The organism is Mycobacterium syngnathidarum (assembly GCF_001942625.1).
Taxonomy (GTDB): domain Bacteria; phylum Actinomycetota; class Actinomycetes; order Mycobacteriales; family Mycobacteriaceae; genus Mycobacterium; species Mycobacterium syngnathidarum.
In genome coordinates, this window is sequence record NZ_MLCL01000093.1 from 1 (window position 1) to 113,602 (window position 113,602).

The 113,602-nt window shown below is 67.0% G+C and carries 111 protein-coding genes and 1 pseudogene (1 of these 112 cut by a window edge); 56 read left to right on the forward strand and 56 right to left on the reverse strand.

Annotated features, from left to right (window positions below; genetic code table 11):
* Positions 1-153 precede the first annotated feature (153 nt).
* Positions 154-633 carry a ribonuclease E activity regulator RraA gene (rraA, locus tag BKG60_RS29690; protein ID WP_070185087.1) on the forward strand — a complete coding sequence of 160 codons (480 nt, stop codon included), beginning with the start codon at positions 154-156 and terminating at the stop codon, positions 631-633.
* Positions 634-643: 10 nt separating this feature from the next.
* Here rraA and BKG60_RS29695 read toward each other — a convergent pair whose 3' ends face one another.
* Positions 644-2,113 carry a flavin-containing monooxygenase gene (locus BKG60_RS29695; RefSeq protein WP_070185088.1) on the reverse strand — a complete coding sequence of 490 codons (1,470 nt, stop codon included), beginning with the start codon at positions 2,111-2,113 and terminating at the stop codon, positions 644-646.
* Positions 2,114-2,191: 78 nt separating this feature from the next.
* On the opposite strand from BKG60_RS29695, the gene BKG60_RS29700 reads away from it, so the two are divergent.
* Entirely contained in the window at positions 2,192-2,833 is a 642-nt protein-coding gene (locus tag BKG60_RS29700; RefSeq protein ID WP_070185109.1) for a TetR/AcrR family transcriptional regulator, read from the forward strand.
* Between the two features lie 24 nt (positions 2,834-2,857).
* Positions 2,858-4,063, forward strand: a complete 1,206-nt coding sequence (gene dinB / locus BKG60_RS29705; RefSeq protein WP_075910372.1) for a DNA polymerase IV — start codon at positions 2,858-2,860, stop codon at positions 4,061-4,063.
* Here the strand turns inward: dinB and BKG60_RS29710 are convergent.
* Positions 4,060-4,491, reverse strand: coding sequence for a hypothetical protein (locus BKG60_RS29710; protein WP_070947244.1), 432 nt, complete (start codon positions 4,489-4,491; stop codon positions 4,060-4,062). The genes dinB and BKG60_RS29710 overlap by 4 nt on opposite strands.
* Positions 4,492-4,567: 76 nt before the next feature.
* Between BKG60_RS29710 and BKG60_RS29715 the strand changes: the two genes are divergently transcribed.
* Complete coding sequence (locus tag BKG60_RS29715; RefSeq protein ID WP_070185091.1) at positions 4,568-4,858, forward strand: YiaA/YiaB family inner membrane protein; 291 nt, start codon at positions 4,568-4,570, stop codon at positions 4,856-4,858.
* Here BKG60_RS29715 and BKG60_RS29720 read toward each other — a convergent pair.
* The 3 genes from BKG60_RS29720 to BKG60_RS29730 all read right to left on the reverse strand — a co-directional run bounded on the left by BKG60_RS29720 (position 4,847) and on the right by BKG60_RS29730 (position 7,885).
* A complete protein-coding gene (locus BKG60_RS29720; RefSeq protein WP_075910373.1) occupies positions 4,847-5,854 on the reverse strand; it encodes a PHP domain-containing protein in 1,008 nt (335 codons plus the stop codon). The genes BKG60_RS29715 and BKG60_RS29720 overlap by 12 nt on opposite strands.
* 6 nt (positions 5,855-5,860) lie before the next feature.
* Positions 5,861-7,207 (reverse strand): NAD-dependent succinate-semialdehyde dehydrogenase, encoded by a 1,347-nt coding sequence (locus BKG60_RS29725; protein WP_075910374.1) that lies wholly within the window; start codon positions 7,205-7,207, stop codon positions 5,861-5,863.
* Positions 7,208-7,315: 108 nt separating this feature from the next.
* A complete protein-coding gene (locus tag BKG60_RS29730; protein WP_075910375.1) occupies positions 7,316-7,885 on the reverse strand; it encodes a TIGR03086 family metal-binding protein in 570 nt (189 codons plus the stop codon).
* Between the two features lie 61 nt (positions 7,886-7,946).
* On the opposite strand from BKG60_RS29730, the gene BKG60_RS29735 reads away from it, so the two are divergent.
* Complete coding sequence (locus tag BKG60_RS29735) at positions 7,947-8,798, forward strand: LLM class F420-dependent oxidoreductase (protein WP_075910376.1); 852 nt, start codon at positions 7,947-7,949, stop codon at positions 8,796-8,798.
* A 516-nt stretch (positions 8,799-9,314) separates the two neighbouring features.
* On the opposite strand, the gene BKG60_RS29740 is transcribed toward BKG60_RS29735, so the two are convergent.
* The 3 genes from BKG60_RS29740 to BKG60_RS29750 form a co-directional block, all read right to left on the reverse strand.
* Positions 9,315-10,781 (reverse strand): glutamate synthase subunit beta, encoded by a 1,467-nt coding sequence (locus BKG60_RS29740; protein ID WP_070185096.1) that lies wholly within the window; start codon positions 10,779-10,781, stop codon positions 9,315-9,317.
* Positions 10,774-15,363, reverse strand: a complete 4,590-nt coding sequence (gene gltB / locus BKG60_RS29745) for a glutamate synthase large subunit (RefSeq protein WP_075910488.1) — start codon at positions 15,361-15,363, stop codon at positions 10,774-10,776. Before gltB ends, BKG60_RS29740 begins: the two co-directional genes overlap by 8 nt.
* A 394-nt stretch (positions 15,364-15,757) precedes the next feature.
* Positions 15,758-17,815, reverse strand: coding sequence for a heavy metal translocating P-type ATPase (locus tag BKG60_RS29750; protein ID WP_075910377.1), 2,058 nt, complete (start codon positions 17,813-17,815; stop codon positions 15,758-15,760).
* 62 nt (positions 17,816-17,877) lie between these two features.
* Here BKG60_RS29750 and BKG60_RS29755 point away from each other — a divergent pair, with 62 nt between their 5' ends.
* The 3 genes from BKG60_RS29755 to aqpZ all read left to right on the forward strand — a co-directional run bounded on the left by BKG60_RS29755 (position 17,878) and on the right by aqpZ (position 20,961).
* A complete protein-coding gene (locus tag BKG60_RS29755; RefSeq protein ID WP_070945857.1) occupies positions 17,878-18,678 on the forward strand; it encodes a PaaI family thioesterase in 801 nt (266 codons plus the stop codon).
* Positions 18,679-18,710: 32 nt separating this feature from the next.
* Positions 18,711-20,084 (forward strand): chloride channel protein, encoded by a 1,374-nt coding sequence (locus BKG60_RS29760; protein ID WP_075910378.1) that lies wholly within the window; start codon positions 18,711-18,713, stop codon positions 20,082-20,084.
* A gap of 103 nt (positions 20,085-20,187) precedes the next feature.
* A complete protein-coding gene (gene aqpZ / locus BKG60_RS29765; protein WP_075910379.1) occupies positions 20,188-20,961 on the forward strand; it encodes an aquaporin Z in 774 nt (257 codons plus the stop codon).
* A 1-nt stretch (position 20,962) separates the two neighbouring features.
* Here the strand turns inward: aqpZ and BKG60_RS29770 are convergent, their stop codons facing one another.
* The 4 genes from BKG60_RS29770 to BKG60_RS29785 form a co-directional block, all read right to left on the reverse strand.
* Positions 20,963-21,787 carry an MBL fold metallo-hydrolase gene (locus tag BKG60_RS29770; RefSeq protein WP_239252686.1) on the reverse strand — a complete coding sequence of 275 codons (825 nt, stop codon included), beginning with the start codon at positions 21,785-21,787 and terminating at the stop codon, positions 20,963-20,965.
* 49 nt (positions 21,788-21,836) lie between these two features.
* Positions 21,837-22,388: a Dps family protein gene (locus tag BKG60_RS29775; protein WP_070185102.1), complete on the reverse strand. Its 552-nt coding sequence runs from the start codon at positions 22,386-22,388 to the stop codon at positions 21,837-21,839.
* 70 nt (positions 22,389-22,458) lie between these two features.
* Complete coding sequence (locus BKG60_RS29780; protein ID WP_075910380.1) at positions 22,459-23,358, reverse strand: DNA-3-methyladenine glycosylase family protein; 900 nt, start codon at positions 23,356-23,358, stop codon at positions 22,459-22,461.
* 9 nt (positions 23,359-23,367) lie between these two features.
* Positions 23,368-23,727, reverse strand: coding sequence for a DUF427 domain-containing protein (locus BKG60_RS29785; protein ID WP_075910490.1), 360 nt, complete (start codon positions 23,725-23,727; stop codon positions 23,368-23,370).
* Positions 23,728-23,820: 93 nt separating this feature from the next.
* On the opposite strand from BKG60_RS29785, the gene BKG60_RS29790 reads away from it, so the two are divergent.
* On the forward strand, positions 23,821-24,276 hold the full coding sequence (locus BKG60_RS29790) for an SRPBCC family protein (protein ID WP_075910381.1): 456 nt from the start codon (positions 23,821-23,823) through the stop codon (positions 24,274-24,276).
* A gap of 18 nt (positions 24,277-24,294) precedes the next feature.
* On the opposite strand, the gene BKG60_RS29795 is transcribed toward BKG60_RS29790, so the two are convergent.
* Together BKG60_RS29795 and BKG60_RS29800 are read right to left on the reverse strand one after the other, a co-directional pair.
* The gene (locus tag BKG60_RS29795; protein ID WP_075910382.1) at positions 24,295-25,839 is read right to left on the reverse strand and encodes an HNH endonuclease signature motif containing protein; all 1,545 of its coding nucleotides are present in this window, start codon (positions 25,837-25,839) and stop codon (positions 24,295-24,297) included.
* A gap of 55 nt (positions 25,840-25,894) precedes the next feature.
* Positions 25,895-27,268 (reverse strand): NAD(P)/FAD-dependent oxidoreductase, encoded by a 1,374-nt coding sequence (locus tag BKG60_RS29800; RefSeq protein WP_075910383.1) that lies wholly within the window; start codon positions 27,266-27,268, stop codon positions 25,895-25,897.
* 164 nt (positions 27,269-27,432) lie between these two features.
* Here BKG60_RS29800 and BKG60_RS29805 point away from each other — a divergent pair, with 164 nt between their 5' ends.
* Entirely contained in the window at positions 27,433-27,651 is a 219-nt protein-coding gene (locus tag BKG60_RS29805) for a hypothetical protein (protein ID WP_075910384.1), read from the forward strand.
* Positions 27,652-27,716: 65 nt separating this feature from the next.
* Here BKG60_RS29805 and BKG60_RS29810 read toward each other — a convergent pair whose 3' ends face one another.
* The 4 genes from BKG60_RS29810 to BKG60_RS29825 form a co-directional block, all read right to left on the reverse strand.
* A complete protein-coding gene (locus BKG60_RS29810) occupies positions 27,717-28,535 on the reverse strand; it encodes a class I SAM-dependent methyltransferase (RefSeq protein ID WP_075910385.1) in 819 nt (272 codons plus the stop codon).
* Between the two features lie 62 nt (positions 28,536-28,597).
* Entirely contained in the window at positions 28,598-29,614 is a 1,017-nt protein-coding gene (locus BKG60_RS29815) for an NAD-dependent epimerase/dehydratase family protein (protein WP_070186636.1), read from the reverse strand.
* A complete protein-coding gene (locus BKG60_RS29820) occupies positions 29,611-30,117 on the reverse strand; it encodes a nuclear transport factor 2-like protein (protein ID WP_070186635.1) in 507 nt (168 codons plus the stop codon). Before BKG60_RS29820 ends, BKG60_RS29815 begins: the two co-directional genes overlap by 4 nt.
* A 42-nt stretch (positions 30,118-30,159) precedes the next feature.
* Positions 30,160-30,564: a hypothetical protein gene (locus tag BKG60_RS29825; RefSeq protein ID WP_070186634.1), complete on the reverse strand. Its 405-nt coding sequence runs from the start codon at positions 30,562-30,564 to the stop codon at positions 30,160-30,162.
* A gap of 58 nt (positions 30,565-30,622) precedes the next feature.
* Between BKG60_RS29825 and msrA the strand changes: the two genes are divergently transcribed.
* Complete coding sequence (gene msrA, locus BKG60_RS29830) at positions 30,623-31,147, forward strand: peptide-methionine (S)-S-oxide reductase MsrA (protein WP_070186633.1); 525 nt, start codon at positions 30,623-30,625, stop codon at positions 31,145-31,147.
* A 4-nt stretch (positions 31,148-31,151) separates the two neighbouring features.
* Here msrA and BKG60_RS29835 read toward each other — a convergent pair whose 3' ends face one another.
* Positions 31,152-32,501 carry a cytochrome P450 gene (locus tag BKG60_RS29835; protein WP_070186632.1) on the reverse strand — a complete coding sequence of 450 codons (1,350 nt, stop codon included), beginning with the start codon at positions 32,499-32,501 and terminating at the stop codon, positions 31,152-31,154.
* A 93-nt stretch (positions 32,502-32,594) separates the two neighbouring features.
* Here BKG60_RS29835 and BKG60_RS29840 point away from each other — a divergent pair, with 93 nt between their 5' ends.
* Positions 32,595-33,179, forward strand: a complete 585-nt coding sequence (locus BKG60_RS29840; RefSeq protein ID WP_070186631.1) for a TetR/AcrR family transcriptional regulator — start codon at positions 32,595-32,597, stop codon at positions 33,177-33,179.
* Here the strand turns inward: BKG60_RS29840 and BKG60_RS29845 are convergent.
* Positions 33,156-33,725, reverse strand: a complete 570-nt coding sequence (locus tag BKG60_RS29845; RefSeq protein ID WP_070186630.1) for a TetR/AcrR family transcriptional regulator — start codon at positions 33,723-33,725, stop codon at positions 33,156-33,158. The genes BKG60_RS29840 and BKG60_RS29845 overlap by 24 nt on opposite strands.
* Before the next feature lie 54 nt (positions 33,726-33,779).
* Between BKG60_RS29845 and BKG60_RS29850 the strand changes: the two genes are divergently transcribed.
* The gene (locus tag BKG60_RS29850; protein WP_075910386.1) at positions 33,780-34,451 is read left to right on the forward strand and encodes a class I SAM-dependent methyltransferase; all 672 of its coding nucleotides are present in this window, start codon (positions 33,780-33,782) and stop codon (positions 34,449-34,451) included.
* On the opposite strand, the gene BKG60_RS29855 is transcribed toward BKG60_RS29850, so the two are convergent.
* The 5 genes from BKG60_RS29855 to BKG60_RS29875 all read right to left on the reverse strand — a co-directional run bounded on the left by BKG60_RS29855 (position 34,448) and on the right by BKG60_RS29875 (position 38,621).
* Positions 34,448-35,527 carry an MMP endo-(1,4)-3-O-methyl-alpha-D-mannosidase gene (locus BKG60_RS29855; RefSeq protein WP_165617809.1) on the reverse strand — a complete coding sequence of 360 codons (1,080 nt, stop codon included), beginning with the start codon at positions 35,525-35,527 and terminating at the stop codon, positions 34,448-34,450. The genes BKG60_RS29850 and BKG60_RS29855 overlap by 4 nt on opposite strands.
* A gap of 9 nt (positions 35,528-35,536) precedes the next feature.
* Positions 35,537-36,259 (reverse strand): class I SAM-dependent methyltransferase, encoded by a 723-nt coding sequence (locus tag BKG60_RS29860; RefSeq protein WP_070186628.1) that lies wholly within the window; start codon positions 36,257-36,259, stop codon positions 35,537-35,539.
* A complete protein-coding gene (locus tag BKG60_RS29865; RefSeq protein WP_075910387.1) occupies positions 36,253-37,497 on the reverse strand; it encodes an MMP alpha-(1->4)-mannosyltransferase in 1,245 nt (414 codons plus the stop codon). The genes BKG60_RS29860 and BKG60_RS29865 overlap by 7 nt, the downstream gene beginning before the upstream one ends.
* A 130-nt stretch (positions 37,498-37,627) precedes the next feature.
* Positions 37,628-38,083: a PPOX class F420-dependent oxidoreductase gene (locus BKG60_RS29870; protein ID WP_075910388.1), complete on the reverse strand. Its 456-nt coding sequence runs from the start codon at positions 38,081-38,083 to the stop codon at positions 37,628-37,630.
* Complete coding sequence (locus tag BKG60_RS29875) at positions 38,058-38,621, reverse strand: hypothetical protein (RefSeq protein ID WP_075910389.1); 564 nt, start codon at positions 38,619-38,621, stop codon at positions 38,058-38,060. Before BKG60_RS29875 ends, BKG60_RS29870 begins: the two co-directional genes overlap by 26 nt.
* 77 nt (positions 38,622-38,698) lie before the next feature.
* Between BKG60_RS29875 and BKG60_RS29880 the strand changes: the two genes are divergently transcribed.
* From BKG60_RS29880 to BKG60_RS29910, 7 genes are all read left to right on the forward strand, one after another.
* A complete protein-coding gene (locus tag BKG60_RS29880; protein ID WP_070186645.1) occupies positions 38,699-38,989 on the forward strand; it encodes a hypothetical protein in 291 nt (96 codons plus the stop codon).
* A 36-nt stretch (positions 38,990-39,025) separates the two neighbouring features.
* Positions 39,026-39,820, forward strand: a complete 795-nt coding sequence (locus tag BKG60_RS29885; RefSeq protein WP_075910390.1) for a DUF427 domain-containing protein — start codon at positions 39,026-39,028, stop codon at positions 39,818-39,820.
* 85 nt (positions 39,821-39,905) lie between these two features.
* Positions 39,906-41,735 (forward strand): hypothetical protein, encoded by a 1,830-nt coding sequence (locus BKG60_RS29890; RefSeq protein WP_075910491.1) that lies wholly within the window; start codon positions 39,906-39,908, stop codon positions 41,733-41,735.
* Positions 41,732-41,938, forward strand: a complete 207-nt coding sequence (locus BKG60_RS29895) for a hypothetical protein (RefSeq protein WP_075910391.1) — start codon at positions 41,732-41,734, stop codon at positions 41,936-41,938. Before BKG60_RS29890 ends, BKG60_RS29895 begins: the two co-directional genes overlap by 4 nt.
* Positions 41,935-42,375: a hypothetical protein gene (locus tag BKG60_RS29900; RefSeq protein ID WP_075910392.1), complete on the forward strand. Its 441-nt coding sequence runs from the start codon at positions 41,935-41,937 to the stop codon at positions 42,373-42,375. Before BKG60_RS29895 ends, BKG60_RS29900 begins: the two co-directional genes overlap by 4 nt.
* Positions 42,372-43,658, forward strand: coding sequence for a hypothetical protein (locus BKG60_RS29905; RefSeq protein WP_075910393.1), 1,287 nt, complete (start codon positions 42,372-42,374; stop codon positions 43,656-43,658). Before BKG60_RS29900 ends, BKG60_RS29905 begins: the two co-directional genes overlap by 4 nt.
* 10 nt (positions 43,659-43,668) lie before the next feature.
* On the forward strand, positions 43,669-44,238 hold the full coding sequence (locus BKG60_RS29910) for an isochorismatase family protein (RefSeq protein ID WP_278247944.1): 570 nt from the start codon (positions 43,669-43,671) through the stop codon (positions 44,236-44,238).
* Here BKG60_RS29910 and BKG60_RS29915 read toward each other — a convergent pair.
* Positions 44,231-45,046: an enoyl-CoA hydratase/isomerase family protein gene (locus tag BKG60_RS29915; RefSeq protein WP_075910394.1), complete on the reverse strand. Its 816-nt coding sequence runs from the start codon at positions 45,044-45,046 to the stop codon at positions 44,231-44,233. The genes BKG60_RS29910 and BKG60_RS29915 overlap by 8 nt on opposite strands.
* Before the next feature lie 70 nt (positions 45,047-45,116).
* On the opposite strand from BKG60_RS29915, the gene glgX reads away from it, so the two are divergent.
* The 3 genes from glgX (at position 45,117) to BKG60_RS29930 (ending at position 49,859) form a co-directional block, all read left to right on the forward strand.
* Entirely contained in the window at positions 45,117-47,234 is a 2,118-nt protein-coding gene (gene glgX, locus BKG60_RS29920; RefSeq protein WP_075910493.1) for a glycogen debranching protein GlgX, read from the forward strand.
* Between the two features lie 358 nt (positions 47,235-47,592).
* Positions 47,593-48,750, forward strand: coding sequence for an acyl-CoA dehydrogenase family protein (locus BKG60_RS29925; RefSeq protein ID WP_070945834.1), 1,158 nt, complete (start codon positions 47,593-47,595; stop codon positions 48,748-48,750).
* An 8-nt stretch (positions 48,751-48,758) separates the two neighbouring features.
* Complete coding sequence (locus BKG60_RS29930) at positions 48,759-49,859, forward strand: acyl-CoA dehydrogenase family protein (protein WP_070186618.1); 1,101 nt, start codon at positions 48,759-48,761, stop codon at positions 49,857-49,859.
* On the opposite strand, the gene BKG60_RS29935 is transcribed toward BKG60_RS29930, so the two are convergent.
* The 3 genes from BKG60_RS29935 to treS are packed head-to-tail and all read right to left on the reverse strand — an operon-like array spanning position 49,809 to position 54,386.
* Entirely contained in the window at positions 49,809-51,293 is a 1,485-nt protein-coding gene (locus tag BKG60_RS29935) for an MFS transporter (protein WP_070186617.1), read from the reverse strand. The two genes, BKG60_RS29930 and BKG60_RS29935, sit on opposite strands and share 51 nt — an antisense overlap.
* A 13-nt stretch (positions 51,294-51,306) precedes the next feature.
* The gene (locus BKG60_RS29940; protein WP_075910395.1) at positions 51,307-52,629 is read right to left on the reverse strand and encodes a maltokinase N-terminal cap-like domain-containing protein; all 1,323 of its coding nucleotides are present in this window, start codon (positions 52,627-52,629) and stop codon (positions 51,307-51,309) included.
* Complete coding sequence (gene treS / locus BKG60_RS29945; protein ID WP_070945831.1) at positions 52,626-54,386, reverse strand: maltose alpha-D-glucosyltransferase; 1,761 nt, start codon at positions 54,384-54,386, stop codon at positions 52,626-52,628. The genes BKG60_RS29940 and treS overlap by 4 nt, the downstream gene beginning before the upstream one ends.
* A 296-nt stretch (positions 54,387-54,682) precedes the next feature.
* On the opposite strand from treS, the gene BKG60_RS29950 reads away from it, so the two are divergent.
* Genes BKG60_RS29950 through BKG60_RS29960 form a run of 3 tightly spaced genes read left to right on the forward strand, consistent with a single transcriptional unit; the run spans position 54,683 to position 56,506 of the window.
* The gene (locus BKG60_RS29950) at positions 54,683-55,072 is read left to right on the forward strand and encodes a hypothetical protein (protein WP_070186641.1); all 390 of its coding nucleotides are present in this window, start codon (positions 54,683-54,685) and stop codon (positions 55,070-55,072) included.
* A 32-nt stretch (positions 55,073-55,104) separates the two neighbouring features.
* Positions 55,105-55,902, forward strand: a complete 798-nt coding sequence (locus BKG60_RS29955) for a HugZ family pyridoxamine 5'-phosphate oxidase (RefSeq protein ID WP_070186614.1) — start codon at positions 55,105-55,107, stop codon at positions 55,900-55,902.
* A 34-nt stretch (positions 55,903-55,936) separates the two neighbouring features.
* A complete protein-coding gene (locus BKG60_RS29960; protein WP_003885421.1) occupies positions 55,937-56,506 on the forward strand; it encodes an orotate phosphoribosyltransferase in 570 nt (189 codons plus the stop codon).
* Here BKG60_RS29960 and BKG60_RS29965 read toward each other — a convergent pair whose 3' ends face one another.
* The 4 genes from BKG60_RS29965 to BKG60_RS29980 are packed head-to-tail and all read right to left on the reverse strand — an operon-like array spanning position 56,507 to position 60,313.
* Positions 56,507-57,547 carry an ABC transporter ATP-binding protein gene (locus BKG60_RS29965; protein WP_070186613.1) on the reverse strand — a complete coding sequence of 347 codons (1,041 nt, stop codon included), beginning with the start codon at positions 57,545-57,547 and terminating at the stop codon, positions 56,507-56,509. It lies immediately after the preceding gene.
* Positions 57,544-58,317, reverse strand: coding sequence for an ABC transporter permease (locus BKG60_RS29970; protein ID WP_070186612.1), 774 nt, complete (start codon positions 58,315-58,317; stop codon positions 57,544-57,546). Before BKG60_RS29970 ends, BKG60_RS29965 begins: the two co-directional genes overlap by 4 nt.
* Positions 58,314-59,168, reverse strand: coding sequence for an ABC transporter permease (locus tag BKG60_RS29975; RefSeq protein ID WP_070186611.1), 855 nt, complete (start codon positions 59,166-59,168; stop codon positions 58,314-58,316). The genes BKG60_RS29970 and BKG60_RS29975 overlap by 4 nt, the downstream gene beginning before the upstream one ends.
* Positions 59,169-59,176: 8 nt before the next feature.
* Positions 59,177-60,313 carry an ABC transporter substrate-binding protein gene (locus BKG60_RS29980; RefSeq protein ID WP_070186610.1) on the reverse strand — a complete coding sequence of 379 codons (1,137 nt, stop codon included), beginning with the start codon at positions 60,311-60,313 and terminating at the stop codon, positions 59,177-59,179.
* A gap of 117 nt (positions 60,314-60,430) precedes the next feature.
* Here BKG60_RS29980 and BKG60_RS29985 point away from each other — a divergent pair, with 117 nt between their 5' ends.
* Positions 60,431-60,859: a TIGR03668 family PPOX class F420-dependent oxidoreductase gene (locus tag BKG60_RS29985; RefSeq protein ID WP_070186609.1), complete on the forward strand. Its 429-nt coding sequence runs from the start codon at positions 60,431-60,433 to the stop codon at positions 60,857-60,859.
* A 132-nt stretch (positions 60,860-60,991) separates the two neighbouring features.
* A complete protein-coding gene (locus BKG60_RS29990) occupies positions 60,992-63,154 on the forward strand; it encodes an elongation factor G-like protein EF-G2 (protein ID WP_070186608.1) in 2,163 nt (720 codons plus the stop codon).
* On the opposite strand, the gene BKG60_RS29995 is transcribed toward BKG60_RS29990, so the two are convergent.
* The gene (locus tag BKG60_RS29995) at positions 63,151-63,711 is read right to left on the reverse strand and encodes a carboxymuconolactone decarboxylase family protein (RefSeq protein ID WP_070186607.1); all 561 of its coding nucleotides are present in this window, start codon (positions 63,709-63,711) and stop codon (positions 63,151-63,153) included. The two genes, BKG60_RS29990 and BKG60_RS29995, sit on opposite strands and share 4 nt — an antisense overlap.
* Positions 63,712-63,798: 87 nt before the next feature.
* Here BKG60_RS29995 and BKG60_RS30000 point away from each other — a divergent pair, with 87 nt between their 5' ends.
* From BKG60_RS30000 to BKG60_RS30010, 3 genes are all read left to right on the forward strand, one after another.
* Positions 63,799-64,344, forward strand: coding sequence for a TetR/AcrR family transcriptional regulator (locus tag BKG60_RS30000; RefSeq protein ID WP_070186606.1), 546 nt, complete (start codon positions 63,799-63,801; stop codon positions 64,342-64,344).
* A 43-nt stretch (positions 64,345-64,387) separates the two neighbouring features.
* Positions 64,388-65,104: an SDR family NAD(P)-dependent oxidoreductase gene (locus BKG60_RS30005; protein ID WP_070186605.1), complete on the forward strand. Its 717-nt coding sequence runs from the start codon at positions 64,388-64,390 to the stop codon at positions 65,102-65,104.
* Between the two features lie 243 nt (positions 65,105-65,347).
* Positions 65,348-66,499, forward strand: coding sequence for an MCE family protein (locus BKG60_RS30010; protein ID WP_083650391.1), 1,152 nt, complete (start codon positions 65,348-65,350; stop codon positions 66,497-66,499).
* Here the strand turns inward: BKG60_RS30010 and BKG60_RS30015 are convergent.
* From BKG60_RS30015 to BKG60_RS30025, 3 genes are all read right to left on the reverse strand, one after another.
* Positions 66,489-67,388 carry a DMT family transporter gene (locus BKG60_RS30015; protein WP_070186604.1) on the reverse strand — a complete coding sequence of 300 codons (900 nt, stop codon included), beginning with the start codon at positions 67,386-67,388 and terminating at the stop codon, positions 66,489-66,491. The two genes, BKG60_RS30010 and BKG60_RS30015, sit on opposite strands and share 11 nt — an antisense overlap.
* Positions 67,389-67,490: 102 nt before the next feature.
* Complete coding sequence (locus tag BKG60_RS30020; protein ID WP_070945821.1) at positions 67,491-67,778, reverse strand: hypothetical protein; 288 nt, start codon at positions 67,776-67,778, stop codon at positions 67,491-67,493.
* Positions 67,779-67,910: 132 nt separating this feature from the next.
* Positions 67,911-68,603, reverse strand: a complete 693-nt coding sequence (locus BKG60_RS30025; RefSeq protein WP_075910396.1) for a histidine phosphatase family protein — start codon at positions 68,601-68,603, stop codon at positions 67,911-67,913.
* A 29-nt stretch (positions 68,604-68,632) separates the two neighbouring features.
* Between BKG60_RS30025 and BKG60_RS30030 the strand changes: the two genes are divergently transcribed.
* Positions 68,633-69,292 carry an O-methyltransferase gene (locus BKG60_RS30030; RefSeq protein ID WP_070945819.1) on the forward strand — a complete coding sequence of 220 codons (660 nt, stop codon included), beginning with the start codon at positions 68,633-68,635 and terminating at the stop codon, positions 69,290-69,292.
* An 18-nt stretch (positions 69,293-69,310) separates the two neighbouring features.
* On the opposite strand, the gene BKG60_RS30035 is transcribed toward BKG60_RS30030, so the two are convergent.
* Complete coding sequence (locus BKG60_RS30035; RefSeq protein ID WP_070945869.1) at positions 69,311-71,320, reverse strand: transposase; 2,010 nt, start codon at positions 71,318-71,320, stop codon at positions 69,311-69,313.
* 291 nt (positions 71,321-71,611) lie between these two features.
* On the opposite strand from BKG60_RS30035, the pseudogene BKG60_RS30040 reads away from it, so the two are divergent.
* Positions 71,612-72,076, forward strand: a pseudogene (locus tag BKG60_RS30040) (DUF2127 domain-containing protein); the annotation flags it as partial.
* Here the strand turns inward: BKG60_RS30040 and BKG60_RS30045 are convergent.
* Entirely contained in the window at positions 72,009-72,851 is an 843-nt protein-coding gene (locus BKG60_RS30045; protein ID WP_200806092.1) for an AraC family transcriptional regulator, read from the reverse strand. The pseudogene BKG60_RS30040 and the gene BKG60_RS30045 sit on opposite strands and share 68 nt — an antisense overlap.
* 25 nt (positions 72,852-72,876) lie before the next feature.
* Here BKG60_RS30045 and BKG60_RS30050 point away from each other — a divergent pair, with 25 nt between their 5' ends.
* Positions 72,877-74,139 (forward strand): amidohydrolase family protein, encoded by a 1,263-nt coding sequence (locus BKG60_RS30050; RefSeq protein WP_070185722.1) that lies wholly within the window; start codon positions 72,877-72,879, stop codon positions 74,137-74,139.
* 13 nt (positions 74,140-74,152) lie between these two features.
* Here the strand turns inward: BKG60_RS30050 and BKG60_RS30055 are convergent, their stop codons facing one another.
* The gene (locus BKG60_RS30055) at positions 74,153-74,575 is read right to left on the reverse strand and encodes an immunity 49 family protein (protein WP_131823404.1); all 423 of its coding nucleotides are present in this window, start codon (positions 74,573-74,575) and stop codon (positions 74,153-74,155) included.
* A 530-nt stretch (positions 74,576-75,105) separates the two neighbouring features.
* Between BKG60_RS30055 and BKG60_RS30065 the strand changes: the two genes are divergently transcribed.
* From BKG60_RS30065 to BKG60_RS30075, 3 genes are all read left to right on the forward strand, one after another.
* Entirely contained in the window at positions 75,106-75,621 is a 516-nt protein-coding gene (locus BKG60_RS30065; RefSeq protein WP_070185757.1) for a WXG100 family type VII secretion target, read from the forward strand.
* Positions 75,618-76,781 (forward strand): WXG100 family type VII secretion target, encoded by a 1,164-nt coding sequence (locus tag BKG60_RS32215; protein ID WP_120765080.1) that lies wholly within the window; start codon positions 75,618-75,620, stop codon positions 76,779-76,781. The genes BKG60_RS30065 and BKG60_RS32215 overlap by 4 nt, the downstream gene beginning before the upstream one ends.
* A gap of 76 nt (positions 76,782-76,857) precedes the next feature.
* The gene (locus BKG60_RS30075) at positions 76,858-77,865 is read left to right on the forward strand and encodes a hypothetical protein (protein WP_083339333.1); all 1,008 of its coding nucleotides are present in this window, start codon (positions 76,858-76,860) and stop codon (positions 77,863-77,865) included.
* Between the two features lie 2 nt (positions 77,866-77,867).
* Here the strand turns inward: BKG60_RS30075 and BKG60_RS30080 are convergent, their stop codons facing one another.
* From BKG60_RS30080 to BKG60_RS30095, 4 genes are all read right to left on the reverse strand, one after another.
* Entirely contained in the window at positions 77,868-78,359 is a 492-nt protein-coding gene (locus BKG60_RS30080; protein ID WP_070945816.1) for a hypothetical protein, read from the reverse strand.
* Between the two features lie 139 nt (positions 78,360-78,498).
* A complete protein-coding gene (locus BKG60_RS30085; RefSeq protein ID WP_070185726.1) occupies positions 78,499-80,235 on the reverse strand; it encodes an ABC transporter ATP-binding protein in 1,737 nt (578 codons plus the stop codon).
* On the reverse strand, positions 80,232-82,832 hold the full coding sequence (locus BKG60_RS30090; RefSeq protein ID WP_070185727.1) for an ABC transporter ATP-binding protein/permease: 2,601 nt from the start codon (positions 82,830-82,832) through the stop codon (positions 80,232-80,234). The genes BKG60_RS30085 and BKG60_RS30090 overlap by 4 nt, the downstream gene beginning before the upstream one ends.
* Positions 82,832-83,545 carry a TetR family transcriptional regulator gene (locus tag BKG60_RS30095; RefSeq protein WP_075910495.1) on the reverse strand — a complete coding sequence of 238 codons (714 nt, stop codon included), beginning with the start codon at positions 83,543-83,545 and terminating at the stop codon, positions 82,832-82,834. Before BKG60_RS30095 ends, BKG60_RS30090 begins: the two co-directional genes overlap by 1 nt.
* A gap of 102 nt (positions 83,546-83,647) precedes the next feature.
* On the opposite strand from BKG60_RS30095, the gene BKG60_RS30100 reads away from it, so the two are divergent.
* A complete protein-coding gene (locus tag BKG60_RS30100; RefSeq protein ID WP_075910398.1) occupies positions 83,648-84,277 on the forward strand; it encodes a TetR/AcrR family transcriptional regulator in 630 nt (209 codons plus the stop codon).
* The gene (locus BKG60_RS30105) at positions 84,261-84,929 is read left to right on the forward strand and encodes an enoyl-CoA hydratase-related protein (RefSeq protein ID WP_075910399.1); all 669 of its coding nucleotides are present in this window, start codon (positions 84,261-84,263) and stop codon (positions 84,927-84,929) included. Before BKG60_RS30100 ends, BKG60_RS30105 begins: the two co-directional genes overlap by 17 nt.
* Here the strand turns inward: BKG60_RS30105 and BKG60_RS30110 are convergent, their stop codons facing one another.
* Both BKG60_RS30110 and BKG60_RS30115 read right to left on the reverse strand, forming a co-directional pair.
* Positions 84,930-85,832, reverse strand: coding sequence for an SDR family NAD(P)-dependent oxidoreductase (locus BKG60_RS30110; protein ID WP_075910400.1), 903 nt, complete (start codon positions 85,830-85,832; stop codon positions 84,930-84,932).
* The gene (locus BKG60_RS30115) at positions 85,829-86,479 is read right to left on the reverse strand and encodes a TetR/AcrR family transcriptional regulator (RefSeq protein ID WP_120765081.1); all 651 of its coding nucleotides are present in this window, start codon (positions 86,477-86,479) and stop codon (positions 85,829-85,831) included. The genes BKG60_RS30110 and BKG60_RS30115 overlap by 4 nt, the downstream gene beginning before the upstream one ends.
* 105 nt (positions 86,480-86,584) lie before the next feature.
* Here BKG60_RS30115 and BKG60_RS30120 point away from each other — a divergent pair, with 105 nt between their 5' ends.
* Genes BKG60_RS30120 through mhpA form a run of 3 tightly spaced genes read left to right on the forward strand, consistent with a single transcriptional unit; the run spans position 86,585 to position 90,107 of the window.
* Entirely contained in the window at positions 86,585-87,661 is a 1,077-nt protein-coding gene (locus tag BKG60_RS30120) for a VOC family protein (protein WP_120765089.1), read from the forward strand.
* The gene (locus BKG60_RS30125; protein WP_075910403.1) at positions 87,658-88,596 is read left to right on the forward strand and encodes a fumarylacetoacetate hydrolase family protein; all 939 of its coding nucleotides are present in this window, start codon (positions 87,658-87,660) and stop codon (positions 88,594-88,596) included. Before BKG60_RS30120 ends, BKG60_RS30125 begins: the two co-directional genes overlap by 4 nt.
* Complete coding sequence (gene mhpA / locus BKG60_RS30130; protein ID WP_075910404.1) at positions 88,593-90,107, forward strand: bifunctional 3-(3-hydroxy-phenyl)propionate/3-hydroxycinnamic acid hydroxylase MhpA; 1,515 nt, start codon at positions 88,593-88,595, stop codon at positions 90,105-90,107. The genes BKG60_RS30125 and mhpA overlap by 4 nt, the downstream gene beginning before the upstream one ends.
* On the opposite strand, the gene BKG60_RS30135 is transcribed toward mhpA, so the two are convergent.
* From BKG60_RS30135 to BKG60_RS30155, 5 genes are read right to left on the reverse strand one after another with little or no spacing between them, the layout of a single operon-like run.
* Complete coding sequence (locus BKG60_RS30135; protein WP_075910405.1) at positions 90,058-90,336, reverse strand: hypothetical protein; 279 nt, start codon at positions 90,334-90,336, stop codon at positions 90,058-90,060. The two genes, mhpA and BKG60_RS30135, sit on opposite strands and share 50 nt — an antisense overlap.
* A 44-nt stretch (positions 90,337-90,380) precedes the next feature.
* Positions 90,381-90,803: a Zn-ribbon domain-containing OB-fold protein gene (locus tag BKG60_RS30140; RefSeq protein WP_070185736.1), complete on the reverse strand. Its 423-nt coding sequence runs from the start codon at positions 90,801-90,803 to the stop codon at positions 90,381-90,383.
* Positions 90,804-90,807: 4 nt separating this feature from the next.
* Positions 90,808-92,028 (reverse strand): thiolase family protein, encoded by a 1,221-nt coding sequence (locus BKG60_RS30145; RefSeq protein ID WP_075910406.1) that lies wholly within the window; start codon positions 92,026-92,028, stop codon positions 90,808-90,810.
* A 9-nt stretch (positions 92,029-92,037) separates the two neighbouring features.
* The gene (locus BKG60_RS30150) at positions 92,038-94,269 is read right to left on the reverse strand and encodes an acyl-CoA dehydrogenase family protein (RefSeq protein ID WP_075910407.1); all 2,232 of its coding nucleotides are present in this window, start codon (positions 94,267-94,269) and stop codon (positions 92,038-92,040) included.
* On the reverse strand, positions 94,266-95,273 hold the full coding sequence (locus tag BKG60_RS30155) for an NAD-dependent epimerase/dehydratase family protein (RefSeq protein ID WP_075910408.1): 1,008 nt from the start codon (positions 95,271-95,273) through the stop codon (positions 94,266-94,268). Before BKG60_RS30155 ends, BKG60_RS30150 begins: the two co-directional genes overlap by 4 nt.
* A gap of 112 nt (positions 95,274-95,385) precedes the next feature.
* Here BKG60_RS30155 and BKG60_RS30160 point away from each other — a divergent pair, with 112 nt between their 5' ends.
* Positions 95,386-95,979 carry a TetR/AcrR family transcriptional regulator gene (locus BKG60_RS30160; protein ID WP_075910409.1) on the forward strand — a complete coding sequence of 198 codons (594 nt, stop codon included), beginning with the start codon at positions 95,386-95,388 and terminating at the stop codon, positions 95,977-95,979.
* Between the two features lie 12 nt (positions 95,980-95,991).
* Here the strand turns inward: BKG60_RS30160 and BKG60_RS30165 are convergent, their stop codons facing one another.
* From BKG60_RS30165 to BKG60_RS30175, 3 genes are all read right to left on the reverse strand, one after another.
* Positions 95,992-96,660, reverse strand: a complete 669-nt coding sequence (locus BKG60_RS30165; protein WP_070185740.1) for a GNAT family N-acetyltransferase — start codon at positions 96,658-96,660, stop codon at positions 95,992-95,994.
* A gap of 70 nt (positions 96,661-96,730) precedes the next feature.
* Positions 96,731-98,137 (reverse strand): PepSY-associated TM helix domain-containing protein, encoded by a 1,407-nt coding sequence (locus tag BKG60_RS30170; protein WP_075910410.1) that lies wholly within the window; start codon positions 98,135-98,137, stop codon positions 96,731-96,733.
* Positions 98,138-98,236: 99 nt separating this feature from the next.
* Complete coding sequence (locus tag BKG60_RS30175; RefSeq protein ID WP_070185742.1) at positions 98,237-98,776, reverse strand: hypothetical protein; 540 nt, start codon at positions 98,774-98,776, stop codon at positions 98,237-98,239.
* 34 nt (positions 98,777-98,810) lie between these two features.
* On the opposite strand from BKG60_RS30175, the gene BKG60_RS30180 reads away from it, so the two are divergent.
* The 8 genes from BKG60_RS30180 to BKG60_RS30215 all read left to right on the forward strand — a co-directional run bounded on the left by BKG60_RS30180 (position 98,811) and on the right by BKG60_RS30215 (position 104,975).
* The gene (locus tag BKG60_RS30180; RefSeq protein WP_075910496.1) at positions 98,811-99,464 is read left to right on the forward strand and encodes a class I SAM-dependent methyltransferase; all 654 of its coding nucleotides are present in this window, start codon (positions 98,811-98,813) and stop codon (positions 99,462-99,464) included.
* Between the two features lie 32 nt (positions 99,465-99,496).
* On the forward strand, positions 99,497-99,850 hold the full coding sequence (locus BKG60_RS30185) for an ArsR/SmtB family transcription factor (RefSeq protein WP_070185743.1): 354 nt from the start codon (positions 99,497-99,499) through the stop codon (positions 99,848-99,850).
* A complete protein-coding gene (locus BKG60_RS30190) occupies positions 99,847-100,482 on the forward strand; it encodes an SRPBCC family protein (RefSeq protein ID WP_070185744.1) in 636 nt (211 codons plus the stop codon). Before BKG60_RS30185 ends, BKG60_RS30190 begins: the two co-directional genes overlap by 4 nt.
* A 25-nt stretch (positions 100,483-100,507) precedes the next feature.
* Complete coding sequence (locus tag BKG60_RS30195; protein ID WP_070185745.1) at positions 100,508-100,993, forward strand: peroxynitrite isomerase; 486 nt, start codon at positions 100,508-100,510, stop codon at positions 100,991-100,993.
* A complete protein-coding gene (lipE, locus tag BKG60_RS30200; RefSeq protein ID WP_075910411.1) occupies positions 100,990-102,225 on the forward strand; it encodes a lipase LipE in 1,236 nt (411 codons plus the stop codon). The genes BKG60_RS30195 and lipE overlap by 4 nt, the downstream gene beginning before the upstream one ends.
* Before the next feature lie 11 nt (positions 102,226-102,236).
* On the forward strand, positions 102,237-103,784 hold the full coding sequence (locus tag BKG60_RS30205) for an acyl-CoA carboxylase subunit beta (RefSeq protein ID WP_075910412.1): 1,548 nt from the start codon (positions 102,237-102,239) through the stop codon (positions 103,782-103,784).
* 55 nt (positions 103,785-103,839) lie between these two features.
* Positions 103,840-104,304 carry a DUF4383 domain-containing protein gene (locus BKG60_RS30210; RefSeq protein WP_075910413.1) on the forward strand — a complete coding sequence of 155 codons (465 nt, stop codon included), beginning with the start codon at positions 103,840-103,842 and terminating at the stop codon, positions 104,302-104,304.
* 272 nt (positions 104,305-104,576) lie between these two features.
* Positions 104,577-104,975: a heme-binding protein gene (locus BKG60_RS30215; protein ID WP_075910497.1), complete on the forward strand. Its 399-nt coding sequence runs from the start codon at positions 104,577-104,579 to the stop codon at positions 104,973-104,975.
* Positions 104,976-105,002: 27 nt separating this feature from the next.
* Here the strand turns inward: BKG60_RS30215 and BKG60_RS30220 are convergent, their stop codons facing one another.
* Complete coding sequence (locus BKG60_RS30220) at positions 105,003-105,767, reverse strand: SDR family oxidoreductase (protein ID WP_075910414.1); 765 nt, start codon at positions 105,765-105,767, stop codon at positions 105,003-105,005.
* A 79-nt stretch (positions 105,768-105,846) separates the two neighbouring features.
* Here BKG60_RS30220 and BKG60_RS30225 point away from each other — a divergent pair, with 79 nt between their 5' ends.
* The 3 genes from BKG60_RS30225 (at position 105,847) to BKG60_RS30235 (ending at position 110,228) form a co-directional block, all read left to right on the forward strand.
* Positions 105,847-106,761 (forward strand): LysR substrate-binding domain-containing protein, encoded by a 915-nt coding sequence (locus BKG60_RS30225; protein WP_075910415.1) that lies wholly within the window; start codon positions 105,847-105,849, stop codon positions 106,759-106,761.
* Between the two features lie 83 nt (positions 106,762-106,844).
* On the forward strand, positions 106,845-108,803 hold the full coding sequence (locus tag BKG60_RS30230) for a CocE/NonD family hydrolase (RefSeq protein WP_083650381.1): 1,959 nt from the start codon (positions 106,845-106,847) through the stop codon (positions 108,801-108,803).
* Between the two features lie 150 nt (positions 108,804-108,953).
* The gene (locus tag BKG60_RS30235; protein WP_423226861.1) at positions 108,954-110,228 is read left to right on the forward strand and encodes an alpha/beta hydrolase-fold protein; all 1,275 of its coding nucleotides are present in this window, start codon (positions 108,954-108,956) and stop codon (positions 110,226-110,228) included.
* Positions 110,229-110,245: 17 nt separating this feature from the next.
* Here the strand turns inward: BKG60_RS30235 and BKG60_RS30240 are convergent, their stop codons facing one another.
* On the reverse strand, positions 110,246-111,382 hold the full coding sequence (locus BKG60_RS30240; RefSeq protein ID WP_075910416.1) for an FAD-dependent oxidoreductase: 1,137 nt from the start codon (positions 111,380-111,382) through the stop codon (positions 110,246-110,248).
* 59 nt (positions 111,383-111,441) lie between these two features.
* Here BKG60_RS30240 and BKG60_RS30245 point away from each other — a divergent pair, with 59 nt between their 5' ends.
* Together BKG60_RS30245 and BKG60_RS30250 are read left to right on the forward strand one after the other, a co-directional pair.
* Entirely contained in the window at positions 111,442-112,644 is a 1,203-nt protein-coding gene (locus BKG60_RS30245) for an acyl-CoA dehydrogenase family protein (protein WP_070945789.1), read from the forward strand.
* Positions 112,637-113,602, forward strand: partial view of an acyl-CoA dehydrogenase family protein gene (locus BKG60_RS30250; RefSeq protein WP_239253153.1) — the 5' portion only. It continues 201 nt past the right edge of the window; only the first 966 of its 1,167 coding nucleotides appear in the window; the start codon lies at positions 112,637-112,639; its stop codon lies beyond the right edge, outside the window. Before BKG60_RS30245 ends, BKG60_RS30250 begins: the two co-directional genes overlap by 8 nt.

Here is a 113,602-nt window from a genome sequence, read left to right on the forward strand (position 1 = left end):
GTCAAAAGAGCCATCTCCAAGCACCGCGCCAAAGGTGCCATCGACCGCACCAACCACACCACCGCCATCACCATCGAAATCCTCGACGGTTGACAACCGACCGACACCCCTAACTGCGCGGCATTGCCGCTAGCGGGCTGCGATAATCGCCGGGTGAGTATCGAACCCCGCGCCACCGCTGACCTGGTCGACGAGATCTACCCCGACGTCCGTAGCTGCGATCTGCAGTTGCAGAACTACGGCGGCAAGGCCATGTTCGCCGGGCCGATCACCACGGTGCGATGCTTCCAGGACAACGCGCTGCTCAAATCCATCCTGTCCACGCCCGGCAACGGCGGCGTGCTGGTGGTCGACGGCAACGGCTCGCTGCACACCGCGCTGGTGGGCGACATCATCGCCGGCCTGGCGGCCGACAACGGCTGGTCCGGGGTGATCGTGCACGGCGCGGTGCGCGATGCGGCCGCGTTGCGCACCATCGACGTCGGGATCAAGGCGCTGGGTACCAACCCGCGCAAGGGCACCAAGACCGGCGAGGGCGAGCGCGACGTCGAGGTCAGCTTCGGCGGGGTGACGTTCGTGCCGGGCGAGATCGCCTATGCCGACGAGGACGGCATCGTGGTCGTCGCGCCCTAGCGCGAACGGGTTAAACCGTCACTGCGGCACGGTGTTTGGTGAACATCAAGGCCTCTTCGTCGACCTTGCCGTAGCGGATCGTGCGCATGTCGAAGAAGTAGTTCTGCTTGAGCTTCCACGGCGCCTCCGAACCCGACTTGGGCAGGCTGTCCATGGCCCGCCGGAAGTACCCGGGGGTGAAGTCCATGAACGGCAGCTCGTCGACGGCGTCACCGGGGTGCTGCGCTTCGACGCGGTCGAACCCGTTGGCATCCATGTAGTTCAGCAGGCGGCAGATGAACTCGGAGACCAGGTCGGCCTTGAGAGTCCAGGACGCGTTGGTGTAACCGAAGGTGATGGCCATGTTCGGCACACCCGAAAGCATCAGGCCCTTGTAGGTCATGCACTTGGTCAGGTCGATCGGCTCACCGTTGCGGTTGGCGGTCGCCCCGCCGAACAACTGCATGTTCAGCCCTGTCGCGGTGACGATGATGTCGGCCTGCAGTTCCTCACCGGAGGTCAGCTTGATGCCGGTTTCCGTGAAGGTCTCGATGGTGTCGGTGACCACGCCGGCCTTGCCCGAGCGGATGGCCTTGAACAGATCGCCGTTGGGCGCCAGGCAGACTCGCTCGTCCCACGGGTTGTAACGCGGGCTGAAGTGCTTGTCGTAGTCGAAGCCCTCGGGCAGCCGGCGTTCGGCCATCCGGCGCAGCACCTTCTTGAACACCGCGGGGAAATTGCGGGCAACCTGGTACTGGCCGGTGCTGTAGCCGATCTGCTTCCACCGGTTGACGAAGTGCGCCAGGTTCTTCGGCAGGTACTTGTTGGTCCGCAGCGCGACCGGGTCTTCCAGCGGCAGCGAGCCGATGTAGGTGGGCGAGCGCTGCAGCATCGTGACGTGGCCGACGCCGCCGTTGACCAGTGACGGGATCAGTGTCACAGCGGTGGCACCGGACCCGATCACGACCACGTTCTTGCCGGCGTAGTCGAGATCTTCGGGCCAGTGCTGCGGATGGATGATCTGGCCCTTGAAGTCCTCGGCCCCCGGAAACTCGGGCGAGTAGCCCTCGTCGTAGTTGTAGTAGCCGCTGCACACCGACAGGAACGACGCGGTGATCTGCTTGGCTTCGCCGTCGTGCTCGACGTTCACGGTCCAGCGGTTGTCGGCGTCCGACCAGTCCACCGACAGGACACGGTGGCCGGTGCGGATGTGGTTGCGGATGCCGTACTCATCGGCGGCTTCGTTGATGTAGTTCCAGATCGACTGGCCGTCGGCGATGGATTTTGCGGACTCCCACGGCTTGAACCGGAACCCGAGGGTGAACATGTCCGAGTCGGAGCGGATGCCCGGGTACTTGAACAGGTCCCAGGTGCCGCCGATGTTCTCCCGGCGTTCCAGGATTACGTAGCTCTTGGTGGGGCAACGGTCCTGCAGGTGCCAGGCCGTGCTGATGCCGGAGATGCCGGCGCCGACGATCACAACATCGAAGTGTTCGTTCATGGGACCGACGGTATCAACAGGGTGTTGAACCGGTCAACACCCTGTTGATAAATTCAACGCGGTGTTAGGGTGCTGGGTGTGACCAGCTCCAGCACGACGCGCGCGCCGCGCGGTCGCCGGGCCGCCCGTCCCTCGGGCGACGACCGCGAAGCGGCGATTCTCGCGACCGCCAGGCAGCTGCTGGAAACCAAGAAGTTCGCCGACATATCGGTCGATGACCTGGCCAAAGGCGCCGGCATCTCGCGCCCGACGTTCTACTTCTACTTCCCGTCCAAGGAAGCGGTCCTGCTGTCACTGATCGATCCACTGATCAAGCGGGCCGACACCGGCTTCGACAGCGCGCTGGAGGACATGCCGTCCGACCCCAAGCGGGCGATCCGGCACGGAATCGAGATCTTCTTCAGCTCGTTCGCCTCACATCCGGCCACCGCACGCGCCGGCACCGAGGCGCTCAACAGCAGTCCGGAATTCCGCGCGTTCTGGCTGGGGCTCATGCAGAAATGGATCGCCCTGACTGCCTCGCTGATCACCGCCGAACGCCAGCGGGGCGCCGCCCCGGAGACCATCCCCGCCATGGACCTCGCGACTTCGCTCAACCTGATGAACGAGCGGACGATGATGGCGGCATTGAGCACTGAACAGCCCGCGGTCGCCTACGACAACGTGGTGGACACCCTCGCCCACATCTGGCTGACCAGCATCTACGGCGAGGGCTTCTAGCTCGTCCACCCACTATGCGAACATATGTTCGTGTCCGACAGTGCGGCCATCCTGCACGCTGACCTCGATTCGTTCTACGCATCGGTCGAGCAGCGCGACGATCCCGCCCTGCGCGGGCGCCCGGTGATCGTGGGCGGCGGGGTGGTGCTGGCGGCCAGTTATGAGGCCAAGGCATTCGGGGTGCGTACGGCGATGGGCGGGGGCCAGGCACGGGCGTTGTGCCCGCAGGCCGTGGTGGTGCCGCCGCGCATGTCGGCCTATACCGAAGCCAGCCGGCACGTGTTCGAGGTCTTCCACGACACGACGCCGGTGGTGGAGCCGCTGTCAGTGGATGAGGCGTTTCTCGACGTGTCCGGCCTGGGCCGGGTATCCGGCACCCCGGTAGAGATCGCCCGCCGGCTGCGCGAGCAGGTCAGCGAGCAGGTGGGGTTGCCCATCACCGTCGGGATCGCCCGCACCAAGTTCTTGGCCAAGGTGGCCAGCCAGGTCGCCAAGCCGGACGGCCTGCTGCTGGTCCCGCCCGACCGCGAGTTGGCGTTCCTGCACCCGCTGCCGGTGCGCCGGCTGTGGGGTGTCGGCGCGAAAACCGCCGAGAAGCTCCATGCGCACGGTATCGAGACGGTCGCCGATGTCGCCGAGCTGCCCGAGTCGGCCCTGCGCCCCATGGTCGGTGGCGCGATGGCGCGACAGCTGTATGCGTTGTCGCGCAACATCGATCGACGCCGGGTGACGACGGGCGTCCGACGCAGCTCCGTCGGGGCCCAACGCGCCCTGGGACGACGCGGCAACACCATGTCGGCCGCGGAGGTGGACGTCGTGGTGGTCAACCTCATCGACCGCATCACCCGACGGATGCGTGGGGCCGGACGTACCGGGCGCACTGTCGTATTGCGTTTGCGTTTCGATGACTTCGGCCGGGCCACCCGGTCGCACACCCTGCCTCGGGCCACTGCCTCCACCGACGCGATCCTGGCCGCAGCCCGCGCACTGGTGACGGCGGCCGCACCCGTCATCGCCGAGCGCGGGTTGACGCTGATCGGGTTCGCCGTGTCCAACATCGACCACCAGGGCAGCCAGCAGTTGGAACTGCCGTTTGATTCGGAGCCAGATCCGGTGGCCATCGACGGCGCCATCGACGAGGTGCGTCAGCGGTTCGGCAATGCGATGTTGACCCGTGGCGTGCTGGTCAGGCGCGATCCGGGCCTGGAGATGCCCACGCTGCCGTACTAAAAGAACTGCGCGGCAACGAATCCCGCGAGCAGCACGGCGAAGCCGCCGATCTCGCCGACGATGAGCGCGATCATCCCGGCGTGCAGCGCGGGCGTGGGCTTTTCGAATTGGTTGGTGGTGTCCCGTTTGGCACCGTGCTCGATATAGGCGCCGATCGCGACGACGAAGAACAGCACGAGCACCATCGCCGCGGTGAGGTTCACCCAGGTGGGCCAGGCGCTGAGTTCGACGAACACCGCAACCAGCAGCGTCGCGAACGAGTACAGCAGCGCGGCCCGGTGGGCGATGTCGACGTACGGGTGGGCCAGGTGGTTCTCGCTGGTGGCCATCTGCCGGTATTTCCACACCCCGAGCACCAACGCCAGCAGGAAGATCAGGCCGGCGGCCAGCAGGGTGATGACGGTGTCGATGCCGAGATCCGCATGCATCGGCTGAGCTTAGACCGCAGAGTTTTGAGTAGTCTCACGCATCCGGCGATTCGAGTGCTGCGTCAGGCTTCAGGACATGAGCACATTCAACGACACCTCCAGAGTCACCGCCGCATTCTCCCTGCAGGCCGCCATCGCTTTCGGCGCAAGCTTTCTCGGCCTGCTCGGCGGGGTCCTGTTCCTGCCGCTGGACCTGTGGCAGCGATTGTTCCTGGCGATGACCGTCCTGTTTCTCGTGACGAGCTCGTTCACGCTGGCCAAGGTGATCCGCGACCAGCAGGAGGCCACCACCATTCGGGTGCGGCTCGACGAGGCGAGGATGGAAAAGCTGATCGCCGAACACAATCCGTTCACGTCAGCCGCGTGAGGTCCAGTCCAGAAGTTGTCCGGCGGGCCAGGTGTTGACGATCCGGTCGATCGGCACCTCGGCGTCCAGGGCCCGCTGGGCTCCGTAGCCGAGGAAATCCAACTGGCCCGGTGCGTGGGCGTCGGTGTCGATGCTGAACAGGCAGCCGATGTCCAGCGCGAGGTTCAGCAAGCGGGTGGGTGGGTCACGGCGCTCGGGCCGGGAGTTGATCTCGACGGCGGTGCCGTGATCACGGCAGGCGGTGAAGACCTTGTCCGCATCGAATTTCGACTCGGGACGCATGCCACGCCCACCGGTGACCAGGCGTCCGGTGCAGTGCCCGAGTACGTCGGTGTGCGGGTTCGAAACGGCTTTGATCATCCGCCGCGTCATGGACGCCGAGTCCATGGCGAGTTTCGAGTGCACGCTGGCCACCACCACATCGAGGCGCTCCAGCAGTTCGGGTTCCTGATCCAGGGACCCGTCTTCGAGGATGTCGACTTCGATCCCGGTGAGGATGCGCATGGGTGCCACGAGTTCGCGGATTTCGTCGATGACATCGAGCTGCTCGCGCAATCGTTCGGGGGACAGCCCGTTGGCCACCCGCAGGCGCGGCGAGTGGTCGGTCAGCGCACAGTACTCGTGACCCAGGTCGCGCGCGGCCAGCATCATCTCCTCGATCGGGGCGGATCCGTCTGACCAGTTCGAGTGCACGTGCAGGTCACCGCGCAACGCCGCGCGCACGTCACCGCCACCGAGATCCTCAGCTGCCGAACGCAATTCCACGAGGGTGTCGGGTTCCCGCCCGGCCCATGCCTGGGCGATCACCTTCGCGGTCTTGGGCCCCACCCCCGGCAACGACTGCCAGCTGTTCGACGCACCCAGCCGTTCCCGCTGGGCATCGGTCAATGCCTCGACGACGTCGGCGGCATTGCGATAGGCCATCACCCGTCGCGGGTCTTCCCGCGCGCGGTCCTTGTAGTAGGCGATCTGCCGCAGCGCCGTCACCGGGTCCATGGCCGGTCAGCTCACGGTGCGGATGAGCTTCTTGTTCACGAACTCATCCATGCCGAACTTGCCCAGCTCGCGGCCGAAACCGGACCGCTTGACCCCGCCGAACGGCAGTTCGGCGCCCTCGGCGCCGACCGCGTTGACGAACACCATGCCCGCATCGATGCGGTCGGCCACCCGCGCGGCCTGATCGGCATCGGTGGTGAAGACGTAGGAGCCCAACCCGAACGGGGTGTCATTGGCGATTTCGACGGCCTCGTCCTCGGAACCGGCCTTGTACACCACGGCCACCGGGCCGAACAGCTCCTGCCGGTAGGCATCGTTGTCCTCGGTGACGCCGGTCAACACCGCCGGCGGGTAGAAGGTGCCGCGCCGCTCCCCCGCCGAGGTCAGTTTCGCCCCCTGGTCGACAGCGGCCTTGACCTGCCGCTCCAGCCGCTCGGCAGCCAATTCCGAAGACAGCGGGGCGATTCCGTCGGCGGCGGCCAGCAGCTTCTCGGTGAACTTGGTCAGGAAGTCGTCGTAGAGGTTCTCGGCGACGATGAAGCGCTTGGCGGCGTTGCAGGCCTGGCCGGTGTTCTCCATCCGTCCCTCGACCGCGGCCTCCACGGTCGCGTCGAGATCATCGGTGGACAGCACGATGAACGGATCGGAGCCGCCGAGTTCCAGCACGCACTTCTTGAGGTTGCGGCCGGCGATCTCGGCCACCGCGGCACCCGCCCGCTCGGAACCGGTCAGCGACACCGCGGCCACTCGGGGGTCGGCGATGATCTCGGCGACCTGGTCGTTGGTGGCACGGATGTCGACGTAGGCACCCTGCGGGAGCCCGGCCTCGAGGAAGATCAGCTGCAGCAGTTCGGCGGATTCGGGGCATTGCGGGGCGTGCTTGAGCAGAATTGTGTTGCCTACGATCAGGTTTGGTCCGGCGAATCGGGCGACCTGGTAGTAGGGGTAGTTCCACGGCATGATGCCGAGCAGCACCCCGACGGGGCCCCGCTTGACCACTGCGGTGCCCTCGCCGTCGAGCAGGGTGATCTCCTCGTCGGCAAGAAACTTCTCGGCGTTGTCCGCGTAGTACTGGTAGATGGCGGCGCTGAAGTCGACCTCACCCAGGGCCTGATCGCGCGGCTTGCCCATCTCCCGGACGATCACGTCGGCGAGCTGTTCGCGGCGCTGCTCGTGCAGGGCGGCGACCTTACCGATCAGCGCGGCCCGCTCGGCCACCGTGGTGGTACGCGCCCAGCTGCGCCCAGTCTTGGCCGCAGCCTCGATCGCGGCCTGGATCTCGGCGTCGGTCGAGGTCGGGTAGGTGGCGACCACCTCGGCGGTCGCCGGATCGGTGACTGCGTACTCGCTCATGTTCACTCCCAGATGGTCTTATCGCTGGATTTCGCACATTTCCTTGCCTGAGACTACCGATTGCAGCGATCAAATGGCACCGAAGATGCGGAATCAGCACGCCCTAGCTCAGCAGGGGCGGGGCCGGCGACCGCTGAGCGCCAACGCGCGTTCCAACCGGGAGGCGTCATCCGGCGCCGGCACCGCGGGACCGAACAGCCCCTCGGCCGGCCCTTCGGCGGCGACCGCAGCTACGTGGGCAAGTACGGCTTGCACGTCGTCGCCGTCGACGTCGTAGGGCTGACCCGTGGCGTGCGCGAGGTCCCAGCCATGAATCACCACCTCGGTCAGCGCGATCAAGCCGGCCGCCTCTCCCGGCAGGTCGAAACCAGCAACCCGAGTCATCCCGTCCCACGCCTCGGGCACCCGCCAAGCCTCGGCGAGGTGGGCAAGCTCGTCGGGGTATCGGCTCCGCCAGTCGTCGTCGAGCAGATAGGCACCGTCATCGGGGACTGTATCGGTCAGCGCGCCGAGCTCCTTGCGGGCCGCCGCGGCGAATGCCGGTGCCAGCCCGCCGATGTGCGCCACCAATTCGGCGACCGACAACTTCTCGCACGGGGTGCGACTGCCGAGGTCCTCATCCCGGACGCCTTCCAGCAGTTTCGCAGTGCGCTCACAAGCTTTCGTCAAATCCACCATGAGAGAGACGACCTGTCGCAGTGCAGGAATTAATCGGCTTACGTGGCTAGTTTGGACTGTTGTGCGATTCGCTTTCAAGACTTCCCCGCAGAACACGACCTGGGCCGACATGCTTGCCATTTGGAAAGCTGCCGACAAAATCGACGTCTTCGAATCCGGCTGGACGTTCGACCACTTCTACCCGATCTTTTCCGACTCGACCGGTCCCTGTCTCGAAGGCTGGACGACACTGACCGCGCTGGCGCAGGCCACTGAGCGGTTGCGCGTCGGCGTGCTCGTCACCGGTATCCATTACCGCCATCCCGCCGTGCTGGCGAACATGGCGTCCGCGCTCGACATCGTCTCCAACGGTCGTCTGGAACTGGGCATCGGCGCCGGCTGGAACGAAGAGGAGTCCGGCGCGTACAGCATCGAACTGGGTTCGATCAAGGAGCGCTTCGACCGGTTCGAAGAGGCCTGCCAGGTCCTGAAGGGACTGCTGACGCAGGAGACGACGACATTCGACGGCAAGTTCTACCAGCTCAAGGACGCCCGCAACGAGCCCAAGGGACCGCAGCAGCCGCATCCGCCGTTCTGCATCGGCGGCAGCGGCGAGAAGCGGACCCTGCGGATCACCGCGCAGTACGCCGACCACTGGAACTTCGTCGGCGGGCCGCCCGAGGAGTTCGCCCGCAAGCGTGACGTGCTGGCCGCACATTGCGCCGACATCGGCCGCGACGCCAAAGAGATCACGCTGTCAGCGCATGTGCGACTCGGCCCGGACCACGATGTCGCGAAGGTGGTCGACGAGGCCGCCGCGCTCGGAGCCGAGGGGCTGGATCTGGCGATCATCTACCTGCCGCCGCCCTATGACACGGCAGTGCTGGAGCCGTTGGCCGAGGCGATCAGGGATTCTGGTCAGCTGAGCAGCTGACACATATAGCTACGCCCTCGGATCGGCGCTATCGCGCCGGTTCGAGGGCGTTGTGCACGGTGCCGGATACTCGTCAAACTCCGAAGCGAAGTAGCTCGTCTGCCGTGACCAGTCGTTCGTTCTTCGCCGGAAACTCACGGCTCTTCATCGGATGACGGAACAATGACCAGGCAATACGACCCATCCGTGACCGACTTATCGGGCTGATGTACACGGTGATCACTCCTGCGAATATCTGGTTGCTGTACCCGTAGTTCCACGTTACCGCAGCACTCTCACCACGTCATTAGATACCCGATACCTGGCAAACAGTGCGTGCCACGCCGAAAAACCTTCCCGTGTTTCTGATGGGACTGATGTGACGAATGTGGCGAAAAAATGGGGCCCGCGAGAGATCTACATCACCTTTTGGGCGCACTAGCGGCTGTGATGCAGCACACAACAGTTAATTAAGGGATCTCTCAAGTTCAGCCCAACACCATGGAAGGACTGCAGCGTTCAGGCCGATTCACCAAATCAGCGCTGCGGCGCTGCGGTCGGCTTGATCACTGCCGGCAGTGCTGTATTGCCCATCAGGTAGCGGTCCACACCCGCGGCGGCGGCCCGGCCCTCGGCGATGGCCCACACGATCAGCGACTGTCCACGACCCATGTCACCGGCGACGAACACGCCGGGCACGGTGGTCTGGAAGTTGTTGTCGCGGGAGACGTTTCCGCGGTCGGTCAGTTCGACACCGAGCTTGTTGAGCAGGCCTTCCTTCTCCGGCCCGACGAATCCCATGGCGAGCAGCACCAGGTCGGCCTTGAGCTCGAAGTCGGTCCCTTCGACCTTTTCGAACTTGCCGGCGTTCATCTTGACCTCGTGTGCGCGCAGGCCGGTCACATGACCGTTCTCGCCGGTGAACTGCTCGGTGTTGACCGAGAACACTCGTTCTCCGCCCTCTTCGTGGGCCGAGGACACGCGGAACATCAGCGGGTAGGTCGGCCACGGGGTCGAGTCGGCGCGGGTCTCGGGCGGGCGCGGCATGATCTCGAACTGGTGGATGCTGGCCGCGCCCTGACGGTGCGAGGTGCCCAGGCAGTCCGCGCCGGTGTCGCCACCGCCGATGATGATGACGTGCTTGTCCTTGGCGGTGATCGGCGGCTGACCGTCGGGGCCCAACACATCGTCGCCGAGCTGGACGCGGTTGGCCCAGGGCAGGAATTCCATGGCCTGGTGGATGCCGTCGAGCTCGCGGCCCGGGATCGGCAGATCGCGCCATGCGGTGGCACCGCCGGCCAGCACGACAGCGTCGTAGTTCAGCCGCAGCTGGGCCACGGTGATGTCGACGCCGACGTTGACGCCGGGACGGAACTGCGTGCCCTCGGCCGCCATCTGCTCCAGGCGTCGGTCGATGTGGCGCTTTTCCATCTTGAACTCGGGGATGCCGTAGCGCAGCAGGCCGCCGATGCGGTCGGCGCGCTCGAACACCGTGACGGTGTGGCCGGCCCGGGTGAGCTGCTGTGCGGCGGCCAGTCCGGCCGGTCCGGACCCGACGACGGCTACCTTCTTGCCGGTCTGCACGTCGGGCATCTTCGGTACAACCCAGCCCTCGTCGAAGGCGTTGTCGATGATCTCGACCTCGACCTGCTTGATGGTCACCGGATCCTGGTTGATGCCCAGGACGCACGAGGCCTCGCACGGGGCAGGGCACAGCCTTCCGGTGAACTCCGGGAAGTTGTTGGTGGCGTGCAGCCGCTCGATCGCGTCGCGCCACCGGTCCCGGTACACCAGGTCGTTCCACTCGGGGATCAGGTTCCCCAGCGGGCAACCGTTGTGGCAGAACGGGATACCGCAGTCCATGCATCGCGACGCCTGGTCCTGCAGTTTGTCGTGGGAGAAGTCCTCGTAGACCTCTTTCCAGTCCTTGAGGCGCAGCGGAACCGGCCTGCGGACGGGGAGTTCCTTGGAGGTGTGCTTGAGGAAACCGCGAGGATCAGCCATTTGCGGCCGCCATGATCGCCTCGTCCACGTTCTCGCCGGCGCGTTCGGCCTCGGCGATCGCGGCCAGCACGCGCTTGTAGTCGCGCGGCATGACCTTCACAAAGTGCTTCAACTCGTTATCCCAATCAGATAGGACCCGTTGCCCCACAGCCGAATCGGTCGCATCGACGTGGGCGGCAATGAAGCCGCGCAGCCATTCGATGTCGGAAGCCTCCAGCGCTTCCAGCTCCACCATCTCGGTGTTCAGGTTCTCGCCCAGCACGCCGGCCGGGTCGTAGACGTAGGCGACACCACCGGACATGCCCGCCGCGAAGTTGCGGCCGGTAGGTCCGAGGATGACGACCTTGCCGCCAGTCATGTATTCACAGCCGTGGTCGCCAACACCTTCGACGACCGCGTGGGCGCCGGAGTTACGGACCGCGAACCGCTCGCCGACCTGGCCGCGCAGGAACGCCTCGCCGCTGGTGGCGCCGAACAGCGCCACGTTGCCGGCAATGATGTTGTCCTCGGCGGCGAAGTCGGCCGGGGCTTCGTCTGCCGGGCGGACGACGATCCGGCCACCCGACAGACCCTTGCCGACGTAGTCGTTGGCGTCGCCGTAGACCCGCAGCGTGATGCCCTTGGGCACGAACGCGCCGAAGCTGTTACCGGCGGATCCGTCGAAGGTGATGTCGATGGTTCCATCCGGAAGTCCCTGTCCGCCATAGGCCTTGGTGACCTCGTGGCCGAGCATGGTGCCTACCGTGCGGTTGACGTTGGTGATCTTCGCGGCGAATCGCACCGGGGTGCCCTTGTCCAGGGCGTCGCGGCTCTGGGTGATCAGCTGCTGATCGAGCGCCTTGTCCAGGCCGTGGTCCTGACGCGAGCTGCAGTACAGGTCCTGGTTCATGAACGCCGACTCGGGCTCGTAGAGCACCGGCGTCAGGTCCAGCTTGTGGGCCTTCCAGTGCTCGGCGGCCTGGGTGGTGTCCAGCGCGCCGACCTGGCCGACCATCTCGTTGACGGTCCGGAAGCCCAACTGCGCCATGAGTTCCCGGACTTCTTCGGCGATGAACATGAAGAAGTTCTCGACGAACTCGGGTTTGCCGTTGAACCGCTCACGCAGCACCGGGTTCTGGGTGGCCACACCCACCGGGCAGGTGTCGAGGTGGCAGACGCGCATCATGATGCAGCCCGAGACCACCAGCGGCGCAGTGGCGAAGCCGAATTCCTCGGCACCCAGCAGCGCGGCGATCACAACGTCGCGACCGGTCTTGAGCTGACCGTCGACCTGGACGACGATGCGGTCCCGCAGGCCGTTGAGCAGCAGGGTCTGCTGCGTCTCGGCCAGGCCCAGCTCCCACGGGGCACCGGCGTGCTTCATCGAGGTGAGCGGGGTGGCGCCGGTACCGCCGTCGTGGCCGGAGATCAGCACCACGTCGGCGTGAGCCTTGGAGACACCAGCGGCAACGGTCCCAACGCCGTTCTCGGACACCAGCTTCACGTGCACACGAGCACCGGGGTTGGCGTTCTTCAGGTCGTGGATCAGCTGCGCCAGATCCTCGATCGAGTAGATGTCGTGGTGCGGCGGCGGCGAGATCAGGCCGACACCCGGGGTCGAGTGCCGCACCTCGGCCACCCACGGGTACACCTTGTGTCCCGGAAGCTGGCCACCCTCACCAGGCTTGGCGCCCTGGGCCATCTTGATCTGGATGTCGGAGCAGTTGGTCAGGTAGTGGCTGGTCACGCCGAACCGGCCGGACGCCACCTGCTTGATGGCGCTGCGGCGCCAGTCGCCGTTCTCGTCGGGGTCGAACCGGTTGACGCTTTCGCCGCCCTCGCCCGAGTTCGACCGGCCGCCGAGGCGGTTCATCGCGATGGCCAGTGTCTCGTGTGCCTCGGCAGAGATCGAGCCGTAGCTCATGGCACCGGTGGAGAACCGCTTGACGATCTCGGAAGCGGGCTCTACCTCGTCGATGGGAATCGACTGCCGCCCACTGATTTCGGAGTCCTTGAACTTGAGCAGGCCGCGCAGCGAGGCCATCCGCTCGCTCTGGTCGTCGACCAGCGCGGTGTACTCCTTGAAGATCGAGTACTGCCCGGTGCGGGTGGAGTGCTGGAGCTTGAACACCGTGTCGGGGTTGAACAGGTGGTATTCGCCTTCGCGGCGCCACTGGTATTCGCCACCGACCTCGAGCTCGCGGTGGGCGCGCTCGTCGGGGCGGTCCAGGTAGGCCAGCGCGTGGCGGGCTGCGACATCGGCGGCGATGTCGTCGAGCTCGATGCCACCCACCGGGCAGCTCAGCCCGGTGAAGTACTGGTCGAGCACCTCCTGGGAGACGCCGATGGCCTGGAAGAGCTGGGCACCGGTGTAGGAGGCCAGGGTGGAGATGCCCATCTTGGACATCACCTTGAGCACGCCCTTGCCGGCGGCCTTGACGTAGTTGGCCTTCGCCTGATCGCTGGTGATCCCGGAGATGACGCCCCGGTCGACCATGTCCTCGATCGACTCGAAGGCCATGTACGGGTTGATCGCGGCGGCACCGAAGCCGCACAGCGTCGCCATGTGGTGCACCTCGCGGGCGTCACCGGCCTCGACCACCAGGCCGACCTTGGTGCGGGTGCGCTCGCGGACGAGGTGGTGATGCACGGCCGCCACGGACAGCAGCGACGGGATCGGCGCCATGGTCTCGTTGGACTCGCGGTCGGACAGCACGATGATGCGGGCGCCCTCGCGGATGGCCTCCGACACCTTGGCGCGGACGTTGTCCAGCGCTTCCTTGAGTCCCTGACCGCCCCGGTTGACGGGGTAGAGGCAGCGGATCACCGCGGCGCGCATACCGTGCTTGCGGCCCCGGACCTCGTGGTCGGGGTCGACGCAGATCAGCTTGGACAGGTCGGCGTTGCGCAGGATCGGCTGCGGCAGCACGATCTGGCGGCAGGATTCCGGTCCCGGGTTGAGCAGGTCGCCTTCGGGCCCGATCACGCCCTGCAGGCTGGTGACCACCTCTTCGCGGATGGCATCCAGCGGCGGGTTGGTGACCTGGGCGAACAGCTGCTGGAAGTAGTCGAACAGCATCCGTGGCCGCGCCGAGAGGATGGCCACCGGAGTATCGGTACCCATCGAGCCGAGGGCCTCGGCTCCGGTGCGCGCCATCGGCGCCACCAGCAGGTTGAGCTCCTCGTAGGTGTAGCCGAAGGTCTGCTGGCGCAGCACAACGCGGTGGTGCGGCATCCGGACGTAGTCTCCCGGCGGCAACTCGTCGAGCGGGAACAGGCCCGTCTCGACCCATTCCTGGTAGGGCTGCTCGGCGGCCAGCTGGGCTTTGATCTCCTCGTCGGAGACGATGCGGCCCTGAGCGGTGTCCACCAGGAACATCCGGCCGGGCTGCAGGCGCATCTTCTTGACGACGGTGGACGGGTCGAGCGGCAGCACACCGGCCTCGGAGGCCATGACCACCAGACCGTCTTCGGTCACCCAGATGCGGGAGGGACGCAGGCCGTTGCGGTCCAGCACGGCGCCGATCACGGTGCCATCGGTGAAGCAGACCGATGCGGGGCCGTCCCAGGGCTCCATCAGCGAGTCGTGGAATTCGTAGAAGGCGCGGCGCGCCGGGTCCATCGTCTCGTGGCGTTCCCACGCCTCGGGGATCATCATCAGCACGGCGTGCGGCAGGCTGCGGCCGCCGAGGTGCAGCAGCTCGAGCACCTCGTCGAAACGCGCGGTGTCCGAGGCGCCGGGGGTACAGACCGGGACGATCTTGTCGAGTCCGTCGGTGCCGAACACCTCGGTACGGATCAGCGCCTCACGGGCCCGCATCCAGTTCTCGTTGCCGGTGACGGTGTTGATCTCGCCGTTGTGGGCGATGCGCCGGAACGGGTGGGCCAGCGGCCAGGACGGGAAGGTGTTGGTGGAGAAGCGGGAGTGCACGATGCCCAGGGCACTGGTCATCCGCTCGTCCTGCAGGTCGAGGTAGAACGCCTTGAGCTGCGGGGTGGTCAGCATGCCCTTGTAGACGAAGGTCTGACCGGACAGGCTGGGGAAGTACACCGTCTCGCGGCCAGGGCCGTCCTGGCCCGGGCCCTTGGTGCCCAGTTCGTGTTCGGCCCGCTTGCGCACGACGTAGGCCTTGCGCTCGAGGTCCATGCCGGAGGCGCCGGCGATGAACAGCTGCCGGAAGCTGGGCATGGCGTCACGTGCGAGGGCGCCCAGGGAGGAGTCGTCGGTGGGCACCTCGCGCCAGCCCAGCACCTGCAGGCCCTCGGCCTCGACGATCTTCTCGACGGCTTCGGCCGCGACTGCGGCGTCGCGCGACGACTGCGGCAGGAATGCCATTCCCGTGGCGTAGCTACCGGGTTCCGGAAGCTGGAAGTCGACCACCTCGCGCAGGAACGAGTCCGGAACCTGCAGCAGAATGCCGGCGCCGTCGCCGGTGTTCGGCTCGGCACCCTGGGCACCACGGTGCTCGAGGTTCACCAGTGCCGTGATGGCCTTGTCCACGATGTCTCGGCTGCGGCGACCGTGAATATCTGCCACCATTGCCACACCGCACGCATCATGTTCGTATGCGGGGTTGTACAGCCCGACCTTGCTGGGCGCCATTCCCACCTTGCCCTTCAACACGCTTCTAAGAAGAAGCCGGCTTGGCGTGGGCGCCTCCGTGCAGCACTGGACGACGGCTATGTCCCACACGCCATAAGTGGAGAAAACGATAAGGCAACTACCGTGGCCGATGCCAACTTAGCTAAGCCTAACGATACTTCGATGTCGACGTTCTCCCCCGCGCGCAGCTACTCGGACGGACTATCGAATTACGCTGCAGCCCTTGCCATTTCCCACATTCCCAGTTGCGGGATCGACAACCCTCATCTGGGCCGATCATCACCTCCGTCAGTCAATTTGTTTGCTGAGTGAAGATAAATATGCAGCTGCAGTGCCATTATCCCGCAAGATGTCATTTGCGGTAAAGCTTAGTCAGATTCTTAGAATTGCATGATCAACGCCCCGAGGCGCGCACGACGCTGCGTACACCGGCCTCCGGCCGTAGGTCGAGCCGACGTAGCGACTGCGCATTGAGTGCCACGACAACCGTCGACGCTGACATCAATATCGCCCCGACCGACATCGGCATTACAAACCCCAGCGGAGCAGCCACTCCAGCCGCCAGCGGGACCGAGATCAGGTTGTAACCCGCTGCCCACCAAAGGTTCTGCTTCATCTTGCGGTAGGACTGCCGGGACAGCTCGATCACCGAGAGCACCGACCGGGGATCGGAGCTGGCGAGGATGACGCCCGCCGAGGCGATGGCGACATCGGTACCCGCTCCGATGGCGATGCCGACGTCGGCGGCGGCCAGTGCCGGCGCATCGTTGACGCCGTCGCCCACCATTGCCACGGTCAGGCCCTCGTGTTGCAACTCGGCGACCTTCGCGGCTTTGTCTTCAGGCCGCACGCCGGCGAAAACACGGTCGATGCCCAGCTCAGCGGCCACAGCGGAGGCCACCGGGGCAGCGTCGCCAGTGATCATCACCACTTCGACGCCCCGAGCGTGCAGTGCGTCGACGGCCTGGCGAGATTCCGGCCGGATTTCGTCGGCCAGCGCCAGCGCGCCGGCCACTTCCCCGTCCACCAGCACGTGCAGCACGGTGGCGCCGTCCCAAACCGCGACATCGGGTAGGGCCGTGCGCCCGGCCTGATCGAGCAGGGCCGGCCCACCGACCTGCACCCGCTGCCCACCGACCTGGGCGCTCACCCCTACCGCGGGTGAGGAGCTGAAGTCACTGGCCGCCGGGATGTCGACGCCGCGGCGCTGTGCTGCCGCGACGATGGCACGGGCCAGGGGATGTTCGGAATCCGCCTCCGCGGCGGCGGCCAGCGCCAGCAGGTCGTTTTCGGCGCGGTCGGTGGCCATCACCGCGGTCACGGCCGGCTCGCCTTTGGTCAAGGTGCCGGTCTTGTCGAACAGCACCGCGCCGACCGTGCGCATGGTTTCCAGTGCCAGGCGGTCCTTGACCAGCACTCCACCCCTGGCGGCGCGCTCGGTCGCGATGGAAACGACCAGCGGGATGGCGAGGCCGAGGGCATGCGGGCAGGCGATGACCAGCACGGTGATGGTGCGGACCACGGCCTGGTCAGGTTCACCCAGCAACGTCCACGCCAGGGCCGTGAGCACCGCTGAGCCCAGCGCGAACCAGAACAGCCAGCCTGCCGCGCGGTCGGCCAGGCGTTGCGCTCGCGACGAGGAGTTCATCGCTTCGCCGACCAGGCGTTGGATGCCGGCCAATGCGGTGTCGTCGCCCACGGCGGTCACCCGGATCCGCAATCCGGAGTCGGTGGCGACGGTGCCTGCGACGACGTCGTCGTCCACGCTTCGGCGGACAGTGCGCGATTCTCCGGTGACCATCGACTCGTCCATGTCGGCCGCGCCGTCGACGATGCGGCCGTCGACGGGCACGCTGCCTCCAGGGCGAACGATCACCAGGTCACCGACCCGCAGGTCCGACGGGGTCACCGTGACCACCCGCTCGGCGGGGCCGTCCCCCTCGACGCGTTCGGCCTCGTCTGGCAGCAGCGCTGCCAGCGAGTCCAGCGCCGAGGTGGTCTGGGCCAGTGACCGCATCTCGATCCAGTGGCCCAGCAGCATGATCACGATCAACAGCGCCAGCTCCCACCAGAAGTCCAGTTGGTGGTGCAGCATGCCCAGGCTCGCGCCCCACGACGCGAGGAACGCGACGGTGATCGCCAATCCGATCAACAGCATCATTCCCGGTGCGCGCGAACGTATCTCACTGACTGCCCCGGTGAGGAACGGGCGACCGCCCCACAGATACATCACGGTGCCGAGGATGGGTGAGATCCACCGCGCGCCAGGGAAGTCCGGAAGGTCGTAGCCCAGGAGCGTCGCGAACATCGGCGAGAGCGCGACCGTCGGCACGGCCAACGCCGCCATGACCCAGAACAGCCTGCGGAACTGCGCTACGTGGTCACCATGCCCGGCATGCCCCGAGTGACCGGTGTGTTCGTGCTCATGCATCGCGTGTTCGGTCGTGGTCATATCGCCACTGTATACCCCTAGGGGGTATATAGCCACCGCGATGGGCGTAACTCTTGTCGGCGATGCACTATCCGCTGAATACCCCGCTGGGCCGCATGGCAGTCCAAACCCTCGAGGAGGGCCCGGACCGCTGCGTGGCCTCCATACCGGTCAGCGGTCTACTCAATCCGCTGACTCACCTGCCGACCCTCGCCCCGCTGGCGATGTTGGTCGATCACGTGGGCGGCCTGGCCAATCACTACCGCCGCGATGACGACGAGTGGACGGTGTCCAGCGAGCTGGCCATCGAGCTGATCCCGCACGCCTTGGAGGTCGTCCTGGCAGCGCCGGAGGTGCCGGTGGTGGCGACCGCCAGGCCGTTCGGGCCCAAGGGCACCGGTTCATTGAGCCTGTCCGAGCTGACGCATGGCGCTCACCTGATCGGGACGGCGACGGTGCGGTCGTTTCACATCAACGTCCCAGGCCACGTCGTCGCATGGCCTTCCGACGCGGAAGAGGGGACGCCTCCCGCCACGCTCGAAGAACGGATGTCGGTCGGGGTCGCCGAGACCGGCGGTCAGGCGGCGGTGCTGCGGCAGTTGCCGGATCCCGTTGTCAACAACAGCATCGGCATCGTGCACGGCGGAGTGTCCGCCGCGGCGCTCGAGCTCGTGGGATCCGCCGCGCTGGGCGACGGAGCGGGCGGCCCGTGGCATACCGCCTCGCTGCGGGTCAACTATCTGCGTCAGTTCCGCGGCGGTGACGAATCCCGTTATGAGGCACGGGCATTGCGTATCGGACGAAGCTCCGGAGTAGCCGACGCGCAAGCTGTCGGCGACGACGGCCAGGCCGCCCTGGTGGCCCGGCTGACCGCATACCGCTGAGCCGGACCCGGCCACGCAGTAGCATCCGCTGCATGCCCGAGACAGCGCGCTCGCTGAGCCGCTTCCTCCGGCGCTCGGGATATCTGCGAAAATGGCTGGTCCTCGGCGTTTCCATTGGGGTCATCGCCGGCCTCGGAGCCGTGGTGTTCTACCTGGCCCTGGACTACACGGGTCGCTTCCTGCTGGGCTACCTCGGCGGCTACGACATTCCCAAACCGGTCGGCGACGGCGACGACGACGGCTCGCCCGGATTCGACCGGCCCTGGGCCATCCCGCTGATCACCTGCGGCGGAGCCCTCGTATCGGCCTGGCTGGTGGCCAGATTCGCTCCCGAGGCCGAGGGGCACGGCACCGACAACGCCATCGAAGCCGTCCACACCGATCCGCGGTCCATTCGGGCCCGGGCGATCTGGGTGAAGACCGTGGCCAGCGCGTTGACCATCGGCTCAGGTGGCTCCGGCGGTCGCGAGGGCCCAGCCGCGCAGATCTCCGCAGGCTTCGGTTCGTTACTCACGCGAAGATTGGACCTGCCCGACGACGACGGCCGACTGGCGGTATCGCTGGGTATCGGCTCGGGCATCGGTGCGATATTCGGCGCCCCCCTGGGAGGTGCGGTGCTCGCGGCATCCATCGTCTACCGCGAGGATTTCGACTACCGGGCGCTGGTTCCCGGCTTCATCACCTCGGCGACGGCCTATGCCGTGCTCGGATCGATCCTGGGCTTCGATCCGCTGTTCGGCACGCTGACCGACGGCTACCGCTTCGACCACCCGCTGGACCTCGGCTGGTTCGTGGTGCTGGGCATCGTCGCCGCGATGTTCGGGTGGCTGTACGCCCGAATCTTCTATGGCACGGTCGCACTCACCGCGAAACTTCCCGGCGGCAAGGTCGTCAAGCCCGCGGTCGGTGGACTGGCCGTCGGCGTGCTGGCGCTGGCCGTCCCCCAGGTGTTGGCCAGCGGATACGGCTGGGCCGAGAAGGCCGCGGCCACAGACACTTTGATGGCGATCCCGCTGTGGATCGTGCTGCTCATGCCGCTGGCGAAGATCGTGGCGACCTCGCTCTCGATCGGGACCGGCGGCTCGGGCGGCATCTTCGGACCTGGTGTGGTGATCGGCGCGTTCGTCGGCGCCGCCGTCTGGCGGCTCGGTGAAATAACCGGAGCCCCAGGTTTACCCGCATCGCCGGCCGTCTTCGTGGTGGTCGGAATGATGGCCTGTTTCGGGAGCGTCGCCCATGCGCCACTTGCGGTGACGATCATGGTGGCCGAGATGACCGATTCCTTCGCGGTCATCCCCGGTGCGATGGTGGCCGTCGGCATCGCCTATATGTTGATCGCGCGGACCGACGTCTCCATCTACCGCGCTCAGCGCAGGTATCGCACCAATTTCGGCCCCGCTGCGTAAATTTCGATCCGCCAACGGTTCGGCAACATCGATATCGCCATCGGCTGATGGCATGTGACGCTCCCGTCAGATCACGTCCGACATCAGCACGGAGGAGTTCACCATGACCACACCGGCAATGACGCACAGGTTGGCGGCCGAATTCATCGGGACGTTCTGGCTGGTCCTGGGCGGTTGCGGTAGCGCGGTGTTCGCCGCGAAGGTCCTCTCCGACGGCTTCTCCGTCGGGATCGGCTTCCTCGGCGTGGCTCTCGCCTTCGGCCTGACCGTGCTGACCGGCGTATACGCGTTCGGCACCATCTCGGGCGGACACTTCAATCCAGCGGTCACACTGGGTGCTGCACTGGCCCGCCGTGTCGAATGGGCAGCCGTTGTGCCGTACTGGATCTCTCAGGTCATCGGCGGTCTGGTGGCCGGCGTGGTGATCTACGTGATCGCCAGCGGCAAGGACGGTTGGTCCGCCACCGGGAACATGGCCGCCAACGGCTACGGCGAGCACTCCCCCGGCGGGTATTCCCTGATGGCGGTGCTTCTCGCCGAGGTGATCCTCACCGCGGTGTTCCTGCTGGTCATCCTGGGCTCGACCGATGACCGCGCGCCCAAGGGCTTCGCCGGTCTGTCGATCGGCCTCACGCTGACGTTGATCCACCTGGTCTCGATCCCGATCTCGAACACCTCGGTCAACCCGGCACGTTCGACGGCGGTGGCGTTCTTCAACGGCAACGGAGCCCCCGCGCAGCTCTGGGCCTTCTGGATCGCCCCGCTGGTCGGCGCGGCCATCGCCGGGCTGGCGTACTCATTTTTGTTCGGTGTCGCCGAGGAGCTGGCCGACCGCCCGGTACGCGAGGACGCATTGGACCGAGAGGACGACCGGTAGCTCAGGTCAAGTCGTCGAATTCTCCACTGACCCAACGAATATGGGTCTCAGCCGACCGGTGCACCACATCCTTGGCGGCGATGTCGATCTCATCCCCGCCAAGGGTGTAGAGCCGGTCGTAGTCGAACTCGTCGAGCCGGTCCACGATCCGCCGCACCACTGCGGCCGAGAGTGGGATGTGCTTGGGAAAATTGCGCTGGAATGACACCCAGTTCCGCGCCAGCCCGCCGGAGATGGTGTCCCCGACCAGCAGTGCGCCGTCGGCAGTCAGCGCCACCGAGCTTCCCCGCATGTGCCCGCCGACATGGATCAGCCGCAACCCCGGCAGCGGTTCGGATTGCTCGTCCCACAGCTGGATCACCGGATCCCGGTCCGGGAGCCATTCCGCGTCGAGCGAGTTCACGTATACCGGAACGCCCCCGAACGCCTTGCTCCAACTGAGCTGCGCACCGAACATGTGGGGATGGCTCGCGGCGACGGCGTCGACCCCGCCTAGGCCGTGCACCAGCCCGATTATCTCGTCGTCCAGGTAACTCGGCGAATCCCACAGGAGGTTTCCGTGCGCGGTCTGTACCAGGAAAGACCTGTGCCCGATGGCGAACTTAGGTGCTCTGCGCAGGCTGTGCACCCCGCGGCCGTGGTCGACGTGCTCGGTGTGGTGCGGTTGGACCCCCAATTGCTCCAGCGTGGTCCAGGTGCCGTGCGGCGGTAGGTCGCCGCGTTCCTCGATCGACACAACCTCCGACGTCAGTACGCAACTGCCCGTCGGCTCGGTTGGCGAATCCGGGTGTTCCACACCGCAACCGGTGCATATCCAGGTAGGCATCACCCCAGGCTGGCACCTCAACAATGGTTGAGGTCAACCACGGCGAGCGCTACGCGCTCTTGCGCCGGGCCTTGCCTGCCGCGCCACGTTCGGTGGGCGCTCCTTCGTGCGCCAACTGTCCCCCGGCGCTTTCCAGGTGTGCCCGCACGAACCACTGGAACTTCTCGAGTTCGGCAGCATGGTCGATGAGGACGTCCTGCGACACCAGGTCGAGCTTCTCCAGCTTGTCGATCGCCTTGCGGGTGTCCTCGATGACCCCGGTGTAGACGAGGTCCAGCGCTGCGAGGTGGGCCTGCACATTGTCGCGGCCGACGGAGTAGTCGTCCCACGTGCGGTCGGCCAGGATGGCACCAGGGGTACCCTTCGGCGACTTGCCAAGTGCAGCAATCCGTTCCGCGACCTCATCGGCGTAGGAACGCACCAGCGCGACCTGCGGATCGATCATCTCGTGTACTCCGATGAAGTTCGGTCCGACGACGTTCCAGTGGATGTGCTTGAGCGTCAGATGCAAGTCGTTGTACGTGCTGAGCTGCTTCTGCAACAGCGCGGCCACGTCGCTGCCCTGCTTGTCGGTGAGGCCGGGAATGGTGAACGCGGTCATAGCGGTTCCTTCCTGTTCACGTTCGGTCGCCTCCCGGGTACCCGACAACCGTGCCGGGCAATCACCACGGCTACAACGTGCGCAGGTTCGGAATGGCCTGACGTGCGCCGAAGCGCGGATTGTGGGCCAGCCCACTGGCTTCCAGCAGCCGCACAGCCCGTTGGCGGTGCGGGCGCAGCGGTTCGAGCAGTTCCACCATGGCCGCGTCATCGATCGGATGGCCGAGCATGGTCCGGCCCACCATCGTCGCCAGGTGATAGTCGCCCACCGACAGAGCGTCGGCGTCTCCGAAGGCGCGTTGCACGGTTTCGGCCGCTGTCCATTCACCGACCCCGGGTAGTGACCGCAATCCCGTCACGGCCCGTTCAGCTGTCAGCCGCTCCAGGGCCTCGGCGCGCTGCGCGCACCCGACGATCGTGCGGGCGCGGCCCGGGTCCACGTTCGCCCGGTGGAATTCCCACGACGGGATCCGCCGCCATACCACCGCCGTGGGCGGGACGCGCATCCCGGCCGGCGCCGGTCCCGGAGCCGGCGCGCCATACTTGGTCACCAGTCGACGCCAGGCCCGCCACGCATCCATTCCCGAGACGCGCTGTTCGATGATCGCCGGTACCAGGGCCTCCAACACCCGGCCGCTGCGCCCGAGCCGCAGATGCGGCACCCTTCGGCGCGCCTCGGCGATCGTCGGTTCAACCGGCTCGAACCCGCGGGCGTCGTCCTCGGCGCCCATCAGCGCCGCGAACCCGTCCAGGAACTCGGCGCTACCGGGCCCCCATGCTTCGCAGTCCACGGTGTCGGGCGCCGATTTGGTGATCCGTGCGGTCACCGGACCGGACTTCATGCCACTTGTTCGCCAGCTCGCGCCGTCGGCACCGACCTGGTTGGTGGGGTCGAAGCCGCCGCGCCGCCACGGGGCCAACGTCAGGCCCGGGCTGGCCGGGCCCTCGAATACGACGCTGGTTGAGGGCACGGCACCAGATTAGGCCAGGACGATGTCCGCCTTGTCCGGGTAGAACGCCAGGTGACCGGCGATTTCGGCGACCGCCGGATACGGGGCCTCATAGGTCCAGACTGCGTCGGTGACCCCGCCGACGTGGTAGTAGTTCGCCTCACTCTTGTACGGACAGTACGTGGTGGTGGCGCTGCGGCTGAGCGTCTCGAACACCACATCGGTGCGCGGAATGTATTGCACCGCCGGATAGGTCGACTCCTGCAGGGTCAGGGCGGCATCGGTCTGCGCGATGATCGCGCCGCCGACCGTGACGGTAACCCGGCGGCCGGTGGGCCTGATGGTGATGGGGTGGGCTGCGCTGGGCTGCAGCACCTGGCGCTCTGTCATACGGATCACAACGTTGCAGACACCGCCGAGGATTCCCGGGCATCTGCCCACGATGGGCATGACGTTCGACAGCGCGGGACTACGATCAGCCGCATGACCGCGCCCGTGAAAGCCACCGTGTCCATCGCCGCCGACCCCGCAGCGGTGTACGCGCTGATCACCGACCTGCCCACACTGGCCTCGCTGGCCGAGGAGGCCCATGCCATGGAGTGGCAGAAGGGCAACTCCGCCACTCCCGGTTCGGTTTTCAAGGGGCACAACCGCAGTGGCTCCAAGGCCTGGAGCACCGTCTGCACAATTACCGATGCCGAGCCGGGCAAGACCTTCGCCTTCGACGTGAAGTCATTGGTTTTCCCCGTCGCGCACTGGCGCTACGACATCGTGGCTTCCGACGGCGGCTGCACGGTGACGGAGTCCACCTGGGATCGCCGTGCGGGCTGGTTCAAGAAGGTCGCGGGCCTGGCCACCGGGGTCTCCGACCGTGACGGCGCCAACGCCGAGCACATTCAGCTCACCCTGCAGCGGTTGAAGGAACGCGCCGAAGGCTGATTGGCCCCACACCCGGGGTCAGAAGGGTGGTGGTGGTCCGTACTCTTCGGCGAGCCAGGCTTGGTAGTCGTGTTCGGTTTGGAGGTCGTTGTTGAGTTCGGCGCGTAGCCGGCGTTCTTCGGCGATGCGGTCGCGTTGGTCTTGTTCGCGGGTTTGATACCTCTTGGGCATCTTGGCCCCGCGCCCCGGAGTCTCGGCCGGCGGTGCGGGCAGGTCCAGGTTCCCGGTGGGTTGGGCCAGGGTGGGGAACATCGCGGCGCCGTGGGGTTCGGTGAGGTAGGTGTGCCCGGTCGGTGAGGTGAAAACGACTGTGCCATCGGGGTATTGACGGTCCGTCCAGCCCTTGACGAAAGTTTTGACCAGGTGATGGGCCCGGCAGTACAGCTTGGTGTTGGACGGATGCGTCGGCCCGGTCGGCCAGGGCGCGGTGTGGTCGATGTCGCAGCGTTCGGCGGGGGCGTCGCAGCCGGGGAACCGGCAGGTCAGATCCCGCCAGCGGATGAACTCCGACAGTGCCGCCGAGGGGCGATACCCTGGCTCACCCACACCGGCGGGATCCTCGGCCACCGCACGCTCGGCGGATTCGGCCGCCTCGCCGGAGCCTACTGCCTCAGGTGACTCAGTGGGGGCAGCCGGCTCCGTTGCTCCACCCGTCTCGCCGGGCTCGGCTGGCACCGGCAAGGGTACGGGTTTGATCTTGGCCGTAGCCGCCACCTTGCGCACGCTCTCGGCGGGCACGATGCCGTACCCGGGCAGATACCCCGGATCATTCGAAGTCCCGTCCACCGTGGATTGGTTGGCCAGCACGTGCACCACCGCCGCATCCGCAGCGGCCCGGTTCTGAGCCGCCGCGCAATCCTGGCGCCCGCACCGGCACAGCAGTTGGGCTTCCAGCCGGGCCAACGGGCCGATCGCATCGGCACGGCGCTGCTCATGGGTGCGCGGATCGTGCTCACAGACCGTGTCCGCCAGCGCATCGAGGCGCTGATTGAACGCGACACCGTCGCCGGCATCGACATTGGCCCAGATCGTGGCGTTGCCCAAGCTGCCGGGCTCGACCTGCACGAACCGCTCCTCGGTCAGATCCGGCGGGACCCGCACCCCATTCGGATCGAGTTTGGCGACCCATTGATCGATCCGGTCCCGCAACTGTCGTTCGGAGAACCGCATCCAGCGGTGCGCGCGGGCGGCCAGTTCGGCATCCAAGGATTCCCACACCGCCGGGTCGGTGGTGGCGGTGCGGGTGATCAGCATCCGCACCACCCGATAGTCGATATCCCCGACCGCGAACCGCGCCGCCACCTGAGGCAGTTTGTCCCGCAACACCCGGGCATGATGAATCTGGGTGCCGGCCCGACCGCGGCTGATCCGCATCGCCGCCGAAATCTCGGCCCCCACCGCTTCAAACGGATCGGTGGTCCAGAAAATCGACTCGGCCAACTCCTGTTCGCGTAGCGTGTCCAATTCCCCGATCGCGGCCAACCGGGCCGCGATCGCCACCGACTCCGCCCGCGCCGCAGCACTGACCGCATCGATCAGGTCGGCAGCGGAACGTTCGAACATATGTGCGATTATGCCACCACTGACCGACAAGTTGGCCGCACTCCCCTGACCAGAGCTAATGCGGCTTGCGAGTGATGACGTCGGCGACCCGCGCGATCGGCGAGGTCAGCGACCGTCCGCCGGCCTCGTGTCGGTCGGCGAGCTTGTAGGCGACATAGAGTCCACGCACGCCGAGCCACCGCAGCGGCTCGGGTTCCCAATTGCGCGATCGATGCCCGACCCACGGCAGCTCTGTGATGGAGGTGTCGCGACGCAAGACCAGGTCCGCCAAGGTCCGGCCGGCCAGATTGGTGGCGGTGACTCCGTGGCCGACATAGCCGCCGGCCCAGCCCAGTCCACTGGCCCGGTCCAGCCCGACACTCGCCTGCCAGTCCCGGGGCACGGCCAGCACCCCGCACCACCCATGGGCGATCGGCACCTCGCACACCTGCGGCAGGATCGAATGCAGCACGTCGGTGAGCAACCGGATGGTGCGGGCCGGTACCTGCCCGTCCACGTCGGTGCGGGAGGCGAAGCGGTAGGGGACGCTGCGCCCGCCGATGGCGATGCGATCGTCGACCGTGCGCTGCGCGTAGAAGAATCCGTGCGCACTGTCTCCCACGGTTTCGCAGCCCTGCCAACCGATTTCGTCCCACAACGCCGCCGGGATCGGGTCGGTGGCGATCATCGAGCTGTTCATCGGCAGCCAGGTACGGCGCAGACCTGGCAGCGCCGGGGTGAAGCCCTCCGTGGCGCGCAGGATGATCGGCGCCCGCACCGTGCCCAGGGCAGTGACGGCGCGGCCCGGCGCGATCTCGGTGACCGGCGTGTTCTCGTAGATCGTGACGCCGCGGCGTTCGACGGCTTCGGCCAACCCGCGGGCCAGCCGGGCCGGCTGGATCCGGGCGCAGTGCGGGGTGTGGTAGGCCGACACCACACCGTCAAAGCGAATATGTTCGGCGGCTTGCTCTTTCGTCAGTTCCGCAACGTCATTGCCCCAGGCGCGCTCCTCGGCGATCGCGTCGGCGAGGCGGGCCGCTTGGGCAGCGTTGCGGGCGATCTCCAAGGTTCCGCCCTTGACCGCCCCGGCGTCGATTCCCTCTCGACGGGCTACTTCGATCACGTCGTCGACGGCCTCGTTGAGTGCCTGCTGCCAGGCGAGCACCCGTTCACGTCCGTGCTGCCGTGCCATCCGGTGCCGATCACCCGGTGCCAGGCCCGACAGCCAGCCGCCGTTGCGACCTGACGCCCCGAAGCCCGCGAACCGGGCCTCCAGCACCGTGATCCGCAGCGACGGGTCGGCCTGCGCGAGGTAGTAGGCGGTCCACAACCCGGTATATCCGGCGCCGACGATGCACACGTCCGCATCCCGATCGTCGGGCAGGGGCGGTCGAGGCGTGGGCAGCTGGTCGAACCAGTGGGAAACCTGACCGTTCACCGTGTTGGGCACCGCTGGATTGTGCCAGGACTTCTCGGACGTCGGGCGGAATGTGAAGGCGCGTACATCCTTCTTTCTGCCAGGAGTCGATCAATTACTGCCAACGGAAATTGGCTGGCTGACCTCGCGGTTTACACAGGCATAACCGACATGGACGAGACAGGAAGAAGCAGAAAATGAAGAAGTTCGGATTCGCCGTCATAGCCGCCAGCGGACTGGGCGCAGCCGTCCTGGGCCTGGCCGCACCAGCCCTGGCCGCTGAGCCCGCTCCCGTCGCAGCTCCCAATGCCGTCACCATCTCCGCTGGTGTGGACCACTTGGATTGGCTGGACCAGATCCACCCCAAGCCGATGGTCCCGAAGGTGGACAACACCGTGCGCCACAGCGGCCGCTGATATCGACAGGCAAAGCGGGGCAGTCCGGAACGGACTGTCCCGCTTTACTGTTGGTGGGCATCAGCTCAGAACGCGTAGCGGTGATATTGCGCCATGTACCGCAGCACCGGTACCGGTTTCATGATGGCCAGCATCAACCGGTAGCGCCAGGCCAGTGTGGCGAACACCGGGTCGTCGAATGGCGACATCCGAGACAACAGCCGGGTACCCGGCACCGCGCGCAGGATGTCCTCGGGTTTGTCGATGGCCCAATGCAGTTTGGCCCCGGATCGGCGAACCACCGTGTTGATCCACTGCGATCTGATACCGAGGGTGTTGAACGCGTCGAATTGCAGTTCGCCGGAAGGAAATCCGTCGACGATGCGACGCAGCAACGCCACCCCGTCGTGTTCGGTGAGATACATCGTCAGCCCCTCACCGATCATCAGGGTCGGACGCTCGGCGGGAATGTCGCGCAGCCAGGCCGGGTCGGTCACCGAGGCGGCGATCACGTGATAGTGCTCCGCGGACGGGTAGAGCTGCTCGCGCAAATGTGCGACGTCGGGGTAGTCGATGTCGTACCACTCGACTCCGGGGCCGGGCTCCAGTCGGAAGAACCGCCCGTCCAGTCCGCACCCCAGATGCAGCACCACAGCCTCGGGATGCACGGCCAGGAACTGGCGGGTCCAGTGGTCGAAGTGCGCGCTGCGGGTGGTCACCGCCGGTGACTTCGCCTCGGTGATCGAGGTGCGGCTCCAGTCGTAGTCGATGCGGTCGGCGATTTCCTTGGCCAGCTTGTCACCGAGGATCGGGTGGGGCAGCCCGGCGTCGAGCGCCTTGGCATAGAACGTGGCCAGCATGGTCTGCGGCGCCCCGGAGAGGTCGACTTTCAGCTTGTCGGTCATATCGCCAGGTTAGGCCGCAATACGCTTGGCGCCCAGTGGCTTAACGTCCTACGGCGTGGTGTTCAGTTGCCGTTGCGGGCGCGTTTGGCCGCGCGTAGGCCCACCCAGAACTTCGCTGCCTCGGCGATCGATTCCTCGACCGGCCTTGGCTGCCAACCCAGTTCACGCACGGCCTTGGAGTGATCGAGCTCGGCTTCGGCCCGCATGAGCCGCAGGGATTCGAGCGACAACCGCTCATCGGTGCCACGGAGCTTGCCCTTGAGGGTGCCTGCGGCGGCGAGCGCGTAGGACACCGGCAGCGGCAGAGACCGCTGCGGGGGCGCGACACCGGCGGCCTCGGCCGCCAGCCGGGCCACCTCGGCGTTGCTGATCATCTTCTCCGAGATCAGGTAGCGCTCACCCGGGGTGCCGCGTTCGGCGGCCAGCAGCATGGCTTGGGCTGCGTCGTCGATACCGACTGCTTCCAGGTCGATCCCGCTCATCACAAACGGCAGCTTGCCGAAAGCCGCTCCGGCGATGATCGCTCCGTGCGGGGTCCGGCCCCAGTCGCCGCTGCCGTACGTGGTGGACACGCACATCGCGACGGCGGGCAGCCCGCGTTCACGTGCGTACTGCAGCACCAGTTCTTCGGCTTGCACCCGGGAGCGCACGTACGGCGTCACCCCCCGCAGGTCGATCACGTCGTCCTCCGAAGACCGTTTGCCGCGCTTGCGCCCGACGGTGACGTAGCTGCTGGTGTAGACGAATTTGCGCAGGCCGTCGATCTCGGCGGCGACCTCGAGCACGTTGCGGGTGCCCTCGACGTTGGTGCGAAACAACGGTGCCGGGTCGCGCAGCCATCCGCGGGGGTCGACGACACAGTGGTAGACGACGTCGCAGCCGGTCATCGCCTCGCGGAGAGCCGCGGTGTCGAAGACGTCGCCGAGAACCCGCGTGACGTCGAGGTCGTCGATTCCCACGGTGTTGGCGCCGGCCCGCACCATGGCCCGGATCTCGGACCCGTCGTCTGCGGTGGCCAACTGCCGCAGCACATGGGAGCCGAGAAATCCGTTGGCCCCGATGACCAGCTTGGCGCTCACTGGCCGCCCCCGAACTTCTTGAGCCACGCTTCGGCCTCGTCGGTCAGGGTGCCGAGTTCGGCCGCCTTGCGGCACCACTTGCGGGCCGCGGAGGCGAATCGCAGGGGGTTGTAGACGTCTTCCTGACGGCACCAGAGGCCGTCGCCGGCGTAGGTCAGGATCGAGATGTTGGTGGCGGTGATGATGGTGCCGTCACCCGGGTCGCGCATCGGATTGTCCAGTTCGCAGATGATGCGGCCGGTCGGCTCGTCGATCACCGACCACAGCGACGGGAACGACGTCATGTAGCTGCCGGGGAATGTGGTCATGGTCTTCCAGATCCACGGCCGTACCTGCTCGCGGCCTTTCATCGTGCCCACGGCGTGCTCGATGTAGTCGACGTCGACGGTGTAATGGTCGGCCCACACATCCCAGTTCTTGGTCTGCGCGGCCCGATCGACGGTCTGCTCGAACGTCTCGAAGGCAGCGGCGAGTTCCTCGCGGCTGAAAGGGCTGCTCGTCACCCCAAAACTAGAACACGTTCTACCGGTCTTTGTCGAGGCCCGTCACTGCGGTGCCAGCACCTGTCGGGAACCCAGCGGGGCCCGCAGTGCCACCTCGGCACTGCCCGGCAACACAAGGGCGATGCACATCCGGCCGACCGACTCCGGCGGCGTTCCGCCGCGAAGGTCGATCGTGACCGCATCCGCGGTCTCGTGCGTGACCAGGTGCACCCCGAAGCAATCCGGGGTACCCGCGGTGAAGTTGACCAGCAGGCCGTTCTCGTGACGGCTGAAGGATTCGATCCGGGTCAGATGCGGGTCGACGATCGCGGGGTTGTCGGTGAACAGCGTTCGGGCGGGATCCGGTGGCACCTCGGGCACCGCGACCGGGCCCCGCTCGGCCGCCGCGGTGGGGCATCCGGCGAACAGGAGTAAACCGGCAAGCGCGGTGGTTGGCACTACACGCATGCGCTCCACGGTAGCGCCGGAGCACAATGTGGTTTGACGAGCAGAAGGAGAGAAGGGCATGAGCAACCAGGCGAACGGGACGGCCACGGCGATCCTGGCAGGGGGCTGTTTCTGGGGCATGCAGGACCTCATCCGCAAGCAGCCCGGCGTGGTCTCCACCCGCGTCGGCTACACCGGCGGTCGCAACGACCACCCCACGTATCGGAACCATCCCGGGCATGCGGAAGCCGTCGAGATCGAGTACGACCCGGCGCAGACCGATTACCGCGCGCTGCTGGAGTTCTTCTTCCAGATCCACGATCCGTCCACCAAGGACCGGCAGGGCAACGACGTCGGCACCAGCTACCGCTCGGCGATCTTCTACCTCGATGACGAGCAGAAGCGCATCGCCCTGGACACCATCGCCGATGTGGACGCCTCGGGACTGTGGCCGGGCAAGGTGGTCACCGAGGTGACCGCGGCGAGCGATTTCTGGGAGGCCGAGCCCGAGCATCAGGACTACCTGGTGCACTACCCGAACGGGTACACCTGCCACTTCCCGCGCGCGGGCTGGAAGCTGCCCAAGCGGCAGACCACCGGATAGCCGGTCAGGCCCCCAGCGGCGTGGCGCGGCGATGCACGACGATGCGCCCGCCCGCCGCCGGGGTATAGGCCACCCCGCGGGAGTGCACCTTTTCGCCCGGTGCGGTGGTGGTCTCGATGACGAAGTGGCGCAATATCGTTCGCAATACCACGTCCATTTCCACGTTGGCGAAGACCGCTCCGACGCAGCGCCGCGTGCCGCCGCCGTACGGGAGCCAGCCCAGGCCGGGGCGGTTGCCGACGAAGCGCTGCGGGTCGAACCGATCCGGATTCGGGAACTCATTCAACGATTCCTGGATCTGCGATATCGCCACGATGACCGAGTAACCCCGCGGGATCTCCCACTCCCCCAACCGGATCGACGGCGCGTAGATGTGCCGGCCGGCGAAGTCGATGACGGTGCGATTGCGCTGCACCTCCAGGATGGTGGCCTGACGATACTCGTTGCCGTCGGTGGCGGCCTCGGCCACCAGGTCGGCCAGCACCTGCGGATGACGGCTGATCCGCTCGAAAGCCCAGCCCAGGGTCGAGGCCGTGGTCTCGTGCCCGGCGGCCAGCAGGGTCAGCAGCTCATCGCCGATGTCTTTGCGGGACATGGCAGATCCGTCCTCATAGGTGCTGCGTAATAGCAGCGCCAGGATGTCGTCGCGCTGGTCGAAGTCGGGGTCGGCCTCGACCTTGTCGATCAATCGGCCGATGACGGCGTCGTATTCCTCGCGGTATCTGGCCAACCGGCCCCACGGGCTGAACCTGCCGTAGGTCCGGGCCGGGGTCGGCACCACCACCAGCCGTGAACCCAACGTGACCCATGGCGGGATGATGCGGCGCAATTCATCGAGTTGCTCACCGTCGGCGCCGAACACGGCGCGCAGGATCGCGTTCAGGGTGATCCGCATCATCGGCTCGAGCGTCTCGAACTCCCGGCCCTCGGGCCAGCTCGCGGTTTCCCGCAGGGTCTCCTCTTCGAAGATCTGCTCGTAGTTCCTGATGCTCTTGCCGTGGAACGGCGGGGTGAGCAGCTTGCGACGGCGGCGGTGATCGGTGCCGTCGAGGGCGAACACCGATCCGGATCCGAGGATTCGGCTCAGGTTGGGCTGGATGTTGCCGACGTCGTCGGTGTTGGCGGCGAAGAGCTGCTTGGCCAGTTGAGCGTCGGCGATCATCACAGTGGGGCCGAAGATCGGGAGTTTGAGGCGGAAGACGTCGCCCTGGCGGCGGGCGACCTGTTTGACCACCCAGCGCCTGGCCACGGCAAAGCCGATGGCCTGCAAGGGCTTCGGAACCCGCGCGGGTGGCGGTATCCGCCCCGGCGTGACGGTCTCGGCGGACTTCTTTGTAGCGACGAGCTCGGTCATACGACCTCCAGCCAGTTCTGGTACCGCGCGGTACCAATGGGTTATGAGGTACGGTACTCCCAGGTACCAGGCAACGCAAGGGGGTCAGCCACGATGACCTACCGGCTGCGGTTACTCGATGGGCTCGCCACGGCGATCGCCGAGAAGGGCTATCGCGAGAGCACGGTGGCCGACATCGTCCGCCATGCCCGCACCTCCAAGCGCACGTTCTACGACCAGTTCGGCACCAAGGAGGACGGCTTCCTCGAGCTGTTGCGGGCCAACAACGCCGCCCTCGTCGACGGCATCCAGGGCGCCGTCGATCCCGACGCGCACTGGCAAGACCAGATCGCCCAGGCGGTGGGCGCCTACGTCGACCACATCGCGTCGGCCCCGGCGATCACCTTGAGCTGGATCCGTGAGTTGCCGGCGCTGGGAAGCAGGGCCCGCCCGCTGCAGCGCGCGGCGCTGCGCGAGCTGACCGATCTGCTCATCGAACTCAGTGGCAGTGCCGGCTTTGAGCGGGCCGGGTTACCTCGGCTCACCGAGCCGATGGCCATCATCCTGCTCGGCGGGCTGCGCGAGCTCACGGCGCTGATCGTCGAGGACGGCCGCGACATCCACGAGATCTACGGGCCTGCAGTGGCCGCGTCAACGGCGATCATGACCGCGAATTCAGCTGAGCAGCAAGCGCGCTGACTTCTCCAGCCGTTGCGTGACGGCCGCATACGGGTCGTAGCCCATGCCCGCCCACACCAGGGTCCCGGTGTAGAGCAGTTCCAGGGCTTCGATGACGTCCAGGTCCACATCGGGTCCGAGCGCGGCCACCAGCCGGCCGCGGATGTCGGCACCGATCCGTTGCCGCAGCACGTCCACGTCGGGATCCTTGCCGAGCAGCGCGTTGGTCACCGCCCCGGCGAACTCGGGTTCGCCGGCCAGCAGTGACGCGATGTGCTGCAATACCTCGACCACCCGGGTGGCCGGGTCCGCTGAGGTGTGCGCAGCCGGCGGCGCAGCCGAGAGCCGACGCCAGAACACCTCGGCCACGAGGTGTTCTTTGGAGGAGAAGTAGGTATAGGCCGTGGCTGCCCCGACACCGGCCTCGGCAGCCACCCGGCGCACGGTCAACCCGGGGAATCCGTCCCTGGTGATCAGCTGCAATGCAGCCTGACCCAGGCGCTCCACGGTGTCGGCCTGCCGGGCACTCAGACGGCGGCGCGTGGACTCCAAGGCCGCATCGGACACGTGTCCGGACGCTACTACAACCACCACTGGCCAGCAACGGTAGGTTGGGCATTCATGAGCACCGCCGACACCGCCCTGCCGCCCCACGCCCAACGCTTGTTCGACCTTGCCGAGCAGGTCACCGGCTTCATGCCGGCCGACGAAGGCCGCGCCCTCTACGACGCCGGATTGCGCTATCTCGGCGGCGGGATCGGGGTCGAGATCGGCACCTACTGCGGCAAGTCGACCGTGATGCTCGGCGCGGCCGCACAGCAGACCGGCTCGGTTCTCTACACCGTCGACCATCATCACGGCTCGGAAGAGCACCAGGCCGGCTGGGAGTACCACGACACCACCATGGTCGACCCGGTGACCGGACTGTTCGACACGCTACCCACGATGCGCCACACGCTGGACGCCGCGGGCCTCGACGAGCACGTGGTGGCCGTGGTCGGCCGCTCACCCGTGGTCGCGCGGGGATGGCGAACGCCGTTGCGGCTGCTGTTCATCGACGGCGGTCACACCGAGGAGGCCGCGCAGCGTGACTTCGACGGCTGGGCACGCTGGGTCGAGGTGGGCGGTGCGCTGATCATCCACGACGTGTTCCCGGATCCCGACGACGGCGGTCAGGCCCCGTTCCACATCTACCAGCGCGCACTGGCGACCGGTGCCTTCGCAGAGGTGGTCGTGATGGGTTCGATGCGGGTACTGGAGCGGACCTCGGGCGAACCGGGACAGTTGGACTAGCGGTCCCCGGCTTTTCCGCCGACACACTCGCAGTCATACTCCCCCTCGAGGCCGCGCGGCAGCCCCACGCCTCGGAAGATGCCGCTGGCCGCGGTGGTCCGCGACAAGGCGTCGGCGGCCAGGACCATCGCCGCACCGGTCCAGGTGGTGCGCTCCTCGGGCCAGCGCTTGCCGTCGGCGAAAACCAGTCCGGTCCAATAGGATCCGTCACCCTCGCGTAGATGCTGCATCGCCACGAACTGCTCGTGGGCCCGAGGAGTGTCGCCGATCGCATCCAGTGCCATCACCAGCTCACAGGTCTCCGCGCCGGTGACCCACGGCCGGTGGTCGACGCACCGGATGCCCAGCCCGGGCACCACGAAGTCGTCCCAGCGTTGCGCGATGCGGGCGTGGGCCGCCTCGCCCTGCAGGGCGCCACCGAGCACCGGGTAGTACCACTCCATGGCATGGGTGTCCTTGGCGGAGAACGCCTCTGGATGGGCGGCGATGGCGTGGCCGAGCCGGCCGACGGCCACCTCCCATTCCGGTTGCGGATCGTCGAGGAAATCGGCCAGCGCCAGGCCGCAGCGAATGCTGTGATACACACTGGCGCAGCCGGTCAGCAGGGCTTCCTCGACGGGGCCCGACGGGCTTGCCGCCCAGTAGATCTCGCCACCGGGGGCCTGCAAACCCAGCACGAAGTCGAGCGCACGGGTCACCACGGGCCACATCGACTCCGCGAAGGCACGGTCCCCGGTGATGAGCACATGGTGCCAGACGCCGGTCGCCACGTAGGCGCAGAAGTTGCTGTCGCTGTTGGCATCCTCGATGACGCCGTTGCGCAGCTGAATGGGCCAGGAACCGTCGGGCCGCTGCACGTTGCGACACCAGTCGAATGCCGCCCTGGCTGGTTCGATCAGCCCGGCCACGGTCAGCGCCATGGCATTCTCCACATGGTCCCACGGATCGGTATGTCCGCCGTCGAACCACGGCAGCGCCCCCGAGGTTTCCTGGGTCGCCGCGATCGAGCGCGCCGTCTGCACGCAGTCTTCTGGAGTCAGAACTCCGGGCACACCGGGGATCTCAGGCACAAACACAGCGCGGGCCTACCCGTTGTCTTCCGGCTTGTGGAAATACAGTGCAACGCTCTTGCCGATCACCGGGTTCAGCAGCGACTCGGCGGTGCGGGTGGCCCAGGGCCGGCCCATCATGTCCCACACCAGCAGCTGGTGGTAGGCCTTGACCGCGAAGTGGTCGTTCTTCTCCGTGCCGACAAGGCATTTGAGCCACCAGTACGGTGAGTGCAACGCGTGCTCGTGATGCGTATGGGTCAGCGTGAGCCCGTGGGCCAACACCTTGTCGCGCAGTTCGTCGGCCTTGTAGATGCGGATGTGCCCGCCCTCGTTGGCGTGGTACTCGTCCGAGAGCAGCCAGCAGAGCTTCTCGGGCAACCATCGCGGCACGGTGATGGCCAGCGAGCCACCGGGTTTGAGGACACGCACCAGTTCGGCGATGGCACGGTCGTCCTGCGGAACGTGCTCCAGGATCTCCGAGGCGATGACGCAGTCGAAGCTCGCGTCGGGGTACGGGAGGTCGAGAGCGTCTCCCTTGACGGCCTCCCCCTTGGCCGACAGCGGGACCTCGCCTTCTTCCCGCATGGCCTGCAACATCGTGTCGACATCGTTGAGGTCGGACACACTCTGGTCGAAGCCGACCACCGAGGCCCCGCGCCGATATGCCTCGAACGTGTGCCGGCCCGCGCCGCAGCCGACGTCGATCACCGTCGTGCCCGGTCCGACACCGAGACGGTCGAAATCGACGGTCAGCATGGCGCCACCTTTCCAACCCGAGCACGGGCCATCTCGTACACCGATACCGTCTGTGCGGCAACGGATTCCCAACTGAAGACATCGAGTGCCCGCTGTCGCCCGGCGGCGCCGAGCTTGCGGCGCTCCAACGGCGAGTCGAGCAGTTCACCCAGCACCGCGGTCAGCTCGTCGACGTCGGCCGGGCGCACCAGCCGGGCGCAGGATCCGTCGTCCCCGACCACCTCGGGCAGGGCACCCGTGCGGCTCGCCACGATCGGGGTGCCACTGGCCATGGCTTCCACCGCGGGCAGTGAAAAGCCCTCGTACAGCGACGGGATGCAGGCCACCTCGGCGGAAGCGAGCAGCGCGGCGAGTTCCTCGTCGCTCAGCCCACTGGAGCTGTGCACGATGTCGGAAATACCGAGTTCGGCAATGAGTTTCTCGGTCGGACCGTTCGGTTCGAGCTTGGACACCAACTGCACGTCGAGATCGCGGGCCACCCGCAGCCGGGCCACCGCATGGAGCAGATGACTGACGCCCTTGAGCGGGACATCGGCACTGGCGATCGCGATGATGCGGCCGCTCACCCGGTGGTCGCTGGGCTTGAACAGTTCGGTGTCCACACCCAGCGGCACGATGTGCAGCTGATCCGGTGTCACCCCGAAGTCCTCGGCGATGTCGGCGGCAGACGAGGACGACACGGTGAGCAGCTCGGGGATCCTGCGGGCCACCTTCTTCTGCATCTCGGCGAACCCGTACCAGCGCCGCACCAGTGGCTTGCGCCACCACTTGGCGGCGGCGATCTCGACCACCCGGTCGCGGGTGATCGGGTGGTGCACGGTGGCCACGACCGGCAGGCCGCTCTCGGCGATCTTCAGCAGCGCCGAGCCCAGGCTCTGGTTGTCGTGCACGACATCGAACTCGTCGCGGCGGTCGGCCAGGATGCGGGCGACGCGCATGGTGAACGTCCGCGGCTCGGGGAACCCGGCGCTCCACATGGTGGCCAGCTCCAGCGCGTCGATGCCGGAGCGGATCTCGCTGGGCCTGGGCACACGGAAGGGGTCCGGTTCGCGGTAGAGATCGAGGCTGGGGACCTTGGTCAGTTTGACCCGCGGATCGAGCCCCTCGGGGTAGGGCTGGCCGGAGAACACCTCGACGTCATGGCCGAGTTCGGCGAGCCCGCGGCTCAGATAGCGCACGTAGACGCCCTGGCCGCCACAATGGGTCTTGCTCCGATAGGACAGCAACGCGATACGCATAATCAGATCACCCGACGGCCGAAATCGTGCTGAGCTGGGAATACACGCTCACGCGTTGACTCCGAACCCTCTGGACATGTGTCCAGACTATAGTTTGACCTGCTAGCCAACGCAACGCGTCGGCCTGCACCTACGCCGGAGGGAAGCCACCCGTGGCAACCGGGCCCCAACGCACCGGCGTGATCCGGATCAGGCACTTGCCCTGGTCAACCATCGCCTGCCGGTACTCATCCCAATCCGGGTGTTCACCGGCGACCGCGCGAAAGTAGTCGACCAGCGGCTCCACCGCCTCCGGGAGCCCGATCACCTCGGCATCGCCGTCGACTTGTACGTACGGTCCGTTGAACTCCTCGGACAGCACGGTCACGCTGGCACGGGGTGTACGCCGACAGTTGGCGGCTTTCGCCCGCTGCGGGTAGCTCGCGATCACGATGCGGCCCCGATCATCCACCCCGCCCGTCACCGGGGAGGTCTGCAGCGAGCCGTCGGCGCGGAACGTGGTGAGCACCATGTGGTGTCGCGGTCGCACGAAGTTCAGGAGTTCGTCGATACCCACTCGGTCAGCGGTCGCATACTTTCGGGCCATGCTTCGACGGTAGGACAAAGGCGAAGGGCCGGGGGAAACCCAGCCCGGTCAGCCGAGCACCCCGCACGGCCGCGACATCGGTCGGCACCACCGTGCCCGACGACGGCTCGTAACACTGCAGAACCTCACCGGTGGCCCCGGCGAGCAAAACCCAGTGCCGCGGGATGCCGCGCTCACCGACCAGCATCGGAACCGGCCACCCTTCCGTGACGGCGCGAAGCACATCCGACAGCGAGTCGCGGGTGCCGCGGAAGAGCCGCCACCGGTATGTCACCGACCGTTTCCCACTGCGGTGGGTCAGAGCGCGCGCCATTCCGGCGGGCGTGGTGCCCAGCCGCCGGGGCCAAATCCGGTTGACGGCAGCGTGAATTCGGCCCTGCTCGGCGGCGAACCACGCCGGGCCGTCCGGGTGCAACAACTCCGCGCGGTAGGCGTGGTCCATCATGGCGCCGGCCACCAGCGCGACCGTCGGGCCGCAAGTGACCCCGTCGCGCTGCCGCAGCCCAAGGGCCGCCACCAAGCGATCAATTTCTGCCATTGGAACTAAAGCGCCTGAGCTGCTGGTTTGAACCGATATCTGGCAGCGTAACGAATAGCGTGGAAGAGGACAGTCCAGTGCGAAACACATTCGGAAGGTCTCGGATCGCCGCCGCGGCGGCAGGCGTTGCGGTGGCGGCCATCATCGGGTCGGCCGGACCGGCCGCGGCCGCGCCCAACGGCCCCAGTAATGCCGAGCAGACCATCAGACAGCTTGAGTCCCAGGGCTACACGGTGGTGGTCAACCGTCTCGGTTCGTCACCGCTGAAGCAGGCCTCCGTGGTCGCCATACGACCGGGACCGAACTTCAGCCGCACCGACACCCTGAGCGCCGTCACCACCCGCACGGTGTACGTCGACGTCAAGTAGCAGACAGCGGGCGCCATCGGCATCGATAATGGCTCGATGGCGGTGAGAATGGACGAGCTCCTGGGCGGCAAGCTGGGCGCCCTGCGATACCAGCCCACTGCCAAGCGAATTCGGGTGTGCCTGGGCGGCGAGCCCGTGGCCGACACTGCCGCGGCGGTGCTGATCTGGGAGCCGCGGCGGGTGGTGCCGACGTACGCGGTACCGCGTTCGGCGTTGACGGCGCAACTTGTTCCGGCCGGCGGGGATGTGGGCGACGACGAGATCCCCGGTTTCCTGGACCCGTCGGTGCCGTTCACCGCGCACACCTGTCCGGGAACGGCGTTCGACGTCATCGCCGGTGAGGAAACCGGTGCGGCCGCAGCATTTCGGCCGGACGACCCGGAGTTGGCCGACTACGTGATCCTGGACTTCGCGACGTTCGAGTGGCGCGAGGAGGACGAGCCGATCGTCGCGCATCCGCACGATCCGTTCCACCGGATCGATGTCCGGCGCAGCCGTCGACGGGTCCGCATCGAGCTCGACGGGCGGGTGTTGGCCGAATCCTGCAGTCCCATGGCGCTATTCGAGACCGGACTGCCCACCCGCCACTACCTTCCCCGCGAAGACGTGGCTGCCGTCCTCGATGTCAGCGACACCGTCACATATTGCGCGTACAAGGGCCGGGCCACCTACTATTCGCCGCCCGGCGGGCCCGCCGATCTGGCTTGGTCGTATCACGAGCCGCTGATCGACGCGGTGCCGGTCCGCGATCACATCTGCTTCTTCGACGAGCGGGTCGATGTATTCCTCGACGGGGAACGCATGCAGCGACCCAGCACTGCGTGGAGCTGACCGAGCCGACCGAACGTCTGTTTCGACCGGCCCACTTCTGGCAACATCAGTCACCGACACCACAGTCGGCTGACCGGAGGTCATGATGGGCTCGTCCGATGTCACGCTCACCGCAGCCGCCGGGACCGAAGGCGGTGGTGCCGCGCTCGATCAGGTGATCGGGATGTCGGTGGTCGCCCTGATCGTCACGGTCGCACTGCTGTGGATCGGCTACCTGCACCGCAACCGACGCATCACCTGGCTGAACAACTTCGCCGAGTGGCTGGGACGCAAGTTCCACCGGCCGCCGTGGGTCGCGTTGCAGGTGTTCCTGTTCACCGCGACGATCATCTGCGCGCTGTTCGGTTTCATCTGGGATGTCAGCCTGCACATCGGCAAGGGACGTGACGAGGGCCCCCTGGCCAACCCCGCGCACTACTTCATCCTGATCGGGCTGTTCCTGCTGTTCATCGCCGGGTCGATGGCCATCGTGCTGCCCTACGACAAGCCTGGGCCCGCCGCCATCCGGATCACCCGGACCTGGTACGCCCCCGTGGGCGGGGTGCTGATGGCGTTGTGCGGGCTCTACGCTCTCATCGGATTTCCGCTCGACGACATCTGGCACCGCATCTTCGGCCAGGACGTCACACTTTGGGGCCCAACACATTTGATGCTGATCGGCGGGGCCGGCCTGTCTCTGATCACCGTGCTGTTGCTGGAACACGAAGGCCGTGTCGCGATGGGGCCCGAGGGCATGGCCGAGGACAGCAAGTTCAACAAGTTTCTCTATTTCCTCTCGTTCGGCGGTCTGTTCATCGGTCTCTCGGTGTTCCAGATCGAGTACGACTTCGGCGTCGAGCAGTTCCGGCTCGTGCTGCAGCCGATGATGATCGCGGCCGCGGCCGCACTGGCGGCCGTCGCGGCCCGGCTGGTGCTCGGCCCGGGTGCGGCGTTGATCGCCGCCGGGTTCGCCATCGCCTTGCGCGGGGCCGTGGCCTTGATCGTCGGGCCGGTTCTGGGTGCGCCGACGAGTTGGTTCGCGCTCTACCTCGGTCCGGCCCTGGTGGTCGAACTCCTCGCACTGACCCCACTCGTCAAGCGGCCCATCCTTTTCGGTGCGGTCGGTGGGCTCGGGGTGGGCACCGTCGGGCTGTGGCTGGAGTCGTTGTGGATCGGCGCGGTCTATCACTACCCGTGGCCCACCAGCATGTGGGGCGAAGCGCTGGCCATGGCAATCCCGGTGGCCGTCGCGATGGGCCTGTGCGGCGCGCTGCTCGCCCTGGTGCTCACCGGCCAACCGCTGCCCCGCCCCGCGGTGGGGATTTCCGTCGTGGTGGTCACCGTCCTGGTGATCGGCGGTGCGGTGGCCAACGGGTTACGCACCGAAGTCCCGCAAAACGCCAGCGCCACCATCACTTTGACGGACCTGCCGGCCCCGGACGGGCAGCGCGTGGCCTCCGCCGACGTCCAGATCACCCCGGTCGACCTGGTCGGTGACGATCCGGAGTGGGTGTCGATCCTGGCGTGGCAGGGCGGCCTGGCCGACCACCGCGGTCTGGTGATCAACCGTTTGGAGCAGGTCGGCCCAGGCCACTACCGCTCGACGCAGCCCATCCCGGTGTCGGGCACCTGGAAGACCCTGCTGCGCGTGCAGGACGGAACCACCATGGCCGGGGTGCCGATCTACCTGCCCGCCGATCCCGGCATCGGCGCCGCCGAGACCCCGGCGTTGACCTCCAGCAACCGGGAGTTCGTGCAGGAGATCACGATCCTGCAGCGCGAACGCAATCTCGATCACCCGTCGTGGCTCTTCAACGCGGCGTCGCTGGTGGTCCTGGTGTGCACATTGATCCTGATCGCCGGGCTGACCTGGGGTGCGGGCCGGATCAATGCCCGAGAGCTGGCCGCCGGCCGTGAACCCGCTGGACACCCATGATCGATCCGACCCGCTTCCAGGCCGACCACACGCTGCTGTTGGCGTTGCCGGCCTTCGCCCCGGCGGTCGTCGTGGTGGGTGTCGTGGTGTACGTCGCCATGCGGGACCGCCGCGGTGGGCCGCGTCCTGACGACAGCCGCGAACCCGAAGAAGACGTTCGAGATGAAGGTGTCGACGACTCAGGCGAAGATGGTTCACCGTGATCAACCTCAAAAGCAGTGTCATCGTCCTGGCGTCCGCTCTCGCCCTGGTGACGGCCGGTTGTGGCGGCTCCGGCGATCCTCAGAAGTCCGAAGGTGCAGCCGATTCGGCCACCCCTTCGGCGACCACGGTCAATCCGTCGGACATGACCAACGAGCAGCAGGCACCGGCCCGGCTGCTGATCGACGTCACGATCAAGAGCGGTGAGGTCAACCCGACGAACCAACGGCTGCAAGGCAAGGTCGGTGAGCCGATCGTGGTGCGGGTGAACAGCGATGCCGCCGATGAGCTGCACGTGCACTCCAATCCCGAGCACACTTTCAAGATCGAGCCACGCAACGGCCAGCAGTTCCAGTTCACCGTCGACGTGCCCGGCACGGTCGACATCGAGCTGCATCAGCTGAACCGCACGATCGCCAGCGTGCAAGTGCAACAGTGACTCCCCCGTCGACCGCTCTCCTGGCCCACGGTCTGGGCGGCTCGACCGATCTCCCGATCCCCTACACCTACGCACTGATCGGTGCGGCGTGGACGCTCACCTTCACCTTCGCGGTGGTGGCGCTGGCCTGGCGGCAGCCCCGGTTCGATGCGGACAAGCCGGGTTTACCGCTGCCGTCGTGGGTGACGACGACACTGGACTCCGCCGCGACGCGCTGGGGCCTGGGTGTGCTCTCGCTGGTCTTGACCGGGTGGGTGGCCTACACCGCGTTCACCCGGCCGGCCGCCGTCAACCCGCTGCCCAGCGTCTTCTACGTCCTGTTGTGGGTGGGGCTGGTAGCGGTCTCGGTGTTGTTCGGCCCGGTGTGGCGGCTGATCTCACCGGTGCGCGCGGTGTGCCGCTTCCTGCCGGGAAGGCACGCCCGGCGCTATCCGGAGCGGATCGGCTATTGGCCGGCGGCCGCCGGCCTGTTCGCCTTCGTCTGGCTGGAGCTGGCCAGCCCCGATCCGGGATCGGTTGCGGCCATTCGTAACTGGCTCCTGATCTACCTGGTGGTGACGCTCACCGGCGCCGTGTGCTGCGGAACGCGGTGGCCGGAGAGCGCCGACCCGTTCGAGGTGTACAGCACGGTGGTGTCCAAGCTGTCGCCACTGCGCCGCCACGACGGGCGGATGGTGCTGGGCAACCCGTTCGATCATCTGCCCTCGCTGCCGGTGCGGCCCGGGCTGGTCGCGGTGCTGGCGGTACTGCTGGGCTCGACCGCGTTCGACAGCTTCTCGGCAATGCCCCAGTGGCGCAACTTCGTCGACGCACATTCAGGATCTCCGTTGGGCGCCAGTCTGATCCGTACCGGGGGGCTTCTGGTGTTCGCCGCCACGGTGGCCGTCACATTCTGGACGGCCACCCGTACCACCGGCGGGGTCGATCGCCGACTTCGGCGCGAGCTGCCAGGGCTGATGGCCCATTCCCTGATCCCGATCGTCGTCGGCTACGTGTTCGCGCACTACCTGTCCTATCTCGTGGAGCGCGGCCAGCAGGCGGTGATCTTGCTGTTCGGGCTCCATGACGTGCAGGTGAGCTACTTTCTGTCGGCCCACCCGACGCTGCTGGCCACCCTGAAGGTCGGGTTCGTGCTGGCCGGTCACGTTGCCGGAGTGATCGCCGCGCACGATCGGGCACTGCGCCTGCTGCCGAGACAACATCAGCTCACCGGCCAGCTCGCGACGATGCTGGTGATGGTCGGCTATACGTTCACCGGGCTGTACCTGCTGTTCGGCGGGTAGCGTCGGGTTCATGCAGATGTCCAAGCAGGCTCGGGCACTCATCGTCGTCGACGTGCAGAACGATTTCTGCGAAGGCGGCTCGCTGGCGGTCGCCGGTGGTGCGGCGGTGGCACGCGACATCAGCGCATTGCTGGCCACCGACCACGGGTACGACCACGTGGTGGCCACCAAGGATTTCCACATCGACCCGGGTGACCATTTCTCCGACACCCCCGATTACCGGACGTCATGGCCGCGGCACTGCGTGGCCGAAACCCCGGGGGCGGCTTTTCATCCCGATTTCGATCCGACCGCGGTCGAGGCGGTGTTCGAGAAGGGACACCATTCGGCGGCCTACAGCGGTTTCGAGGGTGTCGATGACTCTGGTACGACGCTCGCGGACTGGCTGAGTCTGCGGGGCGTCGAGGCGGTGGACGTGGTCGGTATCGCCACCGACTACTGCGTCGCGGCCACCGCCTCAGACGCGGTCAAGGCCGGGCTGCGCACCCGCGTGCTGACCGGCCTGACCGCCGGAGTCGCCCCGGAGAGCTCAACGGCGGCAATCGATCAACTCCGAAGAGCCGGGGTCCAGATCAGCTAGTCGGGTCGGCGGGCCGTCCCGTCCACCGGGGGTCTCGCCGCTCGATGTAGGCGCGCACCCCTTCGCGTGCGTCGTCGTGCGCCATCAGGCTCAGGTGGATCTCGGTCTCCCTGGCGCCGACACCGGCCCGGTCGAGGTCATACGAGTCCCACAGCAGCCGCTTGCTGGCCGCGACCGACATCGGTGCGGTGTTGATCGCGATGTCGTGGGCGAGTTCCAGTGCGGCGGGCAACACCTGCTCGGCCGGTAGCACCCGGCTGCCCAAGCTGAGTTCGACGGCGCGGCGCCCGTCGAATGTCGCCCCGGTCAGCAGGATCTCGGCGGCGTTGGCCAGGCCGACCAGCCGGGGCAGGACCCAGTGCGAGTAGGCGTCACCCACCATGCCGCGCCGGACCTGCACTACGCCGTACCGCGCGTCCGCGGCGAAAAGCCGGATGTCACATTGCAAAGCAAGTGTCAGCCCGATGCCGATGGCGTGACCGTTGACCGCGGCGATCACCGGTTTACCGAGGGTCCAGGCCGGCACGGCCAGGCCCGCGGCGCTGAATTCCCGAGCGGGCTCGGTGAAGGTCTGCTCGCCCGCCCCGAGGTCCGCGCCGGCGCAGAAGGCTGGTGGTGCCCCGGTCAGCACGATCACGCGAACCGCGTCGTCGCCGTCGCAACGCAGAAAGGCGTCGGCGAGCTCCTCGCGCATGCCGCCGCCGAAGGCATTGCGACGCTCGGGGCGGTTCAGCATGACGATCGCGACGGAGCCGTCGAACGTGACCCGCAGGGTCTGGTACTGCGGTAGCTCAGAGCGAGTGGTCACCGCTGTAACGTACCGCCGCACATTCGACCGGCCACGGCTCCCCGGGAGCCGTAAGGTCGAATGTGTGACTGTGGAGACGTGGCGGGGCAAGGCCTACCCACTGGGTGCGACGTACGACGGCTCGGGCACCAACTTCGCGTTGTTCAGTGAGGTCGCCGAGAAGGTCGAACTGTGCCTGTTCGACCCGGACGAGTCCGGGACGCTGCACGAAACCCGGGTGACGCTTCCCGAGGTCGACGGATTTGTCTGGCACGGTTTCATTCCGGGAGTCGAGCCGGGCCAGCGCTACGGCTATCGCGTGCACGGCCCGTACGATCCCGCAGCCGGTCACCGGTGCAACCCGAACAAGCTGGTGCTGGATCCCTACGCCAAGGCCATCGAGGGATCCTTCGACTGGGGTCAGCCGCTGTTTTCGTACAACTTCGACGAGCCGGCAACCCGCAACGACGACGATTCGGCGGCCAGCATGCCGAAGGCCGTGGTGATCAACCCGTACTTCGACTGGGGCGTCGATCATCCGCCCAGCCATGAGTACGCCGACACCGTCATCTACGAGGCCCACGTCAAGGGACTGACCCAGACCCACCCGGATGTCCCCGAGCAGCTGCGCGGAACCTACGCCGGCGTTGCTCACCCCGTGATTGTCGAGCACCTGAAAGCCTTGGGGGTCAACGCCATCGAGCTGATGCCAGTGCATCACTTCGTGGACGACTCGACTCTGGTCGAGAAGGGTTTGTCGAATTACTGGGGCTACAACACGATCGGGTTCCTGGCACCCGACCCCCGCTACAGTTCGGCAGGTACCCCGGGCGGCCACGTCCAGGAATTCAAGGCCATGGTGCGGGAACTGCACGCCAACGGCATCGAGGTGATCCTCGACGTCGTCTACAACCACACGGCCGAGGGCAACCACCTGGGCCCGACGTTGTCCATGCGCGGCATCGACAACGCCGCCTATTACCGGCTGGCCGACGACGACTTGCAGTACTACATGGACTACACCGGCACCGGCAACAGTCTCAATGTCGGCCATCCCCATTCGCTGCAACTGATCATGGACTCGCTGCGGTACTGGGTCACCGAGATGCATGTCGACGGCTTCCGTTTCGATCTGGCCGCCACCCTGGCCCGCGAGTTCTACGATGTGGACCGCCTGAGCGCGTTTTTCGAACTGGTGCAGCAGGATCCGATCGTCAGCCAGGTCAAGCTGATCGCCGAGCCGTGGGATGTCGGCCCCGGCGGATACCAGGTGGGTAACTTTCCGCCGCAGTGGACGGAGTGGAACGGCAAGTTCCGCGACACCGTTCGCGACTACTGGCGCGGTGAGCCGGCCACCCTCGACGAGTTCGCCTACCGGCTGACCGGCTCGGCCGATCTGTATGAGCAGACCGGGCGCCGCCCGTTCGCCTCCATCAACTTCGTCACCGCCCATGACGGTTTCACGCTGCGTGACCTGGTGTCCTACAACGAGAAACACAATCAGGCCAACGGCGAGGACAACCGCGACGGCGAGAGCAACAACAAGTCGTGGAACTGCGGCGCCGAGGGCCCGTCAGACGATCCGGAGATCAACCGGCTTCGCGCCCGCCAGCAGCGCAATTTCCTGGCCACTCTGTTGCTCTCCCAAGGCGTTCCGATGCTCTCACACGGTGACGAGCTCGGCCGCACCCAGAGTGGCAACAACAACGTGTACTGCCAGGACAACGAGATTTCCTGGATCGATTGGGCCAGCGCCGATTCCGATCTCCTCGAGTTCACCCGTTCGGTGTCGGCCCTGCGCGCCGCACATCCGGTGTTCCGGCGCCGCAGGTTCTTCGACGGCCGGCCGGTCCGCGAGGCGGGTAGCGACGGGTCACCCGACATCGCCTGGTTCGCACCCGACGGTTCGGACATGACGGCCGAGGATTGGGAGACCGGGTATGCCAAGTCGGTGGCGATGTACTTGAACGGGGAGGGCATCGCCGATCCCGATGTCCGGGGCCAGCGCGTGGTCGACGACTCGTTCTTGCTGTGTTTCAACGCGCACTACGAACCGATCGAGTTTGTTTTACCCCCCGAACAATTCGCCGCCCGGTGGGTTCCGGCAATCAGCACGTCGGCAAACTCCACACGCGACGCGGCCGCCGCCGGCAGCGCGGTGAAAGTCGATGCGCGCGCCGTCCTGATACTGCAGTCGGAATCAGATTGAACGTCAATTCAAGAGGTTGCTCATCGATCGGATGTCCCTGCCCTAACCAGGAAGTCTGGTAACTTGAACATGTAGCAGCCGTGGCCGCCTAAGTAGACATTGAGCGCTTGTTTCGATGTCACCAGCCGGGCGGGCTGGGGGGTACGAGCCGAAGAGCGGCGGCAACTACCCTGCGGCCACGGCTGCGGCCTCTTACGGGCTGTGCCGCGGCACCCCACATCCCAACCCAGTTGATTCATTCGACGTTCACCGGCCGGTCACCTCGGTGTGGCCGTGGCCTCGCGGTTGCCGAGGCGGCTGGTGCGGTAGCACTGGACCGTCGTAGGTACCCAACCAACCGCTGGGTTAGTGTGCAGTCATGCAGCTAGCCCTCACCCCGGAGGAAGCCGCCTTCCGCGACGAACTCCGCACCTTCTTTACGACGAAGATTCCCGCCGAGCTTCGCGAACGAAACCGGCTCGGGCTGCCGATCGGCAAAGAAGGCATCGTCACAGCGCACAAGATCCTGCATGAGCACGGACTCGCGGTGCCCAACTGGCCCGTCGAGTGGGGCGGCAAGGACTGGACGCCCAATCAGCACCAGATCTGGCTCGACGAGATGCAGCTGGCCAGCGTTCCCGAGCCGCTGACCTTCAACGCCCGGATGGTGGGGCCGGTGATCGCCGAGTTCGGATCACAGGAGATCAAGGAGCGCTTCCTGCCGCCGACCGCCGCGCTCGACATCTGGTGGTGCCAGGGCTTCTCCGAGCCCGAGGCCGGCTCCGACCTGGCGTCGCTGCGCACCACCGCGATACGCGACGGCGACAGCTACGTGGTCAACGGCCAGAAGACCTGGACCACCCTGGGTCAGCACGCGGACTGGATCTTCTGCCTGGTCCGGACCGACCCGCAGGCACCCAAGAAGCAGGCCGGCATCTCGTTCCTGCTGTTCGAGATGAACACCCCCGGCGTCACGCTGCGCCCGATCAAGCTGATCGACGGCAGCTACGAGGTCAACGAGGTGTTCTTCGAGGACGTCCGGGTTCCCGCCGACCAGCTCGTCGGCGAAGAGAACCAGGGCTGGACCTACGCGAAGTTCCTGCTCGGCAACGAGCGCACCGGTATCGCCCAGGTTGCCCGCACCAAGGTGCGGCTGGCCGAGGTGAAGGAACGCGCCGCGGCCAACGGCCTGCTGGCCGACCCGCTGTTCGCCGCCCGCCTGGCCGAGGCCGAAAACGACGTGCTGGCATTGGAACTCACCCAGATGCGGGTGACCTCCGATTCGGCCGACGGCAAGCCGAGCCCGGCCTCGTCGGTGCTGAAGCTGCGCGGCAGCCAGTTGCAGCAGACCGCTACCGAACTGCTGGTCGAGGTCGCCGGCGCTGACGCCCTGCCCTACGAGGCCGGCGACATCGCCTCCCCGGACTGGGCGCAGCACGCCGCCCCGCACTACCTCAACTACCGCAAGACCTCGATCTACGGCGGTAGCAACGAGGTGCAGCGCACCATCATCGCGTCCACCATTCTCGGATTGTGAGTTGAGCCATGGACTTTCAGCTGACTGACGAACAGACCCTGCTGGCCGACACCACCCGTGACCTGCTGTCAGGCTATGACACCGAAAAGCGCAACAAGGTGGTGGAGGCCGAGCCCGGATTCGACCGCCAGATCTGGGGGCAGCTCGCCGAGGTGGGCGTGCTGGGCCTCGGGTTCGACGAGGATTCCGGTGGCCAGATCGAGATCATGGTGGTGCTGAACGAGCTCGGGCGCCGGCTGGCCCCCGAGCCGGTGCTGCACGGTGCGATCGGCCCGGGCGCGATCATCGCCGAGGCCGGCACCGACGCCCAGCGCGCGCTTCTCGACGAAGTCGCCTCCGGCGAACGGATTCTGGCCTTCGCCCACGCTGAGCCGAGTGCCCGTGGATCGGCTGGTGTGACCACCACCGCGAAGCGCAGCGGCGACGGATGGACCCTGAGCGGTACCAAGAACCCGGTGCTGGCCGGCGACATCGCCGACACGTTGATCGTGAGCGCGGCCCTGCCCGACGGCGGCACCGGACTTTTCCTGGTCGACGCCGCCAACGTGAGCCGCCAGGGCTACCGCACCTTCGACGGCCAGCGCGGCGCCCAGGTCACCCTGGACGCGGCCCCCGCCGAACCGCTGGGTGAGGCCGTCGACGCCAGTGCCGCGATCACCGACGCGCTGGTTCGGATCTCGGCGGGCCTGTGTGCCGAGGCGGTCGGCGCGATGGACGAATCGCTGCGCCTGACCACCGACTACCTCAAGCAGCGCAAGCAGTTCGGGGTGACGCTGAGCAAGTTCCAAACCCTGACCCAGCGGGCCGCCGACATGTACATGTCGCTGGAGCTGGCGCGCAGCATGGGCAACTACGCCGCAATGTCCATCGCCGACGGGGAACTGGACCCGGTGATCGCGGCCCGCGCCAAGCTGCAGATCGGGCGTTCGGGCCGGCACATCGCGCAGGAGTCGATCCAACTGCACGGTGGTATCGGTGTCACCGCGGAGTACCCCATCGGGCACTACGCCGCCCGGCTGACCGCGATCGAGCACACCCTGGGCTCGTCTTCTGACCAGCTACGGACGCTGGTCGGCCAGCTCGACAGCTACGAGATCGCCACGCTCTGACACGAGTTCTGAAGGGGCCTCGGCTGGTTCATCCGGCCGGGGCCCTCTCGGTATCGCCATCGCGAGGAGGGCGGCACCGGCGGCCGCGGCGGCCGCGATCAACAACCCGGCACGGAACCCACCCAACGACGGCAAGGCGTGCCCGGCCACGGTGATGGTCATCTGAGCCAGCACCGCGGTCATCACCGCACTCGACGTCGAGGTACCCAGCGAGCGGGCCAGTGAGTTGATGCTGTTGGCGGACGCGGTTTCCGACACCGGCACTGCGGCGTTGATCAGGGCCGGGAGGGCCGCGAAGGCGAACCCGACGCCGAAACTGACGATCAGGCCGAGCACCATCACCCCGGCCGGGGTACCGAGCAACACGGTGCCGGCCAGGTAGCCCGCGGCGATGATCACGCTGCCGATCACCAGCACGACCTTCGGTCCGCGCGCGGCCACCACGCGGGCGGCCACCGGTGCGGCGGCCATCATCGCCAGCCCGCCGGGCGCCATCCACAGGCCGGTGGCGATCATGCTCTGGCCCAAGCCGAATCCCGTTTCCCGGGGCATCTCCAGCAGTTGCGGGCCGACGAGCGACAACGCGAACATGCCGAAGCCCACCGCGATGGACGCCAGGTTCGTCAGGAGCACCGGACGTTTCAGCGTGGTCCGCATGTCCACGATCGGTGCGGGTACCCGGTACTGCCACCAGGTGAACACCCCGAAGGTCACCGCCGCGCCGGCGAACAGCCCCAGCGTGGTGACACTGCTCCAGCCCCACATCCCGCCTTTGGAGATCGGCAGCAACAGCATCACCAGCCCGATCCCCAGTGTGAGGGCACCGATCGGATCGAAGCGGTGATCGGACGAGACGGGTTCCAGGTCCGGGACCAGCAGGACGAAAAGAATGCCGGAAGCCAGGCCGAGGAAGGCCGAGCACCAGAACAGGGCGTGCCAGTTGAAGTGTTCGGCGATCACCGCCGACAGCGGCAGCCCCAGCGCGCCGCCGACGCCCAGCGAGGCACTCATCAGCCCCATCGCCGAGGCCACCCGCTCGGCGGGCAGGGCGGTGCGCAGCACGCTGATGCCCAGTGGGATTACCGGAGCACCGAAGCCCTGCAGACCTCGCCCGATCACCAGCGGGATCAGCGAGGTGGTCGTCGCGGCGATCAGCGAGCCGGTGAACAGCAGCGCGGCGCACAGCACCAGGATCCGTTTGGGGCCGTACATGTCACCGAGCCGACCCAGCATCGGCGTGGCGACGGCGCCGGTCAGCAGGGTCGCGGTGATCGCCCAGGACGCGTTGGCCGCGCTGGTGTCGAGCAGCGCAGGCAGCTGCGGAATGAGCGGAATGATCAGGGTCTGCATGAGCGAGACGCTGATGCCCGCGGCGGCGAGCACTGCGATCAGCAGCCCACCGGACGCCGATCGGCGCGTGGGCTGATTAGGCATGCTAAAGAAGGTATCAGCCGATCAGGCGCGCCACCGAAGCCAGCGGGACAGGTAGCCAGCTCGGCCGGTACCGAGCCTCATAGGCCGCCTCGTAGACCGCCTTGTCCAGCTCATAGGCGGCCAGCAAGGCGGCATGCTCGCGCGGATCGACACCGGCCACCGCGGCGTAGCCGTCGCAGAACGCCGTGCTGTTGCGGTCGGCCCATTCCCTGGCCCTGGCGGCCAGTTGCCTGGCCCGGTCATCGTCTCCTGCCAGGTCCACCAGCCGCGCATACGCCGCGTACTCGAATGACCGCACCATGCCCGCGACGTCGCGCATCGGAGAATCCGGGCTGCGGCGCAGCTCCAGCGGCTGGCCGGGCTCCCCTTCGAAGTCGATCAGCAGCCATCGCTCCGGGGTTCGCAGCACCTGGCCCAGATGTAGATCGCCATGGACCCGCTGCACGTTCACCGGCTCCTCGGCCAGCTTACGGTAGCGCTCCTCGATCAATGAAACATGTTGACGCAGTTCGGGTACGGCCTCGGCGGCGGTGGCCAGACGGGCGGACATGAGCTCGGCCGGGAACGGCACCGACTCGGTGCCGAGTTGCTCGGCCAGACAGGCATGCACCGAGGCCACCGCCTCGCCCAGCCGGTAGGACTCGGCGGCGAAGTCACCGCCCACCTCGTCGGCATAGAGGTCACCTTCGGCGAACAGATCCCGGGTGCTGGCGGTGGCCATGTCCCAGCCCTCAGCAGAGTTGGCGGCGAACTCGGTCACCATGCCGAGCGCGAAAGTCTCACCGTCCCAGTCGATCTCCATCGAGCCGAGCAGCGCAGCGACGTGCGGATTGCCCGCCCTGACCAGCACCCGGTTGAGTTCGATGTCAGGATTGACACCGGGGGTGATCCGGCGGAACACCTTGAGTACGGCTTCCTGCCCGAACACCACACTGGTGTTGCTCTGCTCGGCCCCCGAAACTCGCGGCGCCGCGTCCAGTGGCAGGACAGCACCGGGCTCCTTGCCGCACCTGAGCCCGTCCACTTCGGCAGATCGGTCGATCATCTGCAGCAGGTACCGCGCGGCGTCCTGGTCATAGAGCGCGTCGTAGGCGGTCCGCCCGTCGCCACTACCGATGGTGGCCACTGCGCTGTACTCGTCGATCGGCTCGGCATCCCACTTCACCAGCACCTGGTATCGCTCTGCGCTCCCGTCGGCATAGGACACCTTCAGCAACGTGAGGTCCAGATCGTCACTGAGCGAGGCCACCAAACCCGGTGTTGCGGAGACCAATTCACGGCCACGTCCGGCGTACCACCGTTGTTGGCCGAGCCAGTCACCGAATTCGACACTCATTGCTGCACTCCAGGGTCTTGCTCGGGCTTGCGGAGCTGGAACCAGTAGAACCCGTGCCCCGGAAGGGTCAGCAGGTACGGCAACTGGCCGATGCTGGGGAATTCCACGTAGCCGGACATTTCGATGGGCGTATAACCGTTCCACTCCTGCAAATTCAGCTCGATGGGCTGCGGGAAGCGGGAGAGGTTGTTGACGCACAGTATGGCGTCGGCCTCGACGCCGGCTTCCTCGTCGATCTGGCGGACATAGGCCAGCACCGACGGGTTGGAACCGCCGAGCTCACGGAACGTCCCGACGGCGAACGCCTCATGGCGGCCGCGCACCGCCAACATGTTGCGGGTCCAGTTCAGCAACGAGGTCGAACTGTCGCGCTGGGCCTCGACATTCACCGACTGGTATCCGTACACCGCGTCCTGGTTCGGCGGCAGGTACAGCCGGCCCGGGTTGGCCGTGGAGAATCCGGTGTTGCGGTCCGGGGTCCACTGCATGGGGGTGCGCACGCTGTCGCGGTCGCCGAGCCAGATGATGTCGCCCATACCGATCTCGTCACCGTAATAGAGCATCGGGGATCCGGGCAGTGACAACAGCAGCGCGGTGAACAGCTCGATTTGGTTGCGGTCGTTTTCCAGCAACGGAGCCAGCCGACGGCGGATACCGACATTGGCCTTCATCCGCGGGTCCTTGGCGTACTCGGCGTACATGTAGTCACGCTCGTCGTCGGTGACCATCTCCAGCGTCAGCTCGTCGTGGTTGCGCAGGAAGATCGCCCAGTGCGCCATCTCCGGGATGGCCGGCGTCTGCGCCAGGATCTCCGAGATCGGGAACCGCGACTCCCGGCGCACCGCCATGAAAATGCGTGGCATCAGGGGGAAGTGGAAAGCCATGTGGCATTCGTCGCCGCCGGTGGCCGGATCACCGAAGTACTCCACGACATCGGCGGGCCACTGGTTGGCCTCGGCCAGCAGAACCCGCCCGGGGTATTCGTCGTCGACCACCTTGCGGCAGCGTTTGAGAAAGGCGTGGGTCTCGGGCAGGTTCTCGCAGTTGGTGCCCTCACGCTCGAACAGATAGGGCACCGCGTCCAACCGGAAACCGTCGATACCCAGGTCCAGCCAGAACCGCAGGACATCGATCATCGCTTCCTGCACGGCGGGATTGTCGTAGTTCAGATCGGGCTGGTGCGAGAAGAACCGGTGCCAATAGAACTGGCGGCGCACCGGATCGAACGTCCAGTTCGACTCCTCGGTGTCGACGAAGATGATGCGCGCGTCGGCGTAGCGGTCGCTGCTGTCACTCCAGACGTAGAAGTCGCCGTATGGCCCGTCCGGGTTGTGCCGCGACTCCTGGAACCACGCGTGCGAATCGGAGGTGTGGTTCATCACGAGATCGGTGATGACGCGAATACCCCTGCGATGCGCCCCGTCGAGCAGCGTCACGAAGTCTTCCACGGTGCCGAACTCCGGCAGCACCTTGTAGAAGTCCCGGATGTCGTAGCCACCGTCACGCAGTGGCGAATCGTAGAAGGGCGGCAGCCACAGGCAGTCCACGCCCAGCCATTTCAGGTAGTCGAGCTGTTGGGTCAGGCCCCGCAGATCGCCGACGCCGTCGGCATTGGAGTCGTAGAACGCACGCACCAGAACCTCGTAGAACACCGCGCGCTTGAACCAGTCACGCTCGGTCGGCAGGGTTCTGGCGTGGCCGAAGTCCTCCGCGGTCGGATGCTCGACCAGTGATTGATTGTCCGCAGCGTTGTCCATACAGGTTTCCAACGTACCCACTCGCAGGCCCTCCGACACCCGCTACGAACCGCCAATGGCCTTGGCACCCCGAAATGATCCTGCAGCAACGTGATTCGCCCGGCCGGGTGTGTTTGCGGAAAAACTAACGGTTGAATAAGAGACGGCGACGGGTTACGTTTTTCCCGCATTTGATCTCCTCGTCGGCCATGGGCCGGCGATCACGAACACTCGACGAGGGATGGCCTGTGGGTGAGTCCGCACCAAATGACGGTGAAGCACCAGTAATCGTTGGTCTGTCTGATGCGGCGATGCACATGTACATCGCAGCGATCGACGCGCTACCGCCCGCCGGCGACCCTGAGTACGCCGACCGTGTCGCGGTCGTTCTCAGCGGTCTGCGCAAGCTGCAGACATCGCTGTCGGAGGCGGCGGGCCGCAGCCGCGTCACGCCGTCGGTCATCGTCGCGCTGAGCGGCGTACGGCACCGCTACGACGAGCTGATGACAGCGGCGGCCGAAGGGCCGGCCGCCACGCTCGGTCAGCGCCTCTACGTGGCCCGCGGCCGCGCCAAGCTGTCCACCCAGGAAGCCGCGAACGGCGTCGGCCTGCGCAAAGACCTCATCGAGGCCGTCGAGGCCGAGGAGCCCGCGACCGAGTCCGAAACCGCTCAGATCAAGGACCTGATCGCCGCTCTCGGCGGCTGAATCGCCCAACGTCCGGACGGTAGGGTCGCTGCGTGACTCGCGATCATGGTGACCCCGGTGATGCCCCTTCGGTTCCTCCCCCGCTGACGGAGGTAATCGAGGGGGCACGCCCGTCTGCGGCCGAGGAAGCCCGCACCATCGCCGCGTCGACGAACGCGGGCACGCTGGCCACGCTCACCACCGACGGCGAGCCGTGGGCGTCCTTCATCACTTACGGCCTGCTGGCCGGGGCGCCGGTGCTGTGTGTGTCGAACATGGCCGAGCACGGCCGCAATCTGGCCGGCGACCCTCGGGCCAGCATCTCGATCGTCGCTCCCGACGCCGGATCCGACCCGCTGGCGAGCAGCCGCATCACGCTGGCCGGGATAGCGGAGCGGCCCGCAGGTGCCGAGCTGGACGCCGCACGGCAGGCCCACCTGGACGCGGTGGCCGCTGCCCGCTATTACATCGACTTCAGTGACTTCTCCCTGTGGGTGCTGCGGGTGCAGCGCGTGCGCTGGGTCGGCGGCTACGGCCGAATGGACTCGGCCACCGGCGAGGCCTACGCCGAGGCAGAACCCGATCCGGTGGCACCGCACGCCACGGGGGCGATCGAACATCTCAACGCCGACCACGCCGGTTCGCTGGCCGATATGGCCCGCATCCTCGGCGGCTATCCCGACACGACCTCGGCAGTGTGCACCGGCGCCGACCGCTACGGCCTGGATCTGCGGGTCACCACCGAGCGTGGAGTGGCCTACACCCGGGTCGGCTATGCCACGCCGATCAGCTCGTACGGCGAGTTGCGGGCGGCCACAGTCGAGTTGGCCCAGCGCGCCAGGCAGGCCTGAGACCGCGCCGATCCCGTGCAATACGATCGCGGGTATGCCTGAGCGCCCGGAAACCTGGCAAGCCGCCTTCGACCTGATCCGCACGCGCGGGTACGAACACCGCGAGGAACCTTTCCGGCTGGCCTCCGGGCAGTTGAGCCACGACTACATCGACGGCAAGTTCGCCATCGACACCGGCGAACGGATGGCGATCGTCAGCCGGGCGGTCGCCGATCTGGCCGCGGCGAGCGGCATCGAGTTCGACGCCGTCGGCGGCCTGACCATGGGCGCTGACCCGTTGGCGCACGGCGTGGCCATGGTGACCGGCAAGGCCTGGTTCTCGGTGCGCAAGGAACAGAAGTCCCGCGGCCGCGAGCAGTGGATCGAGGGCACCCGGCTCGAACCCGGCACCCGCGTGCTGCTCGTCGACGACGTGATCAGCACGGGCGGCTCGACCGAGATCGCCTATGAGCGCGTCACCTCCGTCGGGGCCGTGGTCACCGGCGTCATCCCGATGGTGGACCGCGGCGACATCGCGACCGGACGGTTCGCCAAGCGCGGGGTGCCGTTCGCCGCGCTGGTCACCTACCGCGACCTCGGCATCGAACCGGTCAAAGACGTCTAGCTAGACCACCAGCACCGGCGCCCGCTCCAGCGCCAGGCTCACCACCACGCCGGGACCGAACGCACGCGCCCGCGAGCTGGGCAGCTGCGCGTGGATCAGGGAGCCATCCGGCAGGCTCAGGTACACGTGGGACGTCGGTCCCAGGAAGGCCACCGACTCCACCACCGCCGGCCCGTCCGGATCGGCACGTACCCGGATCGTTTCCGGGCGCAGCATCGCGATACCGGTCCCCGAGGTGATCGAGCCGGGCAGCGTAGGCAACTCGGCGCCCAGCAATCTGGCCCGGCCACGGGATACCCGGGCGCGCACCTTGTTGTGCAGACCCACGAACTCGGCCACGAATGGAGTCGACGGCCGGGCATAGAGCTCGGCAGGCGTAGCGAGCTGCTCGAGTTTGCCATGGCTCATGACCCCGACCCGATCCGCAACGGCCAGCGCCTCCTCCTGGTCGTGGGTGACGAACAGTGCCGTGATTCCGACCTCCAGCTGCACCCGGCGGATCTCGTCGCGCAACTGGGAGCGCACCTTGGCGTCGAGTGCCGACAGCGGCTCGTCGAGCAACAGCACCCTCGGCTCGATTGCCAGTGCCCGGGCGAGCGCCACCCGCTGCTGCTCACCGCCTGACAGCTCGCTGGCGTACTTGCCGCGGTGCGCCGCCAGGCCCACCAGATCGAGCATGTCCGCCGCTTGGAACAGCCTGTCCCGCTTGGATTTTCCGCGCATCTTCAGACCGAAGGCGACGTTGTCCAGCACGGTCAGGTGCGGGAACAGGCTGTAGGCCTGGAACACCATGCCCATGTCTCGTTTGTTGGCCGGCACCGCGCTGATGTCCCGCCCGCCGACCAGCACGGTCCCGGCGGTGGCCTCCTCAAGCCCGGCCAGGATCCGCAGTGCGGTGGTCTTGCCGCAACCCGATGGGCCGAGCAGGGCCACCAACTCCCCCGGCTCGATGGACAGGCTCAGGCCGTCGAGCGCGTTGACGTTGCCATAAGTGCGGGTGAGGTCGCGAAGTTCAACCCGCACACCGGCGCCGACGCTCACTGCTGGACTCCTGACCTTCTGCGACGGCCACGGGTGACGGCCGCCAAAATCAACAACAACACGAATCCGAGCAGCAGCGTGGCCAGCGAGGCGGCCACCGATGTCGGCCCGTCGACCTTGCCGATCGCCACGATCTGAACCGGCAGGGTCTCGAACCCGCTCAGCGAGGCCACGGTGTATTCACCGAGCACCACCGCGATCGAGATGAACGCCGCCGACAGGATTCCCGACCAGATGTTGGGCACGATAACCCGGCCGATCGTCGATACCCAACCGGCGCCCAGCGAGCGGGCCGCCTCCGCCAACGTCTGCAGGTCGATGGCGGCCAGTGCGGAATCGATGGCCCGGTAGGCGAAAGGCAACACCAGCACCACGTACACGAAGGTCAGGGTGAGCGCGGACTCGCCGAGAAGGTAGGTCACCCACAGGTAGACGTTGCGCAGGCCCACCACGACCACCAGGGCCGGAATGGTCAGTGGCAGCAGGCAGAGAAACTCGACGAACCGCCCGGCCCACCGGGCCCGCAGGCGTACCCAGATCATCGTCGGCACCAACAGGATGAGCATGACGACGACGGTGAACACCGCGAGCAGCAAGGAGATCAGGATCGCGTGATAGAGCTCCTCGTCGGCCACGAGGTTGCGCCATGCGGCAGCGGTGCGCCCGCCGGCGATGAGGTTGCGGGTGGAGAAATCCGCCATCGCGTAGAGGGGAAACAAGAAGAACAGGCCGAACAGCACCCACAGTGCGGTGCGGACCGCCCGATTCACTTGAGCCACCTCGCCGTCCGTCGGACCAGCGCGTTGTAGGCGATCATGACCGCGGCCACCACCACGATCATCTCCAACGCCAGCGCGTAGGCGAACCCGGACTGGCCCAGCACCACCTCGCTGGTGAGGGCGGCCCGGATCAACAGCGGCACGATCGGGCTGCCCTGGCTGACCAGAGCGGCCGCGGTGGCATATGCGGCGAAAGCGTTGGCGAACAACAGCAGTGCCGAGCCGAGGAAAGCCGGGCTCAACAACGGGACGGCCACTTCCCGCAGACACTGCCACCGTGACGCGCCGAGGCTCACCGCGGCCTCGAGCCACTGTTCGCGCAGCCCCTCCAGCGCCGGCAGGAACACGATCACCATCAGCGGGATCTGAAAATAGCTGTAGACCACGATCAGCCCGGCCAGACCATAGAGCCAGCCGGAACCGGCCAGGTCCCAGCCGAGGTTTTCCCTGACCCACAACGTCAATACGCCGTTGAGCCCGATGGTGGCCAGGAATGCGAAAGCCAGTGCCACCCCGCCGAATTGGGCAAGTACGCTGCACAGCGCCAGCACCGCGCGCCGCAACATCGACGCCGGCGGGCTGCTGACGATCAACCAGGCCAGTACGGCGCCCAGAACCGCCCCGATCAGTGCGGTACTCGCCGACAACGCGATACTTTTCGCCAGTGCGGTCAACGCGGTGCCGGAGAACAGCGCGGCGATGCGGTCAAGGGAGAAGGATCCGTCGGCGAAGAACGCCATGACGATCACCGTGACGGTCGGCACGATCAGGAACACCGTCACCACCGCCACGAACGGCAGCAATGGCAGGGCATCCCGGACACGCCTTGTGCTAGCCGGCATAGCGGACCTCAGCCGATCGCCTTGGCCCAGTTGTCGGCCAGATACTTGTTGGCCGTGTCGGTTTGGGCCTGGGTCGCGACCGTCACCGGACCGTCGATGGGCGGCAGCTGACCGAATGCCGCGCGGTCGGCGGTGCCGGCCAGGATCATCTTGTCGGCGCGCACCGGGCGGACCCCACCCTTGGCGTACAGGTTCTGCCCTTCGTCGCTGAACAGGAATTCCTGCCACAGCCGGGCGGCCGCCGGATGCGGGGCATCCTTGTTGATGGCCTGGTAGTAGTAACCGGCCACCAGGGCCTCATGCGGAACGATCACCTGCCAGCCGGGGACTTTCTGACTCTCGGTGCCGTTGAGGTAGTTCCAGTCGATCACCACCGGGGTCTGTCCCGATTCGATGGTGGCCGGGGTCGGGTCCAGCGGCAAGAAGTTGCCGGCCTCGTTGAGCTTGGCGAAGAACGCGACGCCGGGCGCGATGTCGTCAGCCGATCCGCCCTGGGCCACGGCCGCCATCAACACACCGGCGAAGGCGGCACCGGCCTGGGTCGGGTCACCGTTGAGCGCGACCTTGCCGTGGTACTCGGGTTTGAGCAGGTCTTCGACGGAGGTGATCGGTGGAACCTTGGTCGAGTCGAACCCGATGGACATGAAACCGCCGTAGTCGTTGACCCAGGTGCCGTCGGGGTCCTTGAGCTTCTCCGGGATGTCGTCGAAGGTGGCCACCTTGTAGGGCGCGAACATCGACGTATTCGCCAGCGCCACCGACTGTCCCAGGTCGAACACGTCGGGTGCGGTGCTCTTGCCCTTCTGCTGGTTGGCCGCGTTGATCTCTTCCTGGCTGGACCCGTCGGGCTGTGCCGAGTTCACCAAGATGTCGTACTTGTCCGAGAAGGCCTTGATGATGGCGCCGTAGTTTGCCCAATCCGGGGGCAACGCAATCACATTGAGTGCACCTTCGGCCTTGGCCGCTTCGACGAGCTTGTCCATCCCGCCGAAATCCTGGGCCGATCTGGCCTCGGCGACCTTGACCCCGGTATCGGTCTTGCCGCCCGCGGTGTCCTTCTGCGGCGGGGCGCACGCCGCCAGACCCAGCGCGACGAGCGTCGAGGCGGCGAGGGCGGATACCGTCGCGATCCGGGATGCGATCATGTGCCAAGTCCTCCGATGGTCTCCGAGCGCGCACCGGCACCCTATCGTGACGGCGTTGACATCGCCTGATGTCGGCTGACGTACCAGGCGGCACCCGAATGCGCCTACCCTGGGGCCATGTCCGGGCTTGAGGCCATCGCCCAGTTCGCAAATGCGCCCTGCGCCGTACTCGCCACGCTGGGCGCCGACGGCGCACCGCATCTGGTGCCGGTGGTATTCGCGGTGCACATTCCTGCCGATCCCGACACTCCCGCCACCATCTACAGCGCCGTGGACGCCAAGCGCAAGACCACACACAAACTGCGCCGGCTGGCCAACATCGAAGGCGATTCCCGGGTGAGCCTTCTCGTCGACCACTACACCGACGAATGGGCCCACCTGTGGTGGGTCCGGGCCGACGGGCAGGCGGCAACGCATTACAGCGGTGAGGAGATGGCCACCGGATACGCACTGCTGCGGGCGAAATATCGCCAGTACGAGCGCATTGCGTTGGACGGGCCGGTGATCTCCATCGGCGTCACGCGCTGGTCGTCCTGGCAGGCGTGAGCAGCTCCCAGCCTCGCCGGCCGGGCCCCGCAGACCACCTCGACCCTTGTGCTCCAGATCACATCGGGGAATGGTGGAGGCCAGGTCCGGCGGGCCGCATCGGGGCGCCCCGGGGACACCAGGAGGCATGCCATGGCGGACAAGACTCACTCGACAGGCAACGGGGCTGTTCCCACCGCGGACAGTCCCGCCGCCATTCGCAACGTGGTGCTCGTCGGCCCGTCGGGTGCCGGCAAGACCACCCTGGTGGAGGCGCTGCTGGTCGCCGCGGGAGTGCTGACCCGCGCAGGTTCGGTGGTCGACGGGTCGACGGTCTGCGATTTCGACGACGCCGAGATCAATCAGCAGCGTTCGGTCGGGCTGGCGCTGGCGCCGTTGCAGCACAACGGGATCAAGGTCAATCTGATCGACACCCCCGGGTACGCCGATTTCGTCGGCGAACTGCGCGCGGGGTTACGCGCCGCCGATTGCGCACTGTTCGTCATCGCCGCCAACGAGGACATCGATGAGCCCACGAAGGCGCTCTGGCAGGAGTGCGCGGCGGTGGGCATGCCGCGCGCGGTCGTCATCACCAAGCTCGACCACGCCAGGGCCGACTACGCCAACACATTGGCCGGTGCCCAGCAGGCCTTCGGCGACAAGGTGGCCCCGTTGTACTTCCCGGCCGGCGAGGGCGTGATCGGGCTACTCACCCGAACCCACTACGACTACGGCGACGGCACCCGGACCACCCGGTCACCGGACGGCTCCTATGACGATCAGATCGCCGAGCTACGCGGTTCCCTGATCGAGGGGATCATCGAGGAATCCGAGGACGAGACGCTCATGGAGCGTTACCTCGGCGGCGAGGAGATCGACGAATCGGTGTTGATCGCCGATCTGGAGAAGGCCGTGGCCCGTGGTTCGTTCTTCCCGGTGATCCCGGTGTGCAGCGGGTCCGGGGTGGGCACGCTGGAGTTACTCGAGATCGCCACCCGCGGCTTCCCGTCACCGCCCGAGCATCGGCTGCCCGAGGTGTTCGCCGCCAGTGGCGCGGCCCGCAAGCCGATGGCCTGCGATGCGGACGGGCCGCTGCTGGCCGAGGTGGTGAAGACGACGTCGGACCCTTATGTCGGCAGGGTCAGCCTGGTCCGGGTGTTCTCCGGCACCATCAGGCCCGACGCCACCGTGCATGTGTCGGGCCATTTTTCTGCCTTCACCGACTCGGTGGCCCCGGAGGGCTCCCACGGCCACGCCGACCATGATGAAGACGAGCGCATCGGCACCCTGTCCTTCCCGCTGGGCAAGCAGCAGCGCCCGGCGCCCTCGGTGGTGGCCGGGGACATCTGCGCGATCGGCCGGCTCAGCCGGGCCGAGACCGGTGACACCCTGAGCGACAAGGCCGACCCGCTGGTGCTGCGCCCGTGGGAGATGCCCGACCCGCTGCTGCCGATCGCGGTGCAGCCCCGTGCGAAGACCGACGAGGACAAGCTCTCGGTCGGGTTGCAGCGGCTGGCCGCCGAGGATCCCACCTTGCGCATCGAGCAGAATCCGGAGACCCACCAGATCGTGCTGTGGTGCATGGGTGAGGCGCACGCCGGGGTGGTGCTCGACGCGCTGTCCCGGCGCTACGGCGTGTCGGTGGACACCGTCGAGCTGCGGGTACCGCTGCGAGAAACGCTCGGCGGCAAGGCAAAAGGACATGGCAGGCACGTCAAGCAGTCCGGTGGCCACGGCCAGTATGCGGTCTGCGACATCGAGGTCGAGCCGCTGCCGGAGGGCAGCGGATTCGAGTTCGTGGACAAGGTTGTCGGCGGGGCCGTGCCGCGCCAGTTCATTCCGAGCGTCGAAAAGGGTGTGCGGGCCCAGATGGAGAAAGGCATGGGCAGTGATCACGGGGACGGCGGCTACCCCGTCGTCGACATCCGGGTGACACTGGTCGACGGGAAGGCCCACAGCGTCGACTCGTCGGACTTCGCCTTCCAGATGGCCGGCGGACTCGCGCTGCGGGAAGCCGCTGCGGCGGCCGGCGTCAGCCTGCTCGAGCCCATCGACGACGTGACCGTGGTGGTGCCCGACGATCTGGTGGGCGCGGTGATGGGCGATCTGGCCGGCCGGCGTGGCCGCGTCCTGGGCACCGACAAGGCCGATGAGGACCGGACGCTGATCAAGGCTGAGATACCGGAGGTCGAGCTCACCCGCTACGCGATCGACCTGCGGTCGCTCTCGCATGGTGCCGGGGCGTTCACCCGTGCGTTCGCCCGATACGAGCCGATGCCGGACGCAGCCGCTGCCCGCGTGCGCAAGGCGGTTTAACTCTCCATCGAGGCGTAGAACTCGTCGGTGCCCGCGCCGTCTTCGAGTTGGACGCCGAAGGTGTTCAAGGCAAATGCCAGCGTGCTGTAGCCACCGAAGGTGAACATCAGGTCCATGCGCTGCCGGTCGTCCAGCTGCTGGCCCAGGCGCTCCCAGGTGTGGGGGCAGACTCGCGAGCCGGTGTGTAACTCGTCCACCGCATCGAGCACGGCCTGGTCGAATTCGTTTGCCGCTGTGCCACTTCGGGTCGCCTCGATGTCTGCTTCGGTAAGCCCGACCTGCAGGGCCATCGCGCTGTGGTGTCCCCACTCGTACGCACAGTCGTGGTGGAACGCGGTGCGCAGGATCACGAGTTCACGGAGCCGCTCGGGCAGCGTGGATTCTTTTTGCAGGTAGGTGTTGAACGGCAGGAAGGCGCCGGCCAGCACCGGGTGACGCACCAGGGTCGACAACGCATTTCCCACCATGTCCGGGCGACGGCGCTCGGGCGGCACCGTGGAGGCCAGCGCCTCGCGGGCCTGGTCGTCCCACTCTTCGGCTGGCAGCGGCGTCAGCATGCGGTACCCCAACTTTACGATCGGCTAGTAATCCCCTTTACGATCGTAAAGGACACTCAGCCGCAGCGCACATAAGGGGAAGCACCGATGGACACCACCCGGGAACGCCTCGTCGAGGCGGCGGTGCAGCTGTTCACCCGCCACGGCTTCGCCGGGACATCACTGCAGATGATCGCCGACGAACTGGGCTTCACCAAGGCCGCCATCTACTACCATTTCCGCACCCGTGAACAGCTGCTGACCGCCGTCCTGGACCCGGTGCTGCAGCAGATGCAGCGGGTCGTCGAGGAAGCCGAGAACCTGCGCGGCGTGCACAGCCGGGCCGACCACATGGTGCGTGGCTACGTCGATCTGGCCGTGCGCAACCGCGCCCTGGTCTCGGTACTGGGGTGCGACCCGAGTGTGAACGAGGCGCTGCGTACACGACCCGAGTGGGACACCGTCATCGACCGCCAGATGGCCCTGCTGGCCGACGTCGACCCCGGACCGGCAGGCACGGTCAAGGCCGCAATGGTGTTCTCGGGCATCGCCGGAGGGGCGGGTATCGCCTTGGCCGGCCTCACCGACGACGAGCTCCACCACCACCTCGCCGAGGCCGCCCGCCGCACCCTCGGCCTGCGGATCAGACGCTGACGAAATCGCTTGCCATGCAACAAATTTATCGAAAGGAAGACTCATGACCCCCGCACAGCAGAAGACCGCGCTGGTTACCGGAGGTGCATCTGGAATCGGCAAGGCGATCGCCGATCGCCTTGCCGCAGACGGTTATCGGGTCGCCACCCTCGACCTGACCGCGACCGGCGACGAGTATTCCTACGCAGCCGACGTCACCGACCGATCCCAGGTCGACGCCGTCTTCAAGGCGGTCCGCGAGCAGTTGGGCGCCGTCACGATCCTGGTGAACTCGGCCGGTCTCAGCGATTTCACGCCGTTCACCGAACTCACCTTCGAACGGTGGCAGAAGGTCATCGACGTCAACCTCCACGGTGTCTTCCACGTCGTGCAGGCCGCACTGCCGGACATGATCGAGGCCGGCTGGGGCCGCATCGTCAACATCTCCTCGTCGAGCACTCACTCCGGCGTGCCGTACATGTGCGACTACGTGGCTGCCAAGTCCGGTGTCAACGGCCTGACCAAGTCGCTGGCGCTGGAGTTCGGTCCGGCCGGGATCACCGTCAACGCCGTGCCCCCGGGTTTTATCGACACCCCGATGCTGCGTGCCGCCGAATCTCGGGGCGAACTCGGCGACATTCGCGACACGATCAACGCCACCCCGGTACGTCGAATGGGTAAGCCCGAAGACATTGCCGCCACGTGTTCGTTTCTTGTTTCGGAAGAGGCCGGTTACATCACCGGCCAGATCGTCGGCGTGAATGGCGGCCGAAATACCTGATCAGCACCTACGCTGTGACGGGGGTCTCCTGGTACGGCGGATTTGATATTCGCCGCACCGGGTCTCCGGTAGTTGCACTTATCTCTAATTGTTTGGGACAGTTTGCAGACCTTTAGTTGCTGGCTGCGTCAATAATTCGGAGGTTTGCGCGTGGCCTCATCCACCGCGACACTGCGGGACCGCTTGGAACAGCGGTTCAAGCATTGGCGGTACGACCCGCCGTACAAGACTGCCAACGCGGCGATGGTCATCGTCGTGGTGGCAGTCCTGGCGTTGACGTGGATGCAGTTCCGCGGCGTGTTCGAGGAGAAGACACAGCTCACCGTGCTGGCCAACCGGTCCGGTCTGTCGATGGACCCGGGTTCGAAAGTCACCTTCAACGGGGTGCCCATCGGACGGCTCACCGCGGTGGATGTGGCGCAGATCGACGGTGAGCAGCAGGCCAGGCTGAGCCTGGACGTCAAGCCTCAGTACCTGAAGCTGATCCCGGAGAACGTGACCGCCGAACTCAAGGCCACCACGGTGTTCGGCAACAAGTACATCTCGTTCGTCGCTCCGGACGATCCGTCGGCGGCGCGGGTCGACCCGTCCGTCCCGATTCACGCCAAGGGTGTGACGACGGAGTTCAACACGCTGTTCGAGACCATCACCGCGATCTCCGAGCAGATCGACCCGATCAAGCTCAACGAAACCCTGACCGCCACCGCGCAAGCCCTCGACGGCCTGGGGGACAAGTTCGGTCAGTCGATCGTCAACGGCAACGACATCCTGTCGGATCTGAACCCGCGGATGCCCCAGATCCGCCGCGACATCTCCGGTCTGGCCGACCTCGGCGAGGTCTACGCCGACGCGGCCCCCGACCTGTTCGACAGCCTGACCAACGCCGTCACCACCGCCCGCACCCTCAACGAGCAGCGCGGCAACCTCGACCAGGCCCTGGTGGCAGCCGTCGGTTTCGGCAACACCGGCGGCGACATCTTCGAACGTGGCGGGCCGTATCTGGTCCGCGGCAACCAGGATCTGCTGCCGGTCAGCAAGATGCTGGACCGCAACAGCCCCGCCCTGTATTGCATGATCCACAACTACGCCGAGGCCGCACCGAAGTTCGCCCAGCAGACCCGCAACGGCTACGGGTTCGAGCTGCAGGACTTCCTGGTCGGTGCACCCAACCCGTGGGTGTATCCGGACAATCTGCCGCGGGTGAACGCCAAGGGCGGCCCCGAGGGGCGGCCAGGCTGCTGGCAGCCGATCACCAGGGACCTGTGGCCCGCCCCGTACCTGGTGCTGGACACCGGCGCCTCGATCGCGCCCTACAACCATTTCGAACTGGGCCAGCCGCTCGTGACCGAGTATGTGTGGGGCCGTCAGATCGGCGAGAACACCATCAACCCCTGACGGGCTTGCTTTCCAGTTCAGCCTCGAGCTTCTCCTCGTAGGCACCCTCGTCACGGCCCAGCGCGATGGTGGCGGCGGCCATTGCGCCGACCGCCACCGACAGTGCCAACGGCTGCCACCCGGTGATCGCCAGGTGCTCGCCCAGGACAACCGAGCCGAGCACCACGGCCACCACGGGCTCCAGCACCAACATGGTCGGCACCGAGGTCTGCAACGACCCGGCGTGAAATGCCGACTGCTGCAACAGCGTGGCGATCACCCCGAGAGCCACCACCAGGTACAGGGCCGGGGTGGTGAGCACGGCGAGCATGCCGTCCACGGCGATCGTGTGCATCACGATCTTGGTCAGTACCGCGACCACGCCGAACATCACGCCCACCGCGAGCGCCAGCAACACCGCGCGCCGCCAGTTGGTGCTACGTGTGGCGGCCAGGACGCACAGGCCGACCGCTGCCGTGCACACCACCGCGACGATGACCGTGGTCGCCACGGACACCCCGTAGGTTCCGGTGCTGGCCCTGGCGAGTGCCACGAACACCGTGAGTGCCCCGGTCAGCAGCAGGGCCCACAGCCATTCGGCCCGGCTGACCCGGCGGTGGGCCAGCCGGGCGCTGAGCGGCAGCGCGAACAGCAACGCCGACACCAGCACCGGCTGAACGAGCAGCAGTGAGCCGAAACCCAGCGCCAGCGCCTGGAATACGTATCCGGCCACAGCGGACGCCGTTCCCGCCCACCACAGCCTGCGGCGCAACAGCGTGCGCAGCATGACGGCGCTGACCCCCTTCTCGGGCGGGACGTCCATCGTGGCGCGCTGCCGCACCACGATGCCGACAGCCGCGAAAATCGCCGCGCAGAGGGCAAACAGCACCGCAAGACTGTTGCCGAGCAAGCCTCGTCAACCCCTTTCGGGCCAGTGTGTCGGCCACCCCGGGAGGGGAGAAGGCCAGTGCCCCCAACCGTAGAGCGCTGACGCCTCCCCCGCTGCTCGGGGTCAGACCACCTGCAGATGCCGCTTCGGCGGCTCGTCGGGGGAGCCTGCGGGATCGGTCGGCGGGGCGGGGGCGATCTTGTCGTTGACGCTGGCGACCGCCAGGTCGACGCGGTTCACCGCGGTGTCGCAGAGGTCGCGGACCCGGCCACTGGCGGTCTCGACCTCGTCGGCGGCACTGCGCAGGTAAGCCCTGAGGTTCACCCGGAGCCGCTCACCGGCCCTGCGGGCCCGCACCCGTACTCGGTCGTCGACCTCGACGGTCACGTATGGCAACAATCGAAATCTCATGGCAGAAACCTCATAGCCCCGCTCCCATCTGCGCTTGCCTTGGCACACAGTATCCGCGCCCGGGCGTCGTTCGAGCCAGACGTGACCGGCGCCGCATATGGGCAGTCTATGGCCGGCGGATCACATCGGCGGCTAGCTTCCGGCTCCGTCCCAGTCGGCCAGGGTCCAGCCGTCGGTCGGATTGCCCTCGATGACGACGTACCCGGTGTTGTCGAGCGGGTGTTGCATCAGCAGTTGGGGATTGGGATTGCCGACGTTCATCTGGACCCACAACATGATCGCGGCACCGTGTGAGTACGCGACGGGATTGTCGTCGCCGCTGTCGTAGTTCTGCTGGACTGCCTCGTCGAACCGGGCGTCGAATTCGTTGCCGTCGATCGAACCGGGTATCCGGGCGCTGCGGTCCCCTCGCAACCACCGCTCGGGGGCCGCGAAGTACGTCTGGACCGCGCTTGCCTCGGGCTGGCCCTCGTAGATGCCGGCTTCGACCTCGTGAAGCCCGGGCAGCACCGTGATCGCCTCGTGGAGGGTGTCGGCCATGGGCTGCGCGGTCTGCTGGGTCCGGATCATGGTTGAGGCGAATATGCCGTCGTAATGGTGCGGGGCCAGCCGCTGCGCGCTGGCCGCGGCTTGGGTGCGGCCCAGATCCGTGAGCGACGGACCGGGCGTGGAGCTGTCGATGAGTCCCGAGGCATTACCCGCCGACTGGGCGTGACGTACGAAGGTCAGGGTGATGGAGCGGTAACCGCCCGCGGAAGCCGTCGGGGCCAGCAGGGTTGCGACGACGAGCGCAATCACCGCACACAGGGTTTGTAGCCGACGCATTCTCAGCCTCTCCGCGTAGTTTTATTAGCATGACTACCCTTAACGATGACAGGGTCGCACGGGCCCTGGACCAGATGTACACCGCATCCGCTGAGCAGTTCGCGAAATTGCGAGAGGACGGATCGCGCCGGTTCGCCGATCTGTCCAAGGCAAGCGCGCAGGAGCGTGCGGACGCACTCAGCGACATCTACATGCCGGTGACGCGCGAAGCCGGCCGATTGCTGTACTCGCTGGTTCGGGCCACCAAGCCGGCGGTCGTGGTCGAGTTCGGGATGTCCTTCGGGCTCTCGGCCCTGCACTTGGCATCGGCGGTGCGCGACAACGGAACTGGCCGGGTGTACACCACCGAGCTCAGTGCCACCAAGATCGCGGCGGCCAAGCAGACGTTCGCCGAGACCGGGCTGGACGATGTCATCACCGTGCTCGAAGGCGACGCGTTGCAGACGCTGAAATCGGTGACCGGCGAGATCGGTTTCGTCCTTCTCGACGGCTGGAAGGAGCTCTATCTGCCTGTGCTCGAGCTTCTCGAGCCGCAGTTGACCGCCGGCGCGCTCGTGGTCGCGGACAACACGTCGATGGCCGACACCCAGCCGTACCTGGACCGGGTCCGGGAGCCGTCGAACGGGTATGTCAGCGTCAACTTCCTTGCTCGCGACAGCGACAGCATGGAGCTCAGCTGCCGGGTCTAAGAGATGACCCGTAAGGGGTCATGCGGCGCCAATCAGCTTGGGTGCTGGTTGTTTTCGGCTGGTCCCGCGACGTCCACGCTGCTGGCGTGGCCTGTTCGGGGGTGGGCCGAGTGTCGCTTGTTCAGCAGAGGCCACCGGGTGGCGGCTGCCGGTCCTGGCCGATCCCACACCGTCAGGTGGTGTTGGTGGCTGGTGCCGGTTGACTGAACCCTCCCACTCTTGCTGGGAGGCCAGCCCATCGCGCAGGACGTGGGCAAGTCGGTAATCGACCCGCGCGGTGCGGGGATCGTTGGGGTTGGCGAACTCGACGCAGGACGCCAACGCAGCGGATACAGTGTCACGATCGCCGTGCAGCCCGCAGTGTGGGCAGTGGTGGGTGCGCTGCGCCAGCGTTTTCGCGACGCGTTGTCCGCACAGGCAGTGCTGGCTCATTGCGGTGCTGCGCGTGCCGGCACGAAAGAACTGTCCTTTGGTGGCCGCGCATTCTGCGGCGAGGGACGCCACGAGCATGCCGGGGCTGAACAACGCGATCCTTTTGCCCCACAACCGCGCCCAGGTGCTGATGTTGGTGTCCTCGACAGTGATGTTGTTGCCGTGGGTCGATACGATCCGCGCGGCCACATCGGCCGCGCGGAACCGCTTGGCCTGGCTGGCGGCGCGTGATTCGGTGGCGTGATCACAGCGGGTGCGCTGATACCGGCGCGAGAGGTTGTCGCGGCGGTAGGCGCGCAACGGTGCCCTGTCGCAGCGAGCATGCCGCGCTCCACCCGGGTTGGTGATCCGCCGGGGCGCAAGCGCGGCCGCAGCGCGCCGCAGCGCTCTTTTCTGTTGGCGCACCGACGGGCCGTACTGTGACGCGTTGGTGTTGCGCCGCGACCGATCCAGCGCCTTTTGCCGCGCTCGGGCCCGCTTGGCAACACGAGCGGCGGACCGGTGCTGGGCTGCGGTGCACTCAATCTGATCGATGATCAGCTTTGCGGGCTGATCATCAGGAAACGAGGCGACCGATACGTTGGACACGTTCGCGTCCACCCCGGCGCGGCGACCGGCCGGAATCTGTTCGCGGCGAGCACGGGTGGCTGGAGACTGATAGCCGGCCTGATGCACCAAAAGATGAGCGTAGTACCGCCACCCGCCGGGGGCTTTGCGGTCACGCACCCGCACCACATCAATCTTGTGCCACGCCCTAGGGTCAGCCAGAAAATGAGCCAGGTGCGCCCACTGCCCCGCGCCCTGCGCCAGCCGGACAGCCCAGACGAGATCTCCGCTCGGCAGGCCGGTGAACACCACCGCCAACACACCGTCGTGATCCCACCAACTGCCGCCGCCCGGTCGCGTCGGTGCGCAAAGGCGTGCGGGTTGGGCCAGAATCGAGGTTCCCGCCGGCCGGGCGGCCGCCGCACTGCCAGTGGTGATCTCGGTCGGCAACAGCGGGTCCCGGTAGGCGCCAAGATGTCCGTCCAGGCTGCCGACCAGGCGATAGGTTTCCCACGTCGGCGTCGCCTTCGTGTGCGACCGGGCCCGGCCGGGAATGCGGGTGAAATCCCACCACGACCCGATACGCGGCGGGCCCTGCCGGCGCCCCGACGAGTCGGCGAACAGGTGCCGGTCAATCGTCTGCCACACCTCATCGGCGATATGTAGGCCGATGGCTTTGGTCAGGTGATCACGCATCCACCCGGTGGCCTCGATATGGGCCTTGGCTGCGGCTTCGATACCTTTGCGGGACAATCCCAAGCGCGCGCGCAGCGCCTTCGGATCCGCCGTGCGTTCATGATGAGCCGCCCAGTACGCCCCGCACCGCGCTTGGGCGTCGCGTTGCAACGCGCGACGTAGCCGAAACACCGCCTCCCACTGCCGCTCCACCCGACGACGCATCCGGTCGTCGGAAACGTCGAGTTCAAGGCGGATCACCGACACCGGCCCCTCATAGGAGAAGTTCGGCTTTTTCGACTTGCCCCGCCGCCGCGCCGCGCACACCACATCACCGCTGGTCGCGGTCACGATGTCGGTGGGCGCAGCTGTCATGAAACCCATGCAATCACAGACCACCGACACACACCGTTGGCGAATCTGCTGCCGCCAGCGGCGGACCCGCCCCGAGCCTGCCTTTGCCAGTGCGAGTAGAGCTGGTGTTGGCACACCTGCGCACCAACCTGACTACCCAAGCGTTGACAGCGCTGTTTCACCTAGCCTGGACCAGATCCTCCATCACCTTGTGCCTGTGCACATCAGCTGCGCGTACCGGCGCCGCGCCAACACAGCTGGCCAGTGCCGGCCCGGCAGCCGCAACGAAGTCGTCAACCACAGCCTCCCGGCCCACTGGCCGACCAAATCGGCTGGAACATCGATGATTCCAAGATCGTCCGGCATATCGGCGAGGCCTTCACCCTGTCGTCGTCCACCTTGCTGTGGATCGCCATCGGGGTGGCCGCCTACGCCCTGATCGAGTTCATCGAGGCGGCCGGGCTGTGGCTGACGAAGCGGTGGGGCGAGTACTTCGCGGTGATCGCCACCGGAGTCTTCCTCCCTCTGGAAATCTACGAGTTGACCGAGAAGGTCACCGTCCTGCGCCTCGGCGCGCTGGCGGTCAACCTGGCCGCGGTGATCTGGTTGCTCTGGAGTAAAAGGCTTTTCGGGATCAACGGCGGCGGCAAGGCCTACCGGGCCGAACACCACACCGAAAGCCTGCTCAGTGTCGAGCGGGCCGGACTGGCTACGCCTGATGCTCCTCACGCGCACGATTCCGGTACGCCGAGGGCGTCTGGCCACAAAACTGGGTGAAGCAGCGCGTGAACGAGCTGAGGTTCTCGAATCCCACCGCTGTCGCAGTGGCCTGCACCGACTGATCCGGCCCGGCCAGCAGCGCCATGGCCCGCAGCATCCGGGCATGCAGAAGGTATGTCCGCCAAGGGATTCCGATCGTCTCGGCGAACAGCCGGCGCAGGGTCCGCTCGGACACCGCAACCGCCCGGCTGACGTCTTCGGCCGTGACCGAGGCCAGGTGCTCCTTGGTGTGGGCCAGCGCGGCGGCGACGATCGGGTGATCGGTGGTCGGAAGGCTCAGCGGCGCTTCGTGATCGAGCGCATCGGCGACGAGGTTGGCCAGGGTTCGGAAGAACGTGTCCGAGGTGTCGTCTCCGTGGGCGCGGTCGATCGGCCAGCGCAGGCCGTAGATCATCATCTCGCGGATCAGCGGTGAGACCGCGATGATCCTGGCCCGGTCACCCGGATCGGCGATCATCTGCGCATCGAACATCACCGCGACGGTCTTGACGTCGGGGTTCATCACCGCCTGGTGTTGCAGGCCGGCCGGAATCCAGGCGGCCTGCTGCGGCGGCAGCAGATAGTGTGCGGCGTCGGTCTCCACCTCGACCACACCGTGCAGCGCGTACTCGATCTGGTGCACCTCATGCGAGTGCCAGCCGGTGATCAGCCCGTCGCCTTCGTAGAGGTAGCTGCCGGCCGGCGCGTGCCCGCCGCGGCGCAGCTCGATGACCGGCCTGGACATGTTGGCCGATTGGGTCAAACCTCTGTCCGAAGATGCAGAGACGGTCACACTGTCTGAGGGTACTAGTTGAACTATGCAGACCGACGACCTGATCCTGATCAGCATCGACGACCATGTCGTCGAGCCGCCCGACATGTTCCTGCGACACGTTCCGGCCAAGTACAAGGAAGAGGCCCCCATCGTCGTCACCGACGACAAAGGCGTCGACCAGTGGATGTACCAGGGCCGGCCCCAGGGCGTGTCCGGTCTGAACGCCGTGGTGTCCTGGCCCGCCGAGGAGTGGGGACGTGATCCGGCCGGGTTCGCCGAGATGCGCCCCGGCGTGTACGACGTGCACGAGCGGGTCCGGGACATGGACCGCAACGGCATCCTGGCCTCGATGTGCTTCCCGACCTTCACCGGGTTCTCCGCCCGCCACCTCAACATGCACCGCGAAGAGGCGACGCTGGTCATGGTGTCGGCCTACAACGACTGGCACATTGACGAGTGGGCCGGTTCGTACCCCGGCCGGTTCGTACCCATCGCCATCATGCCGACCTGGAACCCCGAGGCCATGTGCCGCGAGATCCGCCGGGTCGCCGCCAAGGGTTGCCGCGCGGTCACCATGCCGGAACTGCCGCACCTGGAAGGACTTCCGAGCTACTTCGACGAGGACTACTGGGGCCCGGTGTTCCGGACGCTGTCCGAGGAGAACGTGGTGATGTGCCTGCACATCGGCACCGGCTTCGGCGCGATCTCGATGGCCAAGGACGCCCCGATCGACAACCTGATCATCCTGGCCACCCAGGTCTCGGCGATGTGCGCCCAGGATCTGCTGTGGGGACCAGCCATGCGTAACTACCCCGACCTCAAGTTCGCCTTCTCCGAGGGCGGAATCGGTTGGATTCCTTTCTATCTGGACCGCAGCGACCGCCACTACACCAACCAGAAGTGGCTGCGCCGCGACTTCGGCGACAAGCTGCCGAGCGATGTGTTCCGCGAGCACTCGCTGGCCTGCTACGTCACCGACAAGACCTCGCTGAAGCTGCGCCACGAGATCGGCATCGACAACATCGCCTGGGAGTGCGACTACCCACACAGCGACTGCTTCTGGCCCGACGCCCCCGAGCAGGTGCTGGCCGAGCTGAACGCCGCGGGCGCAAACGATTCCGACATCAACAAGATCACCTGGGAGAACTCGGCCCGGTTCTTCAGCTGGGATCCGTTCAAGCACACCGCGCGTGATCAGGCCAACGTCGGCGCCCTGCGCGCCAAGGCCACCGATGTCGACACCTCGATCCGCCCGCGCGCGGAGTGGGCCCGCCTGTACGAGCAGAAGCAGCTCACCAAGGCCTGACCTGTCGGCCTGCCTAGGGAAGATTGAACATCCACAGTGGGTTGGTGATCAGCTCCCTGGGCGGGTAGTCGGATTCGACCTCGATACGCATGCCTTCGTCGGCAGCCATGGAGGCCAACCCGAGAAGCGGAAGCGACGTGAATCCCGCTGGGTGTTCACGTCGTTCCTCGCTACCGGTCCAGTAGGTGCGATGGCTGTTCAGCGCGATCTCCACCTGATCGGTGAACGCGTCCTGATCTCCGATCGACGCCAGCACCCCGAACAGATCCAGCTGCAGAAAGAGTGCCTCTTCGCGCGCCAGCAGTATTTCCACCAGGCCGAGCATCGCCCGGTCGAATCTGGTGCCGGGGGTCAGCGTGCCGGCGTCGAATCCCGCGATCGTATCGAGCATCGTCTGGTTCCGGTTGCCCGCGCCCACCAGTAAGCGGTCAACCACGTCGCGACGTTGACCCTACTCGGCACCGGTCCGGTTCCGCACGTTTCCAACCCCTCCGAATCCAGTTCGATCACAAAGGATTCCCCGGGCGGCAGCGCAGCCAGCTGGAATGCCGCGTGTATCACCTGGGCCGCGCGGCGGGCGGCCCGCCGGGTCTCGAAGGTTGCGCCGGACGGATCGAGCCCGAACTGAAACCGAGCGCCGGCATCCGCGGCGGCCGCAACCATGGGCAGCACGTTCGCCGGCGAGGAAGTGATCAGATCGTAGAGTGAGCGAACCGCTTGATCGGTATCCGTCGCAAGCCGACCGATCTCAGACAGTGGCATGCCCAACTCATGCCTCGTCACCGTTCGCATGCTTCCCCCCATCCGATGCCGAACTTCCGGACCCTATCGCCACATTCATGCGTGGGCAGACACCAAAATGACGGTGTGGATCGGGCCGGCAGGGACTCCCTGACCGATTGGTGCCGCGGACCCCTTGTCCAGTGGGTGACAATGTGATCACTCACGGGAATGAGGGGGCACGAGGTGCCGTACACGGTGTCGCAGGTTCGAGCGTCCGATCCTGAGTCGTTGCTCAATGCTTCCCGTGAAGCGGAAGCAGCGGCGACCCGGGTGGATGCCCAGATCAGCACGGCGCAGTCCCAGTTCGTGACCCTCGCAAACGACTGGACGGGAACCGCCGCCGACGCCGCGCAGAAACAGGGTCGCGAAATGTTCGAGGACCAGGCCGCATACCGGGACAAATTGCGCGCGTTGAAAACTCCCCTCTCGAGCGGCGGTAGAAAGCTCGCCGACATCCGATCCAGCCTCGACAAGGCCGTGAATTCCGCCGAAGAGTGGTGGGATGTCTCCGACGACGGCACAGTGAAGCCCGGCCGGATGCTGTCCTGGTACGCCTCGCTCTCGCGGGTGAACGCACTCGTCGTGGAGTCCAGACGGATCCCCATCGAATGCGATATCAAACTGAAGCTCGCCCAGTTCGAAGCCGCGGATCGCGACACCGCCTACAAGCTGCGCAAGATCGGCTGGGACCTGTCGTGACTCCACCGTTGACCGTGACGGTCGCGACGATGCGGGCGACCTCGACCGGCCTGGAAAACCTGGCGAGCGGTTTCTACAACGACGGTGGCGGGCCGATGCTGTCGGCCGCGGCCGGTCCCGTCGGTGGGCTGGACACCGGCTCCGCCTGCCGCGAAGTCGGTGACGCCTTCATGCGGCGTGCGCAGGTTCTCGGGACCGCCGCATCGACCTTCGCCGGAAAGTTGGATTCTGGGGCTTTCCTCTACGAACACGGCGACAGCGCGGCCGCTGAACGCATCGAGTTCGACCCACCCGAAGAGGAAGAGAAGAAAGTCGGTGACGATCCGGGCGAACCCGGGTACGACCCGGTCAACGAATACGAGGACGCCCTTCACGAAGCCGGATTGCTCGACGGCCGGTCAGATGGGCTCTACCGGGAGTGGTTGGCCAACGCTGCACGCAATGACGTTCCGCCCGAGGTGATTGTCGACATCGCCCGCAACCAGCACATCACACCCCAGAGTTTCGATGTACTCAAGGGCGCGGAGCGCGTCACCGACAACAACGGCAAGTCCTATTTCCTGCTGCCGAAGGGCACCGGCAGCGAGGATGCCCGCAAGGCTGCGCTGATGACCTACATCCTCAATGCCGACACCGGATACGAGGACGCAGAAGGCAGCGCCGGCAACGACTTCTCCGAAACTCCGTATACCGCGGCCGAGGTGCAGCGCATCATCGAGCGGCAGAATGCGAACGGATGGAGTTATGCGGCCGCCGAGCACTTCACCGGCCGCCTCACGACCACACCGAACGGGATGCTGATGGGACTGGGCGGCAATTTGATCGAAGATCCGATGAGCCAACAGGGCGGTTCGACCTACGGCGACGTCTTCCTGATGAACATCGACAATCCATCCGATCCCGCTCAACAATTACGCGACATCATTCGCAACGGCCACGCCTACTACGAAAACGACAACGGCGGGCCGGCCCGCCCCGGAGCCCTGGACCTTGATCGGCTGCTGCACCACGAGGAGCGCCACTCCCAACAGTGGGCTCAACTCGGCTTCAAGAATTTTGTGGAGCAGTACGGCCAGAAGATGCTGGAGGAGCAGGTCACCGGCAGCCGCAACCCGTTCGAGACCAACGCCGGTGCGTCGGACGGCGGTTATCACGAATGATCCGCCGGGTTGGCCGAGAACGGCAAGACATTCCTGACGTTGTGCACGTCCAACCCTTCGACGGGCGGTCTCAGTGATGACTCGTGTTCTTGGTTCGATGCTGATCGCACTGACGCTGCTTCTCGCGATATGCGGCTGTAATCCGCTCGGCAAGAACCCGATTGCCGCCTCCGTACCCGTCGCCTTTGGCATTCGCGTCACCGACGGCAACCTGCGCATCTGGACGGGCCTGCCCTGCCCCGGGACCACCGAAGTGGATGTGACCTTCGATCAGGAACAGACCGATCGGGCCGAGCTGAAGCTGGCCGCTCCGGGTCCGGCCGCACAACCGGGAGCCGCTCCGGTCCCAGGGGTCGAGGTCGAGCATCTGACCATCGGCGGACCCTATTCCGGATTCGAGGTCCGCTCGGCGTTACCTGACGGTTTCGACTGGCGCACAGCCGAGACGGTGTCTCTGTTCACCCGCGGAGCTCCGATCACCTGGGGAGCGGACAGCGAACTTGCCGAGGCCGAGGAGCACTCCGGCGAGCATCCGAATGACACGTATTGGTTTCAGGGCATCGGGTGGCTGAACCCAGCCGAGGTGGCCGAGCAGGCCGGCCGGACCTTCATCTCGGTCTGCAGCCCCGACCCAGCCAAGAACCATGATCTCCCAAGGGTTTTCGGCGTTCGCGTTGCCGATGGGAGCCTACGGATCTGGCCCGGATCACACTGCGACGCCGTCGAGCACGTGATCGTCACGTTCCAACCCGAACAAGCCGACCTCGTCCTCAGTTCATCCCACCCCTACAGCGTGCGACTCGATCAGCTCACCATCGGGAGCCCGCTGTCCGACTTCAACGTCACCAGGCCGCTGCCCGGCGGATTCGACTGGAGTTCCGCCGCCACGGTCCTCCTGCGCGTGTTTCAGCAGACCAACACCGACCCTTGGACCACGCCCACCGACCTGAGCCCTGCCCGCACCGAATCCACCCAGCACCCCGAGGACACGTACTGGTTCCAAGGATTCGGCTGGCTCGACCCCACTGAGGTCTCCGCCCGCGACGGCAAGGACTTCCTGACCGCCTGTGCGCAGGCGCAATAGCCTCAGGCACGAAGAGGTACGCCACTGCCCTTTGCGTTCATCGAGGTGAAAGCCTCTGCGGCGGACACCTCGTCGGCAGGGATGCTCGCGGCGGTGACGGCCAGTGACTTGAATGCTCGTGCGGCCGCACTGAGGCTGTGCCCGAACAGGTGGCTCGGATCCGGCGATTCACCCCAGACCAGGAGCTCGGTACACATCGCGGGGATTGGTCGGCCGTCACCGGAGACCGCCCCGGAGTAGGTGTCGGCACCCATGACCAGCACACACTGCTCCTCCTCGTGATGCTCCGGCGTCTGTAGCGCATCGACCAACTCGGCACCGAGGATCTGCACCGGGCGGACGTCACCCCCGTCGGAAAGCGAGACCGTGACCCGCCAGCCACTCATCATCCGGTCGACGATGAGTCCCCCCGCGTTGAGAGCCAGCTCCGCCGCATCCCGGGCCACCACGTGCATCCGGTATGTCAAAGCACCGCAGCCCTTTTCGCCCTTCATCGCAGCACCTGCCCCCGCCCGCGACGTCGACATGGTGACCTCCCACCGGATACGCAACCCGCCCCGACATCATTCCGGGACGCCTAACTGTAATAGTTACAGTAGGTTGGGTACAAGTAGCCGATCGGCTGGTGACGCCCTAGTGGGTGATCTGCCAGTCCGCGGCCTCGCGCTGCTGGTTCCAGAACTCGTCGAACCGTCCCCGCGCGGACAGCAGCTCCTCGATGCTGCCGTCCTCGACGATCCGTCCGCCGTCGAGGAACAGCACCCGGTCGGCGTGCCGGATGCTGGCCAGCCGGTGCGCGACGATCACCCGCGTCCGCGCACGCTCATCGGCGGTGAGGGCATCGACCACCGCCGCCTCGTTCTCCGTGTCCAGGGCGCTGGTCGCCTCATCGACCAGCAACACCGGCGCCGGCTTGACCAGTGCCCGGGCGATGCTGACCCGCTGCCGCTCACCGCCGGACAACGCGGTGCCGGCTTCGCCGACCTTGGCGCCGTCACCGTCGGGCAGCCGCCCGGTCAGCTCGTCCACCCGAGCCAGCCGCGCCGCGTCGGCGAGTTGCTCGGCACTGGCATCCGGATCGCCGACCAGGATGTTCTCCCGGATCGTCCCGTCGAACAGGTAGGGGTGCTGGAACACCACACTCGTTGCCGCCCTACGGGTTTCGGCGTCCATTTGGGCGGTGTCGACACCGTCGATCAGCACGCGCCCCGCAGTCGGCTGGTGCAGCCCCGCGATGAGCGACAGGATGGTGCTCTTTCCCGATCCCGACGGGCCGACGATCGCGGTGGTGCCGCCGGGCTCCAGGACGAAGCTGACGTCTTCCAGCACCGGAGTCGCTCCGTAGCCGAATGTCACACAGTCGAATTCGATCCGGGGCGCGGTGTGCGCCGGCAATGTGGCGGTGCCAGTGGCCATCACGGGAGCGTCGAGTACGGCACGGATCCGGCCGAGCGAGGCCCGGGTGGATTCGATTGCCGGGGCAAGCTCCGACAAGGAGGTGAACGGCTCAAGGTAGCGCGCGGCGACGACGATCATCGCGATCGCTTCGGGCACACCGAGGGTGCCGCGAACCGTCAGGAAGGTGGCCACTCCGGCCAGGATCACCAGTGCCAGTTGGCTGGCCAGGCTGAACAACAGTTGGCCCGGCACCTGCATCAGCAGCAGCCGCATGCTGGCACCGTGCTGCGCGGCCAGGGCGTCGCCCACCATGCTGCGGGCCGGCTCGACCCGCCGGGCCGCGCGCAGCGCCTGCTGGGTGCGGGCGAACTCGATGATGCGTTCGGTGAACGCCCGGTTCGTCTCGTCTGCCACGGTGTCGGCCTTACGGCTGAGCCTGCCCGAGGCCCAGAACGCGCCCAGCAGGACCACCACGCCGGCCAGCGCGGCCAGCCCGAGTGGGACCGAGATGAACAGCAGCGCAACGGCAATGGCCGCAGGCAGCAGAATCGCACCGATCAACGGCGTCAGCAGGTTGACCACCATGCCGACCAGTTCCGGTCCGGTGGCAGCGATCGCCTGGCGGGCATTGGCGGTGTTCGCGCCGCCGTCGGCACCCAGCCAGTCCATCCGGATGCCGGGCAGCCGGTCGGCCACGTCGTGCTGGGTGTGGTCCAGCAGGGCGAAGCCGAGGTCGAATCCGAGCCGGGAGGTCGCGGTGTCGACGATCCATCCGATGACGGTCGCGGCGGTGAGCCATCCCAGCCAGGGCAGAGCGTCGCGCGGCACGTCGCTGAACAGGGCTGCCACCAGGGGGATCAACAGCACCGCGCCTGCCGCGCGGATCACCACCGAGGCCAGCGTGAGCGCGGCGTAGATGCCGACCTTCCCGCGGCGGTCCGCCGGGATGAGGGCAATCAGGGTGCGGATCATCGTGCCTCTCCTGCGGTGACGGCGGCGCCGGGATGCAGTGTCTGTCCGGTCTGCCAGAGCTGGTGGTAGCGCCCGCCCTCGGCCAGCAGTTCTTCATGGGTACCGGTCTCGGCGATCTGTCCGCCGTCGAGGACCACGATCTGGTCGGCGTGGGTGATCGTATGCAGCCGGTGCGCGATCACCAGCACGGTGCGATCCTTGGTCAGCCGGTTGAGGGCCTGTTGCACAAGGTATTCCGATTCCGGGTCGGCGAAGGCCGTGGCCTCGTCCAGGATCAGCACCGGAGTGTCGGCCAGGATGGCCCTGGCGATGGTGAGCCGTTGCCGCTCGCCTCCGGACAGCGCCGACGACGCACCGAGCACCGTCTGATAGCCCTGGGGCAGCCGCAGTATCCGTTCATGGATCTGGGCGTCGCGCGCGGCCTGCTCGATCCGTGCCTGATCCGCCTCCGGGTCGGCAAGCGCGATGTTCTCGGCGACGGTCCCGGCCACGAGCTGGGTGTCCTGCAGCACGAATCCGACACGGCGATACAGCTCGTCGGCCGACAACGATCGAATATCTGTGCCGTCCAACCGGATCGACCCCGAGTCGACATCGTGGAAGCGGGCCAGCAGCGCGGCAAGCGTGGACTTGCCCGACCCGGACGGACCGACCAGCGCGGTCACGGTGCCCGGGCGCAAGGTCAGCGAGACGTCCTGGATCACCGGAACGCTCGGCCGGTACCCGAAGGTCACCCCGTCGAACACCACAGCGGCCGAGGCGCCCGGCTGCCCCGGGTGCTCATGCAGCGAAAGGTCCGCCTCGTCGAGCGCGTTCTGGATCCGGCGCGCGGCCAGCATGCCGCCGCGGATTCCGCCCAGCCCGTAGCCCACGCCCAGCAGTCGGACCCCGAACGTGGTGCCCAGCAACAGGAAGGGCAACAGGTCGACGGGGTCCATCGAGCCACCGATGATCATCGGAGTACCGACGGCCGCGATCAACCACAGGAACGTGCCCGGCCGGGTGACCAGGTCCATCAACGACTTCTTGCCGGTGAAGGGACGCTGCCAGCCGACCAGGAACCCGATGTACTCGTCGAGGCGGCGGCGGAAACTCGACGACGCCGCGCCGCCGAACACCCGAACGACAGGCTGGCCTTCGAGGTAGGCGCCGGCTTCCCCGCTCATCCGGTCGGCCCAACGTTGGGCCTGCCCGATCTTGGCTCCGGACTGGATGGTCATCACCGACATCAGCACCAGGTAGGTGAGCACCGGGATGAACAGCACGAGAGCCAGCCGCCAGTCGACGGTGAACAGGTAGACGAGCACGGCCACCGGTGCGACCACGGCCGCAACCGCATCAGGGATCGCGTGGGTCACCAGGTAGTGCAGTGACAAGGTGTCGTCCTGCACCAGTTGCTTGATCGAACCGGAACCCCGTGCGGTGAACCAGCCCAGCGGCAGCCGCGACATCTTGGTCAGCAGCCGGGTCCGCAGCTCGCGGGCGAACTTCGCGTCGAGGCGGTGCAGCCAGAGTGTGAGCCCCGCGCCCAGCAGCGCGCCCAGGCCCAGCAGCCAGACCGCGGTCAGGCCCAGGGTCCACAGCCGGGACTCTTCGGCACCGGTCAACAGCACTCGAGCCAGTTCGACCAAGAGCACGAACGGTGCGAGCTGGATCAGTGTGATGATCGCCTGCAGGACACCCGACACGATCAGCGGCGTCTTCAGCGGCGCCAGCAGTCGCCCCGCGCCCTGTGCGCGCCAGGTACCTCGCGCCGGGGCCGCGGCCGGGGCGGCAACAGGTTCGACGACACCGGATTTCGCAGTCTCGGCCTTGGCATCGGGCTTGGTCTCGGTCTTGGCGGCCTTCTCTTCGGTGCGATCGGTGCCCATCGCCCGACCTTCGGTCCAGTAGGCCTGGGCGTGCAGTTCGGATTTGGGAAAGCCGAACTCGTCCTTCAACCGCGTGCGCAGGTGCTTGAGTGAGCCGGCCTCCGGCGTCACCCAGCAGTACCAGTCCGACCAGTCCCTGGCCTCGATCGCGGTCGCCAGCGATGTCGTGTCGTGGCGTTCGACCCAGTGCACCTGCAGCCGTGGATGTTCGGCGATCGGGATGAGCAGATCGTGCTCGTCGTGTTGCTCGAGATAAGCCTCGATCGGGACGTCGTGCGGCAGGGCGCCGATGATGCCGTTGATGGCCGGGATGGCTGCCGCATCACCGATCAACAGGTAGCCGGCGGGCAGGTCCTCCGGCACGGTGAATCCGGTCGAGCCGAGGGCCATCACCGGGATGGTGTCGCCCGGCTTGGCGGTCCTGGCCCACTTCGACGCCGGGCCGGATGGTTCGTGCAGCACCACGTCGACCGCGAAATGCCCGGTCGCCGGATCCATTTCGGACATCGTGTAGCCGCGCTGGTATTCGGTCTTCGAGCCGTCGGGGTCCGGAACCCAGAATCGCAGGTACGACGTCGGCTCGGCTATCGCGTCCTCGAACACCGTCGGCGACACCAGCCGCAGACGCAACATGTTCGGTGTCAGGTAGGTCGTCTCGACCACGGTCGCCTGATGATCGCGCGCGCCGAAGCCGCGCATCATCACTCCCTGAAATCCGCGTGCCATCAGCGGTCCTCTCCCCTGGCGGTCAGATCCGCCACGATGTCGGTAATCGGCCTACCGGGCGCCACGGACGTCAGCAGTCCCCGGATCAGCGCGTTCAGCAAAAGTTCCAGATACTGCGGACCGCTCAGTTGCATGCCCGCGTTGTGCACCGCGCCCAGCGCGGCGTCGCCGGCCAGCCGTTGCGCGGCGGCGTCTCGTTCCAGGACGAATCCGTCGTCGCCGCCGCTGGCCTCGGCCTTGAGCTCGTGCTGGGCGGCCAGCCCGATGGCCAGCACGGCCACCGAACTGCTCAGCAAGGCGGCGCCCTCGGCGGTGTACCCGCGCCGGCCCAGCGCGGCGATCTCGTCGGCCAGCAGCCGGGCACCGGCTTCCCCGCGGGGGAACAGCACCTGCATATAGGTGGCGAGACCGGGATGTCCGAGCGCGAATCGGTGCAGGCTGACCCCGAAGGCCAGGAGATGGTCTTCGACCGATCCGGCGGGGTCGTCGGTGAACTCGAGTTCGGCGAGCAGACTCTCACCGACCAGCCGTTCCAGCTCCCAACGGCCGCTGATGTGGCGGTACAGCGCAGTCGCAGACACTGAAAGCCGGGCGGCCACCGCGTTGACGCTCAGATTGCGCATGCCCAGCTCACGCCCCGCGGCAACGATGTCGGACACCGCGATCAGCGGCGGACGTCCACCCACGCGCGCGGGCGCATCGGTTCCGGCCACGACTACCTCCACAGGAAAGTTACCCCCACAAACTAAGGGTCGCCTTAGTGAACGTCAACCGCTCCCCCGATAACAGAGCAAGCGCTCTGTTATGGTGTCGCGGTGCCCCGCCCTCGCGTCCACGATCCGGATGCGGTCCTCGATGCCACGGAATCCCTGGCCGTGCACTCCGGACCGGCATCGGTGACCATCCGCGCCGTCAGCGACGCCGTCGGGGTTTCCAACGGCGCGCTGTATCACTCGTTCGGTTCGAGGGCCGGACTGCTCGGCCAGGTCTGGCTCCGGGCCGGGCGGCGGTTTCTGGCCATGCAGCGCGAGTTGGTCGAGGCCGCCCACCAGGGCAGCGACGCGATCGCGGCGGCCGCGTACGCCCCGGTGATCTTCGCCGAGCGTCACCCGGCCTCGGCGCGGCTACTTCTACAGGTTCGGCACGAGCAAGTGCTCGGCCCCGAACTGCCGGAGGATCTGGCCGCCCAAGCACGCGAGCTGCAAGAACAGTTGGTGGACTTGATGATCCAACTCGCGGTCGCCACGTGGGGCCGGCGCGACCGGGCCGCCGTGGACACCGTGACGACGTGCATCGTGGACCTGCCGACGGCCGTCCTGCTGCAGCGCAACCGTATTGACGATCCCACCGCCCGCGATCACCTCAACGCGGCGGTGTCCGCCGTGCTGGCGGTGGGGCCTGCCCCTGACCCACGAACAATGGAACCTCATGGCCACAAACCTTGATTACGACGGCGACATCGCCATCCTCGACCTCGGCGACGACGAGAACCGGTTCTCACCCGACTTCCTCGACGAGGTCGACGCACAACTCGACACCATTCTGGCCCGAGGCGCCCATGGCCTGGTGACCACGGCCGAGGGCAAGTTCTACTCCAACGGGCTCGACCTCGATTGGCTTGGCGCCCACAGCGATCAGGGTGACTGGTATGTGGGACGGGTGCAGGGCCTGTTGGCCCGGATGCTGACGTTGCCGATCCCGACGGCCGCGGCGGTGGTGGGGCATGCCTTCGGTGCCGGCGCCATGCTGGCAATCGCCCACGACTTCCGGGTCATGCGTGACGACCGCGGCTTCTTCTGTTTCCCCGAGGTGGACATCCGGATCCCGTTCACCCCGGGAATGGCCGCGCTGATCCAGGCCAAGCTGACCCCGCAGGCAGCGGTCGCGTCGATGACCACCGGCCGCCGGTTCGGCGGCCGCGACGCCCAGACGTGCGGACTGGTCGAGGCCACCGCACCCGAGGGCTCGGTGACCACGGTGGCCATCGACCTGCTGCGCCCGCTGGGCGGCAAGGACTCCGGCACCTTGGGCGCGATCAAGCAGGGCATGTTCGGCCCTGCAGTCCAGGCACTGACCGCGGCCCACGCCGCCGGCTAATCAAACCGGGAGGGCGGTGCCGGTCTCGCGTTCGGCGAATTCGACCACCCGGGCCGCACTCTGGTAGTCGCATGCCACGGCCGATCGTCCGATCAGCACGGGGCCGCCCCGCAGCCCGAATCTGCCCTCTACACCGACATAGCTGCCGGGCGGAATCGGCTCGCTCAGGCAGTACAGCGTGGGCGCGGCTCCGGCATCGATGTCGTTGGCGAACACGTCGGCCACCACCTTGACGCCGCGTTGGACCGCTGACATCAACGGTTTGTCGGAGACATTCGGCAGGTTGGAAGCCACCCAGCCCGGATGGGTGAGTTGGGTGACCACAGGCGATTTGGCGGCGCGCAAACGGCGGTCGAGGTCCAGGCCCCACAACATGACCGCCAGCTTCGACCGCCCGTAGGCGCCCATCACCGTCCACTTGTGGTGGCGTAGGTGCATGTCGTCGAGCCGCAGCGTCGCTGACTTGTGCGCCTCGGAGCCGACGTTGACGATCTGTTGCCGGACCCGGCCGTACAACAGATTCGTCAACGCGAACGGGCCGAGGAGGTTTGTGCCCATGGTCATCTCGAACCCGTCAACCGTGTCGGCCCGGTGTTGGCTGAGCGCTCCGGCGTTGTTGATCAGGATGTCGACGTCGCCATCGAGGCGCCCTGCGAACGCGTGCACGGATGACAGATCGGCGAGGTCGAGTTCGATCACCTCGGTGGATCCGCCGATCTCCGCCGCGCGCTGTGCCCCCAGCGCGGTGTTACGCACCGCCAGGATTACGTGCGCTCCGGCCCGCGTCAACGCGCGGGCGGTGCCGAGACCGACTCCGTTGGTCGCCCCGGTGACGATGATGCGTTTTCCGGTCAGATCGCCGAGCCGGTCCGGGGTCCACCTGAGGTTGGCTTGAGTGCTCACATCGGTGACAGTAGCGACGCATCGAGCTCGGGTAGCGGCCTGCGACAGATCTCCGCTGCCTCGGCGGCATCCATGCCCAGCATGCGCAGCACATCCTCGGTGACCTTGTCGGCGGCGGCCGCGTCGTCTCGGTCGGGTTGGTCGCGTAGCAGCCGGCCCAGACCCAGCAGCGCGCCTGCGGCAACAGCCAGGGCCAGGTCGGGGTCGTCGACCAGGAACCTCCCCGCATGGGCACCGGCCTCGATGTCGCGCCGAGCCCTGGGCGCCAGGCCACGATCCGATGCCAGTAACTGCAGCCCGTTGGCGAGAATGATCTGGCTTTCCTGGGGACGTCGCCGGAACAGCCGTCCAGTCAGCCGGAAACTGCCGGCGAACACTTCAGCCGGGTCGTCGAGATCCCCGGTGAGCCGGTCCATCAGAGCGCCGTGGGCATCGAGCGCCTCGGCGACCGCCGCGTCGAACAACTGCTCCTTGCTGTCGAAATGGTTGTAGAACGAGCCCATTCCGACATCGGCGGCCTGAGTGATCTCCAAGACCGGTGCGTTCAGCTTGCCGGCCGCGATGAATGACTGGGCTGCGCCGATCAGCGCCGCCCGGGTGCGCTGCTTGCGCCGCTCGAGCCGGCTCGGTTGCTCGTGGCCGCTCACAGCCACTCAGGTTAACAGGCCGGATTCAGTTCTGATGATTTCGTCAGATTACCTTGACTGATGATTCCTTCGCATGTGACGATTTCGTCAATCGAAGGAGACGCGATGCAGGAACACCCTGGTCGGGCACCCAACCCGGTGATCAAAATCCACGATCTCGCCTGGCTGGAATTCGAGAAGCCCGACCTGGTCAAGGCGGAGGCTTTCGCTCGAGCATTCGGGTTCGAGGTCGCCGCACACACACCCACCGAGCTACGACTGCGCGGGACCGACCCCGGTTCGCCATGCGTATTTGTCCGGCCGGGTGAAAGCTCACGTTTCACCGCTGTGGCGTTCACCGCAGCCGACGCGCGTGATGTGCACAGGCTGGCACAACACACAGGCGCCCCGATCCGGGCTCTGCCCGACTCGCTGGGCGGCGTCGCGGTCGACCTGGCTGATCCCACCGGGCTACCGGTGCGTGTGGTGGCCGGGACCCACCGACTCGGACGGTTGAGCCACCAGGAGCCGCTGCCGCTGAACTTCGGTCACAACGCTCCCCGCATCAATGCCACCCAGCGCCCGCCTCGGGTCCCCGCCAAAGTGCAGCGCCTCGGGCATCTGGTTCTGCAGACCACCCGATACCGAGAAACTCTCGACTGGTACCTGCAACACCTCGGCCTGATCGTCAGCGATTTCCTGTTCTTTCCCGGACAACGGGAACGCGGACCCACGATGAGCTTCCTCCGTTGTGACCGTGGCATGACACCGACCGACCATCACACCCTCGCGCTCGCGCTCGGACCCGCAAACCGGTACGTGCACTCAGCCTTTCAGGTGTGCGACCTCGACGCGCTGGCCGCAGGCGGCCAGCATCTTCGCGACCGCGGCTATCAGCGGTCATGGGGTATCGGCCGCCACATCCAGGGCAGCCAGTTGTTCGACTACTGGCGCGATCCGGACGGATTCCTCGTCGAACACTTCACCGACGGTGACATGTTCGACTGCACTGCCGCGCCCGAATGGGCCCCTTTCACCGCGTCCGGGCTGTCCCAGTGGGGCCCTCCGGTAACCCGCGACTTCCTGGGCATCGACCCCAGATCGATCCCCGGCGAGGCGCGTTCGATGTTCAGCGCCCTGCGTTCCGACAACGAGTTCGACCTCAACCGCCTGCTCGGCCTGATGAAAGTTGCCCAGTCATGACGCTTTCTGTCCTTCGCACCGCCGAATCCTGGTGGCTGCAAACATCTTCCGGCGCGGTCAGGATCACCACGACGGCCCGCACCACCGCGGAGCTACTCGCCGACCGCGACGCGGTGCGAGCAGCGGCATCCAGTACCGAGACCGTAGCGGTGGACTCGTTGGAACTGGTGTCGCCGATCACCAGACCTTGTCGGGTCGTCGCCCAGATGACCAATTACGCCTCACATGTCCGGGACTCCGGGATGAACCCTGACAACGTCCCACTGACGTTCTTCCGCAAGTCATCGGCCTCGATCACCGGCCCGCACGACGACATCATCAAGCCGGCCCACGTGCGCCTGCTGGACTACGAGGTCGAGATCGGACTGGTGATCGGGCGTGAGATCCCAGCCGGCACAGCGATTTCCACCGACCGACTCGCAGACTACATCGCAGGGCTGGTGGTCACCAACGACGTGTCAGCCCGCGACGTCCAGTTGCCGCAGACCCAGTTCTACGAGGCCAAGTCCTACCCGAGCTTCACCCCGGCCGGGCCCGCGCTCGTCCTGCTCGACAGCGACGAGCTCGGCCGGTTCGGCGAGCTCAGGCTGCGGCTGCGGGTCAACGGCGAACTCCGGCAGGACATGCTGGTCGACGGCGACATGCTGTACCGGCCCGCGCAGGCGTTGCAGTCTCTGGCCCGGTTCCAGGACCTGGCCGCCGGTGATCTCATCCTCACCGGCACCCCGGCCGGCACGGCACTCAGCGCACCTCCCAAGCCGATCGAGATGATCGGCGCGCTCCTGCCGCCGGCGGTGAAGTGGAAGGCCTTCTTCAAACGCCAAGCCGGCAACCCGCGCTACCTGCACCACCGCGATGTCGTCGAGGCCTCGGTCGCCACCGATGACGGCGCGATCGACCTCGGCCGCCAACGCAACACTGTGCGGTTCGAGTGACCTCGGTTGTCATCGTCGGGGCCGGACCCACCGGGATCGTCGCCGCGACACTGTTTGCCCGCTACCACGTCGACTGTCTGGTGCTCGACCGCTGGCCCGAGGTCTACCGCCAACCACGTGCCGTACACCTCGACGATGAGATCTACCGCATCCTGGCCGATCTCGGTCTCGCCGAGCAGTTCGCGGCGATCTCCCGGCCCGCGGCCGGGTTACAGCTGCTCGACGCCGACCTGAAGGTGCTGGCCCGGTTCACTCGCGAGCCCGCGGGCAGGCATGGCTTCCCTCAGGCCAACATGTTCGACCAGCCCCAGCTCGAGGAACTGCTGCGCGCGAATCTGGCGCGGTATCCCCAGCTTCGGCTACGGACCAACGTCGAGGTCACCGGTTTCACCAGGCTCGGCCAGGGCCGCCTTCAGGTTGCGTTCGTCGACCGCACCACCGGCGCCACCGAACACGTCGAGGCCGACTACCTCCTCGGCTGCGACGGCGCCAACAGCACGATCCGTCGAAGGCTCGGGGTCGCGATGACCGACATGCACTTCGAACAGCGCTGGTTGGTGGCCGACGTACGGAGCACTGTCGACCTCAAGCAGTGGGACGGGGTGCACCAGGTGTGCAACCCGGCCCGTGCCGCGACCTACATGCGAATCGGAAATGACCGCTACCGCTGGGAATTCAGGCTCTTGCCGAACGAATCGGTTGCGGACTACTCGACGCTTGAGACGCTTCGGCCGTTGATCGCACCGTGGGTCGGTACCTGCGCCGACCTCGAGTTGGTACGGGTGGCCGAGTACACGTTCCGGGCAGCGATCGCTGAGCGCTGGCGCGTCGGCAATGTGTTCCTGCTCGGAGACGCCGCACATCTCACCCCGCCGTTCATCGGCCAGGGGATGGGTGCAGGGGTGCGGGATGCGGTGAATCTCTGCTGGAAGCTGGCGGCCGTGATCGCCGGCGATCTGCCGGAGCACATCCTGGACAGTTACCCGCAGGAACGAAAGCCCCATGCCCGCGCCCTGATCCGGGTCGCGTTGGCAATGGGATGGGCCATGACGGCCGGGGGCGGGTTCGGTGACACCGTGCGCCGCGCACTGTTACCCCGACTGGGCCGCATCCCCGCGCTGCGTCTGCGCCTGTTCGACGGGGTCACCCCGGCATTGCGGAGCTCAGCGCTCGTACACCGATCGCTCGGTCGCCGCTCACTCGCAGGCACGTTGTGCCCCAATACAGTTCAGTCGGAAGGCTTCACCTTCGTGGCCACCACACCGCTGCCTCCCGCTGTCCACGGCGAATTGACCGAACGAGGCACAACGGTGCTCGTGGTCGAGCCCGACAGCGAGCTGTGCCGGTGGTTACGCACCGGACGAGCCAAAGCCGCGATCATCCGACCCGACCGCACGGTGATGCGATCGGGTACGAATGTCGTCGGGCTCTCTGAGCTGGTGCCGTCGTCAGCGGGGTTGGTCAGTTGCCCCAGCCGCGCTGGCCATCCCAGCCGCCGCAGATGCCGTTGATGCAGCCGTGACCCCAGCCACCCTGGGCGGGATTCCAGCCGCCACAGCCGTTCCAGCCGGGGCCGCTGTCGCAGCCACCACCGCCGCCGGCGTCGCCGCTACCACTGGGTTGAGCACTGATCGTCGTGGCGGGTGCATCATTCATGATCGCGGCGGTCGGTACTGCTGCAATCGCCACCGCGGCTCCCGCTACGAACACTGACCCCATGAGTTTTCGTATGGTTAGCATGACTCCATACTCCTCTCCTGTGAGCCTCCTGCCAAGTGATGTGATCAAGCCCGCGTGTAGCGCAGCATCGTCACACCTGCGCCGGCAAAGGCCTCCGGGTAGTCGCAGAAAACCGGCTTGAGCCGCATTCCGACACTGAGTTCCTCCGGTGCGACGTCGATGATCTCGGTCGAGAACCGCGGACCTTCATCCCACTCCACGATGCCCAGAATTTGCGGCACCGCGTCGGCGAAGTGCGGGCCTACGGGGCGGCGAGCCACGGTGAACGAGTACAGCGTGCCCATCCCCGAGATCTCCCGCCACTCGAGGTCGTCGGCGAGCGTGCGGGGCGCCAGGACGCGGGGATAGAACACGTAGGCCTGCGTCGACGGTGAGTACTGGATGACGATGCGGTGCTCGGCCAGCGCATCCCAGAACGGCGTACTGGTGGGAGTTTTCACCGGCATGGGCCGGGCGAATCCGGTCATCGGTTCACTCGCCTTCCAGAATCAGGGTGGTTTGCTCGGACAGGATGCCGCCGTTGCCGGAGACGAATGCGCGGTTGCAGTCGGGAACCTGGGCCGCACCGGCGCGGGCCATGATTTGGCGGGTGGCATCGCAAACGTGGTGCATGCCGCCGGCCAATCCTGCCTGCCCGAAACCGAGTTGGCCGCCGGCGGTGTTCAACGGGAAATCGCCGCGGACGGTCAGATCGTGGTCGGACACGAAGGACATACCCTTGCCCTTCTCGCAGAATCCGGCGTCTTCCAGGCTGAGCAGCACCGTGATCGTGTAGCAGTCGTAGATCGACACCATGTCCATGTCGCGGCGGGTCAGCCCGGCCATCCCGAACGCGGTGTCGGCCGCCTTGCGGATCGGCGTGTCCAGCAGGTCCTCGGCGTAGGTGGGTGTCTTGAACGGTACGTGCTCGCCAAAACCCTTGATCCACACCGGCCGGTTGCGGGCCCGGGCCGCGATGTCGGCGCTGGCCACCACGACCGCGGCGCCACCGACACACGGCATCACGATCTCCAGCATGTGCAACGGATCGGCGATCACCGGACTGGCCAGGACGTCCTCGACACTGAGCGGGGTGTCTTTCCAGATGGCACCGTCGGTGTGGTTGGCGTTGAACCGCTGGTCCACCACGATCTTGGCCATCGCGCGCTCGTCGTAGCCGTACTCATGGGCATAGCGTTGCGCCACCTGCCCGTAGGGCCCGTTCTGGCCGAGGTTGCCGTAAGGAATGTCGAATTCGGCCTGCGGTGAACCGAATTGGTTGCTGGACGAGCCGAAGAACACCGCATCGGTCAACGCCTTCGGTTTCAGCTCGGAGGACGGCGTGATGTAGCGCGCAGGTAGTGCGCACAACACCACGTCACACAGGCCGAGCTCGATGGCGGCGGCCGCCCGCCACACCATGCCCGCGGCGCTCGCGCCGCCGAGATCGAGCAACTCGGCGAAATTGGCTCGCACACCCAGATACTCGGCCACCGTCGACGGTACGAAAATCTCCGACTCGCCGAGATGCGATGTGACGATGCCGTCGACCTGCTCGGCCGACAGCCCGGCATCCTCCAGGGCGGCGGCCGCCAGCAGTGCCCACTGTTCGAGAGTGAAGGGCGCCGGTGAGGCCTTCGTCAGCCGTTCGGGCGGCAGCTCGACGTAGCCGACGATCGCGGCGTCGCCGTGGAGTCCCCTACGCGATCTCATCCTCATTCCTCACTTACGCGGTAGGCCCAGGATCAGCTGGGCAATGATGTTGAGCTGGATCTCGGTGGTGCCGCCGCCGATCAACTCGGCGGGTAAGTCCAGATAGGGCGACGCCACCGCGGGTTGGCTGTCGAATTCCATTGCCAGCGGTCCGGTCAGACGCAGCGTGAGCTCAGCGGCCCGGCGCAACATCACGTTGGTGGCCACCTTGGCGATGCTCGACGCCGGTCCCGGTGCCTGCCCGTCGAGCAGGCGCAACGTCTCACGCACGCCGAGCGCCTTGAGTGCGTTGGTGTAGGCGTCGATCTCGCCGATGGCGTGGCGCATCGGGTCCGGGTCAGGGCTCACCCCGACGAGTTCGCGCAGCGCGCCCATCCGGTCGATGTTGACGTATCCGCTGATCGCGACCCGTTCGTGGGCCATGGTGCTGATGGCCAGCTGCCAGCCCGACACCGGATCCCCCAGCAGCATCTCGTCGGGCACGAAAACGTCGGTCAGGAACACCTCGTTGAACTCGGCCCGCCCGCTGGATTGGGTGATCTGCCGGAATTCCACTCCGGGGGAACGCATGTCGAGGATGAAGTAGCCGATGCCGCCGTGCTTGGGAGCATCAGGGTCGGTACGGGCCAGCAACGCACCGAAATCGGCCCGGTGCGCCAACGAGGTCCAGATCTTGTGCCCGTTCATCTTCCAGCCGCCGTCCACGCGCACGGCGCGGGTACTGAGCGAAGCCAGGTCCGAGCCTGCTCCCGGCTCGCTGAACAGCTGGCACCACGACAGCTCGCCGCGCAACGTGGTGGGCACGAAACGTTGTTGCAGTTCCTCGGATCCGGCCGCCATCAGGCTCGGCAGGATCCACTCGGCGATACCCACCGACGGCCGTACCAGGCCGGGGCGCAGGGCGAACTCCTCGTCCACGATGAGCTGCTGGCGCACCGTCGCGTCGCATCCCCACGGTGCGGGCCAGTGCGGGGCGATCAGGCCCGCATCGGCGATCAGCTCGCGCCGTGGGCCGACGGCGAACTCCGGATAGTCGCCCTGGCGGCTGAAACCGGTGTCGGACAGGGTGAGGGCACGATCCAGCGTTGTGCCTACCCGGGCCCGGAACTCGGCGTCGGACTCACCGAGGTTCACCGTCATGTCCCGGGCGGAGGTGGCCGACAGCTCGCCGAGGTTGCGGGTCCACCGCGACATCGGGCCGATCGATGCGGCCAGGCTGGTGGCTCGGCGCCAGTACAGGTGCAGGTTGTGTTCCCAGGTGAATCCGATCGCGCCGAGCATGGTGAGTGCCTCGAGTACCAGGCCCGGTACCGGCATGACCGCCATCACCGCCGCCGAGCAGGCGGCGAGCCGATGCTGCTCGGCGTCCGTGGATCCACCGAGGGCCCGCACCGCATCCCAGGCCGATGCCGTCGCAAGCGCACTGTTGACCAGCAGCATGGCCGCTTTGTGTTGCAACGCCTGGAACGTGCCGATCGGCTTGCCGAACTGTTCGCGGCTACGCAGATGCTCGGTGACGATGTCCACACACCACTGGGTGATACCGGCGGCAACCGAGGCGGTGAACGCGACGGTCAGATCGGTGACCAGGTCGGCGTCCATGTCGGTCAGGACCGCGGTGGCGGGGACCGCGTCATCACTCAGCCGCAGGACACCCAGATCGGTGGTGAGGTCGGTGCCGCGGCGCAATTCAACCTGTCCCTCAACCGGATTGAGGACGGCCCAGCGCAGGTCTCCCGTCTCGTCGGCGAACGGCACCACGATGCGCTGCGCCGATCCCAGCCCCATGGCCACGCCCGACGAGCCGGTGAGCAGCCAACCGTCGCCGACGGCCCGGCCTTGGAAGTCGGACTGCTCGCCGGCCACCACGACGGCGGTGGCTCCTTCGGCGATCTCCTTGAGCAGGGTCTGGGCAGCCGGGCTCTGCTGGCGGACCATTGCCGCCCCGGCAATCGCCGTGGCGAGCAACGGCCCCGGCAACAGTGCCGAGCCCGCGGCTTCCAGCACGCAGGCCATGTCCTCGAGCCCGCCGCCCTGCCCGCCAACGGCCTCAGGCAGGTGCACCGCATGAAACCCGTTGTCCACCAATGCGGGCCACCACGGCGGCAACTGCCCGGAGGCCAGCTCGTCGAGCACCGCCCGGGTCCCGTCGACGGGAGCATGCCGGGCCGCGAAGTGTGCGACGGCTTCGCCCAATTGTTGCTGCTCAGGGGTCAGCGCGATCGATACGTGGGTGGTCATACGCGCCGCCTCGACGTATAGGAGTTGGACGTGAAGAACCGTGCCCCTTCGGCGATCGCCTCCGTCGTCGGACGCGGCTGCCAGCCGAGCTCGCGAACCGCCTTGCTGTGGTCCATCGGCGACATCACGTGCATCAACCGCACCGTCAGGGGACTGAGCTGGTTCTCCTTCTTGCGCAGCCGGACCAATGGATCGACGATCGCGCCCGCGGCCGCCAGCACACGGATGGGGACACCACGCCGGGGCGGATCGACATCAACCGCCGCACAAGCGGTTTGGTAGATCTCCTGGGCGGTCATAAAGCTCTCGGACACGATGTAGCGCTCACCGATCCGGCCCCGTTCGCCTGCCAGGATCAGCGCCTCGGCGGCGTCAGCGATGCCTACTGTCTCCGCCGCCGCTCCCTTGACGTAGAACGGCATCTTGCCCCGCACCGCGGCGGCGACCAGACCGCCGTGCGGCGTCGGCAGCCAGTCCCCGGGGCCGTAGGTGTTGGAGACGCACATCGCGACCGCGGGCAGCCCATGCTCGCGTGCGTAGCGCAGCACCATCTGTTCCGCGAGCACCCTGGTGTGCACGTAGTCTCCGCCGATGTCGAGCCAGTTGTGCCGCAGATCCTCGGTGGCGCGCCCGGATTCGGCGATGCCGATCGTGGCGATCGAGCTGGTGAAGACGAACTTGCTCAACCCCGCCTCTACGGCGACGTCCAGAACTTCTTGCAGCCCTTCGACATTGGTCCGCCACAGCGGTGCGGGGTCGCTCAGCCAGGCCCTGGCGTCGACGACGCAGTAGTACACCACGTCACAGTCGTCCAGCGCCTCGCGCACCGACTCGGGATCGAAGATGTCGCCGTAGACGCGCTCGATGTCGAGGTCGTCGATCCCCCGGGTGGAGCTGGTGCTGCGGATCAGCACCCTGACGTCCTCACCTCGCTCGACCAGCCGCCGGGCGACATGTGAGCCGAGGAATCCGCTGGCCCCGATGACCAGTTTCTTTGTTCTCATGCGCCCTTGCGTTCGACGTTCTCCAAGTTTACGAGACGCTACGTCTCGTCTTGTGGGAGACTACGGCGGGTAGCTTTCCGTGTAAAGATCCCTGCGGAGGACCGACCAGGACATGCCGACCACCCCGACCACCGAGCCAGCGACGCCTCCGCGGCGCCGCAGCGAGAGATCGCGCGTGGCCATCATCGGGGCCACCCGCGCACTGCTGCTGGAGCGAGGGTTTGACGGGTTGAGTATCGAAGCGGTGGCGGCACGGGCCGGGGTCGGCAAGCAGACCATCTACCGCTGGTGGCCCAGCCGCCCCGCATTGGTCGCCGACGTGCTGCTCGAAGACGCCGACAAGATCCTGGCCACCATGCCGCACACCGACGATGTCACCGCGGACCTGGTCTCCTGGGCCGGCACGCTGGCCGCCGCGCTGACCACCAAACGGGGCAACGCGATGCTGCGCATCCTGACGGCGGCCTCACTCGAGCACGAGGACACCGCAGCGCGGCTGCGGGCAGGGTTCAGCCGGCCACTGGTCGAATCTGCGCGCAACCGACTGCTGGCCGAACACATCGATGCCGGCCTGGCGTCGGCCGCCGCCGACGCCCTACTCGGCGGCGTGGTCTATCCGATCCTGTCCGAGGGACAGGACTATTCCCGGCAGCGGGCCGAAGACATGGCCCGCCTGATCGTCACCAGCCTGCGCACCGCCGGCTGATTGCCGATCGAGCTATGCGCCGGGTACCGCGCCCGGCGCCCGCACCACCATCGGTACCGCCGGGAAATAGGTCGCCATCTCTGACCGGCATTTGCGCAGGGCAGCGGTGCCGTAACCGCGCTTGCGGAAGTCCGGGTGGATCCAGATCCGGACGTTGACCTCGCCGTGGGTCAGCTCGCCGAACACCATCCCGACCTTCTGATCTCCCTCCAAGGCCACGAACCAGGCGGCCTCTTCGGCATCCACCCGGCTCAGAGCGGCACGGATCTCGTCGTCGACGTCGGAGGCGGGTGCACCCGACCCGTCACCGGAGGCACCGACGTCGGTGGTCCTGGCGGTGAAGATGTCGCGGTCGGCATCGGCGCTGAATGCCCGTAGCTCCAGCGATTCACCCGAAGCCGCCGGCCGCTCGGACACCGTGAAGCTGAGCTGGCTGTTCAGGTCGTCGAGTTCCGCGGCGATCGCGCGGCGCGAGTCCTTGGTGATCTGGGCGAAAGACAGGCCCACGACCGCCTCGGCCGCGACGTGCGAGGTGCCGAGCAGTTGGGCAACCGCCTCGACGGCCGCCGCACGATCGTCGGCCTCCACGATCACGTCGAGCACTTCGTGGCGCCGGTTGAGGGCGTTGAGCAGAGCGTCGGCGATTTCGCGCCGCGCCGCGGCTTTGTCGTGATCGGTCATACCGCGAGCGTAGATCAGCACCGTGCGCTCTGGGCAGGGCAACTGCGCCCGGTGGCTCCAGACCGGCCGATCAACTCCGGCGCCGGCCCCGTTTCCGGAACGCCACGAGCGCGTCTACCACCACGAACGCCACCAGGCTCAACCCGAACAGCGGCAGGGCCCAGCCGAGCGCCCCCGCGACCATCAACACGGCCACGCTGGCCCAGGGAGGCAACTGGCCCAGCGCCCCACGCAGCGGCGGGCGGCCCACGGCCCATGCCGAACCCCGGGTCGGCCTGCGCTGCCACCACATCCGGTAACCACGCACGATGACGGTGATCAGCCCGACCATGGTGAGTGCCAGCACGACCTGGTTGGCGACCCCGAACAACAGGCCCATATGAGCATCGATCGTCCAGTCGGTGAGCTTGGCCAGCAACGGCCACTGCGCGAAGTTCACCCGGTCTGTCACCTTGCCGGAATCAGGTTCGACCGCGATCTCGTCGGCACGGGTCGGCCAATCACGTTTACGCTCGGCCACTTTCCACGCCTGACCGGATTCGGTCGGCGGGTACATCCACATCGGGCCACGCAACCCCGCCTGCTCGGCGGCGCGCAACACGGTGTCAGCTCCGCCGAGCTCGGACCGGCCGCCGTGGTGGCCGTGGTGGGCAGCCGTCGCTGCCGGGGTGGTGCCGGACAGGGACGTATCCACGGTGGGCGCCGTGGTGTTCAGGTTCGCCTGGATGCCGTTGACCGTCTCCCCCGCATAACGAGACCAGGTGATGCCCGAAACCGACAAAGCCAACAGGATCGCCACCGTCCACACCCCCACCGCGCCGTGCCAGGACAGCGTGCGGCGACGACCCGAGGCGCTGCGGTCGGGCAGAACCAGATCGCGCATCGTGCGGTTCTCCCGGCGCCGCATGACCCACAGGCCGACCCCGGCCAGGGCGATCACCCACATCCAGCTGGCCGCCAGCTCGCTGTAGTTGCGGCCGACGGCACCCAGATGCAGGTTGCGGTGCAGCTCGTCGAACCAGGCCCGCAGCGGCATCCACTGCCCGTAGGTGGTCAGCGCGCCGCGCACCTCGCCGGTGTAGGGGTCGACGAACACCGTGCGCGAGTAGTCCGCCGGGATGTCCTTGAACTCCGGGCCCACCACGAGCCGGATCTGAGTGGTCTCGTCGGCGTCCACCGGCGGACGGATGCTTTCCACCGTGCCCTCAGGATGGGCGTGGCGGGCCGCGGCCACCTGGTCGGCCAGCGGCATGCGCTCGGACCCGACCCGCTCGACCGTCAGCTCGTGCCGGTACACGAACGTGTCGATCTGCGGGATCAGGGCGTAGAGCAGACCCGTGACGGCTGCGATGAGGATGAACGGACCGACGAAGACGCCGGCGTAGAAGTGCAAGCGCACCAGCAGGGGGCGGATGGAGCGGCTTGGGGTGGAGGGAGGGGATTCCTCGCGCAGTTGATCGTCGGGGGTGATGGTCATGGAAATGCCTTCGCGGAAAAGAACTGTGGAATGCGCACGCGGGCGCAACAAAGGAGTGAGGCCCGTCAGTCGACGGGCTGCCGAAAGAAGGAAGGGGCGTCAGAAGCCCATGCCGGACACCGCCGGCGGTGCTCGCATTCCCAGACCGGTGCGCAGCAGAACGGGCCGCGCGACAACGACGTTCGAGGGCCACCAGGGATCGCGGATCGAGGGGCGGATCTGGGCGGTGGCGAAAACCCGCAGCCAGGTCAGCACCGACGCGCAGACCACGAACAGATACTCGGCCACGCCGATCAGCACACCGAGGCCCACCGCGGCGGCGGCGTGCATCCCGGCCATGGGCACGGTGAGAAGCGATGACGCGTGGTGATGACCGGACATCGCCAGTACGAAGTGACCGAGGAACTGCCCGGCGCCGAGACCGGCGATCAGCAGGCCGGCCCGGCCCGAGCGCGTCTGCGGCTTCAACCCACCGACGGCGGCACCGAGCGCCGCGCACAGCAACAACAACACGATCAGCGGGCTGCTCGCCGGGACCATGCCACCGGCCGCGGCGTGCGCGACCGTTGCAGTCAGTGCCGAGCACGCACCCACCAGCCCGCCGCGCAGCCTGGCGGCATGGTTGGCAGGCGTGCTCACCTGCGGAATCTTACGGCTGCCTAGAGTGGGCGCCGTGGCTGGCCGGGCATGCGAGCAGTACGACTTGATCGCGGCCGAGTACGCCCGAGACTTTGCCGGCCAGTTCGATGACCGCCCGCTGGATCGCGCAATGCTGCGGTCCTTCGCCGAGTTGGTCTCCCACGACGGCGGCAAGACGGTGCTCGATGTGGGGTGCGGTCCCGGTGACGCGGCAGCCGAACTTGCCGCGGGCGGACTTCGCGCCGCAGGCGTCGACGGGTCCTCGGCGATGGTGTCCCTGGCCAGGAAACGCTGCCCGGAGCTGCGGTTTCAGACCGCGGACATGTTCGACCTGCCGTACCCGGCCGGATCCTTCGATGCGGTGTGCGCGTGGTATTCGATCATTCACACCCCGGCCGAGAACCTGCCCGAGTTGTTCGCCGAATTCCGCCGGCTGCTTTCCGCCCCGGGGTGGTTGCTGCTGGGCTTTCAAACCGACGGCGAGACGGCGGTCTACGACCACGCCTTCGGTCGGGACGTGTCGTTGGAGTTCCTGCGCCACGACGTGGCCACGGTCTGCGCCGCCCTGGAGGTGTCGGGCTTCACGGTGTATGCGACCACCAAGCGGGCACGTCAGCCGCAGCTCGATGAACCCACGGCTCAGGCGATGGTGATCGCGCACACCGGCGGGCACAATAAAAACCCTTGACTTATATAAGTGATCGCTTCTAATCTGATCACGTGCACGCGTTCGACATCCTCGGCGATCCGGTGCGCAGGCGGATACTCGAGCTCATCCAGTCCGGTGAAATGTCCTCCGGCGCCATCACCGAGGTGATCCGGACCGAATTCGAGATCAGCCAGCCTGCGGTCTCCCAGCACCTCAAGGTCTTGCGGGACAACGGTTTCGCCACCGTGCGGGCCGAAGGAACCCGCCGGCTCTACAGCGTCGACACCACGCCGCTGCTCGAGGTCGACCGCTGGCTGGAGCGGTTCCGGCGCAATTGGACGCCGCACCTGGATGCACTGGCAACCGAGATCGCGCGCGGTAGGCGGGAACGAAGAAGAACCACGAACAAGGAGGCTTCCCAGTGATCGACGTCCGACAGCAGCTCAACGAGGTCCGCCGCAGTGTGGGCCGCAAGACGTTCGAAGCCCGGGAGGCACGCGTCGTCAGCGTCAGCCAGACCTACGACACCGACGCCGCCGATCTGTGGGATGCCTGCACCAGCATCGAGCGGATCGGCCGCTGGTTCCTGCCCATCACCGGCGATCTGCGGGTAGGCGGTCGTTTCCAGCTGGAAGGAAACGCCTCGGGAGAGGTGCTGACCTGCGATCCGCCCCGTTCCTTCACCACGACGTGGGAGGCCATGGGCGCCACCAGCTGGGTCGAGGTCACCATCACCGACGCCGGTGAGGGCCGGGCCACCTTCACGCTCGACCACATCATGCACTCCGGCGACGACGACGAGTTCTGGCTGCAGTTCGGGCCGGGTGCGGTCGGAGTGGGTTGGGACTCCGCACTTCTCGGGCTTGCCGGCTACCTCTCCGGTGGCGACCGCATCACACCTGAGGAGGGTGCGGCCTGGTCGGCCGGCGAAGAGGGTCGCGGCTTCATGACGGCGGCCAGTGAACTCTGGTACCAGGCGGATCTGGCCGCCGGCGAGGATCCCGCCCAGGCGCGCGCAGCCGCAGATCGCACCGTCCAGGCCTATACCGGAGGCTGAGCCGGCATCGCCGTACCCTGTCGTTGTGCCTGACCTCCACCCGAACCTGACCGCGCTGGCCCCCCTGCTCGGCACCTGGGCCGGACCCGGCGCCGGGGAGTACCCGACGATCGAATCGTTCGAGTACCTCGAAGAGGTCACCTTCGGTCACGTCGGCAAGCCGTTCCTGACCTACAGTCAACGCACCAGGGCCCGCGACGACGGCCGGCCGCTGCACGCCGAGACCGGATACCTGCGAGTCCCGGCGCCTGGGCGGGTCGAGTGGGTACTGGCGCACCCGACCGGGATCACCGAGATCCAGGAGGGCACGTTGCGCGTCGACGCCGAACGTATCGACATGGAGCTCACCGCGACCACCATCGGGCTGACCGCGTCGGCCAAAAATGTTGCGGCACTGTCACGTTCCATCCAGATCCAGGGCGACCAGCTGACCTACAACCTGCAGATGGGCGCGGTCGGACAGCCACTGCAGCACCACCTTTCCGCCACCCTGACCAGGAAGACCGCATGAGCCAAGACGGCAAGATCACCCTCCCCGCAGACCTGGACTCCGTCACCGACATCGGCGAGGAGGACCACTCCGAGATCGACCCGAGGGCCGTCGAGCGGATCTGGGAATCGGTCCGGCACTGGTACGGCTCCGGTATGCACCCGGCCATCCAGGTGTGCCTGCGGCGCAACGGAAAAACGGTGCTGAACCGGGCGATCGGCCACGGCTGGGGCAATGGCCCGACCGATGCCCCGGATGCCGAGAAGATTCCCGTCACCACCGAAACCCCGTTCTGTGTCTACTCGGCAGCCAAGGCGATCAGCACGACGGTGGTGCACATGCTCGTCGAGCAGGGACACTTCTCCCTCGACGACCGGGTCTGCGACTACCTGCCCAACTACACCAGCCATGGCAAGGACCGCACCACCATCCGCCACGTGATCACCCACAGTGCCGGCGTCCCGATCCACACCGGACCGCGCCCGGACGTCACCCGGGTGGACGACAGCGAGTACACCCGCGAGCAGTTGGCTCTGCTCAAACCGGTCTACCGGCCCGGCCTGGTGCACATCTATCACGGCCTGACCTGGGGCCCGCTGGTCCGTGAGATCGTCTCGGCGGCCACCGGGCGCAACATCCGCGACATCCTGGCCGGCGAGATCCTCGAGCCGCTGGGTTTCCGGTGGACCAATTACGGCGTTGCCCCCGAAGAGGTCCCACTTGTGGCGCCCAGCCACGTCACCGGCAAGCCGCTGCCGGCGCCGATCGCCGCGGCGTTCCGGGCCGCGGTGGGCGGAACGCTGGACCGCATCATCCCGCTGAGCAACACCCCGTTGTTCCTCACCAGCGTCATCCCGTCGTCGACCACCGTCTCCAACGCCGACGAGCTGTCGCGATTCGCCGAAATCCTTCGCCGCGGAGGCGAACTCGACGGAGTCCGGATCATGAAACCGGAGACCCTGCAAGCCGCGACGAGACCCTGTCGGCGGATGCGACCAGATGTGGCGACCGGCCTCAAGCCGATGCGCTGGGGAACCGGATACATGCTGGGCGGCAAGCGCTTCGGGCCGTTCGGCCGCAACACCCCCGCGGCATTCGGGCACACCGGCCTGGTCGACATCGCGGTGTGGGCCGACCCGCAGCGCAGCCTGTCGGCCGCGGTCGTCAGCAGTGGAAAGCCCGGAGCACATCTGGAAGCCAATCGCTATCCCGCGGTGCTGAACCGGATCGCCGCCGAGATCCCGGTCGACTAGGAGTCCTGCCGATGCCCGACGAACCGCTTCGCGACGATCTGGCCGAACTGCTGCGCCGGAGGGGGTTGACACGGGACGTGGGCAGGCCCGACGCGGTCGCCCGCCGGCACGCGGCCGGGGGTCGCACGGCACGGGAGAACATCGCCGACCTGGTCGACGAGGGTTCGTTCATCGAGTACGGGCGGTTTGCGATCGCGGCTCAACGGCGGCGTCGCAGCCTCGATGACCTGATCGAACGCACACCGGCCGACGGGCTGCTGGCCGGGACGGCACGGATCGGCGGTGCGGCGTGCGCGGTGCTGTCCTACGACTACACCGTGCTGGCCGGAACTCAAGGCGCCCTGGGCCATCGGAAGAAGGACCGGCTGTTCGAGATCATCGAGCGTTTGAAGTTGCCGACGGTGTTCTTCGCCGAGGGCGGCGGCGGACGCCCGGGTGACACCGACTATCCGACGGTGTCCTCCCTGGAGGTCCGCGCTTTCGCGCTGTGGGCGGGGCTGTCCGGGGTGGTGCCGCGTATCGCCGTGGTCAAGGGCCGGTGTTTCGCGGGCAATGCGGTGATCGCCGGCGCGGCCGATCTGATCGTCGCGACCGAGGACAGCTCGATCGGCATGGGCGGACCGGCGATGATCGCCGGCGGTGGCCTCGGTGACGTTGCTCCCGACGACGTCGGCCCGATCTCGGTGCAGGCGCCCAACGGCGTCGTCGATGTCGTGGTGGCAGACGAGGCGCAGGCGGTCGTAGCCACCAAGAAGCTGATGGGCTACTTCTCCGGGTCTGCCGACCCGGGACCGGCTGCCGACCAAACCGCCTTGCGTGCAATGGTTCCCGAACGCGCACGGCGCGCATACCCGGTTGCACCCATCATCGAGACGCTGGCCGACGCCGATTCGGTCACTGTTCTGAGGGAGAAGTTCGCCCCGGAGATGGTGACGGCGCTGGCCCGCGTCGATGGCAGGCCGGTGGGCGTCATCGCCAACAACACCATGGTCAGGGCCGGTGCCATCACCGCCGCGGCGTCCGACAAGGCCGCCCGGTTCCTGCAGCTGTGCAATGCGTTCGGGCTGCCGGTCGTTTCGCTGGTCGACTGCCCCGGCTACATGGTGGGCCCGGCGGCAGAAGCCGAAGCGCTGGTGCGGCGCGGTTCCCGGCTGCTGGTCGCCGGTGCGGCGCTGACGGTGCCGCTGGTCGCGGTGATCCTACGGCGGGGTTACGGCCTTGGGGCACAAGCGATGTGTGGGGGCAGCCTCCATCAACCGCTGCTCACGGTGGCATGGCCGGGTGCCCATCTGGGTCCGATGGGCCTGGAGGGAGCCGTCCGCTTGGGTATGCGTAAAGAGCTGGAGTCCATCGCCGATGACGACGAGCGTGAGCAGGCAGTGCGGGCCGCCACGGCGGCGGCCGAGGAGAATGCGCGTGCGCTCAACTCCGCCGCGCTGTTCGAGATCGACGATGTCGTCGACCCGGCGGAAACCCGGGAGCTGATCGCCGCCACGCTGGCCGCGGCCGCCCAGCATGAACGACCCGCACCGAGTGTGCGGTTCGTCGACACCTGGTGAGGGTCGGCACCGAAACCATTGACTACACGTTGTAGTAGACGTAACGTCCCGCACTGTGCCTGATAATCCTCCTCACGCGCACGGCCGGCGGTGGAGTTTTGCGCAATGGGGCCTGCTGATCATCTCGCTGTTTCATGTGGTGCAGGCAATCATCGGCTTCATTGCCGAGCCGAGTTTCGCCATCGGCCCGGACGCACCCACCACACCCATTTTCGGGATGGATTACAACGGCTGGCATGCGGTGGCGGGCCTGGCCTTGTTCGGTCCCGGCCTGGTGTTGTGCCGGCGAAAATCCTGGGCGGTGCTCTATCTGCTGCTGGCCGCGGTGGCCGGCGCGTTGCCGGGCATCTGGGCGTTCTTCTCGAATCAGGTCGCCTACATATTCGCCTTCCCCAACAACATCACCGACGCGATCGTGCACTTGGCAACGGCCGCGATCATGCTGGCGGTGGCCGGTGTACAGATCTACCGCGATGGCGGCTGGCGTAACTCGCTGGCCGGGCTAACCCTCAAGCAGTGAGCGGATCCGTTAGCTGAGTGCGCCCCGGATAACGATTGGGTCACTACGCCCGGCGCCGCAGATCACGATCAATTAAGAATGACAACCCGTCTCTGAGACATTTCAAGATCATCGGTCGTTATTCTGCGGCATTGAGGCGCAATTCACGCGGTAGCGCTGTAACACCACCACAGCCGTCACAGCCGTTTCAGCCTTCCGATGTTTTGCTCGCCCGCATTGCGGTTACTTTCGAATTCGGGCGGGGAATCCCAGAATCCCGAAGGAAAATGATCATGAAATTCACTGGTATCACCGCGCGCCGCGGAATTGCCGGCGCTTGTGCCGCCGGACTCCTCGGCGGGGTGGCCGCGGCAATGATCGGCGCACCGACGGCGGCTGCCGCACCCGACTGCAGTGCCAGCGGGGTGGCCGGCACCGTCAGCAGCACCACCGGTGCGGCACGCGTTTATCTGGAAAGTCACCCCGGCGCCAACCAGGCCGTGACCACCGCGTTCAGTCAGCCGCGTCCGCAGGCCGCGGCCACGCTGCGCGGATACTTCACGGCCAACCCGCAGGAGTACAACGACCTGCGCGGCATCTTGGCTCCGATCGGGGACACCCAGCGCGCGTGCAACGTGACGGCGCTGTCACCCGAGCTGGCCTCGGCCTACTCGGAGTTCATGGCTGGATAAGTATCGGGCGCCATCCTCAATGCCGTTTCAATGACCGTGCGGGTCAGCGGCATTGAGGGTGGCAACCACCTCGTCGTAGTCCCCCCGCGCCTCGCCGTAGCGCAAAAATTTGACCCGGTCCACCTGGATTTCCTTGGCGTCGGGCCGGCGCTCCAGCAGATCGACCACCTCGGAGACGAAGTCGTCGAGGGGCATGGCGAAACTGCTCTCCCGCTGGCCTGGCACCAGGTCGGTGGCCACCGAGGGCGGGATCAGCTCGACCAGCTCGACGCTGGTGTCGGCCAGTTGCATCCGCACCGATTCGGTCAGCATGTGGATGGCCGCCTTGGAAGCGTTGTAACTCGGCGTGGCCCGCAGGGGCGCGAAGGCCAGGCCCGAGGACACCGTGATGATCGTGGCGTCCGGCTGTGCCTGCAGATGCTCGGTGAAGGCCGCGATAAGCCGAATGGGGCCAAGCACATTCGTGGTGATGGTGGCCTCCGCCGAGCGCAGAAAGCCCTCGGGCGTATGCCAGTCCTCGATCGCCATGATGCCTGCCATTGCGATCACGACATTCAGATCGGGGTGATCGCCCAGCACCGTCGCGGCGGCCGCGGCGATGCTGTCCGGATCGGCGGTGTCGATCCGGACAGTCTCCAGCTCGGGGTGTTCGGTGGCGATCTGTTCCAGTAACTCGGTACGTCGGCCACCGACGATCACGGTATTGCCTTTGGCGGCCAGCGCCAGTGCCAGTGCCAGGCCGATGCCGCTGGTCGAGCCCGGAATGAAGATGGTGTTGCCGGAAATCTTCACGGTCAGGTCCCTTCTGTATCTGTCATCCAGCGTGGCAGGACCGCACCTATAAGTCACATGCATAGTTAATATGTGCAGTATGCGTGCAACGCATATCGAGCGGATCGACCTCAACCTGATCCCGCCGCTGGTGGCACTGCTGGAAGAGCGACAGGTGTCCCGCGCCGCCGGGCGCGTCGGCTTGAGCCAGCCCGCCATGAGCCGCGCCCTGCAGCGGCTGCGCCGCCTGCTGGACGATCCGCTGCTGATCCGTGACGCGACCGGGTACCGGCTGACCGCACGCGCGGAGTCCGTCCGAACGCAGTTGCTCACAGTCCTCCCCCAGCTCGAAACAATGTTCGCCCCTGAGCATTTCGACCCCCAGACCGCCACCACACCGGTGCGCCTGGCAGCGACCGACTACGCAGTGCAGGCCTTCGGTCCCGCCATCTGCCAGGAAGTGATCCGCCAGTCGACGGCACCGGTGCGCTTCCACAGCTGGAGCCGCGAGGGTGTCGCCGAACAGATTCGCGATTCGGGCGTCGACCTCGGGCTGTTCGGCGGTTACACGACCGCGGAGCTGCACTCCGAGGAGTTGCTGGTCGAGCGCTTCGTCTGTGTGGTCGCCGCCGACCACCCACTGACCGCACACGAGCGCATCACGCTGACCGACTACGCCCGAGCACGCCATGTGATCGTCGACGTCCATGACGGAATCCAGCCCGACATCGATCTGCCGCTGCAGAAGCTCGGCCGCCCCCGGCAGCCCGCGGTGACCATTCCCTACCATTCGGTGGCAGCACGGCTGCTGCCCGGCACGGACCTGATCGCCACGTTGCCCAGCCAATGCGTCAACACCCTCATCCCGGCCGGCGAATTTCGGGTCCTGAACGCACCGGACGAGATCGCCACCATGGCCTACCGGATGGTCTGGCACCCGGCCTTCGACAACGACGCGCGCCATCAGTGGCTGCGCGGCGTGGTGCGCACGGCGGTCCGACAGACTTTGCTGTGACCCCGCGTGGCGTGGGGCCATCCCGAGGCCGGGAGCCGCGCGTCATAACGTGGAGCCAGGCCGACACGCGTCAAGGAGGACGAATGGCGAACCCGTGGCAGGTGGTCCGAGGCAACGGCGGCAGGAGGGTGGCCGGACGATCGGCGCCCCGCCCCCGTAAGCGCAATCCATCGCCACTGGAACCGGCCTGGACACCGCCCCCGGCCCGCTACGGCGTCGGCGTCCACCACAACGTGGCGGTCCGCGTCTCCGACGGCACCGTGCTGCGGGCCGACATCCACTATCCGACGGACCCCGAGACGGGGGCACCGGCGGCAGGCCCGTTCCCGGTGCTGCTGTCCATGACGCCCTACGGCAAGAAGGCGCCGCCGCCGGCCGCCCAGATCGGCGGCGGGGCCACCCCGTACCTGATTCGGCGCGGATACATCGAGGTGATGGCCGATGTGCGCGGTACCGGGGCCTCCGGCGGATCGTTCGAGATGCTCGGCGCCGTTCAGGTCCAAGACGGTGTCGATCTGGTGAATTGGGCTGCGCGGCTGCCGAATTCCAACGGGCGGGTAGGGATGTTCGGTATCTCCTATCTGGCCATGAACCAGCTTCTCACCGCCGCTGCGGTGGGCCCCGACTCGCCGCTGAAGGCGATCTTCCCGGTGATGGCCGCCAACGACTTCTACCGCGATGTGGTCACGATGGGTGGCGTACCGCACATGCGCACGGTGCGTGCCTACGGCGCGGTGTATTCACTGCTCAATGTGGTCAACCCGGCTCTGGAGTTCGCCAAGCGCGGCACTCATGAGCGACCCCGGGCCGGCGGCCTTGCAGCCGTGCGCCAACGTGGGCGCGCTCAGCGCCAGTACTTCCGCGCCATGATCGGCGACGCCACCGCCGGCGGGGACACCGCCTTCGACGGGCCGTTCTGGGACACCATGCGCGCCTCGGACGTACTGCCCGACATCGCCAAGAACAACGTCGCGGTGTTCTTGATCGGTGGCTGGCACGATGCGTTCCAGCGCGGCGCACCGCTGAACTACGCCGCGCTGCAGAACGCCTACACGGGCCGGCCGCCCAACGCTCCGATGGAGCCCGGTCAGCCGCTCTCCGACCGGGTCCAGCTGATCATGGGCCCCTGGTATCACGTCTCCGACATGGACGGTCTGCACGTCCATGCGCTGCAGCTCCGCTGGTTCGACCGCTGGCTCAAGGACAACACCGAGGCCGAGGTCACCGGGGCGCCGATCCGCTTCCAGGCCATCGCCGGCCAATCCTGGTTCCAGGCACAGGACTATCCGTTCCCCGAGGCGACGCCGACCCGGCTGTATCTGGCCGAGGGCGGCCATCTGACTGCCCAACCGGCCACCGAGCTGACCGAGGCCACGCTGCGCTATGCGGTGCGCGGTCCGATATCCGGACGCAGCCTGGAGCAGTGGACGCTGGGCATGGGCAGCTTCATGGCCGCCCAGACCGGGCGGCGAATCCGCTACGACCTCGACAACCGCCGGCTGCAGCGCGAGGCGCTGACGTACACCACGGCCGAGTTCACCGAAGCCCAACTCATCGCAGGCCCAGTGACATTGACGGTGCACGCGACGGCCGACACCACCGAGACGCTGTGGGTGGCTCACCTCGACGACGTGGCGCCGGACGGCGCCAGCCGCCCACTGACCCAGGGCGCGCTGCTCGGATCCCATCGGGCACTGGATCCGGAGGCGACGTGGTATCTGGCGGATGGACCAGATCGGGAAGTGTTGCGGCCTCACCACCTCAGCACCCGCGCTGCCGTCAAGCCGGTGGTACCCGGTGAGCTGACCCGGTACGACATCGACGTCTTCCCCACCGCCGCGCTGATCGAACCCGGCCATCGCCTGCGGCTGACGCTGACCACCTACGACTTTCCGCACCTGGTGCCCACGCAACCGTCCCGCCGCGCGCTGGACGGTGGTACCTACCGCATCCGTCAGGGCGGAGACGCGCCGTCGAGGCTGCTCATCCCGCTGGCGGCACCTGGCGCGTTCACGCCGGACGGGTCGCTCGCAGGTAACTGATCCGTCCGGCCAATCGGCCGCCGCACCCGGATGCACGAGTGGCGCCGATCGGGCTCACCCCGCATCGGAACCGAATCACCTTGATAACGGAGGGGTTACGCCGCGCGCGGCCCCTGTAAGTGCTGATCACCCGTTGTTAGCGTGCGCGGTGTGAGACTGAGAATGCTCGGTCGGATGTCGCGCCGCGTCGCGGCAGCGACCGTCGCAATGTTGATGTTGCCGGCGCTGGTCGTAGTTGGGCCGATGCCGACCGCCGCGGCGTATTCGCGTGAAGGGCTGCCGGTTGAGCGCCTGCAGGTCCCGTCCGCGGCGATGGGCCGCGACATCACCGTGCAGTTCCAGGGTGGCGGTCCCCACGCGCTGTATCTGCTCGACGGGTTGCGCGCCCAGGACGACGACAACGGCTGGGACATCAACACCGCCGCGTTCGAATGGTTCTACGAGTCGGGCATCTCGGTCGTGATGCCGGTGGGCGGGCAGTCCAGTTTCTACACCGACTGGTACCGCCCGGCGGCCGGCAGCGCGGGCACGACCACTTACAAGTGGGAAACCTTTCTGACCCAAGAACTTCCGGCGTACCTGGCCGCCAAACGCGATGTGTCGCCGACGGGCAACGCCGTTGTCGGGCTGTCGATGTCGGGCGGCGCGGCCCTTACCTTGGCGATCTGGCATCCCGCCCAGTTCATCTTCGCCGGCGCCCTGTCTGGATTCCTGAATCCATCACAAGGCCTGTGGCCCACCATGATCGGCTTCGCGATGAAGGACGCCGGCGGCTACAACTCGACCGACATGTGGGGCACCTCCAACGATCCCGCCTGGCGGCGCAACGACCCCACGGTCAACATCAACCGCCTGGTGGCGAACAACACCGCGATCTGGGTGTACTGCGGCAACGGCGTCCCGTCTGAACTCGACGGCTCCGGCGGCAACTTCGGCACGCTGTACAGCGCGCAGTTCCTGGAGAACATCACGATCAACTCCAACAAGGAGTTCCAGCAGAAGTATGTAGCGGCGGGCGGCCGCAACGCGAAGTTCGATTTCCCGCCCAACGGCACCCACAACTGGAATTACTGGGGTTCGCAATTGCAGCAGATGAAGCCCGACATGCTGCGGGTGCTCAATCAGAACGCGGCAGCGGCCGCCGCTCCGCCCGCCCCCGCCGTTCCGGCGGCTCCGGTGCCCGGCCAGGTCGCCCCGGTGCCCGCGGTGCCCGGCCAGGCTCCCGGCGTCGTGGCGGCGCCCACCGCGCCCGTCCCCGGCCAAGTGCCCAGCCAGGTACCCGGCATGGCCAGAGCACCCGGTGTCGCGGGCTCGCCTCGGGTGGCCGGGGTGCCAGGCATGGCGGGTACGCCGGTGGCTCCCACAGCCCCGGTAGCACCGGTGAGCCCCGGCCTGCAGACGGTGCCGGTAGCGCTGCCGCGGTGACGAACGTGCGCGGCCGATCAGCCGTTGGTCACGAAGTTCTGCTCATCGGCGCGCACACCCCGGTAGATGCCGCGGCGGACGATCCACGGCTGCAGCACGCGTTCGATCGACCAGGCCGGGAACCGGAAGGCAAATCCGTTGGGTGCGAACACTTCCAGGCCGTCGGGCTGCACACCGAGTACCGACCCCCAACGGCTGGCCGGCGGACGGTAGCGGCGCATCCGGTCGCCGGTGAAGTATGCCGCGACGTTGCGGGCGACCAGGCCGTCGGCCCGGTTGCGCGCTGACGAGCGCAGCGGGTCGGTGGCCGCCACGTCGCCGACGGCGAACACGCCGTCGAGACCGGGCACCCGCAGCTCGGGAGTCACCCGCACGAATCCGTGCTCGTCGAGGAGCTCGGCCGGAAGCCACGCGGTGTTGGGCCGGACCCGCCCGATCGCCCACAACACCGCGTCGGCGTGTACCGGGGACTGGCCGCTGTCCCAGTGAACGTCGCCCGAGGTGATGGCCGCGCAGTCGAAGCCCTCCGGCACCGCTGCCCGGTGTCCGGGGTACAGCGTCACGCCGGACGCCGCCAGCCTGCGCTCGACGCGCTTGCGGGCCCGCCAATGATGCTGTGGCAGCGGGTGTTCTCCCGGGTAGTACAGCCCGACCCTGATGTCGGGCCACCGCACGGCGATGTTGGCCGCACTGCTGACCGCCGCTGCCCCACCGCCGATGACGGCGACGGTCCGGGCCGAGGCCAGACGCGCGTGCGCTTTCTGCAGCCCGGCACCGACATCCCCTGCCGACTGCAGAACGGCTTGCCGCCAGAAGCCGTTCGTCACGCCGGTGGAGATGACGAGTGCGTCATACGGTTGGACCCGCGCGTTCCCGTCGGCGTCACGCACGCTGACCGTGCGCACGGACAGGTCGGCCCCGGTCAGGGTGCCGTGCACGGTGCGGACGCGGTCGAGTTCACGGAACCGGTCGAACGCGATCCAGTAATTGCGCGCCCAGTCCTCGGGCCGAGCCAGCCGGGTGCCGAGCTCCTGACCACTGACCAGGCCGGGATTCACCGATATGCCGACGACGTCGAACCGGCGGGCCAACCGGATCGCGGTCAGGACTCCGGTGTCACCGAGCCCGGCGATCACCACGCGCTTTCGGTCCACGTTCGGTGACGCTACCGCCCGCCCGCGAGCCGCCGAATCCCTTTCCCTATCGTGGCTGGATGAGCAGCGTCGCTGATGCGGACCGGGTCGCCGACCTCGCCCGCCAGGTCGTGGCCGACCACGATCCCAAAAAAGTCCCGATCCCCGAGTACCTGGCTGCCTGTTATGACGCGGGCCTGTCCTGGGTGCACTTCCCTGAGGGCCTCGGTGGCCTCGGGGTGTCACGAGGTCTGCAGGCTGTGGCCGACCGCATCCTGCAGGGCGCCGGCGGCCCGGTACCACTGGGCCTCAACCCGATGGGCTACGGCATGGCCGCCCCGACGGTTCGGGAACACGCTCAGTCCGACGAGCTCAAGAAGTCGTGGCTGCGCCCGCTGGCGAGCACCGAACACATCTGGTGCCAGTTGTTCTCCGAGCCGGGTGCCGGATCCGACCTGGCCGGGCTGGCCACCTCCGCGGTCCGCGACGGTGACGAGTGGGTGCTCAACGGCCAGAAGGTGTGGACCAGCCTGGCGCACCGTGCGCGCTGGGGCCTGCTGCTGGCCCGCTCGAATCCCGATGTGCCCAAACACAAGGGCCTCACCTATTTCGTCCTGGACATGCACGGGCCCGGCGTCGAGACACGACCGCTGCGGCAGATGACCGGCCAGGCCGAGTTCAACGAGGTGTACATCACCGACGCCCGGATCCCCGACGCACATCGGCTCGGGGAGGTCGGTAACGGCTGGAATGTCGCGATGACGACGCTGATGAACGAGCGCAGCGCCCTCGGCGGCAGCGGCAACCGTCGCGGAGCCGGTACCATCTCGGATGCCGTGGCGCTGTGGGCATCACGCCCGGACCTGCGCACCCCGGTACTGCGGGACCGGCTGACCCAACTGTGGCTGCGCTCGGAGGCCCAGCGGCTGACGGCGGAGCGCTCGCGTGCGGCGGCCACCGTAGGCGGACCCGGACCCGAGGGGTCGATCGGCAAGCTCGTCGGCGCCGAACTCAACCAGCACATCTACCAGTGGTGTATGGATCTGCTTGGGCCCGAAGGGATCCTGTATCACGGATACGGGTCCGGCGACCGTGACGACGAGCCCGACGAGAAGGACTGGCGCGGCCCGATCCAGCAGCGCTTCCTGCGCAGCAAGGCCAACACGATCGAAGGTGGCACGTCAGAGGTGATGCGCAACATTCTGGGCGAACGGATCCTGGGGTTGCCTGGTGATCTGCGGGCCGATGCCGGTATGCCGTGGAAGGAGATCCCGCGTGGCTGACAAGCAAGGTGAGTTCGCATTCACCGACGAGCAGACCCAGCTGCGCACCGCGGTCCGCAAGTTCTGTGCCGAGAATTTCGGTGAGCAGACGGTGCGGACCCTGATGGAGTCCGAGCCCCGTTTCGATCCGAAAGTCTGGGCGCGGTTGGGCACCGAGCTCGGCGTGCTCGGTCTGGCCGTTCCCGAGGCCGGCGGCGGAGCCGGCGGCACACTCGTCGACCAGGCCATCGCCGTCGAGGAACTCGGCGCGGCACTGGCCTGCGGTCCGGTGTTCGGCACCGTGTTGCTGGCCATCCCGGCGCTGGTCGCCGCCTCGACCGGTCCGGTGCGCGACGAACTCCTCGGCGCCCTCGCCGAAGGCACGCGCACCGCGGCGTTCGCGGTCCCAGACCAGGCGGGCGTATTCGACCCCGCCGCCGTGAATGTCACTGTCGCCGAAGACGGGACGCTCACCGGGACGGTCGAGCGGGTCGTGGATGGCGGCGCCGCAGATGTGTTGCTGGTGGCCGCCACGGGGCCTGAGGGCGTCGCCCTGTACGCGGTCGAGGCGGCGGGACCTGGCGTGCAGCGCACTCCGTTGGTCACGCTCGACCTGACCCGGCCGCAGGCCAGCATCGCGTTGACCGCTGCCACCGCGCAACTGGTGGCCGGTCCCGACGAGGCCGATCGCGTCATCGCCCACGCCTTCCAGGTCGCGTCGGCACTGCTGGCCGCCGAACAGGTAGGCGCCGCACAGCATTTGCTGGATCTCTCGGTGGAGTACGCGAAATCGAGGCTGCAGTTCGGCCGGCAGATCGGGTCTTTCCAGGCCGTCAAGCATCGGTTGGCGGACTGCCTGGTCGATCTCGAGCACGCCCGCTCGGCGATGTACCACGCGGTGTGGGCACTGACAGACGGCACCGACGACCCTGCGCTGGCGGCCAGCATCGCCCAGGCCACCGCCTCGGCGGCGTTCGCC

Bases quoted from the DNA above. Each gene is read 5' to 3' on its own strand.
- BKG60_RS29695 (WP_070185088.1), bottom strand. From the start codon at position 2,113: ATGAACGAACACTTCGATGTTGTGATCGTCGGCGCCGGCATCTCCGGC.
- dinB (WP_075910372.1), top strand. From the start codon at position 2,858: ATGTTCGTGTCCGACAGTGCGGCCATCCTGCACGCTGACCTCGATTCG.
- BKG60_RS29710 (WP_070947244.1), bottom strand. From the start codon at position 4,491: ATGCATGCGGATCTCGGCATCGACACCGTCATCACCCTGCTGGCCGCC.
- BKG60_RS29715 (WP_070185091.1), top strand. From the start codon at position 4,568: ATGAGCACATTCAACGACACCTCCAGAGTCACCGCCGCATTCTCCCTG.
- BKG60_RS29720 (WP_075910373.1), bottom strand. From the start codon at position 5,854: ATGGACCCGGTGACGGCGCTGCGGCAGATCGCCTACTACAAGGACCGC.
- BKG60_RS29725 (WP_075910374.1), bottom strand. From the start codon at position 7,207: ATGAGCGAGTACGCAGTCACCGATCCGGCGACCGCCGAGGTGGTCGCC.
- BKG60_RS29730 (WP_075910375.1), bottom strand. From the start codon at position 7,885: ATGGTGGATTTGACGAAAGCTTGTGAGCGCACTGCGAAACTGCTGGAA.
- BKG60_RS29740 (WP_070185096.1), bottom strand. From the start codon at position 10,781: ATGGCTGATCCTCGCGGTTTCCTCAAGCACACCTCCAAGGAACTCCCC.
- gltB (WP_075910488.1), bottom strand. From the start codon at position 15,363: ATGGCGCCCAGCAAGGTCGGGCTGTACAACCCCGCATACGAACATGAT.
- BKG60_RS29750 (WP_075910377.1), bottom strand. From the start codon at position 17,815: ATGACCACGACCGAACACGCGATGCATGAGCACGAACACACCGGTCAC.
- BKG60_RS29755 (WP_070945857.1), top strand. From the start codon at position 17,878: ATGCACTATCCGCTGAATACCCCGCTGGGCCGCATGGCAGTCCAAACC.
- BKG60_RS29760 (WP_075910378.1), top strand. From the start codon at position 18,711: ATGCCCGAGACAGCGCGCTCGCTGAGCCGCTTCCTCCGGCGCTCGGGA.
- aqpZ (WP_075910379.1), top strand. From the start codon at position 20,188: ATGACCACACCGGCAATGACGCACAGGTTGGCGGCCGAATTCATCGGG.
- BKG60_RS29770 (WP_239252686.1), bottom strand. From the start codon at position 21,787: ATGCCTACCTGGATATGCACCGGTTGCGGTGTGGAACACCCGGATTCG.
- BKG60_RS29775 (WP_070185102.1), bottom strand. From the start codon at position 22,388: ATGACCGCGTTCACCATTCCCGGCCTCACCGACAAGCAGGGCAGCGAC.
- BKG60_RS29785 (WP_075910490.1), bottom strand. From the start codon at position 23,727: ATGACAGAGCGCCAGGTGCTGCAGCCCAGCGCAGCCCACCCCATCACC.
- BKG60_RS29790 (WP_075910381.1), top strand. From the start codon at position 23,821: ATGACCGCGCCCGTGAAAGCCACCGTGTCCATCGCCGCCGACCCCGCA.
- BKG60_RS29795 (WP_075910382.1), bottom strand. From the start codon at position 25,839: ATGTTCGAACGTTCCGCTGCCGACCTGATCGATGCGGTCAGTGCTGCG.
- BKG60_RS29805 (WP_075910384.1), top strand. From the start codon at position 27,433: ATGAAGAAGTTCGGATTCGCCGTCATAGCCGCCAGCGGACTGGGCGCA.
- BKG60_RS29810 (WP_075910385.1), bottom strand. From the start codon at position 28,535: ATGACCGACAAGCTGAAAGTCGACCTCTCCGGGGCGCCGCAGACCATG.
- BKG60_RS29825 (WP_070186634.1), bottom strand. From the start codon at position 30,564: ATGCGTGTAGTGCCAACCACCGCGCTTGCCGGTTTACTCCTGTTCGCC.
- msrA (WP_070186633.1), top strand. From the start codon at position 30,623: ATGAGCAACCAGGCGAACGGGACGGCCACGGCGATCCTGGCAGGGGGC.
- BKG60_RS29835 (WP_070186632.1), bottom strand. From the start codon at position 32,501: ATGACCGAGCTCGTCGCTACAAAGAAGTCCGCCGAGACCGTCACGCCG.
- BKG60_RS29840 (WP_070186631.1), top strand. From the start codon at position 32,595: ATGACCTACCGGCTGCGGTTACTCGATGGGCTCGCCACGGCGATCGCC.
- BKG60_RS29850 (WP_075910386.1), top strand. From the start codon at position 33,780: ATGAGCACCGCCGACACCGCCCTGCCGCCCCACGCCCAACGCTTGTTC.
- BKG60_RS29860 (WP_070186628.1), bottom strand. From the start codon at position 36,259: ATGCTGACCGTCGATTTCGACCGTCTCGGTGTCGGACCGGGCACGACG.
- BKG60_RS29865 (WP_075910387.1), bottom strand. From the start codon at position 37,497: ATGCGTATCGCGTTGCTGTCCTATCGGAGCAAGACCCATTGTGGCGGC.
- BKG60_RS29870 (WP_075910388.1), bottom strand. From the start codon at position 38,083: ATGGCCCGAAAGTATGCGACCGCTGACCGAGTGGGTATCGACGAACTC.
- BKG60_RS29875 (WP_075910389.1), bottom strand. From the start codon at position 38,621: ATGGCAGAAATTGATCGCTTGGTGGCGGCCCTTGGGCTGCGGCAGCGC.
- BKG60_RS29885 (WP_075910390.1), top strand. From the start codon at position 39,026: ATGGCGGTGAGAATGGACGAGCTCCTGGGCGGCAAGCTGGGCGCCCTG.
- BKG60_RS29890 (WP_075910491.1), top strand. From the start codon at position 39,906: ATGGGCTCGTCCGATGTCACGCTCACCGCAGCCGCCGGGACCGAAGGC.
- BKG60_RS29895 (WP_075910391.1), top strand. From the start codon at position 41,732: ATGATCGATCCGACCCGCTTCCAGGCCGACCACACGCTGCTGTTGGCG.
- BKG60_RS29910 (WP_278247944.1), top strand. From the start codon at position 43,669: ATGCAGATGTCCAAGCAGGCTCGGGCACTCATCGTCGTCGACGTGCAG.
- BKG60_RS29925 (WP_070945834.1), top strand. From the start codon at position 47,593: ATGCAGCTAGCCCTCACCCCGGAGGAAGCCGCCTTCCGCGACGAACTC.
- BKG60_RS29930 (WP_070186618.1), top strand. From the start codon at position 48,759: ATGGACTTTCAGCTGACTGACGAACAGACCCTGCTGGCCGACACCACC.
- BKG60_RS29935 (WP_070186617.1), bottom strand. From the start codon at position 51,293: ATGCCTAATCAGCCCACGCGCCGATCGGCGTCCGGTGGGCTGCTGATC.
- BKG60_RS29940 (WP_075910395.1), bottom strand. From the start codon at position 52,629: ATGAGTGTCGAATTCGGTGACTGGCTCGGCCAACAACGGTGGTACGCC.
- treS (WP_070945831.1), bottom strand. From the start codon at position 54,386: ATGGACAACGCTGCGGACAATCAATCACTGGTCGAGCATCCGACCGCG.
- BKG60_RS29950 (WP_070186641.1), top strand. From the start codon at position 54,683: ATGTACATCGCAGCGATCGACGCGCTACCGCCCGCCGGCGACCCTGAG.
- BKG60_RS29960 (WP_003885421.1), top strand. From the start codon at position 55,937: ATGCCTGAGCGCCCGGAAACCTGGCAAGCCGCCTTCGACCTGATCCGC.
- BKG60_RS29975 (WP_070186611.1), bottom strand. From the start codon at position 59,168: ATGCCGGCTAGCACAAGGCGTGTCCGGGATGCCCTGCCATTGCTGCCG.
- BKG60_RS29980 (WP_070186610.1), bottom strand. From the start codon at position 60,313: ATGATCGCATCCCGGATCGCGACGGTATCCGCCCTCGCCGCCTCGACG.
- BKG60_RS29985 (WP_070186609.1), top strand. From the start codon at position 60,431: ATGTCCGGGCTTGAGGCCATCGCCCAGTTCGCAAATGCGCCCTGCGCC.
- BKG60_RS29990 (WP_070186608.1), top strand. From the start codon at position 60,992: ATGGCGGACAAGACTCACTCGACAGGCAACGGGGCTGTTCCCACCGCG.
- BKG60_RS29995 (WP_070186607.1), bottom strand. From the start codon at position 63,711: ATGCTGACGCCGCTGCCAGCCGAAGAGTGGGACGACCAGGCCCGCGAG.
- BKG60_RS30000 (WP_070186606.1), top strand. From the start codon at position 63,799: ATGGACACCACCCGGGAACGCCTCGTCGAGGCGGCGGTGCAGCTGTTC.
- BKG60_RS30005 (WP_070186605.1), top strand. From the start codon at position 64,388: ATGACCCCCGCACAGCAGAAGACCGCGCTGGTTACCGGAGGTGCATCT.
- BKG60_RS30010 (WP_083650391.1), top strand. From the start codon at position 65,348: ATGGTCATCGTCGTGGTGGCAGTCCTGGCGTTGACGTGGATGCAGTTC.
- BKG60_RS30020 (WP_070945821.1), bottom strand. From the start codon at position 67,778: ATGAGATTTCGATTGTTGCCATACGTGACCGTCGAGGTCGACGACCGA.
- BKG60_RS30025 (WP_075910396.1), bottom strand. From the start codon at position 68,603: ATGCGTCGGCTACAAACCCTGTGTGCGGTGATTGCGCTCGTCGTCGCA.
- BKG60_RS30030 (WP_070945819.1), top strand. From the start codon at position 68,633: ATGACTACCCTTAACGATGACAGGGTCGCACGGGCCCTGGACCAGATG.
- BKG60_RS30035 (WP_070945869.1), bottom strand. From the start codon at position 71,320: ATGACAGCTGCGCCCACCGACATCGTGACCGCGACCAGCGGTGATGTG.
- BKG60_RS30050 (WP_070185722.1), top strand. From the start codon at position 72,877: ATGCAGACCGACGACCTGATCCTGATCAGCATCGACGACCATGTCGTC.
- BKG60_RS30075 (WP_083339333.1), top strand. From the start codon at position 76,858: ATGACTCGTGTTCTTGGTTCGATGCTGATCGCACTGACGCTGCTTCTC.
- BKG60_RS30080 (WP_070945816.1), bottom strand. From the start codon at position 78,359: ATGAAGGGCGAAAAGGGCTGCGGTGCTTTGACATACCGGATGCACGTG.
- BKG60_RS30085 (WP_070185726.1), bottom strand. From the start codon at position 80,235: ATGATCCGCACCCTGATTGCCCTCATCCCGGCGGACCGCCGCGGGAAG.
- BKG60_RS30090 (WP_070185727.1), bottom strand. From the start codon at position 82,832: ATGGCACGCGGATTTCAGGGAGTGATGATGCGCGGCTTCGGCGCGCGC.
- BKG60_RS30105 (WP_075910399.1), top strand. From the start codon at position 84,261: ATGGCCACAAACCTTGATTACGACGGCGACATCGCCATCCTCGACCTC.
- BKG60_RS30120 (WP_120765089.1), top strand. From the start codon at position 86,585: ATGCAGGAACACCCTGGTCGGGCACCCAACCCGGTGATCAAAATCCAC.
- BKG60_RS30125 (WP_075910403.1), top strand. From the start codon at position 87,658: ATGACGCTTTCTGTCCTTCGCACCGCCGAATCCTGGTGGCTGCAAACA.
- BKG60_RS30135 (WP_075910405.1), bottom strand. From the start codon at position 90,336: ATGCTAACCATACGAAAACTCATGGGGTCAGTGTTCGTAGCGGGAGCC.
- BKG60_RS30140 (WP_070185736.1), bottom strand. From the start codon at position 90,803: ATGACCGGATTCGCCCGGCCCATGCCGGTGAAAACTCCCACCAGTACG.
- BKG60_RS30145 (WP_075910406.1), bottom strand. From the start codon at position 92,028: ATGAGATCGCGTAGGGGACTCCACGGCGACGCCGCGATCGTCGGCTAC.
- BKG60_RS30150 (WP_075910407.1), bottom strand. From the start codon at position 94,269: ATGACCACCCACGTATCGATCGCGCTGACCCCTGAGCAGCAACAATTG.
- BKG60_RS30155 (WP_075910408.1), bottom strand. From the start codon at position 95,273: ATGAGAACAAAGAAACTGGTCATCGGGGCCAGCGGATTCCTCGGCTCA.
- BKG60_RS30160 (WP_075910409.1), top strand. From the start codon at position 95,386: ATGCCGACCACCCCGACCACCGAGCCAGCGACGCCTCCGCGGCGCCGC.
- BKG60_RS30165 (WP_070185740.1), bottom strand. From the start codon at position 96,660: ATGACCGATCACGACAAAGCCGCGGCGCGGCGCGAAATCGCCGACGCT.
- BKG60_RS30170 (WP_075910410.1), bottom strand. From the start codon at position 98,137: ATGACCATCACCCCCGACGATCAACTGCGCGAGGAATCCCCTCCCTCC.
- lipE (WP_075910411.1), top strand. From the start codon at position 100,990: ATGAGCCAAGACGGCAAGATCACCCTCCCCGCAGACCTGGACTCCGTC.
- BKG60_RS30205 (WP_075910412.1), top strand. From the start codon at position 102,237: ATGCCCGACGAACCGCTTCGCGACGATCTGGCCGAACTGCTGCGCCGG.
- BKG60_RS30215 (WP_075910497.1), top strand. From the start codon at position 104,577: ATGAAATTCACTGGTATCACCGCGCGCCGCGGAATTGCCGGCGCTTGT.
- BKG60_RS30225 (WP_075910415.1), top strand. From the start codon at position 105,847: ATGCGTGCAACGCATATCGAGCGGATCGACCTCAACCTGATCCCGCCG.
- BKG60_RS30230 (WP_083650381.1), top strand. From the start codon at position 106,845: ATGGCGAACCCGTGGCAGGTGGTCCGAGGCAACGGCGGCAGGAGGGTG.
- BKG60_RS30245 (WP_070945789.1), top strand. From the start codon at position 111,442: ATGAGCAGCGTCGCTGATGCGGACCGGGTCGCCGACCTCGCCCGCCAG.